This is a genomic window from Streptomyces sp. NPDC034099 (assembly GCF_055575415.1).
Window position 1 is genome coordinate 790,268 of record NZ_JBVISR010000001.1, and the last position, 111,660, is coordinate 901,927.

The following is a 111,660-nucleotide window of genomic DNA, read 5'->3' on the forward strand; positions in this document are numbered from 1 at the left end:
GCGGGACGGGACGGAGGGGTCCGAGACCGCCCGGACCGCACCGGTACGACTATTGCGCTCCTCCGCGCCACGGGCTGATCACCGTCCTAGGCTCGTCTCACTCTGCGTGATCTTGCGTCCCCCACTGCGCAGCCCCGAGCCCAGAGGAGCGCGATGCCCGACAGCCAGCCGCAGCCGCCCCACTCGCCCTCCCCCTCGGGCCCCGCCGACCACGGCTCGCTCCTGCTCTCCGGGGCGCGGCTCACCGACGGCCGGACCGTGGACGTACGGCTCCACGGCGGCCGCATCGAGGCGGTCGGCACGGCCGGCAGCCTGACCCCGCGCCGCGCCCTCGGCAGCCTGCCCCCGGGGCGCGCGCCCGGCCCACGCCCCGGTCCCCACCCCGGCGGCCATCTCGACCTGGGCGGCTACCTGCTGCTCCCGGCCCCGGCCGATCCCCACGTCCACGCCGACACGGCACTCACCGCCGACGTCCCCGGCCCCGTCTCCTACCAGCCCGAGGACGTCCAGCGCCGGGCCACCGAGGCCGCCCTGCTCCAGTTGGGACACGGCGCCACCGCGCTGCGGGCGCACGTACGGGTGGGCGACGTCGCGGGCCTCGGCGCGCTGACCGCCGTACTGCGGACCCGGCGCTCCCTGCGCGGGCTCGCCGAACTGACCGCGGTGGCGATGCCGAGGGTGCTGACCGGGGTGGCCGGCGCCGACGGGCTGGCGATGCTGCGGGACGCGCTCAAGATGGGCGCCGACGTGGTGGGCGGGTGTCCGGACCTGGACCCCGATCCGGCGGGGTACGTGGAGGCGGTCCTGGAGGTCGCCGCCGAGCACGGCTGCCCGGTCGACCTGCACACCGACGCCGCCGACCCGGCGCGGCTGGCCCGGCTGGCGGCCATGGCGGGCGGGCTGCGCCCCGGAGTGGCCATCGGCCCCTGCGACGGCCTGGGCCGGCTGCCCGCCGACGCGGTCTCCCGGGCCGCGGACCAGCTCGCCGCGGCGGGAGTGACCGTGGTCTGCCTGCCGCAGGGCGCCTGCGGGACGGTGGACCACCCCGACGGCACGGCTCCGGTACGGCTGCTGCGGGCGGCCGGGGTACGGGTCGCCGCCGGGAGCGGGGCGCTGCGGGACGTGTCCAACCCGGTCGGGCGCGGCGACCCCCTGGAGGCGGCCTACCTGCTGGCCTCGCGCCACGGACTGCGTCCCGAGGAGGCGTACGACGCGGTGAGCGCGGCGGCACGGTCGGCGCTCGGGCTGCCCGAGGTACGGGTGGAGGCGGGTTTCCCGGCCGAACTCCTCGCCGTACGCGGGGACCGGCTGGCGGGCGCGCTGTCGCTGGCGTACAGCCGGATCGTGGTGCACCGGGGGCGCGTGGTGGCGCGGACCAGCGCGGTACGGGAGTACGGCGACTCGACCGCCGCGCCGGACCTGGGGCTGCCCCGGCAGGGCGGTGGCGGGCGGGGACGCCGTGACGGGCGCGGCGGGCCCGGCGGTCGTGACGGGCGTGGGGACACGGCCTGAGCGGGAGCCGGGCGGGCGGCGAGCGGGCCCGGCGCGCAGTGGTCGAAGTCGTGCGGCGCGGGCGGTCGTCGAGGCGTACGGTCGAAGACATGCGCATTGTCATCGCTGGTGGTCATGGTCAGATCGCGCTGCGGCTGGAGCGGTTGCTCGCCGCGCGCGGGGACGAGGTGGCGGGCATCGTCCGCAAGGCGGAGCAGGCCGACGATCTGCGCGCCGCGGGCGCCGAACCGGTCGTGCTGGACCTGGAGTCGGCCTCGGTCGAGGAGGTCGCGGAGCGGCTGCGGGGCGCGGACGCCGCGGTCTTCGCGGCGGGCGCGGGACCCGGCAGCGGGGCGGCCCGCAAGGACACGGTGGACAAGGCGGCGGCGGTCCTCTTCGCGGACGCGGCGGTCCGGGCGGGCGTACGGCGCTTCCTGGTCGTGTCGTCCATGGGGGCCGACCCCCGGCACCAGGGGGACGAGATCTTCGACGTCTACCTGCGCGCCAAGGGCGAGGCGGACGCGTACGTCAGCTCTTTGGACGCCTTGGACTGGACGATCCTGCGCCCCGGCGCCCTGACGGACGACGCGGGCACGGGCCTGGTGCGTCTGGAGGCGCACACCGGCCGCGGCCCCGTTCCGCGCGACGACGTCGCGGCCGTCCTGGCCGAACTGGTCGACACCCCGGCCACCAACGGCCTGACCCTGGAGCTGATCAGCGGTTCGGCGCCGGTGTCGGTGGCGGTGAAGTCGGTGGCCGGGAACTGAGGACGGCGGCGCGACTCGGGGCCGGGGCGCTCACGAAGGAAGGCCGGCAGAGGCTAGAAGAGGGGCAGCTGCCCGGGGAAGTCGGGGACGACGTACCCGTCCAAGGACGGCTGCACCGCACCGAGTTGCGCCGACCGCCGCGAACCGGGACAGGACACGAGTTCACCGCTCTCCCGTGCGCCGGGCGGGTCGTGGCGCGCGTACCGCCCCGCGACGACGGCGATCTCGCGACGGCACTCGGGGCAGATTCTGCGGCGGGAGGACGAGGCCATGACACCAGTCTGCCCCCACCCCGCGAACGGCGAGCCGAGCCCACGCCCCCTCGGGCGGCCCCGCTTATGACGAAGGGCCCCGTGACCTGCTGTTGGGCAGGTCACGGGGCCCTTTCGTTCCCGTGTGGCGGCGCCAGGATTCGAACCTGGGAAGGCTGAGCCGGCAGATTTACAGTCTGCTCCCTTTGGCCGCTCGGGCACACCGCCGGGGTTCGCTGCCCGTCGTACCGCTGGTGGGCGGTGCTCCGTGGCAACGACGTAAACAATACCTGATGTGGCGGGGTGCTTCGCCACCCGATTGATCGCCGCCCCGACCGCGCCGGGTGGCTAGGCTTGTCCGGATGCGGCCGAGGACCCCGCCGGGCCCGGCGGCCGCCGACGTATGCCGGTACGGACCCGGTACGCGGCCCGACACGCACCCAGATACAAGGAGCCACAGGACATGGCCGACTCCAGTTTCGACATCGTCTCGAAGGTCGAGCGGCAGGAGGTCGACAACGCCCTCAACCAGGCCGCCAAGGAGATCTCGCAGCGGTACGACTTCAAGGGCGTGGGCGCCTCGATCTCGTGGTCCGGGGAGAAGATCCTCATGGAGGCCAACTCCGAGGACCGGGTGACCGCAGTCCTCGACGTCTTCCAGTCCAAGCTGATCAAGCGCGGGATCTCGCTCAAGGCTCTGGACGCGGGCGAGCCGCAGCTCTCCGGCAAGGAGTACAAGATCTTCGCGTCGATCGAGGAGGGCATCTCCCAGGAGAACGCGAAGAAGGTGGCCAAGCTCATCCGCGACGAGGGCCCCAAGGGCGTGAAGGCCCAGGTGCAGGGCGAGGAGCTGCGGGTCTCCTCGAAGAGCCGGGACGACCTGCAGACCGTGATCGCTCTGCTGAAGGGCCAGGACTTCGACTTCGCGCTGCAGTTCGTCAACTACCGGTGAGCTGAACCGGACGGGAAAGGGTGGGCACCGCGACGGTGCCCACCCTTTCCCGTCCGGTCCGCGCGTTCAGTCGCGCGAGTTGCCGAACAGGAGCCGGTAGGCGACCAGGAGCACCAGCGAACCGCCGATCGCCGCCGCCCAGGTGGCGCCGTCGTAGAAGTCCTTGCTGATCGGGTGGTCGAGCCAGCGGGCCGATATCCAGCCGCCGATGAAAGCGCCCGCGATGCCGATGAGGGTGGTGCCGATGAGTCCTCCGGGGTCGCGGCCCGGCAGCAGGAACTTGGCGATGGCCCCGGCCAGCAGTCCGAGGATGATCCAGCTGATGACGGTCATGCCATGACCCTGCCCTTTCTCTCTGTGCCCACACGGTGCCAGTGCTGCGGGCCGTTCCTCCGCGCGGTGTTCACGTCCCCTTGGTGAAGGGGACGTTCCGACCGCGTCGGGTGGTTGCGCCGATCAGTAGGGTGCGACCCATGACACCTGCGGGTTCGGGGCTGCGTCGCACTCTTGGTCTGGGCGACGCCGTCGTCGTGGGGCTCGGTTCCATGATCGGTGCCGGGGTCTTCGCCGCTCTGGCGCCCGCGGCGCGCGCCGCGGGCTCGGGGCTGCTCCTCGCCCTCGCCGTGGCAGCCGTCGTCGCCTACTGCAACGCCATGTCGTCGGCCCGGCTGGCCGTCCGGTACCCGGCCTCGGGCGGCACCTACGTCTACGGGCGTGAGCGGCTCGGGGAGTTCTGGGGATATCTCGCGGGCTGGTCGTTCGTCGTCGGGAAGACGGCTTCCTGTGCCGCCATGGCGCTCACCGTGGGCGCGTACGTCTGGCCGGAGCAGGCGCATGCGGTGGCGGTCGCCGCCGTGGTGGCGCTGACCGCGGTGAACTACGGCGGGATCCGGAAGTCCGCCTGGCTGACGCGGGTGATCGTGGCGGTGGTGCTCGCTGTCCTCGCTTCCGTCGTGGTGGCGTGTCTCGGGTCGGGGCGGGCCGACGCCGGACGGCTGGACGTCGGCCTGTCGGGCGGCGTCGGCGGAGTCCTGCAGGCAGCCGGCCTGCTGTTCTTCGCGTTCGCGGGGTACGCGCGGGTCGCGACCCTCGGTGAGGAGGTGCGGGATCCGCGGCGCACGATCCCGCGCGCGATCCCGCTGGCGCTGGGGCTCACCCTGCTGGTGTACGGGTGTGTCGCGGTGGCTGTCCTGTCCGTGCTGGGCCCGGCCGGTCTGGGGCAGGCGACGGCGCCCCTGGCCGACGCGGTACGCGCGGCCGGCGTGCCCGCGCTGGTGCCGGTCGTGCGGGTGGGGGCCGCCGTGGCCGCGCTGGGCTCCCTGCTGGCGCTGATCCTGGGCGTTTCCCGGACGACGCTGGCCATGGCCCGGGACCGTCATCTGCCCCGGGCGCTGGCCGTGGTGCATCCGCGTTTCCAGGTGCCGCACCGGGCGGAGTTGGCCGTGGGCGCGGTGGTCGCGGTCCTGGCGGCGACGGTGGATGTGCGTGGGGCGATCGGCTTCTCCTCCTTCGGTGTGCTGACGTACTACGCCGTGGCCAACGCGTCGGCCTGGACGCTCGGCCCTTCGCGGGTGTCGCGGGTCGTACCGGCGCTGGGGCTGATCGGCTGTGTGCTGCTCGCCTTCTCGCTTCCGGCGCTGTCGGTCGCCGTGGGTGTGGGCGTGCTGGCGGTGGGTGTGGTGGCGTACGGGGTGCGGGGGCAGCAAGTCCCGCGGTAGGCGGCGGGAGGGGCTCGGCCGGTTTCCCTTCAGGAGGCTGGTGTGGCCGACGTACCCGTCGTCACGGGTCCTCTGCCGGTGCGTATGGGGAAGTCGCCCCACGGGGGCGGTTCCGGGCCCTCGTGGGCCTCCTCGTACCAGCCTGTGCCCTCGACCCAGGTGCGCAGCCAGTCGGCGAGGCTCGGGGCGTCGACGTACCAGGCGTGGTCGGCGTCAACGCCGTTGGGCTCGAAGAGGAGGACGGTGGCCTGCGGGGAGCGGCAGTCGACGCACGCGTACATCGCGCACCCCCAGTGGGATATGGGCAGGACACCCTCGGGCCAGGGCCAGTCGGGGTCCTTCGCGCCGCTGTCGCGGTTGGCGAGGTACTGGGCGACGGCGGCGGGCTCGCCCGACGGCGGGCCGTCGAGCAGGGGCAACAGGCCGTACTCCGGGCCGAACCCGCCGTCTCCTATGCGCAGGTACAGCTCGGCGAGCAGTGCGGGGAGAGGGAAGCCCAGGGCGGCCTCGGCGCGGGCCGGCGTCGCCCCGTCCACGGGCTCGGGCAGGGAAGCCCAGCCCCACGGGCGGGTGTTCCGCGCTTTGGCGGCCACCCGTTCCAGCAACTGCTCGTTCTCGGTCATGGGTTCATGATGCGGGCCGCCACTGACATCCGGGCGGGCCTGTGGACAACGAGGAAGCTGTGGACAACGTGGGCCACGACGGCCCACGAAGATCCTTCACCAGCCGGTCCGCTGCGACGTCGCCGCAGCGGTGAACGGCTGGTCCGTGCGCACGATCTCGCGCCCCAGCGGGAGCAGCGAGACGGGGATCAGCTTGAAGTTGGCGAGGCCGAGCGGGATGCCGATGATCGTGACGCACAGCGCGATACCGGTGACGATGTGGCCGAGCGCCAGCCACCAGCCGGCGAGGACGAGCCACAGCACGTTCCCGATGCAGGAGGGTGCTCCGGCGTCGCGGCGCTCGACCGCCGTGTACCCGAAGGGCCACAAGGCGTAGACGCCGATGCGGAAGGCCGCGATACCGAAGGGGATTCCGATGATCGTGACGCAGAGCAGCGCGCCCGCCAGCAGGTAGCCGAGGAACAGCCAGAAGCCGCTGAGCACGAGCCAAATGACGTTGAGGATGGTCTTCACTGCTGACGACCTGCCATCTTTTCGAGCCGGGCGATTCGCTCCGCCATCGGCGGGTGGGTGGAGAACATCTTCGAGAGTCCCTGCCCCGGCCGGAAGGGATTGGCGATCATCATGTGGCCGGCGGTCTCGAGCCGGGGCTCCGGGGGGAGCGGAAGCTGCTTGGTACCGAGTTCCAGTTTGCGCAGGGCGCCGGCCAGGGCGAGCGGGTCGCCGGTCAGCTGGGCGCCGGAGGCGTCGGCCTCGTACTCCCGGGAACGGCTGATCGCCAGTTGGATGACGGTGGCGGCGAGCGGTCCGAGCAGCATGATGAGGAGCATGCCCAGCAGACCGGGTCCGTCATCGTCGTTGGACCGCCCCACGGGGATCAGCCAGGCGAAGTTGACCAGGAACATGATCACCGAGGCGAGGGCACCGGCGACGGAGGAGATGAGGATGTCGCGGTTGTAGACGTGGCTGAGTTCGTGGCCGATGACTCCGCGCAGTTCGCGCTCGTCGAGCAGGCGCATGATGCCCTCGGTGCAGCACACGGCCGCGTTGCGCGGGTTGCGGCCGGTCGCGAAGGCGTTCGGCGCCTCCGTCGGTGAGATGTACAGGCGGGGCATCGGCTGGCGGGCCTGGGTGGAGAGCTCGCGCACCATGCGGTACAGCGCCGGGGCCTCGAACTCGCTGACCGGGCGGGCGCGCATGGCGCGGAGCGCGAGCTTGTCGCTGTTCCAGTACGCGTAGGCGTTGGTGCCCAGGGCGACGAGGACGGCGACGACGAGGCCCGCTCGGCCGAAGAAGCTGCCGATGACGATGATGAGCGCGGACAGTCCCCCGAGGAGTACTGCGGTCCTGAGCCCGTTGTGCCGGCGGTGCACGGTACGCCCTCCAAGTCGTGCAGCAGGGGAACCCTTTGCTTGCTGGTCTCGCTCGCTGTGGTTGCTTCCCGGTCTCCGGTGCCACCGGTGCCGTGGGTGACACGTCCAGTGGACCCTTCCGTACTGGTCAACGCCAGGCGAAGGCCACCAGTTCCCCGGGCCCCCGCGCGGCACGTGTGGTCCGTACGGGTGACGGCCGCGGCGGACTCCACGCGCGCGTGGAGCCGGGTGCCGCCCGCGCGTGTCCGGGCGGGTGCGTTCAGAAGAGCCCGGTGTCGGCGAAGCGCAGGATCAGCTGGGGTGCTCCGGAGAGGGCGACGGCAAGGACCGCGGTCGCGGCGATCGCGGCCGTGAGGGGGCCGGGGGCACGGTGGCCGGCGGGCGCCTCCTCGGGCGCCCGGAACAGCAGAGCCGTCCATTGGAGGTAGTAGAAGAGCGCGATCACGACGTTGACGGCCATGACGACGGCCAGCCAGCCGAGTCCGGCGTCGACGGCCGCGGAGAACACCGTGACCTTGGCGAAGAGGCCGATGACGCCGGGCGGCAGTCCGGCGAGGCAGAGCAGGAAGAACGCCATGGTCAGGGCGGTGAGGGGGTTGGACGCGTACAGGCCGCGGTAGTCCGCGACGCGGTTCAGGACCCTCGTGCGGCCCACCAGCGCGGCCACCGCGAAGGCACCGAGGTTCACCGCGGCGTACATGAGGGCGTAGGCGACGGTGGAGCCGATGGAGCGCTCGGCGTCGTCGGAGTACGCGGCGGCGGCGATCGGTACCAGGAGGTAGCCGGCCTGGCCGACGGACGACCAGGCGAGCAGGCGTACCGCGCTGTACGCGCGCGTGGCCTGCTGCCGGAGGGCGCCGACGTTGCCGACGGTCATGGTGAGCGCGGCCAGCGCCGCGAGGGCGGGGCCCCAGACGTCCGCGTAGGAGGGAAGGGCGACGACCGTGACCAGGATGAGGCCGGAGAAGCCGACCGCCTTGCCGATCACGGACAGGTAGGCCGCGATCGGCAGCGGGGCCCCCACGTAGGTGTCGGGCACCCAGAAGTGGAAGGGGACGGCGGCCGTCTTGAAGGCGAAGCCGACGAGAGTGAGGACGACGCCGGTCTGGGCGAGGGTCGTGAACTGCCCGTCGATGTGCTGGATGCGGTCGGCCACCTGGGTGAGGTAGAGGGTGCCGGTGGTGGCGTACACGAAGCTGATGCCCATGAGGCTGACCGCGGTCGCGGTGACCGAGGACAGGAAGAACTTCAGGGCCGCTTCGGAGGACCTGCGGTCGCCCTGCCGGAGGCCGACGAGGGCGAAGGCGGGCAGGGAGGCGACCTCCAGGGCGACGACGAGGGTCGCGAGGTCGCGGGAGGCGGGCAGGAGGGCGGCGCCGGCCGCGGAGGAGAGCAGCAGGAACCAGAACTCCCCCTCGGGCAGTCCCCGGTCGGCGTCCTTCACCGCGGTGACGGACAGGAGGGCGGTCAGCAGGGCCCCGCCGAGGACCAGGAACTGGATGGCGAGGGTGAAGGTGTCCGCGGTGTAGCTGCAGACGCCGGGCTCGCCGGCCAGGCAGAACGTCGAGCGGTCGTCGTTCACCAGGGGCAGCAGCATGAGGGCGGAGGCGGCGAGTCCGGCGACCGAGATCCAGCCGAGCAGGGACTTGCGGGCGTCCTTGACGAACAGGTCGGTGACGAGGACGACGAGACCCACGACCGCCGTGAGGGTGGGCGGCGCGATGGCGAGCCAGTCGACCGACTGGACGAGGTTCTGGGCCAGTGACTGCGTCAGGGGCTCGGCGAGGAGCTGGGCCGGGGAGCTCATCGGGTGCCTCCTGAGAGGAGCTGCTGCACGGCCGGGTCGGTCAGCCCGAGGAGGGTCCTGGGCCACAGTCCGGCGACGACGGTGAGGGCGACGAGCGGCGTCCAGGCGGCGAACTCGTAGGTGCGCACGTCGGCGAGCTTCGGCTGCGGGGTGTCCTGCGGCACGGCGCCCATGCAGACGCGGCGGACCACGATCAGCATGTACGCGGCGGTCAGCAGGGTCCCGAAGGCGGCGACGGCCATGAAGGTGAGGAAGGCGGGGCGGCTGAGGTCGTCGTGCGGGTCGAAGGCGCCGAACAGGGCGAGCATCTCGCCCCAGAACCCGGCCAGGCCCGGCAGACCGAGCGAGGCGACCGCCGCGAAGGCGAGCAGTCCGCCGAGGCGCGGTGCCTTGCCGTACAGGGCGTGACCGGACTCTTCGGCGAGGGCGTCGAGGTCGGTGGTCCCGGTGCGGTCCTTGAGCGCGCCGACCACGAAGAAGAGCAGGCCGGTGATGAGTCCGTGGGCGATGTTGGCGAACAGCGCGCCGTTGACGCCGGTCGGGGTCATGGTGGCGACGCCGAGCAGGACGAAGCCCATGTGGCCGACGGAGGAGTAGGCGATGAGGCGCTTGAGGTCGCCCTTGGCGCCTCTTCTGGCGAGGGCCAGGCAGGCCAGGGAGCCGTAGATGATGCCGACGACGGCGAAGGCGGCGAGGTAGGGCGCGAAGGTGCGGAAGCCCTCCGGCGCGACCGGGAGCAGAATCCGGACGAAACCGTACGTACCCATCTTCAGCAGGACACCGGCCAGCAGGACCGAGCCGACGGTCGGCGCGGCGGTGTGGGCGTCGGGCAGCCAGCTGTGCAGCGGCCACATCGGGGTCTTGACCGCGAGCCCGACCCCGATCGCCAGAACGGCGATGACCTGTACGGATGTGGTCAGCGACCGGCCGTTGTCAGTGGCGAGTGCCACCATGTCGAATGTGCCCGCCGTGATTCCGATCAGGAGCAGGCCGAGCAGCATGACGACGGAGCCGAGGAGCGTGAAGAGGATGAATTTCCAGGCGGCCCCGGCCCGTCCCTCGCCGCCCCAGCGGGCGATGAGGAAGTACATCGGGATGAGGACCGTCTCGAAGGCGAGGAAGAACAGGATCAGGTCGAGGACGGCGAAGGTCGCGAGGGTGCCGGACTCCAGGACGAGCAGCAGCGCGACGAATGCCTTCGGGCTCGGGCCCGAAGGCATCTTCGAGTACGAGTAGAGCGCGCAGAGGAAGGTCAGCAGCGCGGTCAGGACCAGCAGGGGGAGGGAGATGCCGTCGATGCCGAGGTGGATGCGTACGTCGAGTGCGGGGATCCAGCTGATGTCCGTGCTGGCCTGCATCTTCGACGGATGGTCGTGGTCGAAGCCGAGCACGAGGACGACCGCCGCGAGCAGGACGGCGCCGGTGACGGTGACGCCGTGCCGGAGTACGGCCTGCTCGGGTGACTTCCCCTTCAGTCCGGGCGGGGCCGGCAGAAGAGCGGCGGCGGCGCCGAGGAGCGGGCCGACGACGATGAACGCGAGAAGGACCTGCATCACGGACTCGTTGATATCGATCACGCCTGCTCACGCTCCCGTGGCGACGAGGACGGCGGCGACCGCGAGGACGACGGTGCCGGCGAGCAGCGCGCTCACATAGGTCTGCACATTGCCGGTCTGGGCACGCCGCACGGCGGCCCCGAGCAAGCGGGGCAGCACGCCCGCCGCACGTACGTAGGTGTCGACGACCTCGCGGTCCAGGAACCGGACGAGGCCTGCGCCCGCTTGGACCGGGCGGACGAAGAGGGTCGTGTACACCGCGTCCAGGTGGAAGCCGGCGGCCGCGTGCCGGTGCACCGGACCCAGCAGGAGTCGTCCCGGATCTGACGGGTCGGGCGCGGAGGCGAGGTCTCCGTAGGCGGGCCGGTGGGCGGCGATGGCCTCGGCCTCCACCAGGGCGGCGTCGCCCTCGGGGTGGGCGGCGACGGCGCCCAGCGGGGTGCGGGCCGCGACCGCCGAGGTGTGCCGCCAGGCGGCGTAGGTGACGATGCCGCCCACCAGCGCCACCCCCGTGCCCAGCACGGAAGTGGTGAGGGTCGGGGTGAGGTCGAGGCCGTCGAACCAGTCGGGCAGCAGTCGGAACGCGAGCCCGCCCAGGGCGAGGGAGGGGATGGCGAGCACCCAGAGCACGGCGTTCATGACCAACGGCTGCCTGCCGTGGTCGGGGGCCTCGGCGCCTCGGCCGCGGAAGGCCAGCAGCCACAGGCGGGTCGCGTAGGCGGCGGTGAGCAGGGCCGTGATCAGCCCGGCGACGAGCACGGTCCAGCCCGCGGCGCCGGGCGCGTGCTCGGTGTGGCCGGTGACGACGTGCTCCGCGGCACCGAGGACGGACTCCTTGGAGAAGAAGCCGCTGAAGGGCGGGATCGCGGCGAGCGCGAGCAGGGCCACAGTCATCGTCCAGTAGGCGTCCGGGACGCGTTCGCGCAGGCCCCGCATGCGGGACATGGCGGCCAGCGAGTTGGTGCCGGCGGCGTGGATGATCACGCCGGCGGCGAGGAACAGGAGCGCCTTGAAGGCGCCGTGCGTGAGGAGGTGGAAGACGGCGGCGCCCCGGTCGCCGGTGGCGAGGGCGCCGGTCATGTAGCCGAGCTGTCCGATCGTCGAGTAGGCCAGGACGCGTTTGATGTCGTCCTGGGCGAGGGCGGCGAGCGCGGAGCCGACCATCGTGACGGCGGCCATGACGGCGAGGACGGCCATCGCGGCCCGTGAGGCCTCGAACAGCGGAAGGAGCCGGGCGACGAAGTACACACCGGCGGCGACCATCGTCGCGGCGTGGATCAGCGCGGAGACGGGCGTCGGGCCCGCCATCGCGTCGGGGAGCCAGGTGTGCAGGGGGAACTGCGCCGACTTGCCCGCCACGCCGGCCAGGAGCAGCAGGGCGATCAGCGTCGGGTGGTCGAGCGAGCCACGCGCGACCGCGCCGAGGATCTCGGTGATGCGGAAGGAGCCGGCCTCGGTCGCCAGCGCGAGCAGACCGATCAGGAAGGGGACGTCGCCGAGCTTGGTCACCAGGAAGGCCTTGAGGGAGGCGGCGCGCGCCTCCGGGGTCTCCCAGTAGTGGCCGACCAGGAAGTACGAGCAGATGCCCATGACCTCCCAGCCGACCAGCAGCACCATCAGGTCGCCGGAGTACACGACGAGGAACATCGCGGAGGTGAACAGGGAGACGAGAGCGGCGTACGAGGCGTAGCGCGGGTCGTCGCGGAGATAGCCCGTCGAGTAGATCTGCACGCAGGTGGCGACGGTGCCGACCAGGAGGGCGACGAGGGCGGCGAAGCCGTCGATGTGCAGGGCGAGTTCGACGGGGACCGAACCGGTGGGTGTCAGCTCCGTGACGGCGTCGACGGCCCGGCCACCGTCCTGACGGGCCGCTACGAGTACGGCGAGGACGAGGGCCGCCAGCGTCGGCAGGACGGCGAGGGGGCGGACGAACCCGGGCGCCGACCGGCCCAGCAGGAGACCGGCGGCCGCCCCGAGGAAGGGAAGGAGGGGGACGAGTACGGCGAGGGTGGTCGTGGTCACGCGGTGGCCTCAGCCTTCTCGGCGGCCGTCCCGGTCGCGGGGGTGTCGGCGCCGGGACCCTCGGGCTCATGACCCTCGGCGGTGTCGCGGAGCCTGTCGATGTCCGAGGTGCCGCGGTTGCGGTGGACGGCGAGGACGATCGCCAGGCCGATGCCGATCTCGGCGGCCGCGATGGCGATGGTGAACAGGGTCAGGGCCTGGCCGGAGTGCAGGGTCTCCTCGGCGGCCCTGCTGAGCCAGACGTCGAAGGCGACCAGGTTGAGGTTGACGGCGTTCAGCATCAGCTCGACCGACATCAGGACCAGGATCGCGTTGCGGCGCGCGAGGACGCCGTAGAGGCCGGTGCAGAACAGGAGGGCGGAGAGGACGGCGGGATAGGCGAGGTGCATCAGCGGACACCGCCCGTCTGGGAGGTGCCGGACTGGGAAGTGCCGGCCTGCGGGTTTCCTGGCTGGGACGCCTCGTCCGCGCGGGCCGCCTTGGCCTTGCGGGACAGGACGATGGCGCCGACCAGGGCGGCGAGGAGGAGGACCGAGAGGGCCTCGAAGGGGAGGACCCAGTTCTGGAACAGGCTGGCTCCGGTGACGGCGGTGGAGCCTGCGGCCGGGCCGTCCAGGTCGATCCAGGTGGTGCGGAAGGCGTCGACGACGACCCACACCAGGGCCGCCGCGGAGGCCACGGCCACGGTGAGCGCGGCCCAGCGGTTGCCGGAGTCGGCGTCGGGGGACCGGCCGATGGGCGCCCTGGTGAGCATCAGCCCGAACAGGATGAGGACGACGACGGCACCGACGTAGATGAGGACCTGGACCCAGGCGATGAACTCGGCGGTGAGCAGCAGGTATTCGACGGCGAGGCCACCCAGGGCCACCACGAGCCACAGGGCGGCGTGGACGAGCCGGCGGGTGGTGACGGTGATGACGGCGGCTCCGAGGGTGACCAGGCCGACGAGGAGGAAGGCGATCTCCACGCCGGTCGGGGACAGGAAGCCGTGGGATCCGGCGGCGGTGGTCGTGGGGTGCGCGGACGCGGTGAGGTGGCCGACGGTCGCTGCGAGGGTCATGACCGGCCCTCCTGTCCGGGCTGGTCCGCCTGTCCGGGCTGGTCCGTCTGTCCGGGCTGGTCCGTCTGTGCGGGCTGGTCCGTCTGTGCGGGCTGGTCCGTCCGCGGCTGCGCGGCCAGCTTGTCGGCGGCCTTGCGGGCGGCGGCGAGTTCCTTGGGCTCCTCCGCGCCGGGGTCGAGGGCGGGCGGTGCCGGCACCGTCCACATCCACTCGCGGAGCTTGTCCCGCTCGTGGGTGAGCTCGCGGATGTCGGTCTCGGCGTACTCGAACTCCGGGGACCAGAACAGGGCGTCGAAGGGACAGACCTCGATGCAGATACCGCAGTACATGCACAGGGAGAAGTCGATGGCGAAACGGTCGAGGACGTTGCGGCTGCGGTCACGCCCGCCAGGGGTGGCCGCCGGGACCGTCTCCTTGTGGGAGTCGATGTAGATGCACCAGTCGGGGCACTCGCGGGCGCACAGCATGCAGACCGTGCAGTTCTCCTCGAACAGGCCGATCACACCGCGGGTACGGGGCGGCAGTTCGGGCTGGGCGTCCGGGTACTGCTCGGTGACGGTCTTCCTCGTCATCGTGCGCAGGGTGACGGCCAGGCCCTTGGCCAGGCCGCTGCCGGGGACGGGGGCCATTACGCGATCACCACCTTGACGATGCCGGTGAGGGCGATCTGGGCGAGGGAGAGGGGGACGAGGAGCGTCCAGGACAGTTTCTGGAGCTGGTCCTCGCGCAGCCGCGGGTAGGTGACGCGCAGCCAGATCACGACGAAGGCGAGGACGGCCGCCTTGAGCAGGGTCCACACCCAGCCGAGGCCGTCGGCGCCCCAGGGGCCGTGCCAGCCGCCCAGGAAGAGGACGGTGGTCAGACCGCACAGGACGACGATCCCGGCGTACTCGGCGAGGAGGAACAGGGCGAAGCGCAGGCCGGTGTACTCGGTGTAGGCACCGAAGATGATCTCCGAGTCGGCGACCGGCATGTCGAACGGGGGCCGCTGCAGTTCGGCCAGCCCGGCGACGAAGAAGACGATCGCGCCGACGATCTGCCAGGGCAGCCACCACCACTCGAAGGCGTCGAGGATGCCGACGAGGGAGACGGTGCCGGCCGCCATGGCCACGGAGGCCGCGGTCAGCAGCATCGGGAGTTCGTACGCGAGGAGCTGGGCGGCGGTACGCAGGCCGCCGAGGAGGGAGAACTTGTTCGCGGAGGACCAGCCGGCCATGAGCGAGCCGAGGACGCCCACGCCCATGACGGCGAGGACGAAGAAGACGCCCGCGTCGACGACCTGACCGACCGCGCCCTCTCCGGGCCCGACCGGGATGGCCAGGAGGACCAGGAGGTACGGCAGCAGGGCCACGGCCGGGGCGAGCTGGAAGATACGGCGGTCCGCGTCGGCGGGGACCACGTCCTCCTTCTGCGCGAACTTCACGCCGTCCGCGACGAGCTGGGCCCAGCCGTGGAAGCCACCCGCGTACATCGGGCCCAGGCGGCCTTGCATGTGGGCCATCACCTTGTGCTCGGTCTGGCCGACGATCAGGGGGAACGCGAGGAAGACGACGAAGACGACCAGCAGGCGCAGGGTGACGTCGAGCGCGTCGTTCACTGCGGGCCTCCTGGGGAGTTCGGCGGATCGGGCGGCGGGGTGTCGTCGGTGTCACCAGGGGCGTCGGGCTCCTGAGGAGCTTCCGACTCACCGGGGGCTTCCGACTCGCGGGGAGCTTCCGTCTCACGCGAGGCTTCCGGCTCGCGGGGTGCCTCTGACCCGTCGTCGGGGGCGGTCGGTGACTCTTCGGCAGCCCCCGGCTCCCCGGCGGCGGCAGGCTCGTCGAACGCCGGGCGGGCGTGGTGCCACGGCGCGTCCGGGCTGCGCGGTGTCGTGGGCGTCGGCTTCGGGGCCGGTTCCTCGGTGGGCGAGGAGGGGGCGGGGGCGCCGCCGTCCCGGGTGCCGCCGCCGGAACCCGCGTCGTCCGGCTGCCTGGCGTCGGAGGCGTCCCGCCGGCTCGCCGAACCCTGCGACGCGCTCCGGGCACGCCGAGGGCCGGCGGTACCGGCGGCGCCCTGCTGTCCGGCCGCCGTGTCCGCGGCGGGCCCGTCCGTCGCACCGACCACTCGCTGGGAGGCCGAACCCTGCGACGCGCTCCGGGCACGCCGGGGGCCGGCGGTACCGGCGGCGCCCTGCTGTCCGGCCGCCGTGTCCGCGGCGGGCCCGTCCGTCGCACCGGCCGCTCGCTGGGAGGCCGAGCCCTGCGACGCGCTCCGGGCACGCCGCGGTGCCGGTGCGGCCGTCGGTTCGCCGGCCGGGGAGGACTGGCCGGCCGAGCCCTCGGCCGCCGTGTGGGAGCGGCGGGGCGCGGCCGGGGTCTCGGTGCCGGGAGCCGCCTGGCCGACGGAGCCCTCGGCGGCCGTACGCGTGCGGCGGGCGGGGCGTTCGCCCGCCCCGCGGACCGGGCGCTCCCCGGCCGCACGCCCCGCGCCCCGTGCCGGGCGGGCCGGAGCGGGAGGCAGCTGGCCCTTCAGCGGGCCCCACTCGTTGGGATCGGGGACGCCCGGCGGCAGCATCTGCCGGCGACGGGGACCGCCGTGATCGGACTCGCCGGGCTCCTTGGCCCCGGGCCAGGCCTTGGCAACGCGGGCGGCGAGGACGAAGTCCTTGCGCAGCGGGTGGCCCTCGAAGCCCTCCGGCAGGAGCAGGTGGTCCAGCGCGGGGTGGTCCTCGAAGACGACACCGAACATCTCGTGGGTCTCGCGCTCGTGCCAGGCCGCACCCGCGTACACCGCGACGGCGGTGGGCAGCACCGGGGCGTCGTGCGGGACGGTCGTACGCACAAGCAGCCTGCGGACCGGTCCCAGCGCGACGACGTGGGCCGCGACGCGGAACCCGGTGCCCGGCTCGTCGACCGCGCTCAGCCAGTCGAAGTAGGTGCAGCCGAGCCGGTCGCGTGCCGTCTCCAGGGCGGTGATCCAGGACGTCGGCGGCACGTCGACGGTCAGGAGGTCGTACGACTCCCCCGCCGTGGCGTCCGGACCGAAGAGTTCCTCGGCGCCCACGGGCAGCCAGCCGACCGCGGTCATCGGCCCTCCTCGGCGTCGGGGGCCGGTGCCGGAGCCGAGGCCGGCGGTCGTACCAGGCCGCTGCGCAGCGCGGCGGTCGACGGCCGGGGCGAGGTTCCGTACCGCTCCCCCAGCGACTCCCGCGCGATCTTCTCCTGGAGCTTGAGGATCCCCTGGAGCAGCGCCTCGGGGCGCGGCGGGCAGCCGGGGACGTAGACGTCGACGGGGATGATCTGGTCGACGCCCTTCGTCACGGAGTAGGAGTCCCAGTACGGGCCGCCGCAGTTGGAGCAGGCGCCGAAGGAGATGACGTACTTCGGCTCGGGCATCTGCTCGTACAGGCGTTTGACGGCCGGTGCCATCTTGTCGGTCACCGTGCCCGAGACGACCATCAGGTCGGCCTGGCGGGGGCCGGGCGCGAACGGGATCACGCCGAGCCGGATGAAGTCGTGGCGGGCCATCGACGCGGCGATGAACTCGATCGCGCAGCAGGCGAGGCCGAAGTTGAAGACCCAGAGCGAGTAGCGGCGGCCCCAGTTCAGGACGACCTTCATCGGCTCCGGAGCGAGGCGTGCGAGCGCGCCCAGCCTCTTGGGCTCGGGGAGCGGCACGGGTTCGGCGGGGTTCACGTCCACGACAGGACGCCCTTCTTGTATGCGTACAACAGACCCACGGCGAGGAAGCCGAGGAAGATGAACATCTCCACGAGGGTCGTGGCCCCGTAACCAGGGTCGGCGAAGACCGTCGCCCAGGGGAAGAGGAAGATCGAGTCGACCGCGAAGATGACGTAGAGGAACGCGTAGACGTAGTAGCGGACCTGGGTGTGCGCCCAGCCCTCCCCCACGGGGTCGACGCCGCACTCGTACGTGAGCAGCTTCTCGGGCGTCGGGACCACCGGTCGCAGCAGCCGTCCGGCGCCGAAGGCCACGGCGACGAAGAGCACTCCCACGACGGCGAGCAGGCCGACGACCGAGTACGACTGGAAGTAGTCCGCGGCGAGCCCGACGGTCGCGTCGGCCGTGGTCACGGCGCCGGCGGTCGCCTCGCCGAGGGTCGGTTCCGGCACGTGCGCCCCTCGCTCCCTGTCGTGGACGGCGTGAACGCCGCTGTTCGACGATCTGTACGCACGGGAGTCTAGGGCCTGATAAAGACGCGGTAAGCAGCCCGTCGCACCTTGGGACGCGGGGGTGGGGTTTTCCTCAGTGCGCCCCGGCGGTCCACCTCATGGCGCGGCGCCGCACCGCACGGCACGCTGACGTGTATGACCGAACGCCTCTCGACCTCCAGCCTCGCCGGGACCACCGGCGCAGCGGCCGGCGACCGCCTGCCACCGGCCCGTTTCGCCTACGACCGGCACACCTGGAAGGAGATCGCCCATCTGCTGGCGAATCTTCCGGCGGCGCTGCTCGGCTTCGTCTACGTCGTGACGACGCTGTCTGTCGGTATCGGGTTGACGGTCACGGTGATCGGGCTCCCGCTGCTGGCGGCCGGCCTGCTGGGCGCGCGGCAGTTGGGCAAGCTGGAGCGGGCCCGGGCGCGGAGGCTGCTCGGCGTGCGGGTGGACGAGCCGAGCCCGCTGCCGCTGCGGGGCAGGCGCGGTTTCTTCGCCCAGTTGTGGATGTCCCTGAAGGACCCGGTGGGCTGGCGCACGGTCCTGTACGACGTCATCCGGCTCCCCTGGGGCGTGGCCACCTTCGTCGTCACGTTGACGTCGTTGATCGTGCTGTGGCCGGTGCTGCCGTTCATCGCGCGGGGCCTGGCCAACGTCGACCGGGCCATGGTGCGCGGGCTGCTGTCCCCGTCCGACGAGCTGGAGCGGCGGATCGCCGAGCTGGAGTCGGACCGGGGGATCGTGGTCGACACGGCCGCGGCCGACCTGCGGCGCATCGAGCGCGACCTGCACGACGGGGCACAGGCCCGCCTGGTCAACCTCGCGATGGGTCTGGGCCTGGCGAAGGAGAAGCTCCTGGAGGACCCCGACGCGGCGGCGGCCATGGTCGACGAGGCGCACGGCGAGGTGAAGCTGGCCCTGCAGGAGCTGCGGGACCTGGCCCGCGGTATCCATCCGGCCGTCCTGACCGACCGCGGTCTGGACGCGGCGCTCTCCTCGGTCGCCTCCCGCTGCACCGTGCCGGTCAGGGTCTCCGTCGACCTGGCGGAGCGCCCCGCGGCGGCCATCGAGGGCATCGCCTACTTCACGGTCTCGGAGCTGCTCCAGAACGTCAGCAAGCACAGTGGCGCCGGCTCGGCCTCCGTGGAGGTGTGGCGGTCGTCCGACCGACTGCTCATGCAGGTGGAGGACGACGGCCACGGAGGCGCGCGCCTCGACGGCGGTACGGGGATGAAAGGCCTCGCCGACCGGCTGTCCGCCGTCGACGGTCTCTTCCTCGTCGACTCCCCGGAGGGCGGCCCGACGACGATCACGGCCGAGCTGCCGTGGCGCGACCGCACGGAGGCCGACGCGGCGGGCTCCGTCGCCAGGAGGTAGGGAAAACCCCCCTCCCCGGACGCCGACGGGCTCCATTGGCCGTGGCGGTGCGGCCGAGGAGGGTGGAGGTAGGACGGCACAGCCGCAGACCACGAGGAGAAGGACGGCACCGATGGCCACGGAATACGGACAGGGTTACGGGCTCGGGAACGGGTCCGGCTTCCCCGGGGACACCGGTACGCGGCACCACCGGCTGCCGGCCGGACTGCGGGCACCGTTCGAGGCGCGCAGCTGGCGGGAGTTCGGCTACGTGCTGGTGGGTCTGCCGGTCGGCATCCTGCTCTTCACGTACGCCGTGACGATGGTGTCGCTGGGGGCGGGCCTGCTGGTGACGTTCCTGGGGGTGCCGGTGCTGGCGGCCGCACTCGCCGGGTGCAGGGGCTTCGGGGCGATGGAGCGGGCCCGGGCCCGCGCCCTGCTGGGGCTGCGGGTGTCCGACCCGGAGCCGCTGCGGCTGAGGAAGCAGGGCGCGATGGGCTGGATGGGGGCCGTGCTCAAGAGCGGCACCTCCTGGCGGAGCCTGCTGTACGCGGTGCTGCAGTTCCCGTGGGCCGTGTTCTCGTTCGTCGTCGCCCTGAACGTGTGGGCGCTCGGGTGGGCGATGCTGACGTACCCGCTGTGGTTCTGGGTGTTCCCGGCGTACGCCGGCCAGGACGGGCTCCAGCTGTACGGCGACGAGACGCACCGGATCTACCTGGACAACCCCTTCGAGATCACCGTGACCGCGCTGGTCGGTCTGCTGTTCACCCTGGCGACGCCATGGCTGGTGCGGGCGCTGACCACGGTGGACCGGGTCATGGTGCACGGGCTGCTCGGACCCTCGCGGCTGGCGACGCGGGTCGTGGAGCTGGAGTCGGACCGGGGGGTCGTGGTCGACACGGCCGCGGCCGACCTGCGGCGCATCGAGCGCGACCTGCACGACGGGGCACAGGCCCGACTGGTCGGCCTCGCCATGGACCTGGGCCTGGCCAAGGAGAAGCTGAAGGAGGACCCGCGGGCCGCGGCCGTCATGGTGGACGAGGCCCACGGCGAGGTGAAGACGGCGCTCCAGGAGCTGCGGGACCTGGCCCGGGGCATCCACCCGGCGGTGCTGACCGACCGCGGTCTGGACGCGGCGCTCTCCTCGGTCGCCTCGCGCTGCACCGTGCCGGTGCGGGTGGAGGTCGACCTGGCGGAGCGGCCGGCGTCGGCGATCGAGGGCATCGCCTACTTCACCGTCTCGGAGCTGCTCCAGAACATCAGCAAGCACGCGCGGGCCACGTGGGCCGCCGTGGAGGTGTGGCGGGTGGAGAACCGGCTGATGCTCCAGGTCGTGGACAACGGCGTGGGCGGCGCGCAGGCGTCGGCCGGGTCCGGGCTGGCTGGTCTGGCGGAACGGCTCGACGCGGTGGACGGCATCCTCGTGGTGGACTCGCCGGCCGGAGGCCCGACGCGGATCACGGCCGAGCTGCCGTGGCGGAACGAGCCGGTCACCGGCTGATCCGCACGGGGGCGGCGCCGCCCCCGGTCCTGTGCCGCTCAGCCCTCGAACGGCACGGGACCGCGCGGTACGGGCCGAGGGGCTCGGGCCGAGGGACATCGCGGCGGCCCGGCAACGGCCCGGTGGCGTGATCGAGAACCGGCCATCGGATGGCCGAACGCGGCCTGACACCCACGACTTCCCGTTCTCTTCCCGTTGCCCGAGGGCGTCCGGCCCCGGAAGCTGGAATGCTGGACCCGTCGCACGGACGGTTCGTGGACGCGGCGTGGGCCGCGCGGACCGCGCAGGTGCACGGGCTGTGGGGGGCCGAAGATCGTGGAGGACAGGGTGCGGGTGGTCATCGCCGAGGATTCAGTGCTGCTCCGAGAGGGGCTGACCCGGTTGCTGACCGACCGCGGGCACGAGGTCGTGGCCGGTGTCGGCGACGGTGAGGCACTGATCAAGACCATCACCGAGCTGGACGCCCAGGGCGAGCTGCCGGACGTCGTGGTGGCGGACGTGAGGATGCCGCCGACGCACACCGACGAGGGGGTGCGGGCCTCGGTGCGGCTGCGCAAGGCGCATCCCGGTCTCGGCGTGCTGGTGCTGTCCCAGTACGTGGAGGAGCGCTACGCGACGGAGCTGCTGGCCGGTTCCAGCCGGGGCGTCGGCTATCTGCTCAAGGACCGGGTGGCCGAGGTCCGGGAGTTCGTGGACGCCGTGGTGCGCGTGGCACAGGGCGGTACGGCGCTGGACCCGGAGGTGGTCGCGCAGTTGCTCGGCCGCAGCCGCAAGCAGGACGTGCTGGCGGGGCTCACCCCGCGAGAGCGGGAGGTGCTGGGGCTCATGGCCGAGGGCCGGACGAACTCGGCGATCGCCCGACAGCTCGTCGTGAGCGACGGGGCCGTCGAGAAGCACGTCAGCAACATCTTCATGAAGCTGGGTCTGTCCCCGAGCGACGGTGATCACCGCAGGGTGCTCGCCGTGCTCACCTATCTCAACTCCTGACATCACCGGCCCACGCCTCGGAAGCACCGGCGGGCTCGGCGGCGCGGACGCTCATCCGGACGTATGAGAAACCGGAGGGTGGGCGGGGTGCGTCCTCCACGGTGCCGGGGGGCGGGAAAGCCGTGGGATTCCAGGGCTGTGGGCCATCTCGAAGTCGTGTCCATCATGCGAATGTCCACCGGAAGTCATGGCGTGCGGACGTAGGGTTGATCCTGGGACGGTCGGTGGGAGACCAGTCCCCGGACAGCCGTCCCTAGGGAGGTCCAGTAAGTGACCAGCCAGGTCAGCAGCCCAGCGGAGCAGGCCGACGGTACCGACGAGTCCGTCGTGGGAGCGCAGCGCAAACCGGTCGGGGCGAAGGACGTCCGCCGGCTGGACCGAGTGATCATCAGGTTCGCGGGGGACTCGGGCGACGGGATGCAGCTCACCGGCGACCGTTTCACCTCGGAGACGGCGTCGTTCGGCAACGACTTGTCGACGCTGCCGAACTTCCCGGCCGAGATCCGGGCCCCCGCCGGCACCCTGCCGGGCGTCTCTTCCTTCCAGTTGCACTTCGCCGACCACGACATCCTCACGCCGGGTGACGCACCCAACGTGCTGGTGGCGATGAACCCGGCCGCGCTGAAGGCGAACGTGGGTGATCTGCCGCGCGGCGCCGAGATCATCGTGAACACGGACGAGTTCACCCGGCGGGCGATGCAGAAGGTCGGCTACGACACCTCTCCGCTGGAGGACGGCTCCCTCGACGGGTTCCACCTGCATCCGGTGCCGTTGACGACGCTGACCGTCGAGGCGCTCAAGGAGTTCGACCTCAGCCGCAAGGAGGCCGAGCGCAGCAAGAACATGTTCGCGCTCGGGCTGCTGTCGTGGATGTACCACCGGCCCACCGAGGGCACGGAGAGGTTCCTGAAGTCGAAGTTCGCGAAGAAGCCGGACATCGCCGCCGCCAACATCGCGGCCTACCGCGCGGGCTGGAACTTCGGTGAGACCACGGAGGACTTCGCGGTCTCCTACGAGGTGGCGCCGGCGGCGACGGCGTTCCCGCCCGGCACCTACCGCAACATCTCCGGGAACCTGGCCCTGGCCTACGGCCTGATCGCCGCCTCCCGGCAGGCGGATCTGCCGCTGTTCCTGGGCTCGTACCCGATCACCCCGGCGTCCGACATCCTGCACGAGCTGTCCCGGCACAAGAACTTCGGCGTGCGCACCTTCCAGGCGGAGGACGAGATTGCCGGGATCGGTGCGGCGCTGGGGGCGGCCTTCGGCGGGTCGCTGGCGGTGACGACGACGAGCGGTCCGGGGGTGGCGCTCAAGAGCGAGACGATCGGGCTCGCGGTGAGTCTGGAGCTGCCGCTGCTGGTGGTGGACATCCAGCGCGGCGGCCCGTCGACGGGTCTGCCGACCAAGACGGAGCAGGCCGACCTGTTGCAGGCGATGTACGGGCGCAACGGCGAGGCGCCGGTCCCGGTCGTCGCCCCGCGCACCCCGGCCGACTGCTTCGACGCCGCCCTGGAGGCCGCTCGGATCGCGCTGACGTACCGGACGCCGGTCTTCCTCCTGTCCGACGGCTACCTGGCCAACGGCTCCGAACCGTGGCGGATCCCCGAGCAGGACGAGCTGCCCGACCTGGCGGTGCGGTTCGCGCAGGGCCCGAACCACACGCTGGACGACGGCACCGAGGTGTTCTGGCCCTACAAGCGTGATCCGCAGACCCTGGCCCGTCCGTGGGCGGTGCCGGGCACGCCGGGTCTGGAGCACCGGATCGGCGGCATCGAGAAGCAGGACGGCACCGGCAACATCTCCTACGACCCGGCCAACCACGACTTCATGGTCCGCACTCGGCAGGCCAAGGTCGACGGCATCGAGGTCCCCGACCTGGAGGTCGACGACCCGGACGGCGCGCGGACCCTGGTGCTGGGCTGGGGCTCGACGTACGGGCCGATCACGGCGGCGGTGCGGCGGATCCGCAAGGAGGGCGGCCGAATCGCCCAGGCCCACCTGCGCCACCTCAACCCCTTCCCGGCCAACCTCGGCGCGGTGCTGAAGGGGTACGACAAGGTGGTGGTCCCGGAGATGAACCTCGGGCAGCTCGCCACCCTGGTCCGGGCGAAGTACCTGGTCGACGCCCAGTCGTACAACCAGGTCAACGGCATGCCGTTCAAGGCGGAACAGCTCGCCACCGTCCTGAAGGAGACCATCGATGGCTGACACCAACGCACTGCTCCAGCTCGTTCCCAGGGCCGAGGGCAAGCAGTCCATGAAGGACTTCAAGTCCGATCAGGAAGTGCGCTGGTGCCCCGGCTGCGGCGACTACGCCATCCTCGCCGCTGTGCAGGGCTTCATGCCCCAGCTCGGCCTGGCGAAGGAGAACATCGTCTTCGTCTCCGGCATCGGCTGCTCCTCCCGCTTCCCGTACTACATGAACACCTACGGGATGCACTCCATCCACGGCCGCGCCCCCGCCATCGCCACCGGCCTCGCCGCCTCCCGCCGGGACCTGTCCGTGTGGGTCGTCACCGGTGACGGCGACGCGCTGTCGATCGGCGGCAACCACCTCGTCCACGCCCTGCGCCGCAACGTCAACCTCAAGATCCTGCTGTTCAACAACCGGATCTACGGCCTGACCAAGGGCCAGTACTCCCCGACCTCCGAGGTCGGCAAGATCACCAAGTCGACGCCGATGGGGTCGCTGGACGCGCCCTTCAACCCGGTCTCCCTCGCCCTCGGCGCGGAGGCGTCCTTCGTCGCCCGGACCGTCGACTCGGACCGCAAGCACCTCACCGAGGTCCTGCGGCAGGCCGCCGAGCACCCCGGCACGGCCCTGATCGAGATCTACCAGAACTGCAACATCTTCAACGACGGCGCCTTCGACGCCCTCAAGGACAGGGAGCAGGCCGAAGAGGCGGTGATCCGCCTGGAGCACGGGCAGCCGATCCGCTTCGGCGCCGACAGCGCCAAGGGCGTCGTACGCAACCCGCGCACCGGCGATCTGGAGGTCGTCACCGTCACCGCGGGCAACGAGGCGGACATCCTGGTCCACGACGCCCACGCCGCGTCCCCGACCACGGCCTTCGCGCTCTCCCGCCTCGCCGACCCGGACACCCTGCACCACACCCCGATCGGCGTCCTGCGCTCCGTCGAGCGGCCGGTCTACGACACGCTCATGTCCGACCAGCTCGACACCGCCGTCGAGCAGAACGGCAAGGGTGACCTCGCCGCGCTGCTCGCCGGCAACGACACCTGGACGGTCGTCGGCTGACGGGCCGCCGTTCACAGCACACAAGGGCCCGGGCGGGAGGCGTCCGGGCCCTTTGCCTTACCTGGAGGTAAGTCCATTACTTCAAAGTAGGCACTTTCCATCAGTTAGCGCAGCGCCTAGGGTTAGTGGCACCACACCCCCCAAGGAGCACTGAAGCCATGAGCATCGTCGTCACCGGAGCCACCGGACACCTCGGCCGCCACGTCGTGCGGCAACTGCTGGAGAAGGTGCCGGCCGACCAGGTCACCGCCGTCGTCCGGGACCGCGAGAGGGCCGCCGACCTCGCCGCCCGCGGCGTACGGCTCGCGGTCGCCGACTACAACTCCCCCGAGACCTTCGACGACCTGTTCGCGGCCGGCGACCGGGTGCTGCTGATCTCCGGGAACGAGTTCGACAAGGGCCGCGTGCGGCAGCACACGATCGTCATCGACGCGGCGAAGAAGGCCGGCGTCGCCCTGCTCGCCTACACCAGCGCCCCCAGCAGCCTCAAGGCCGCGCTCGCCGACGACCACCGCGCCACCGAGGAGGTGCTGGTCGGTTCGGGCGTGCCGTACGTGCTGCTGCGCAACGGCTGGTACCACGAGAACTACACCGAGCAGCTCGCCCCGGTCCTGGAGCACGGCGCCGTCGTGCAGGCGGCCGGCGAGGGCCGGGTCTCCTCCGCCTCCCGCGCCGACTACGCGGCCGCCGCCGTCGCCGTACTGACCGGCGAGGGCCACGAGAACACGGCGTACGAGCTGGGCGGCGACGAGGCCTGGAGCTTCGCCGAGTACGCCGCCGAGCTGAGCCGGCAGACGGGCAAGGAGATCGTCTACAACCCCGTCTCCATCGAGGACTACACCGGCATCCTGACCGGCGCCGGGGTGCCCGGGCCGCTCGCGGACGTCTTCGCGGGCGTGGACGCCGCCATCGCCAAGGGCGAGCTGGTCGTCTCCACCGGCGACCTGTCCCGACTGGCCGGCCGCCCGACGACGCCGCTCGCGGAGGCCGTCGCCGCCGCGCTCAAGGGCTGACCTCCGCCCTCACCGGCCCCCCTCCCGCCTGTCATGACCGTATTCCGATACGGGCATGACAGGCGGCCGGGTGCGGCGTTACCTTCGTCCTGGCATGCCTCCCCGTCCCCGGCATGCCGTGTGCGAGAAGGAGGTGCCCGTGGCCGGGTCGTCCAGGAGTGATCAGCGAATAGGCCTGCTGAACGGCTTCGCGGCGTACGGGATGTGGGGTCTCGTCCCGCTGTTCTGGCCGCTGCTCAAGCCCGCCGGGGCCGGGGAGATCCTCGCCCACCGGATGGTGTGGTCCCTCGCCTTCGTCGCCGTCGCCCTGCTCTTCGTACGGCGCTGGGCCTGGGCCGGCGAGCTGCTGCGGCAGCCGCGCAAGCTCGCCCTGGTCACGGTCGCCGCGGCGGTCATCACCGTCAACTGGGGCGTCTACATCTGGGCCGTGAACAGCGGCCACGTCGTCGAGGCCTCGCTCGGGTACTTCATCAACCCGCTGGTCACCATCGCGATGGGCGTGCTGCTGCTCAAGGAGCGGCTGCGGCCCGCGCAGTGGGCGGCGGTCGGCACCGGCTTCGCGGCCGTGCTCGTCCTCACCATCGGCTACGGCCAGCCGCCGTGGATCTCGCTCTGCCTCGCCTTCTCCTTCGCCACCTACGGACTGGTGAAGAAGAAGGTCAACCTCGGTGGCGTCGAGTCGCTGGCCGCGGAGACGGCGATCCAGTTCCTGCCGGCGCTCGGATATCTGCTGTGGCTGGGCGCCCGGGGCGAGTCGACCTTCACCACCGAGGGGCTCGGGCACTCGGCCCTGCTCGCCGCGACCGGCATCGTCACCGCGATCCCCCTGGTCTGCTTCGGCGCGGCGGCGATCCGCGTACCGCTGTCCACGCTGGGGCTGCTGCAGTACCTGGCGCCGGTCTTCCAGTTCGCGCTCGGCGTCCTGTACTTCCACGAGGCCATGCCGCCCGAGCGCTGGGCGGGCTTCGGGCTGGTCTGGCTGGCCCTGACGCTGCTCACCTGGGACGCGCTGCGCACGGCCCGGCGGACCGCGCGTGCGCTGCGGGAGCAGTTGGACCGGACGGGCACGGGCGTAACGCCGGTCAAGGCGGACGCCGTCGCGCGCGAGTCGGGGGTGGTGGCCGCCGGGACCCCGGTGACCGATTCCACCGACGCGCCCCAGCAGCAGCACGGCACCAGGGCGGGGCAGCCGTAGCGGCACCTCGTGAGGACCGGGTCAGTGCTCGTTCGGCGCCCGCCGGGCGCGGTGGGCACGGACCTTCTCCCGGTTGCCGCAGTGTTCCATCGCGCACCAGCGGCGGCGGCCGGGACGTGAGGTGTCGACGAACAGCAAGTAGCAGGTGTGGGCACCGCACTCGCGGATGCGGTCCGCGTACGGACCGGTGAACAGCTCGATCGCGTCGCGCGCCACGGTCGACAGCAGCCGGGACCCGTCGGCGCCCGGGGCCCAGCCGCGCGTGCCGTCCGGTTCGAGCCGGGTGACGAGCGGGGGCGCGGCCGCGGCGGCGTTGACGACGTCCAGGTGGGCGGGGCGGAGCGGTCGCCCGTGGGCGCGGTCCGCGGCGAGGAGGAAGAGGGCGTCGCGCAGGGCCCTGGCCCGTTCCACGTCCGTCCGGTCCACCGACAGGTCCAGCCCGTCCGGCAGCCGGCTCTGGCCGGCCCAGGTCATCAGGTCGGCGGGCTCGTGCAGCACCTCCCAGCGGGCGAAGGCGCCCGGCCCTCCCGTCGGCAGCAGTTCGAGGCAGAGCGCACCCGGGTCGAAGCGGTACGACGTGCCCTGGGACGACACCAGCGTCAGTCCGGGGGGACGGCCCGGGGCCGACTTCGGCGATTCCGGCGATTCCGCTGCCCGCTCGGTCATGCAACCAGTATAAGTGGTTACATGGCATCGACCTCAAGACCGGCTCCTCTGCACGTCAAGATCGTCATCGACGCGGGCGCCCCGCACGCCCAGGCGGACTTCTGGGCCGCGGCCCTGCACTACGAGGTGGAGGACAACAGCGCGCTCATCGAGAAACTGCTGGGCTTCGGGGCGGTACCGGCGGAGTTGACGGTCGAGTCCCACGGCCGCCGCGCCTGGCGGGACCTGGCCGCCGTGCGCCATCCCGACGACCCCTTCCAGGAGGAGAGCGGCACCGGGCTGGGGCGGCGGCTGCTGTTCCAGCGCGTGCCGGAGGCCAAGACGGTCAAGAACCGGGTCCACCTCGACGTGCACGCGCCGGACGGCCGGCGCGAGGAGGAGGTCGCCCGGCTCCAGGCGCTGGGGGCGAGCGTGCAGCGGCAGGTGAAGGAGCCGGGCGGGGAGTGGGTGGTGATGACGGACCCCGAGGGGAACGAGTTCTGCGTCCACTAGGACCGGCCGGGCACGACAGGGGCCGACCGGGCCGCTTCCGGTATGTGTGACACCGTGGCCGAATAGCGGTCTTGACGGGCGGTCAGTCCCGCCCGCACCATCCAGGCACCCCATTCACTGCGGAGTCCCCACCCCAGGGACCCCCTAGGAATCCGGAGCCCCCCACATGAAGCTCCTCCTTTCCGGGCGTGCGCTGACGGCCGGAGCCGTCGCCGTCGCCACACTGGTGACCGGCGGTTCCGCCGCGGGCGCGGCGACCGCGCCCGCGCACCCCACCGCCTCTGCCACCGCCGCTGCCGCACCCGACATACCGATAGCCAACGTCAAGGCCCATCTCTCGCAACTGCAGTCGATCGCCACGGCGAACGGCGGCAACCGCGCCCACGGCCGCGCCGGCTACCAGGCCTCGCTCAACTACGTGAAGGCCAAGCTGGACGCGGCCGGATTCACCACCCGCGTCCAGCAGTTCACCGCCTCGGGCCGCACCGGGTACAACCTGATAGCGGACTGGCCGGGCGGCGACGCGAGTCAGGTTGTCATGGCCGGGTCACATCTGGACAGCGTCACCTCCGGGCCCGGCATCAACGACAACGGCTCCGGCTCCTCGGCCGTCCTGGAGACCGCGCTCGCCGTCGCCCGGTCCGGGTACCAGCCCGCCAAGCACCTGCGCTTCGCCTGGTGGGGCGCGGAGGAGCTGGGACTCGTCGGCTCCCGCTACTACGTCAACAGCCTCGGCTCCGCCGAGCGCGCGAAGATCAGCGGCTATCTGAACTTCGACATGATCGGCTCGCCCAACCCCGGCTACTTCGTCTACGACGACGATCCCACGATCGAGAAGACCTTCAAGGACTACTTCGCCGGTCTGGGCATTTCCACGGAGATCGAGACCGAGGGCGACGGACGCTCCGACCACGCGCCCTTCAAGAACGCGGGCGTCCCCGTGGGCGGTCTCTTCAGCGGCGCGGACTACCGCAAGACGTCCGCGCAGGCGGCCAAGTGGGGCGGCACCGCGGGCCAGCCGTTCGACCGCTGCTACCACTCGTCCTGCGACACGACCGCCAACATCAACGACACCGCCCTGAACCGCAACAGCGACGCCATCGCGTACGCGGTCTGGGAACTGTCGCAGTAGGACGGACGGGCCCCCGGCGCCGGTGCCGTCAGGGCGGGAGGGCCCCCACTGCGCCCTCCCGGCCGGCGTCAGCCCGCCTGGGCGCCGACGCGTCGGGTGAGGCGGCCCATGCGGGCGCGGGCGGAGCGCAGTTCCTCGGCGTCCTCGGCGGCCGGGCCGTCCTCGGCGGCGAGCTCGTCCCACAGGCCGACCAGGTCGTCCCCCAGCTCCAGGCCCCGTGCGGGGTCGCGTACGGCACGCCAGGCGGTCGCCGCGCTCTGGACGTTGCCGTACGCGGCCTCGGCGTCGCCCGAGCGCCGGTGTATCCGGGCGAGGTCGAGGGAGAGCTGGAAGGCCCGGTCCGGATCGCCCGACAAGTAGGCGATGTACGCCGTGAGTTCACGGAGCCGGAGGACCTCGGCGTGCTCCGGTCCCAGCGTCCGCGAGGCCTCCGTCACCGTCTCCTCCGCCAGCCGCGCCGCGACCTCCGTACGCCCCTCCTTGACGGCCTCGTTGATGCGCAGCGTCGGCTCCGCGAGCAGGGCGGGGGCGGTGACGTCGCCGGGCGCGGTGAGCGGGGCGTCCCCGAGCACGGCCTCGGCCACGGCGTCGAAGCCGCGGGCCGGCGTGGGCTTGGGGTCGGGATCGGAGTACGCGCCGGGGCGGGGGCCGAGGTCGGGGACGGAGGCGGTTTCCGGCTCGGCGGCGGGGGCGTGGGTCGGCTCGGGGGCCCGTACCGGTGCCGGGATCGGCTCCGGTATCGGAACCGGAACCGGTAGGGGTGCGGGTGCGGGAGTCGGCTCCGGCGCGGTGGCGAAGGGGCCGGGTGTCGGCCGCGGCCCCGTGTCCTGCAAGGTGCCGGCCGTGGAAGCGGCGTCCATGCGGGGCGGCGGCCCGAACTCACCCGCCGGCGGCGCCACCGTGCCGGGTGGCGTGCTCCCGGCCGGTTCCGGCAGGGCGCGCAGCGTGAACGTCGGCGCACTGTCCCGGACCGGCGCCACCGCGCGCAGGACGTGCGTGAGCCGGTCCTGCGGTACGGGTGCTTCCGCGGGCGCCTCCACGGACGCCTCCGGAGGCGCCTGCACCGATGCCTCCTCGGGTGCCGTCGGCACCGGTTCCGCCGCGAGGTGGCTGGAGCCGTCCGGATCGACCCGGAGGGGAACGGAGTAGCCGAGGCGACGGTCGTGGATCGTGGCGAGGACGGGGTGACCGGCGGCGAGGGCGAGGCGGTGGAGGCGGTTCAGGACGGCGTTCTGGATCTCCTCGCCCGGGGCGGCGACGACCGGTGAACCGTCGACCGTGGCCCCGCGTGCGCCGAAGTCGCCCTCCGGCACGCGGACGTCGATCGGCGTCGTCGCGGGATCGGGCGAGCCCTCGGCGCGCTCGTGCTCCCGCTGTTCGTCGCGGCCGAGTCGAGACATCGTTCCCCCACTCATCGGCGGCTTCCGTCGGCGGTTCCCGTTCCCTGCCGTCCAGAGCCTGTCATGCCTGTCTTACACCTACCGTCGAGTCTCTCCGCTCGCTCCCGGTTCTCGCGTCACCGGGGTGTCACAGGCTCGTTCCAGGAGGTCACGCCGCCCGGAGGCGTCGTTCGCGCGGTTCGCGTACGAGGAGGCGGAGGCCGGGGCTACGCGGTGATGTCCTTGGTCGTGAACCGGGCCCAGGCCGCCGAGCCGAAGACCGCCGCGTAGAGGGCCTGGAGGCCGAGGTTCTTCACCAGGTCGTCCCAGTAGACCGGTTCGCGCATCACGTCGGCGAAGGAGAGCCAGTAGTGCGAGAAGAAGTACGGCTGGAGGGCGTCGAGCTGCGGGATCTGGTCGAGGATCTGGACGGTGATCAGCAGTCCGACCGTGGTGGCCATCGCCGCGATGCCGCTGCTCGTCAGGGTGGAGACGAACAGGCCCAGAGCCGCGATGCCGACCAGTGAGGCGGCCACGACGAGGGCGATCAGCAGCGCCCGGCCCAGGCCCTCGGCGTAGGTGATCCGGGTGCCGGAGATGGTGATCAGGTCGCCGACGGGAAACAGCAGCGCGCCGACCGCGAGCGCCGAGACCGCGACCACCAGGGTGGCGGCGAGGCAGAAGGCGATCACCGTCGCGTACTTGGTGAGCAGCAGCCGGGACCGGCCGGCCGGGGCGACCAGGAGGTAGCGGAGCGTGCCCGCGCTCGACTCGCCCGCGATCGCGTCGCCCGCTACGACGCCGATGGCCATCGGCAGGAAGAACGGGAGGGTGGCGGCGAGCGCGGTGAAGACCAGGAACAGCCCGTTGTTGCTGACCTGCGAGATGAAAGCCGGTCCCGCGCCGCCACCGCCACCGCCGCCGGGCGAGGACCCGTCGCTCGTCTCGATCTTCACGGCGATGCCCACCAGGACCGGTACGGCGGCGAGCACGGCCAGCAGGGCGAGGGTGCGCCAGCGCCGGAAGGTGGTCAGCAGCTCGCTGCGGAGCAGCCCGAGGGACCACAGCGGACCCGGCTTCCGCGCGGCAGCCGGGTCCGGCGCCGCCCGCGACGCCGTGACCTGGGGCTCCCCCATCGGCTCGTCCCGCACATCAGCCCGCGACATCGAAGCCCTCCCCGGTCAGCGCCACGAACGCGTCCTCCAGCGAGGCCCGTTCCAGCACGAAGCCCCGGACCCGGACCCGGGCCGCGACCAGGGCCGCGTTCACCTCGGCGAGGTCGCGCTCCGGCGGCTCGGCCGTCACCCGGTCCCCGTCGACGACCACGTCCGCGGCCCCCTGCTCCTTCAGCACCCGGGCGGCCTCGCCCGCGTCCGGCGTGGTCACCACCAGCCGGCCGCGCGCCCCGGCCGCCAGGTCGGCGACCGCGCCCTGGGTGATCAGCCGCCCCTGCGCCATCACGGCGGCGTGGGTGCACACCTGCTCGATCTCGTCCAGCAGGTGGGAGGAGAGGAAGACGGTGGTGCCGTCGGAGGCCAGTTCGCGCACGAGGGTGCGGATCTCACGCATGCCCTGGGGGTCGAGTCCGTTGGTCGGCTCGTCCAGGACGAGCAGGCGGCGCGGCTGGAGCAGCGCCGCGGCGAGACCCAGCCGCTGCTTCATGCCGAGCGAGTACGCCTTCGCCTTCTTGCCGCCGGCGGCCGCGAGGCCCACCCGGTCCAGCGCCGCCGCGACGCGCTCGCGCCGGGTGCGGGGGTCGGCGGTCGGGTCGGCGGCGTCGTAGCGCAGCAGGTTGTCGCGCCCGGAGAGGAAGCCGTACAGGGCCGGGCCCTCGATGAGGGCGCCGACCCGGGGCAGTACGGCGCGGGACGCGCGCGGCATGGGCCGGCCGAGGACCCGGGCGCTGCCCGAGGTGGGTTCGATCAGCCCCATCAGCATGCGGATGGTGGTGGTCTTGCCGGAGCCGTTGGGCCCGAGGAAGCCGAAGACGCTGCCCGCCGGGACGGTCAGGTCCAGACCGTCGACGGCGAGCTGTCCGCCGCGGTAGCGCTTGGTGAGCGCGCGGGTGGCGATGACGGCGTCATCCGCGCTCTCCTGGTCCGGGCGCTCCGGTTCCGCGGCGGACGGTTCGGCCATCGGCTCCCTCTTTCGTCCTCTTCGCCGTACGGGTGGGGATGCTGCGCAGGTCCTACTGGGCGGCGTCGGCCGCCTTCACCAGCGCGTCCTTGGTGACCGCACCGGCGTAGACCTTGCCGTCGTCCGTGATCAGGGCGTTGACCAGGCGGGTCTTGAAGACCGTACCCGAGCCGAAGTCGCCCTTGACCTGGTCGCCGAAGGAGCCGAGGAAGCCGCCGAGGTCGCCGCCCGCGGACGGCGTGGGCAGGCCGCCCCCGGCACCGGTGTCGAAGGTGGCGATCGAGTTCCAGCCCTCGCCGACGACCTTGAGGCCGTCCATCCCCTTGGCGAGGTCGCCCTCGGCCTCGCGCCCGTGCTCGGGGGCCTCGGCCCGCTTGCCGGCCTCGTCGCCCTCGGTGACCTTCGCGCCCTCGGGCGGCGTGAAGTCGAACGTCGACGCGTCCGGCTTCGCGAAGCTGACCTTGGTGAAGCCCACGTCCACGACGGCGGCGCCTCCGCTCGCCGGGGTCAGGGTGAACTTCAGCGGGGTGCCGGTCTCGGCGTCCACGGCCACGGTGATCGCGCCGACCGTGGAACCGTCCTGCTTGGGCTCGACGACCAGGCGGTAGGCGTCCCGGCCCGCCACCTGCGCGGTGCCGCCGACGGTCACGGACGTGGTGTCGTCGATCGACTTGAGCGCCTTGTCGGCGAAGTCCTTCGGGGTGGCCGGCACGTCCTTGCCCGGCGCGTCCTTGCCCGGCCGCTCGGCGCTGTCGGCGGCGGTGGAGTGGTAGACCTCGTTGGACCCGCTGTCGTAGCCCCAGACGTCCTTGCCGTTGTGGATCAGGCTGTACTCGGCGGCGTTCTCCAGCAGGGAGAGCTTCTGCCGGTCGGGGCCGTCGGCCGCGACGCGCAGCGTGTGGCTGCCGGACACCAGCTCGGTGAGCTTGGCCGACGGGTCGGCCGCGGAGCCCTCGCCGTCCCCACCGGAGCCCGGACTGCCGGACATTCCGGACATCAGGCCGCTCTCCAGCCCGCCAAGGTCCGGCAGACCCAGGTCGGTGTTGATGCGCACGGTGCCGGACAGCTGCTGGACGTCCGACTTGGCGATCTTCTCTATGAGCTGCTCCGCCGTGACCTTCGGCAGGTCGGGGTCGCCGGAGTCGGCGAGCGCGGGGACGAGCCCGATCGTCGCGGCCGCCACTCCCATCACCGCGACCGGGACGACGTACCGTGCGGCCTTGCGCCGTCCGGCCCGCAGCTCCTCGCCCTCCCCGGCGGTCGTGTTGTCGTCGGAATCGATCGGTGCCATGTGTGCCCTACCTCCGTCGTCGGCGGCGGCTGTCTCGCGACCTCGCACTCGTTCACCCGTGAGCCGCCATTCTCACCCGAATCGGTGAGGATTGGTGTTTTCCGTGGTGTCCATCTGACCAAATCACCGGAGCACAAGCGTCAGACCGCGGGCTCAACTCCGCCTACTCCTGCGGGATGACACGGAGGGGTGACGGCTCCCCCGGCCCGTAGGGGCGGCTGTACGCCACCCGGCAGCGAGCGGTCCCGCGCGTGACGCACGTCACGGCCAGGACGCGGCGGGTGACGCACGACAGGAGACACACGCCAGGCGGCAGGAGACACGCGCCAGGCGGCAGGCGAGGGACGGCGCGCAACGGACCGCGGAGTGGTCAGCCGGCCCGGTGGACCACCGCGTCGCACAGCTCGATCAGCGCGGCCTTCGCGTCGCACTCCCGCAGCGGGGCCAGCGCGGCCCGGGCGTCCTTGGCGTACCGGACGGTGTCCTTGCGGGCCTGCTCCAGCGCGGGGTGGGCGCGCAGCAGGCGCAGCGCCTCGGCGTGCCGCGCGTCGTCGCTCAGGTCGGAGTCGAGCAGCTCGCACAGCGCGATGTCCTCGGCGAGCCCCAGCCGGGCCGCCCGCTCGCGCAGCCGCAGCACGGGCAGGGTGGGGATGCCCTCGCGCAGGTCGGTGCCGGGCGTCTTGCCGGACTCGTCGGAGTCGGAGGCGATGTCCAGGACGTCGTCCGCGAGCTGGAAGGCGACGCCGAGCCGCTCGCCGTACTGGGTCAGCACGTCCACCACCGTCTCGTCGGCACCGGACATCATCGCGCCGAACCGGCAGGAGACGGCCACCAGCGAGCCCGTCTTGCCGCCCAGTACGTCCAGGTAGTGGTCGACCGGGTCGCGGCCGTCCTGCGGACCGGCCGTCTCCAGGATCTGACCGGTGACCAGTCGCTCGAACGCGAGGGCCTGGACGCGGACCGCCTCGGGGCCGAGGTCGGCGAGGATCTGCGAGGCGCGGGCGAACAGGAAGTCGCCGGTGAGGACCGCGACCGAGTTGCCCCAGCGGGTGTTCGCGCTGGGCACCCCGCGCCGCACGGCGGCCTCGTCCATCACGTCGTCGTGGTACAGCGTGGCGAGGTGGGTCAGCTCCACCACCACGGCCGAGGGCACGATCCCGGGGGCATAGGGGTCGCCGAACTGGGCCGAGAGCATCACCAGCAGCGGACGGAACCGTTTCCCGCCGGCCCGCACCAGGTGCTGGGCGGCCTCCGTGATGAACGGCACCTCGCTTTTGGTTGCCTCAAGCAACCCTTCCTCGACAGCAACCAATCCGGCCTGGACATCGGCTTCCAGAGCCTGGTCCCGCACGCTCAGCCCGAACGGCCCGACGACGGTCACGAGGGGTCTCCTGTCTGCTGGTGTCTACTGGCGATTACCTGGTTTGTCGATAGGTCGCTGCCACCACTCAAGTCAGCGTATCCGGTCACGTTTCGATCACCGCTAGCGCCCACCGTTACAGGCCGGTCGGTATCGGATCATGAACGGTATGTTTTTGATCAGGTGATATGAGCAGATTTTGATTGATGTCGCCAGAGGAGATGAGCCGGACCCGGCGGGCGAACGGGCCGGAAGCCGCCACCGAAGATCCCACCACTCCTCCCAACGGCCCGCACTTCGAGAACGTCACCCAATCGACACACGCGCCCGCACCGGTCCACACCCGCCCACCCACGCCGGTCCACCCACACCCGTCCGCACCGGTCCGCGCACGCCCGTCCGACGGGCGCGGCAGACACCTCCCCGGCCACCCACCCCCTCCCGCTTCCCTCCTCCCGCCGCTCGACACCCGAAGCCCTCCCCACCGGCGGCCGGTTGGCGCACGGTTGAGTTGAATGCCCGTTTTGCCGCGCTTGTTGAGGCCAGTGAGTTGGCTCACTCCGGACCGGCCGCAGGCAACCCCGCCCGAACCTGTGCCCTCCCTTTGCCCCGCAAGCCAGTTGGGACTTGGCAACAGCAAAGGATCAAGACCCTCAAACACCTCAGACCAAGGTCAACAGGCACTTGGGGTGATTCCTGCACTTGTTCCGGACATGTGCTCTCGCATACGTTCCCGGCCTGTCGGGCGGACGCCGAATCCTGCCACCGCCCGTCGCACAGTCATCCACCCAACAAACTCGCCGGCAGGAGCGGGGGACCCAGGTAAGTCGCCGCACCGGTCACCACCGGAGCGGCTCGGGGTGAAGCCGTACCCGTCGAGGGCGCGGCCGGGCACCTCCCCGCCCGAACCCGACAGCTCACCTCGTAGGCGTAAGGAGAGGGACACATGTCTGCCAACGGTCAGAACCGTCACGCCCGCACCGGCCGCCTCGCCCGCAAGCTCGCGGTGGCCGGCACCGGTGCCGCGGTGCTCGCGCTGCCGCTCATCGGCGCCGCCACCGCATCCGCGGCCACCCCGGCCGCCGCCACGACCGCCACCACGGCGGCCACGACGTACCCGGACAACCTCGACGGCTGGATCCGCGAGTCACTCGACATCATGGCCCAGCACGGCATCCCCGGGACCTACGAGGGCATTCACCGCAACATCATGCGGGAGTCCTCCGGCAACCCGCTCGCCATCAACAACTGGGACATCAACGCCGTCAACGGCACCCCGTCCAAGGGGCTGCTCCAGGTGATCGACCCGACCTTCCAGGCGTACCACGTGCCCGGCACCTCCTGGGACCCGTACGACCCGGTCGCCAACATCACCGCCGCCTGCAACTACGCGGCCGACCGCTACGGCTCGATGGACAACGTCTTCAGCGCGTACTGAGCCGTACGCCGCCTGAGCCTCGCCTAAGAGGTACCGAAGATCCGCTCGAGGACGACGGCCACGCCGTCGTCCTCGTTCGTCGTGGTGACCTCGTCCGCCACCGCCTTGAGTTCGGGATGGGCACCGGCCATGGCGACGCCGTGGGCCGCCCAGTGGAACATCGGGATGTCGTTGGGCATGTCCCCGAAGGCGATCGTCCGCCGCCGGTCGAGGCCCAGGTGCTCGGCGGCCAGCGCCAGGCCGGTCGCCTTGGTGATGCCGCAGGGCTGCAGCTCCACGGTGCCGGGCCCGGACATGGTGACCGTCGCGAGGGAACCGACCACCGCGCGCGCCGTCGTCGCCAGTTCGTCGTCGGTCAGCTCGGGGTGGCGCAGCAGCACCTTGCTGATCGGCGTGGACCACAGCTGCTCGCGCCGCTCGACGCGCACCGCGGGCAGCGTCGGGTGGGGCATCAGGTAGCCCGGTTCGATGAGCGTCAGCCCGTCGACGCCGTCCTGGTCGACGGCGGCGTGCACCTGACCCACCTCGGCCTCGATCTTGCCGAGCGCGGTCTCGGCCAGCTCCCGGTCCAGGGTGACCGACCACAGCATCCGGTGCGCCCCGGCGTCGTACACCTGCGCGCCCTGCCCGCACACCGCGAGTCCCGCGCGGCCGAGCCGGTCGAGCAGGGGGCGCACCCGGGGGGCCGGCCGCCCCGTCACGACCAGGTGCCGCGCACCCGCCCCGGCGACCCGCGCCAGCGCGGCCAGCGACCGGTCGGAGACGGTGTCGTCGCCGCGGAGCAGCGTGCCGTCCAGGTCGGTGGCGACGAGTGAATATGCGGTGCGGTCCATGATCAGAGAATACGGACACCGCACTCCTCCGACTCACTCGTGACCGCTTCCGAACGAGGGCGTAGCGAGTGCGTTCGAAGCGGAACGAGGATGCACGGGGACGCCCGATCGTGTCCGAAATCTGACAGATCATCGGCTAAGGCCGGTTGAGGGGTCTGTGCACCGGTTGGCAACAGCATGGCCCGCTGCCCCGTGGGGTACGCCGTCCCTCCCGGCACCCGTCGGGGGTCACCCTGTTCACACCACCACGTCAAGATCCCGTCCCGGGCGCCGCCGCCTTCGGTCGCACTGCCCAAGACCGGTGGGTCAGCCGTAACGTGTGGCCCGACCACGCAGACACGGCGCGCACGGCGCACATGGCGAGCACGAAAGCGAGGCAGCACCTGATGCCCCCCTTCGATGTCCCCGAGGGCGACCCCTTCGGTCCGCACAACCTTCCGTACGGCGTGTTCTCGATCCCCGGCTCGCGCGACCGGACGGTGGGCGTCCGGCTCGGCGACCACGTCCTCGACGCGGGCGCGGCGGCCCACGCTCTCGGCTCGCCGTACGCGTCCCTGCTCGCGCGGCCCACCCTCAACCCGCTGCTGGCGGCCGGGCGGACGGCGTGGTCGGACGTGCGGCGCGCGCTGACGGCGTGGGTGACGGTCCCCTCCCACCGCGAGGTTCTGGAGCCGCTCTTCCATCCGCTGTCGTCGGTGACCCTGCACCTGCCCTTCGAGGTCGCCGACTACGTCGACTTCTACGCCTCCGAGAACCACGCCCGCAACGTCGGCCGGATCTTCCGCCCCGACGCCGCCGACTCCCTCACCCCGAACTGGAAGCACCTGCCGATCGGCTACCACGGCCGCTCCGGCACGGTCGTCGTGTCCGGCACGGACGTCGTACGCCCGTCGGGGCAGCGCAAGGCACCGGCCGACGCCGCTCCCGTCTTCGGCCCGTCCGTCCGCCTCGACATCGAGGCCGAGGTCGGCTTCGTCGTGGGTGTGCCGTCCGAACCGGGCAGCCCGGTGGCGCTCGGCGACTTCCGCGAGCACGTCTTCGGGCTCTGCCTGCTCAACGACTGGTCCGCGCGGGACGTCCAGGCCTGGGAGTACGTGCCCCTCGGCCCGTTCCTCGGCAAGTCCTTCGCCACGTCGGTGTCGGCGTGGATCACCCCGCTGGACGCGCTGGAGGAGGCACGGGTGGCGCCGCCCGAGCGCACGCACGAGCTGCTGCCCTACCTGGACGACACCCACGACGACCAGGACGGCCCCGGCGGCTACGACCTGCGGATCTCCGTCGCCCTCAACGGCCACGTCGTCTCCGAGCCGCCGTTCTCCACCATGTACTGGACGGCCGCCCAGCAGTTGGCCCACATGACGGTCAACGGCGCCTCGCTGCGCACCGGCGACCTCTACGGCTCGGGCACGGTGAGCGGGCCGACCGAGCGGGAGCGGGGGTCGCTGCTCGAACTGACCTGGAACGGCCGCGACCCGCTGGAACTGCCCGACGGCAAGCGGACGTTCCTGGAGGACGGGGACGTGGTGACCCTCTCGGCCTGGGCCCCGGGTCCTGACGGGGTCCGGGTGGGGCTGGGAGAGGTGACCGGGCGGGTGGTCGGCCGGGACGTCTGACCGGGCCCGGGACGGCCCCCGGCGGCGCGTGCGGCGGTCCGTGCGGCGGTCCGTGCGGCGGTCCGTGCGGCGGTTCGTGCGGCCGGGAGGCTCCCTCCGACCGGTCGGTGGGGGCACGCATTCCGGAACCGGTGCCCGCCGACACCTGACTCGCACCGCCCGGCCCCGTCATACTGGCGTCGGGCGGTGTCCGCGCACGGCCCGGTCCAGCACAGCCCCTGTACAGCCAGAGCCGCCCATCCTTCGACCAGGATCCGGAGCCAGTGGCATGACCGTCTGCCTGCTCCTGCTGTTCGTCGTCGCCGTGACCGCCGCGGTGCCGGTGCCGCGCGCGCTGACCCGTTCCGCGTGGCCCGAGCGGGACCCCGTGGTCGGCCTGTGGGTGTGGCAGTGCCTGGTCGCCACCGTGCTGCTGTGCTGTCTGACGGCACTGGTTCTCGGTGCCGCGGCGGTCTTCGGGACCGTCCGCGCCCAGCTCTTCGCACCGGCGCCGCCCGCGGTGACCGCGGCGTACAACCTCTCCGCCGGCCCGGTCTGGGCGGCCCTCCTCACCCTGCTGCTGGCGGCCGGCGCCGCCTGGACGACCGCGATGCTCGCGCGTGAACTCGTCGAGGCCCGCCGCCGGCGCGCCCGGTCCCGCGCCCATCTGCGCGAGCGCGCCCCCGACCTGCCCGCCGGGCTCCCCGCCGCCCGCGGACCGCTGCTGGTCCTGGAGGACGAGTACCCGGACGCCTGGTGGATGCCCGGCAGCCCGCCGCAGCTGATCGTCACCACCGGCGCCCTGCACCGCCTCACCGACCACCAGCTGGACGCCGTCCTCACCCACGAGCGCGGTCACGCCCGGGCCCGCCACGACTGGCTGCTGCACCTGTCGACCGCCCTGGCCACCGGCTTCCCGAGTGTTCCGCTCTTCGCCCACTTCTGCGACCAGACCCACCGCCTGGTCGAGCTCTCGGCCGACGACACCGCCTCCCGGCGCTGCGGCCACCTGACCACCGCGCTGGCCCTGATCGAGCTGAACCAGCACCGCGGGGTCCTGTCCTGCGCCTCCAGCCACCGGCTCCTCGGCGAACGGGTCGACCGCCTCCTGGAGCCCCGGCCCCGTCTGCCCCGCCGCCACCGCGCCCTGACCACGGCGACAGCGGCCCTGGTCCCGCTCCTCCCCCTCCTGATCACCTTCGCCCCGGGTCTGACGGCCTTGGCGTAACCCCGCAGCCGCGGACACCCACCCCCGCACCCGGCGCCCCGGTGAGAGCCACGGTGGCAGAACTCCCCCGCCCTGGACGGAAACCCCAGCTCACCCCCACAACCGGCGGAGCCCCAGGTGGCGCAACATTCCAGCAACACCACTAATCCCACTGGATAGGTATGGTTCCAGCCATGCCGCCCACCGCACGCATCCGAGACCACGCCGGCCAGGGCGCGACCACCGTCGCCGCCCACCGCACGCGGCGTCGGCTGCGCGCCGACCGGGCCCGTCAACTGGCCGACCTGCTCCGCCGCCAGCTCCTCGACGACGCCTTCCCCGACGGCACTCTCCCTCACGAGGACACCCTCGCCGCCGACTACGACACCACCCGCAACACCGTCCGCCTGGCGCTCGACCTGCTGCGCGCCGAAGGGCTCGTGGCCCGCCGGCCCGGGATCGGCACCGTGGTCGTGGCCCGCAAGTACGCCCACGGGCTCGACCGGCTGATGGGCCTCGCGGAGACCCTGCACGAACACGGCCGCGTCACCAACGAGGTCCGCACGACCGTCCCCGTCCCGGCTCCCGCCCCGGTCGCCGAACGCCTCCGCGTCCCGCCCGGCGCCGACGTCCTCTACATCGAACGCCTGCGCCGCCTCAACGGCGTCCCCCTCTCCCTGGACCTCACCTACCTCCCCCTCGACATCGGGACCACGCTGCTCGGCGCGGACCTGGAGAACACCGACGTGTTCCGTCTCCTGGAATCCGTCACCGGCCGGCCGCTCGGCCACGCCGAGATCACCCTGGAGGCCGTCACCGCCGACGCGCACTCCGCCGCCGTACTGGAGGCACCGCGCGGCACGGCGGTCCTCATGCTGGAACGGCTCACCCACCTCGCCGACGGACGCCCCGTCGACCTGGAGTTCGTCCGCTTCCGCGGCGACCGCATCGCGATGAGCGGCCTGCTGCACCGGTCCCTGTGACCCGCTGAACCCCCTTCCGCGCACCCTCCCTGGAGACAGCCATGCCCTTGGCGCCCCAGCGGGCCGACGTGCCCGTGACCATCGACGAGTCGAAGTGCATCGAAGGCTGCACGCTCTGCGTCGACATGTGCCCGCTGGACTCCCTCGCCATCGACGAGCGCAACGGCAAGGCGTACATGCACGTCGACGAGTGCTGGTACTGCGGCCCGTGCGCCGCCCGCTGCCCCACCGGGGCGGTCACGGTCAACATGCCCTACCTGCTCCGGTGAGAGGCCGACTCCCCATGAAGGCGAAACGCACCCCGCTCCCCGTCACCGCCGCTGCCGCCGGGGCCCTGCTCCTCTCCCTCACCGCCTGCGGCGGCGACGCGTCCGCCGACGGGGACGGCTCCACGGTCACCGTGACCGTCGGCTACCAGTCCAGGACGATCAACACGGTCACCGCCGGCACCCTCCTGCGCTCCCTCGGCTACTTCGAGAAGCAGCTCAACTCCCTCGGCGACGGCATCACCTACAAGGTCGACTGGCAGGACTACGCGACCGGCGCGCCCATCACCGCCCAGATGACCGCCGGGAAGATCGACATCGGCTCGATGGGCGACTTCCCGCTGCTCATCAACGCGGCCCGCGGCAAGCAGCTCGGCAAGCCGACCCGTCTGGTCTCGGTCACCGGCTACAACCTCCGCGGTGGCCTCAACACCATCGTCGTCGCACCCGGTTCTCCACTCACCTCCCTTGAGGACCTCAAGGGCAAGAGGGTCTCGACGAGCGTCGGCTCTGCCGCCGACGGCACCCTCGTGCGCGCCCTGCAACGTGCCGGTCTCAACCCCGCCGAGGACATCGAGAAGCTCAACCAGCAGCCCGCCGTGGGTGCCTCGGCCCTGGACGCGGGAAGCGCGGACGCCCTGTCGCAGTTCGTCGCCTGGCCCGGGCTGCTCGCCCACCAGGGCAAGGCGAAGGCCCTGTACGACGGAGCGCAGCTGAACCTGCCCACCTTCCACGGCGTCACCGCCGTCGAGGACTTCGCGAAGCGGCGCCCCGCCGTGCTGGAGGCGTTCCTGAAGGCCCAGACGCAGGCGACCGACTACCTGGACGCGCATCCGGTGGCCGCCGCGGAGAAGGTCGCCAAAGCCACCGGCCTGCCCGCCGAGACCGTCTACCTCTACAACGGCGCCCAGGGCATCGCCACCTTCGACCCGGCGGTCAAGCCGCAGCTCGTCGAAGCCCTCAAGGAGGACGTCTCGATCCTCAAGGACGCGAAACTCACCGGCGACGTGGACGTGGACGCCTTCGTCGACGACCAGTACGTGAAGAAGGCGCTCGGCCCGACCGAGTACGCCGAGCGACTCGCCGCCACGCCCCCGGAACCGGCCGGCGAGGTCTGGCCCGAGGGCGCCGAGAAGACCCTGTCCTTCACCTCCCCCGCCGCGCTCCTGCGGCACGTGGCCGGGCATCGCGACGAGGTCCGCGCCGCCTACGTCCCCGACAGCACCACCGGCACCCTGTGGTTCGCCGACCAGGCGGTGTGGGTGGCCGACGGCGGCGACCTGCTGCCCTTCGTCGCGCCCGAGACCGCGCGGGCGTACGTCGCCGGGCACGGCGGAGCGCGCGTCGTCCCGTACGCCGAGGCACTGGAGCGGGCGTCGTGAACCGCTACGCCCGCTACGCGCTGCGGATCGCCTCGCTCGCCGTCGCCCTGGGCCTGTGGCAGCTGCTGACCGCCCAGGACATCGACCTGTGGCTGCGCTTCTCGCAGTTCCCCACCGTCACCGACGTGGCCCACACCTTCGCCGACCGGCTGGCGGGGCCCGACTACTGGACCGACCTCACCGACAGCCTGACCCGCATCCTCACCGGCTTCCTGCTCGCCGCCGTCCTGGGCGTGGCCACGGGCGTGCTGGTGGCCCGCTCGCGGCTCGCCGAGGACCTGCTCGGCCCGGTCCTCGAGGTGATCCGTCCCATTCCCGCCATCGCCCTCGTCCCCGTGGCGATCCTGCTCTTCCCCTCCAACGAACAGGGCATCGTCTTCATCACCTGCGCCGCCGCCTTCTTCCCCGTCCTGGTCTCCACCCGGCACGCGGTACGCGCGCTGACCCCCGTGTGGGAGGAGGCGGTCCGCACCATGGGCGGCGGCCGGTGGCGGGTCCTCGGCTCGGTGGTCCTGCCGGGCGCGCTGCCCGGTGTCTTCGGTGGTCTGTCGGTCGGGATCGGCGTCTCGTGGATCTGCGTGATCTCCGCCGAGATGATCTCCGGTCAGTACGGCGTGGGATACCGCACCTGGCAGGACTACACGGTCGTCGACTACCCGGGAGTCTTCGTCGGCATGGTCACCATCGGCGTGCTCGGCTGGCTGACTTCCACGGCCGTGGAACTGCTGGGCCGCCGCCTCACCCGCTGGCTGCCGCGCACGGCGTACGTCCCCACCGCCCGTCCGAAACCCGCACGGGCCGGTGCGACGCCGCCGCCCGCCCGCGCCGCCGTACGCAAGGACACCCGCGCCCATCCCGAGGAGGCACGCGATGAGCACCTCGTCCGAGACTGAGACCGGGACCGAGGCCGAGGCCGGGAACGGGACCGAGGCCGGGAGGGGTACCGAGGTCCAGGCCGGGGCCGGGGCCGATGCTGGGGCCCGACCGCCGGCCGGCGCCGGGGCGTCCGGCCGCGGCACGCGGCTCACGCTGCGCGACGCCACCCTCGGACGCCCGGACGCCGCCGCGGTGAGCGGTGTGGACGTCGACGTCTCCCCCGGTGAGATCGTCACCGTGGTCGGGCCCTCGGGCTGCGGCAAGTCGACGCTGCTGCGCACACTGGCCGGCCTGCTGCCGCCGCTGGCCGGAACGGCGGAACAGGACGGGCGTCCCGTCGTAGGCCCGGGCGCGGACCGGGCGCTGGTCTTCCAGGAGGACGCCCTCCTGCCCTGGCTCACCCTGCGCGGCAACGTCGAACTCCCCCTCGCCATCCAGGGCCTGCCCCGCACCGAACGCCGGGAACAGGCGACGGCCTGGCTGGAGCGGGTCGGCCTCGCCGCACAGGCCAGGCAGCTGCCGCACCGCGTCTCCGGGGGACAGCGCCAGCGCGCCCAGCTGGCCCGGGCGCTGGCCGGACGTCCCCGCGCCGTCCTGATGGACGAACCCTTCGGCGCCCTCGACGCCCAGACCCGCGCCGGCATGCAGGACCTGCTGGTGGAGGTGCTGCACGGCACGGGAGCCACGGTCGTCTTCGTCACCCACGACGTGGACGAGGCCCTGTTCCTGGGCGACCGCGTCGCCCTGCTCGGCGCCGGCCGCCTGACCGCCGTACGCGACGTGCCCCGCCCCCGGGACCGCGCCGCGCACGACGACCCGGCCCGCGTGGCGCTGCGGCGCGACGTCCTGACATCCCTCGGCACCTGAAAGGCCACCTGGTGGAGATCCCCGCGCTCACCGACGCCGAAGAACTCTCCTGCGACGTCCTCGTCATCGGCGGCGGCACCGCCGGCACCATGGCCGCGCTGACCGCCGCCGAGCACGGTGCGGACGTGCTGCTGCTGGAGAAGGCCCACGTCCGCCACTCCGGCGCCCTCGCCATGGGCATGGACGGCGTCAACAACGCCGTCGTCCCCGGCCGCGCCGAACCCGACGACTACGTCGCCGAGATCACCCGCGCCAACGACGGCATCGTCGACCAGTCCACCGTCCGCCAGACCGCCACCCGCGGTTTCGCCATGGTCCAGCGGCTGGAGTCGTACGGGGTGAAGTTCGAGAAGGACGAGCACGGTGACTACGCGGTCCGCCAGGTGCACCGGTCCGGCTCCTACGTGCTGCCGATGCCGGAGGGCAAGGACGTCAAGAAGGTCCTGTACCGGCAGCTGCGGCGGCGCGAGATGCGCGAACGGATCCGCATCGAGAACCGTGTGATGCCGGTGCGGATCCTGACCGCGGAGGGGCGGGCGGTGGGCGCGGCGGGCTTCAACACCCGCACGGGGCGGTTCGTGACCGTCCGCGCCGGTGCCGTGATCCTCGCGACCGGCGCCGCGGGCCGGCTCGGTCTGCCCGCATCCGGCTACCTCTACGGCACCTACGAGAACCCCACCAACGCCGGTGACGGCTACGCCATGGCCTACCACGCGGGCGCCGAACTGACCGGCATCGAGTGCTTCCAGATCAACCCGCTGATCAAGGACTACAACGGCCCGGCGTGCGCCTACGTCGCCAACCCCTTCGGCGGTTACCAGGTCAACCGGCACGGCGAGCGCTTCGTCGACTCCGACTACTGGTCGGGGCAGATGATGGCCGAGTTCGCGGCGGAGGTCGCCAGCGACCGCGGCCCGGTGTACCTGAAGCTCAGCCACCTCCCGGAGGAGTCGGTCTCCGCCCTGGAATCCATCCTGCACTCCACCGAACGCCCGACACGCGGCACCTTCCACGCGGGCCGCGGGCACGACTACCGCACCCACGACGTCGAGATGCACATCTCGGAGATCGGTCTGTGCGGCGGCCACTCCGCCTCCGGCGTCCGGGTCGACGACCACGCCCGCACCACCGTCCCCCGCCTCTACGCGGCCGGTGACCTGGCCTGCGTACCGCACAACTACATGATCGGCGCGTTCGTCTTCGGCGACCTGGCGGGCGCGGACGCCGCCCGGTACACGCCCTACGCGGGTGAACTGCCGCCCGAGCAGCTGCGCGAGGCGCACGAGCTGGTCTACCGCCCGCTGCGCAACCCCGACGGCCCGCCGCAGCCGCAGGTCGAGTACAAACTGCGGCGCTTCGTCAACGACTATGTGGCGCCACCGAAGTCCGGCGCCCGGCTGTCGCTCGCCCTGGAGTCCTTCGAGCGGATGCGCACGGACATCGCGGCGATGGGCGCCCGCACCCCGCACGAACTGATGCGCTGCGCGGAGGTCACCTTCATCCGCGACTGCGCGGAGATGGCCGCCCGGGCCTCCCTGGCCCGCACGGAGTCCCGCTGGGGCCTGTACCACGAGCGCGTCGACATCCCCGAGCGGGACGACGCGTCCTGGTTCCACCACCTCGATCTGCACAAGTCCCCCTCCGGTGCGATGGAGTTCACGGCTCGTCCCGTGGCTCCCTATCTGGTTCCGATCGACGAGTTCACGCCGGTCGGCGGCCCCTCCCGGCACCTCGGCGAGGTGCACCCGGAGCAGGTGGCGACGGCCGGGGCCCGCGATGCCGCACCCCTCGCCACCGGGGTCCGTCCCACGGCCACCGCGGTCACCGCGACCGCCGAGCCGGGCGCCGCCGGTTCCCCCAGGCTGCTGGAGCTGCTCACCCTGGCCGAGAGCGAGCCCGAACTCTCCGCCCTCCGCCCGTATCTGTCCGATCCCGAACCGGGCGTCCGGCGCACGGCGGTCACCGTGCTCACCGAGACCGTCCCGGCCGGTACCGGTCCGGCGCTCGCCGCCGCCCTGTCCGATCCCGACGGCGAGGTGCGCTCCGCCGCGGCCGCCTCGCTGCGTGAACTGGCCGAGACGCTGACGCCCGAACCCGCCCTGGGCGAACCCCTCGCCGAGGCACTGGCCCAGCACGACCCCGTAGTCCGCGCCACCGCCCTCGACCTGCTGCGCATCCTGCGGCTGGGCAGCGCCGGCATCTTCGCCACGGCCCTTTGCGACACCGACGTCCCGGTGCGCATCGAGGCGGTGCGCGGGCTGGTCTCGCTGGACGCCGCGGAGTCGCTCTCCCCGGCCGCCGACGATCCGTCCCGTGAGGTGCGGGTCGCGGTCGCCAAGGCGCTGGGGACGCTGCGGGCGGCGCCCCGCACCGGCGGCGCCCTCGACCGGCTCACCGAGGACCCCGACGTGCTGGTCCGCGGCGCCGCTCTCGCGGCCCTGGCGGACACGGGCTGCCCCGCCCCGCTGGCGGCCCGTGCGGTCACCGCGCTGTCCGACCCCGCCTGGCAGGTGCGGGCGGGCGCGGCCACCGCGCTGTCCGCCGCCGGTTCCGACCGCGCGGTCCCCGTCCTCGCCAAGGCCCTCGCGGACCGGAACGCCGACGTCCGCAAGGCGGCCGTCCTCGCCCTGACCCGGCACACGGCCACCACCGAGGACGCCCGGAGGGCGCTCGCGACCGTCACCGGCGACACGGACGCCGACGTCAGGGCGTACGCGTCCCGGGCGTTGTGACGCCACGGACGGACACAGAAGCTTCCCCCGGCGAGTCCCTATATCCAGTCGTCGGGCTCGGGCTCCGGCTCGTGCTCGGGCCAGTCGTCCGCGCCGGAGTGCGAAGCGGAACCGGTGCCCGGGCCGGCCGACGGGGCCGGGGCGGACGCCTGGGGCGGGGCGGACGCCGGGGTGCTGCCCGGTCCCTCCAGTCCTGCGAGCACCCCGATCACGCCCTCCCCGTACGTCGTCAGCTTCTTCTCACCGACGCCGCTGATGCCCCCGAGCTGCGCCACCGAGGTGGGCCAGACGGTGGCGATCTCCCGGAGGGTGGCGTCGTGGAAGATGACGTAGGCCGGGACGCCCTGCTCGCGGGCCTGTTCCGCACGCCAGGCGCGCAGCGCCTCGAAGGCGGGGACCAGCTCCGCGGGCAGCTCGGCCGCGGCGGCCTTCGCCTTGCGCTCGCCGCGTCCACCGCCGGTCGACTTGGCCGCGGCGGGCTTCTTGGGCTCCTTGCGCAGCGGCACCTCCCGCTCCCGCCGCAGGACCTCGCCGCTGGTCTCGGTCAGCACCAGCGTGCCGTACTCCCCCTCGACCGCGAGCAGGCCCTGGGCCAGCAGCTGCCGGGCGACGCCCCGCCATTCCCCCTCGGTCAGCTCCTCGCCGATGCCGAACACGGAGAGCTGGTCGTGGTCGAACTGGATCACCTTGGCGGTGCGCTTGCCCAGCAGGATGTCGATGATCTGCCCGGCGCCGAACTTCTGCCCGCGCTCCCGCTTCAGCCGGACCACCGTCGACAGCACCTTCTGCGCCGCCACCGTGCCGTCCCAGGTCTCGGGCGGGGTCAGGCAGGTGTCGCAGTTGCCGCAGCCGGCCCGGTCCGGGTCCTGGCCGAAGTAGGCGAGGAGCTGGCCGCGGCGGCACCGGGCGGTCTCGCACAGGGCGAGCATGGCGTCCAGGTGGGACTGGGCCCGGCGGCGGAACGCCTCGTCGCCCTCACCGGACTGGATCAGCTTGCGCTGCTGTATGACGTCGTTGAGGCCGTACGCCATCCAGGCCGTGGAGGGCAGACCGTCCCGCCCCGCGCGGCCGGTCTCCTGGTAGTAGCCCTCGACCGACTTGGGCAGGTCCAGGTGGGCGACGAACCGCACGTCCGGCTTGTCGATGCCCATACCGAAGGCGATGGTCGCCACGACCACCAGGCCCTCCTCGCGCAGGAACCTCGACTGGTGCGCCGCGCGGGTGCCCGCGTCCAGGCCCGCGTGGTAGGGCACCGCCTCGATGCCGTTGCGCGAGAGGAACTCGGCGGTCTTCTCGACGGAGTTGCGCGAGAGGCAGTACACGATGCCCGCGTCCCCGGGGTGCTCCTCGCGCAGGAAGCCCAGGAGCTGCTTCTTGGGGTCGGACTTCGGCACGATCCGGTACTGGATGTTGGGACGGTCGAAGCTGGCCACGAAGTGCCGCGCCGTCGGCATGTGCAGCCGGTCCGTGATCTCGCGGTGGGTGGCGTCGGTGGCCGTCGCCGTGAGCGCGAGCCGGGGCACGTCCGGCCAGCGCTCACCGAGCAGCGACAGGGCGAGGTAGTCGGGCCGGAAGTCGTGGCCCCACTGGGAGACGCAGTGTGCCTCGTCGATGGCGAAGAGAGAGATCTTGCCGCGGGAGAGCAGGTCGAGGGTGCTGTCCAGGCGCAGCCGCTCGGGCGCCAGGTACAGCAGGTCCAGCTCGCCGGCGAGGAACTCGGCCTCCACCACGCGCCGCTCGTCGAAGTCCTGCGTGGAGTTCATGAACCCGGCCCGCACGCCGAGCGCCCGCAGCGCGTCGACCTGGTCCTGCATGAGCGCGATCAGCGGCGAGACCACTATGCCGGTGCCGGGCCTGACCAGGGACGGGATCTGGTAGCACAGCGACTTTCCGCCACCGGTCGGCATGAGCACGACGGCGTCGCCACCGGCGATCACGTGCTCGACGATCGCCTCCTGCTCGCCGCGGAAGGCGTCGTACCCGAAGACCCGGTGCAGGGTGGCCAGCGCCTCGCTGTCCCCGTCCCTCACCTGCGCCGTCCCTGTCATCTCGCCGATCACGCCCGTCCCGCCCATCGTCTCGTCCCCCGTACGTACTGCCTCGCCCGTCCGGTCTGTCTGGTCCGTCCTGCCCCGACCACTGCCTCCACGATAGGGGTCCGCGCCGACAGCCCCGGAGTTATCCACAGGCTGCCCGACGCGGCCCTCGTCAAGGACACGACGATCGTTCACACGTTCGCGGGAGACCCGCCCGTTTCCGGCGGATAGTCTGATTGCACCCGCGAGACTCCGTCCCATGGGAGCACTGATGAGCGTCGAACCGAAGGCGTCCGCGCCCGACTGGCCGACCCCGCCGGAGGGCGGCTGGACCGCGGACGACCTGGACCGGCTTCCGAACCTGCCTCCGCACACGGAGCTGATCGACGGGAGCCTCGTCTTCGTGAGTCCGCAGACCATCTTCCACTCACGTGCTGTGAGCTTCTTCGAGCGGCAGCTCGACTCTCTCGCCCCGGCGGAGTTCGACGTCATCCGCGAGTTCACCATCGACATCGACCGGCAGAACCGACCCGAGCCGGACGTGATCGTCGTGCGGGAAGACGTAGTCCAGGATCCTGGGCAGACGCGCTTCCCCGCCGAGGCCGTCACCCTGGCCGTCGAGGTCGTCTCCCCCGAATCGGTCTCCCGCGACCGCGAGACCAAGCCCCTGAAGTACGCCCGGGCCGGTATCGCCCACTACTGGCGGGTGGAGAACGAGAAGGGGCTCGCCGTCGTCCACGCCTTCGAGCTGGAGCCCACCACCGGCGCCTACACCAGCGTCGGCATCTTCCGCGAACGCATGAAGGTGAGCGCGCCCTTCCCTATGGACCTGGATCTGACGGCCGTCAAAGCGCGCCGCGGCGGCGAGTAGCCCCGACATGAACGGCTGTGGTCCGGCACCTCTGGGAAGAGGGCCGGACCACAGCCGCAACGCCGCAACGCCGCGACGCCGCAAGCGCAGCGTCAGCGCACGAACACCCCCGCCTGACCCGCCAGGTCCAGGAAGTACTGCGGCGCCACGCCGAGCACCACGGTGACGGCCACGCCGACACCGATCGCCGTCATCGTCAGCGGAGACGGCACCGCGACCGTCGGGCCCTCCGGGCGCGGCTCGCTGAAGAACATGAGCACGATCACCCGGATGTAGAAGAACGCCGCGATCGCCGACGAGATCACACCGATCACGACCAGCGGGGCCGCGCCACCCTCCGCCGCCGCCTTGAACACGGCGAACTTCCCCGAGAACCCGGAGGTCAGCGGGATGCCGGCGAAGGCCAGCAGGAACACCGCGAAGACGGCCGCCACCAGCGGCGACCTGCGGCCTAGCCCGGCCCACTTCGACAGGTGCGTCGCCTCGCCGCCCGCGTCGCGCACCAGCGTGACGACCGCGAAGGCGCCGATCGTGACGAAGGAGTACGCGGCCAGGTAGAAGAGGACGGACGAGATGCCCTCCGGCGTGGTCGCGATGACACCGGCGAGGATGAACCCCGCGTGCGCGATCGACGAGTACGCCAGCAGCCGCTTGATGTCGGTCTGCGTGATCGCGACGATCGCACCGGCCAGCATCGTGATGATCGCCACGCCCCACATCACCGGCCGCCAGTCCCAGCGCAGGCCGGGCAGGACGACGTAGAGGATGCGGAGCAGGGCGCCGAAGGCGGCCACCTTTGTCGCCGCCGCCATGAAGCCGGTCACGGGCGTCGGCGCTCCCTGGTACACGTCCGGCGTCCACATGTGGAACGGCACGGCGCCCACCTTGAACAGCAGGCCCATGACGATCAGCGCGGAGCCGACGAGGAGCAGCGCGTCGTTGCCCATGGTGTCGGCGAGCGCCGGGGTGACGTTCTGGACGGTGCCGTCGACGACCTGGGCGATCGTGCCGTACGACATGGAGCCCGCGTAGCCGTAGAGCAGGGCGATGCCGAACAGGGTGAACGCGGAGGCGAAGGCGCCGAGCAGGAAGTACTTGACCGCCGCCTCCTGCGACATGAGCCGCTTGCGGCGGGCCAGCGCGCACAGCAGGTACAGCGGGAGGGAGAAGACTTCCAGGGCCACGAAGAGCGTCAGCAGGTCGTTGGCCGCCGGGAAGACCAGCATGCCGACGACGGCGAAGAGCAGAAGCGGGAAGACCTCCGTGGTGGTGAAGCCCGCCTTGACCGCCTTCTGCTCGCTCTCGCTGCCCGGTACGGCCGCCGCCTGCGCGGCGAAGGAGTCGACGCGGTTGCCGTGCACCTTCGGGTCCAGGCGCCGCTCGGCGAAGGTGAACAGGCCGACCAGGCTGGTCAGCAGGATGGTGCCCTGGAGGAACAGGGCCGGTCCGTCGACGGCGACGGCGCCCATCGCCGTGATGCCGGCCTTGGTCGTGCCGTAGCCGCGCGCGGCGAGTGCGACGACCGCGGCGAACGCCGCGATCAGGGCGACGGCGGACACGAACATCTGGGCGTAGTAACGGGACCTGCGCGGCACGAAGGCCTCGACCAGGATGCCGATGATCGCCGCGCCGATGACGATGAGGACGGGCGACAACTGCCCGTACTCGATCTTCGGCGCGTCGATCTTGGCGATCGGGTCGGCCGCCGTCGCCGCCGTTGTCCACAGGCTGTGGACGGCTGTTGCGCTCACTTGGCCGCCTCCACCTCAGGCTGGGGGTCCGTCTTGTGTACGTCGGACATGGTCTGTTCCACCGCCGGGTTGACGATGTCCGTCACGGGCTTCGGGAAGACGCCCAGGAAGATCAGCAGCGCCACCAGCGGTGCCACCACCACCAGCTCGCGCACCCGCAGGTCGGGCATCCCGTTCACCTCGGCCTTCACCGGGCCCGTCATCGTCCGCTGGTAGAGGACGAGGGTGTAGAGCGCGGCGAGGACGATGCCGAGGGTGGCGATGATGCCGATCACCGGATAGCGGGTGAACGTGCCGACCAGGACCAGGAACTCACTGACGAAGGGCGCCAGTCCCGGCAGCGACAGGGTCGCCAGGCCGCCGATCAGGAAGGTGCCGGCCAGGATCGGGGCGACCTTCTGCACACCGCCGAAGTCGGCGATGAGGCGCGAGCCGCGCCGCGAGATCAGGAATCCGGCGATCAGCATCAGCACCGCGGTCGAGATGCCGTGGTTGACCATGTACAGCGTGGCGCCGGACTGGCCCTGGCTGGTCATCGCGAAGATGCCCATGATGATGAAGCCGAAGTGCGAGATCGACGCGTAGGCGATCAGCCGCTTGATGTCGCGCTGGCCGACCGCGAGCAGCGCGCCGTAGATGATGCTGATGACCGCCAGGACCAGGATGACCGGCGTCGCCCACTTGCTGGCCTCCGGGAAGAGCTGGAGGCAGAAGCGGAGCATCGCGAAGGTGCCGACCTTGTCGACGACCGCCGTGATGAGCACGGCGACCGGCGCGGTCGCCTCCCCCATGGCGTTGGGCAGCCAGGTGTGCAGCGGGAACAGCGGCGCCTTCACCGCGAAGGCGAAGAAGAAGCCGAGGAACAGCCAGCGCTCGGTGTCGGTCGCCATGTCCAGCGAGCCGTTGGCCCGCGCCTCGGCGATCTCCGTGAGCGAGAAGTTCCCGGCGACCACGTAGAGGCCGATCACCGCGGCCAGCATGATCAGTCCGCCGGCCAGGTTGTAGAGCAGGAACTTCACGGCCGCGTACGACCGCTGGGTCGCCGCGGTCTTCTCGCCGTGCTCGTGGGCCCGGTCGCCGAAGCCGCCGATCAGGAAGTACAGCGGGATCAGCATGGCTTCGAAGAAGATGTAGAAGAGGAAGACGTCGGTGGCCTCGAAGGAGATGATGACCATCGCCTCGACGGCCAGGATCAGGGCGAAGAAGCCCTGCGTCGGCCGCCACCGGCTGCTGCCGGTCTCCAGCGGGTCGGCGTCGTGCCAGCCCGCAAGGATGATGAACGGGATCAGCAGGGCGGTCAGTGCGATCAGCGCCACCGCGATGCCGTCCACGCCCAGTTCGTAGCGGACGCCGAAGTCCGCGATCCAGGAGTGGGACTCGGTGAGCTGGTAGCGGTCGCCGCCGGGGTCGAAGCGGACCAGGACCGTGATCGCCAGCGCGAGCGTGGCCAGCGAGACCAGCAGCGCCAGCCACTTGGCCGCGGTGCGTCGCGCGGCCGGCACGGCTGCCGTGGCGATCGCCCCGACGGCCGGGAGGGCCGCCGTGACTGTCAGCAGGGGAAAGGACATCGGTATCAGACCGCCCTCATCAGCAGGGTCGCGGCGACGAGGAGCGCCGCACCGCCGAACATCGAGACCGCGTACGAGCGCGCGAAGCCGTTCTGCAGCTTGCGCATCCGCCCGGACAGGCCGCCGACCGAGGCCGCCGTGCCGTTGACGACTCCGTCGACCAGGGTGTGGTCGACGTAGACCAGGGAGCGCGTGAGGTGCTCGCCGCCGCGGACCAGGACGACGTGGTTGAAGTCGTCCTGGAGCAGGTCGCGACGGGCGGCCCGGGTGAGCAGCGAACCGCGCGGGGCGACGGCCGGGACCGGACGGCGCCCGTACTGCGCCCAGGCGAGGGCGACGCCGATGACCATGCAGGCCACCGTCGCCCCGGTGACCGTACCGGCGCTGATCGGCGCGTCGCCGTGGCTGTGCCCGGTGATGGGCTCCAGCCAGTGCAGGAAGCGGTCGCCGATGCTGAAGAAGGCACCGCCCGCGACCGATCCGACGGCCAGCACGATCATCGGAATCGTCATGAGCCCCGGCGACTCGTGCGGGTGCGGCGGCTCGTACTCGCCGCGCGTCTCGGCGGCGGGCTCCACGTCGGACTTGGCCGGCGACGGCGTCGGGGCGTTGCGCCAGCGCTCCTCGCCGAAGAACGTCATGAGCATCACGCGCGTCATGTAGTACGCGGTGATGGCCGCGCCCAGCAGGGCGCAGGCGCCGAGGATCCAGCCCTCGGTGCCGCCCTTGGCGAACGCCGCCTCGATGATCTTGTCCTTGGAGAAGAAGCCGGACAGGCCCGGGAAGCCGATGATGGCGAGGTAGCCGAGGCCGAAGGTGACGAAGGTGACCGGCATGTACTTGCGCAGTCCGCCGTAGCGGCGCATGTCGACCTCGTCGTTCATGCCGTGCATGACGGACCCGGCGCCGAGGAACAGCCCGGCCTTGAAGAAGCCGTGCGTCACCAGGTGCATGATCGCGAAGACGTAGCCGATGGGGCCGAGGCCCGCGGCGAGCACCATGTAGCCGATCTGCGACATGGTCGAACCGGCGAGGGCCTTCTTGATGTCGTCCTTGGCGCAACCGACGATCGCACCGAACAGCAGCGTGACCGCGCCGACGATGGTGACCACCAGTTGCGCGTCCGGCGCGCCGTTGAAGATGGCGCCGGAGCGGACGATGAGGTAGACGCCCGCGGTCACCATGGTCGCGGCGTGGATGAGGGCCGAGACCGGTGTCGGGCCCTCCATCGCGTCACCGAGCCAGGACTGCAGCGGGACCTGCGCGGACTTGCCGCAGGCGGCGAGCAGCAGCATCAGGGCGATCGCGGTGAGCTTGCCCTCGTCCGCCCCGGCCGCGAGCCCGGCCTCCCCGTGGCCGCCGAGCACCGGCCCGAAGGCGAAGGTGCCGAACCACAGGAACATCAGCATGATGCCGATGGACAGGCCCATGTCGCCGACGCGGTTGACCAGGAATGCCTTCTTCGCGGCGGTGGCGGCGCTGGGCTTGTGCTGCCAGAAGCCGATGAGCAGGTAGGAGGCGAGGCCGACGCCCTCCCAGCCGACGTACAGCAGCAGGTAGTTGTCGGCGAGGACGAGGATCAGCATCGCCGCGAGGAACAGGTTCAGGTAGCCGAAGAAGCGGCGGCGGCGCTCGTCGTGCTCCATGTACGCGACCGAGTACAGGTGGATGAGCGAGCCGACGCCGGTGATCAGCAGGACGAACGTCATCGACAGCTGGTCGAGCCGGAAGGCGACGTCGGCCTGGAAGCCCTCCACCGGGATCCAGCTGAACAGGTGCTGCGTCAGGGTGCGGTCCTCGGCGCCGCTGCCGAGCAGGTCGGCGAAGAGGACGACGCCGATCACGAAGGACACGGCGGCCAGCAGCGTGCCGATCCAATGGCCGACGCGGTCCAGCCGGCGTCCGCCGCACAGCAGGACGACCGCTCCTAGCAGGGGCGCCGCCACCAGCAGCGCAATCAGGTTCTCCACGTTTCAGCAGCCCCTCACAGCTTCATCAGGCTGGCGTCGTCGACCGAGGCCGAGTGGCGGGAACGGAACAGGGACACGATGATCGCGAGCCCGACCACGACCTCCGCGGCGGCGACGACCATCGTGAAGAAGGCGATGATCTGGCCGTCGAGATTGCCGTGCAGGCGGGAGAAGGCGACGAACGCGAGGTTGCAGGCGTTGAGCATCAGCTCGATGCACATGAAGACCACGATCGCGTTGCGCCGGATCAGCACGCCGGTGGCGCCGATCGTGAACAACAGGGCCGCGAGGTAGAGGTAGTTGACGGGACTCACTTCGACGCCTCCTCGGACCGCTGGGAGTCGGAACGCCCGGTCTCGCCCCGCCCGGAGCCCGCCGGGCCGACGGCCTTGCGCTCCAGGCGCTCCTCGGCCCGCTGCTCCAGCGCCTTCAGGTCGCCCAGAGCCTCCATCGACACGTCGCGGATCTGGCCCCGCTCGCGCAGCGTCTTGCTGACGGTCAGCTCGGAGGGGGTGCCGTCGGGCAGCAGGCCCGCGATGTCGACCGCGTTGTGCCGGGCGTACACGCCGGGGGCCGGCAGCGGTGGCAGGTACTTGCCGTCGCGGACGCGCTGCTCGGACAGCTCGCGCTGGGTCCTGGCGCGCTCGGTGCGCTCGCGGTGGGTGAGCACCATGGCGCCGACGGCCGCCGTGATGAGCAGCGCGCCGGTGATCTCGAAGGCGAAGACGTACTTGGTGAAGATGAGGGACGCGATGCCCTCCACGTTGCCGTTCGCGTTGGCCTGGGCGAGGCCGGTGAACTCGGTGACGGAGGCATTGCCGATGCCGGCGATCAGCAGGATGCCGAAGCCGAGCCCGGACAGCAGGGCCAGCCAGCGCTGGCCCTTGATGGTCTCCTTCAGCGAGTCCGCCGCGGTGACGCCGACGAGCATCACCACGAACAGGAACAGCATCATGATGGCGCCGGTGTAGACGACGATCTGCACGATGCCGAGGAAGTAGGCGCCGTTGGCGAGGTAGAACACCGCCAGGACGATCATGGTCCCGGCGAGGCACAGCGCGCTGTGCACGGCCTTCTTCATGAAGACGGTGCACAGGGCGCCGATCACCGCGACGGTGCCGAGGATCCAGAACTGGACGGCCTCTCCGGTGGAAGTGGAGTAGGCGGCGAGCTGCGCGCTCATCGGCGGATCACCTCCTCCGACGCCGGTTCCGTCCCGCCGAAGGTGGAGTCGCCCTCCTGGACGACCTCCCCCTTGGAGTGGGCGACCTGCTGGACCGTGCCGGGCGCGGCCTCGGTCACCAGGCCCTGGTAGTAGTCCTGCTCGTCGGTGCCGGGGTAGATGGCGTGCGGCGAGTCGACCATGCCCTCCTCCAGACCGGCGAGCAGCTGCTCCTTGGTGAAGATGAGGTTGGCGCGGCTGGAGTCGGCCAGCTCGAACTCGTTGGTCATCGTCAGCGCGCGCGTGGGGCATGCCTCGATGCACAGGCCGCACAGGATGCAGCGGGCGTAGTTGATCTGGTAGACGCGGCCGTACCGCTCCCCCGGCGAGTAACGCTCCTCGTCGGTGTTGTCCGCGCCCTCCACGTAGATGGCGTCGGCGGGACAGGCCCAGGCGCACAACTCGCAGCCGACGCACTTCTCCAGGCCGTCCGGATGGCGGTTGAGCTGGTGCCGTCCGTGGAAGCGCGGAGCGGTGGTCTTCTGCTGCTCCGGGTACTGCTCGGTCAGCCGCTTCTTGAACATGGCCTTGAAGGTCACGCCGAAGCCGGCCACCGGGTTCAGGAAACCGGGGTCGGTCCCCCTGTGCTCCACGTGTTCCGTGTCTTCCCTGTGTTCCTTGGGTTCCTTGTGTTCCTCAGCCATCGGACGCCTCCTTTCCATCCGTAGATCCGCCCACAGGTCCGTCACTGTGAGTATCGGGCCCGCCACTGACAATCAGCTCCCGCTCCCGGCGGGGACGGCGCCTGGGCACCGGCGGCACCTGCTGTCCGGGCATCGGCGGGACGGGGAATCCGCCGGCCATCGGGTCGAAGGCGGCCTCCTCCTCGACGGGCTGTCCGGCGTCCTTGCCGCCCTTGTCGCGGTACATGTCCACGAGGAAGGACAACAGCAGCAGGACCAGGACGCCGCCGCCGATGTAGAGGGCGATGTCGGTGAAGCCGTAGTTCTCGTTCCTGAGGGCCCGCACGGTCGCGACCAGCATCAGCCAGACCAGGGAGACCGGGATGAGGACCTTCCAGCCGAGCTTCATCAACTGGTCGTAGCGGACCCGGGGCAGGGTGCCGCGCAGCCAGATGAAGAAGAACAGCAGCAGTTGGACCTTGACCACGAACCAGAGCAGCGGCCACCAGCCGTGGTTGGCGCCCTCCCAGAAGGTGCTGATCGGCCAGGGGGCCCGCCAGCCGCCGAGGAACAGCGTGGTGGCGACCGCCGAGACCGTCACCATGTTCACGTACTCGGCGAGCATGAACATCGCGAACTTGATCGACGAGTACTCGGTGTTGAAGCCGCCCACCAGGTCGCCCTCGGACTCGGGCATGTCGAACGGAGCGCGGTTGGTCTCGCCGACCATCGTGACGATGTAGAGGATGAAGGAGACCGGCAGCAGCACGATGTACCAGCGGTCGTCCTGCTGGGCGACGATCTCCGAGGTCGACATCGAACCGGAGTAGAGGAACACCGAGGCGAACGCGGCGCCCATCGCGATCTCGTAGGAGATCATCTGGGCGCAGGAGCGCAGTCCGCCGAGCAGCGGGTACGTCGACCCGGAGCTCCAGCCGGCGAGCACGATGCCGTAGATGCCGACCGAGGCGACCGCCAGGATGAACAGCATCGCGATCGGCAGGTCGGTGAGCTGCATGGCGGTGCGGTGGCCGAAGATCGAGACCTCGTTGCCGGCCGGTCCGAAGGGGATCACCGAGATCGCCATGAAGGCCGGGATGGCCGCGACGACCGGCGCGAGGATGTAGACCGCCTTGTCGGCGCGCTTGACGACGACGTCTTCCTTGAGCATCAGCTTGATGCCGTCGGCGAGCGACTGGAGCATGCCCCAGGGGCCGTGCCGGTTCGGGCCGATGCGCAGCTGCATCCAGGCGACGACCTTGCGCTCCCACACGATGGAGAACAGCACGGTCACCATCAGGAAGGCGAAGCAGAACACGGCCTTGACGACGACCAGCCACCAGGGGTCGGTGCCGAACATCGAGAGGTCTTCAGCGGCGAGGTACGGGCTCATGCCTCCACCTCCTTGGGGGCGTCGCCCGCGGGCGTCGCCGGACCGATGCGGACGAGGGTTCCGGGCAGTACCCCGGCGTCGGAGGCGACGCCGGTGCCGGCCGAGTTCAGCGGGAGCCAGACCACCCGGTCGGGCATCTCGGTGACCTGGAGCGGGAAGGCGACGGCTCCGGCCGGTCCGGTGACGGCGAGGAGGTCGCCGTCCTTGACGCCCGCCTCGGCGGCCGTGGCGGCCGACACGCGCGCGCGTGCGGCGTGCCGGGTGCCGGCGAGCGCCTCGTCGCCCTGCTGGAGCAGTCCCTGGTCGAGCAGCAGCCGGTGTCCGGCCAGCACTGCCTCTCCGGCGGCCGGCCGCGGCAGCGCGCTCGCGGTCTGCAGTGGCTCGCCGCCCCGCGGTCCGTCCCAGGCACCGAGCCGGTCGATCTCCGCGCGCGTGGTGCGCAGATCGGGCAGGCCCAGGTGTACGTCCATGGCGTCGGCCAGCATCTGCAGGACGCGGGCGTCGGCGGGAGCGAGCCGGCGTGTCATCTGGTCGGGCTTGAGCGCGGCCTCGAAGAAGCGCACCCTGCCCTCCCAGTTGAGGAAGGTGCCGGGCTTCTCGGCGACCGCGGCGACGGGCAGGACCACGTCGGCGCGTTCGGTGACCTCGCTGGGCCGCAGCTCCAGCGACACCACGAACCCGGCCTCGTCGAGTGCCGCACGCGCACGAGCCGGGTCGGGCAGGTCGGCGACCTCCACGCCCGCCACGAGCAGCGCCTGCAGTTCGCCCCGGGCCGCGGCCTCGACGATCTCGCCGGTGTCGCGGCCGTAGCGGTGCGGGAGGTCGGCCAGGCCCCACAGGGTGGCGACCTCCTCACGCGCGCGCGGGTCGGTCGCCGGACGGCCGCCGGGCAGCAGCGACGGCAGCGCGCCCGCCTCGATCGCGCCGCGCTCTCCGGCCCGGCGCGGGATCCACACCAGCCGGGCGCCGGTCGCCGTCGAGGTCCGTACGGCGGAGGTGAGGCCTCCGGCCACGGACGCCAGCCGTTCACCGACGACGATCACGGAGCCCTCGGCACGCAGGGCCTCGGCGGCCTGGGCGCCGCCCTCCTCCAGGCCGACGCCGCTCGCGAGGGCGTCCAGCCACTCGGTCTCGGTGCCGGGAGCGGCGGGGAGCAGGGTGCCGCCCGCCTTCTCCAGGCCCCGCGTGGCGTGCGTGGCCAGCGAGAAGACCTTCTGCCCGTGCCCCCGCCAAGCCTTGCGCAGCCTCAGGAAGACGCCGGGCGCCTCCTCCTCGGCCTCGAAGCCGACCAGCAGGACGGCGGGCGCGTTCTCCAGCGACGTGTAGGTGACGCCCGCGCCGTCGAGGTCACGGCCGCGCCCGGCGACGTGGGCGGCCAGGAAGTCGGCCTCCTCGGCGCTGTGCACGCGCGCGCGGAAGTCGATGTCGTTGGTGTCGAGCGCCACGCGCGCGAACTTGCTGTACGCGTAGGCGTCCTCGACGGTGAGCCGCCCGCCGGTCAGGACGCCGGTGCGGCCCCTGGAGGCGAGCAGTCCCTGCGCGGCGATCTGCAGCGCCTCCGGCCAGGAGGCCGGCTCCAGCTCGCCCTCCGCGTTGCGCACCAGGGGCGTGGTGAGCCGGTCCCGCTGCTGCGCGTACCGGAACCCGAAGCGTCCCTTGTCGCAGATCCACTCCTCGTTGACCTCGGGCTCGTTGGCCGCGAGGCGCCGCATGACCTTGCCGCGCCGGTGGTCGGTGCGGGTGGCGCAGCCGCCGGAGCAGTGCTCGCACACGGAGGGCGAGGAGATCAGGTCGAAGGGCCGCGAGCGGAACCGGTACGCCGCCGAGGTGAGCGCGCCGACCGGGCAGATCTGGATGGTGTTGCCGGAGAAGTACGACTCGAAGGGGTCGCCCTCGCCGGTGCCGACCTGCTGGAGCGCGCCCCGCTCGATCAGCTCGATCATCGGGTCGCCCGCGACCTGGTTGGAGAACCGGGTGCAGCGGGCGCACAGCACGCAGCGCTCGCGGTCGAGCAGGACCTGCGTGGAGATCGGCACGGGCTTCTCGTAGGTCCGCTTCTTGCCCTCGAAGCGGGAGTCGGCCTGGCCGTGCGACATCGCCTGGTTCTGCAGGGGGCACTCGCCGCCCTTGTCGCAGACCGGGCAGTCCAGCGGGTGGTTGATGAGCAGCAGCTCCATCACACCGTGCTGGGCCTTCTCGGCGACGGGCGAGGTGAGCTGCGTCTTCACCACCATGCCGTCGGTGCAGGTGATGGTGCAGGACGCCATGGGCTTGCGCTGGCCCTCGACCTCGACGATGCACTGGCGGCAGGCGCCGGCCGGGTCGAGGAGGGGGTGGTCGCAGAACCGGGGGATCTCGATGCCGAGCTGCTCGGCGGCCCGGATGACCAGGGTGCCCTTGGGCACGCTGATCTCGGCGCCGTCGATCGTCAGCGATACGAGGTCCTCCGGCGGGACCGCCGCCTCTCCCCCTCCCGAGGGAGCATTGGTGGTCACAGTCATGCCTTCACCTCCGTGCGGTCGGCCCAGGCCGTCGACTTGGCCGGGTCGAAGGGGCAGCCGCGGCCCGTGATGTGCTCCTCGTACTCCTCGCGGAAGTACTTGAGCGAGGAGAAGATCGGCGAGGCGGCACCGTCGCCGAGGGCGCAGAAGGACTTGCCGTTGATGTTGTCGGCGATGTCGTTCAGCTTGTCGAGGTCGGACATCTGTCCCTTGCCGGCCTCGATGTCGCGCAGCAGCTGGACGAGCCAGTACGTGCCTTCGCGGCAGGGTGTGCACTTGCCGCAGGACTCGTGGGCGTAGAACTCGGTCCAGCGGGTGACGGCGCGCACGACGCAGGTCGTCTCGTCGAAGCACTGGAGCGCCTTGGTGCCGAGCATGGAACCGGCGGCGCCCACTCCTTCGTAGTCGAGGGGGACGTCGAGGTGCTCGTCGGTGAACATCGGCGTCGAGGAGCCGCCGGGCGTCCAGAACTTGAGGCGGTGGCCGGGGCGCATGCCGCCGCTCATGTCGAGGAGCTGGCGCAGCGTGATGCCGAGCGGGGCCTCGTACTGGCCGGGGCCCGCGACGTGGCCGCTGAGCGAGTACAGCGTGAAGCCCGGGGACTTCTCGCTGCCCATCGACCTGAACCAGTCCTTGCCCTTGTTCAGGATCGCGGGAACTGAAGCGATCGATTCGACGTTATTCACCACAGTCGGGCACGCGTAGAGGCCCGCGACGGCAGGGAAGGGGGGGCGGAGCCGCGGTTGGCCCCGGCGGCCTTCGAGCGAGTCGAGCAGTGCGGTCTCCTCACCGCAGATGTACGCGCCCGCGCCCGCGTGCACGGTGAGAGTGAGGTCGAGTCCGCTGCCCAGGATGTTCTCGCCGAGGAAGCCGGCCGCGTAGGCCTCGCGCACGGCCTCGTGCAACCGCCGCAGTACTGGGACGACTTCACCACGCAGGTAGATGAAGGCATGCGAAGACCTGATGGCGTAACACGCGATGACGATGCCCTCGATGAGGCTGTGCGGGTTCGCGAAGAGGAGCGGGATGTCCTTGCAGGTCCCCGGCTCCGACTCGTCGGCGTTGACAACTAGATAGTGAGGCTTGCCGTCCCCCTGAGGAATGAACTGCCACTTCATCCCCGTCGGGAACCCGGCACCGCCGCGTCCACGCAGACCGGACTCCTTGACGTACGCGATCAGGTCGTCCGGCGCCATCGCCAGCGCCTTGCGGAGTCCCTCGTACCCCTCGTGCCTCCGGTAGACGTCGAGAGTCCACGACTCGTCCTCGTCCCAGAAGGCCGACAGCACGGGTGCGAGCAGCTTCTCCGGGCTGCTGCCCCTGATCTCGGCTGCCACGGTCATCACTCCCCCTCCTCGGCGGTAGGCCCTGCCGGGTTGGAAGGGTCGGATGCCGATGTGTCCTGCGGCGCGTCGTGCGAGCTCAGGTGTTCCGTCGGGGACGGGTCGTGCACGTCCCGGTCCTGCGGCGCGTCGTGCGGCCCGCCGTCCCGCGGGTGCACCACACGCGCGGCGGACGTCTCGCCCTTGGCGAGCTTGAGCCCGGCCAGGGATGCGGGACCCGCGCTGCCGCCGGCCGCGACGGCGCCGTCCCGCTCGTCGGGGAAGCCCGCCAGGATCCGGGCGGTCTCCTTGAAGGTGCACAGCGGCGCACCGCGCGTGGGCGTCACCGGCCGTCCCGCGCGCAGGTCGTCGACGAGGGACTTGACGCTCTCCGGGGTCTGGTTGTCGAAGAACTCCCAGTTGACCATCACGACCGGTGCGAAGTCGCAGGCCGCGTTGCACTCGATGTGCTCCAGGGTGACCTTGCCGTCCTCGGTGGTCTCGCCGTTGCCGACGCCGAGGTGCTCCTGGAGGGACTCGAAGATCGCGTCGCCGCCCATCACCGCGCACAGCGTGTTGGTGCACACGCCGACCTGGTAGTCGCCGCTCGGCCCGCGCCGGTACATGGTGTAGAAGGTCGCGACCGCGGTGACCTCGGCGGTGGTGAGGTCCAGCATGTCCGCGCAGAACTGCATCCCGGTGCGCGTGACGTGTCCCTCCTCCGACTGCACCAGGTGCAGCAGCGGCAGGAGGGCGGACCGGGAGTCCGGGTAGCGGGCGATGACCTCGCGCGCGTCGGACTCCAGCCGGGCCCGGACGTCGTCCGGGTAGGCGGGCGCGGGCAGTTCCGGCATGCCCAGGCTGACGCCCCGCTCCGAAGAAGAGGTGGTCACCGGTCGACGCCTCCCATCACGGGGTCGATGGACGCCACGGCGACGATGACGTCGGCGACCTGGCCGCCCTCGCACATCGCCGCCATGGCCTGCAGGTTGGTGAAGGACGGGTCGCGGAAGTGGACCCGGAAGGGGCGGGTGCCGCCGTCGGAGACGACATGCACGCCCAGCTCGCCCTTGGGGGACTCGACCGCCGTGTACGCCTGTCCCGGCGGCACTCGGAAGCCCTCGGTGACCAGCTTGAAGTGGTGGATCAGGGCCTCCATGGAGGTGCCCATGATCTTCTTGATGTGGTCGAGGGAGTTGCCGAGGCCGTCCGGCCCCAGGGCGAGCTGGGCGGGCCAGGCGATCTTCTTGTCGGCGACCATGACCGGGCCGGGCTGGAGCCGGTCCAGGCACTGCTCGACGATCCTGAGCGACTGGCGCATCTCCTCCAGCCGGATCAGGAAGCGGCCGTAGGAGTCGCAGGTGTCGGCGGTCGGGACGTCGAAGTCGTACGTCTCGTAGCCGCAGTACGGCTGGGTCTTGCGCAGGTCGTGCGGGAGGCCGGTGGACCTGAGGACGGGGCCGGTGGCGCCGAGGGCCATGCAGCCGGCCAGGTCGAGGTAGCCGACGTCCTGCATGCGGGCCTTGAAGATGGGGTTCCCGGTGGCGAGCTTGTCGTACTCCGGGAGGTTCTTGTTCATCTTCTTCACGAACTCGCGGATCTGGTCCACCGCGCCCGGCGGCAGGTCCTGGGCGAGTCCGCCCGGGCGGATGTACGCATGGTTCATCCTCAGGCCGGTGATCAGCTCGTAGATGTCGAGAATCAGTTCACGATCACGGAAGCCGTAGATCATGATCGTGGTGGCGCCCAGTTCCATGCCGCCGGTGGCGATGGCCACCAGGTGGGAGGAGAGCCGGTTCAGCTCCATCAGCATGACCCGGATGATCGTGGCCCGGTCCGGGATCTGGTCCTCGATGCCGAGGAGCTTCTCGACGCCCAGGCAGTACGCCGCCTCGTTGAAGAACGGCGTCAGGTAGTCCATGCGCGTCACGAACGTGGTGCCCTGCGTCCAGGTCCGGTACTCGAGGTTCTTCTCGATGCCGGTGTGCAGGTAGCCGATGCCGCAGCGGGCCTCGGTGACCGTCTCACCGTCGATCTCCAGGATGAGGCGGAGCACACCGTGCGTGGACGGGTGCTGGGGGCCCATGTTGACGACGATGCGCTCGTCGTCGGCGCGGGCCGCGGACTGGACGACCTCGTCCCAGTCACCGCCGGTGACCGTGTAGACGGTGCCTTCGGTCGTCTCCCTGGGGGAGGCGTGGGAAGTGCTCACGAGTACGACCTCCGCTGGTCCGGAGCCGGGATCTGGGCGCCCTTGTACTCGACGGGGATGCCGCCGAGGGGGTAGTCCTTGCGCTGCGGAAAGCCCTGCCAGTCGTCCGGCATCATGATCCGCGTCAGGGCCGGGTGACCGTCGAAGACGATGCCGAAGAAGTCGTACGTCTCGCGCTCGTGCCAGTCGTTCGTCGGGTAGACGGAGAACAGCGACGGGATGTGCGGGTCGCTGTCGGGCGCGCTGACTTCGAGGCGGATCAGCCGGTTGTGGGTGATCGAGCGCAGGTGGTAGACGGCGTGCAGCTCGCGGCCCTTGTCGTGCGGGTAGTGGACGCCGCTGACGCCGGTGCACAGCTCGAAGCGCAGGGCGGGGTCGTCGCGCAGGGTGCGGGCGACGCGGACCAGGTGCTCGCGCTCGATGTGGAAGGTCATCTCGCCCCGGTCGACGACCGTCTTCTCGATGGCGTTGTCGGGCAGGAGACCCTGTTCCTCCAGCGCGCCCTCGAGTTCGTCGGCGACCTCGTCGAACCAGCCGCCGTAGGGGCGGCTCGCCGGTCCCGGGAGCCGGACGGAGCGGACCAGGCCGCCGTAGCCGGAGGTGTCGCCGCCGTTGTTGGCGCCGAACATGCCGCGCTGGACGCGGATCTCCTCGCCGCCCTGGCCCCGCTGGCCGGGGAGGTTCTCCGCGGACAGGTCCTTCTCGGGGTTCACACCGTTCGCGTCACCCGCGGTGTTGTTCGCGTCGCTCACCGCAGCAGCCCCTTCATCTCGATCGTGGGCAGGGCCTTGAGCGCCGCTTCCTCCGCCTCGCGGGCCGCCTCCTCGGCGTTCACACCGAGCTTGGAGCTCTGGATCTTCTGGTGGAGCTTGAGGATGGCGTCCATCAGCATCTCGGGCCGCGGCGGGCAGCCGGGGAGGTAGATGTCGACCGGGACGACGTGGTCGACGCCCTGGACGATGGCGTAGTTGTTGAACATGCCGCCCGAGGAGGCGCAGACCCCCATGGAGATGACCCACTTCGGGTTCGGCATCTGGTCGTAGACCTGTCGCAGCACCGGCGCCATCTTCTGGCTGACCCGGCCCGCGACGATCATCAGGTCCGCCTGCCGCGGCGAGCCGCGGAAGACCTCCATGCCGAAGCGCGCCAGGTCGTAGCGGCCGGCGCCGGTGGTCATCATCTCGATGGCACAGCAGGCGAGGCCGAACGTGGCCGGGAAGACGGACGACTTGCGCACCCAGCCCGCGGCCTGCTCGACGGTGGTCAGCAGGAAGCCGCTCGGCAGTTTTTCTTCGAGTCCCATGTCAAAGGCCCCTCAGTCCCATTCCAGGCCGCCGCGCCGCCATACGTACGCGTACGCGACGAAGACGGTGAGCACGAAGAGCAGCATCTCCACGAGCCCGAAAATCCCCAGGGCGTCGAAGGTGACGGCCCAGGGGTAGAGGAAGACGATCTCGATATCGAAGATGATGAAGAGCATCGCCGTCAGGTAGTACTTGATGGGGAAGCGCCCGCCGCCGGCCGGCGTGGGGGTCGGCTCGATGCCGCACTCGTAGGCCTCGAGCTTCGCCCGGTTGTACCGCTTCGGACCGATCAGCGTGGCCATCACCACGGAGAAGATCGCAAAGCCTGCCCCGAGGGCTCCCAGTACGAGGATGGGCGCATACGCGTTCACCGCTCCTCGCTCCTCTCAGTCGGCACTGACTGCTGGCGGTTGCACTGGACTCACAGCCGCCCCAACAGCCCCACGAGCCACGCCCGTCCCGGCGAAGATCGCGAACATGTGAAGCAGGTCACAAGCCCAACTGCCTCGCATCCTATGCCCGACGCTCTGTGATCTGCGACACGGGGTATTGCACAAGCTTTGTGATCTCCACCACCTGACGAACGATCATGAAGTCGGATGAGCGGTGATCTTCACACAAGAAGCGTTCACCTGATCACCAGAGGTGACAATTTCGCTCGTCGTCGCTGGCCAGAGGGTCCGAGCAAGGTGCGTCTCCATATCAAGAGACTTCCCTTGCATGCAAATTGGCGCTGGACGCACCCCCTTGATAGAGGAGGCGTTCACACATGAGGGGGAGGGTCGGGGGTCGATGTGGACACGTGCACGCATTCACGAGCGCGGGCGAGTGCCGTCGGACGACCGCCGCACCGGCCACCACGCCGGCCGCCGCACCAGCAGCCACAGCCGACCGGGCCGCCTCGCACGCGGCGGACGCGTGCGCCGGGGTAACCGTTCCGTGACCTGTGCCACATTCATGAGAGGCGTCTGAGAACCGGGCTTGGCCAAGCGTCCCAACAAGTGGTAAGCGCGGGGCAATTCGGGCGTAACGATCAAAGACCGTGATCACAGGCCGGTTACGGCCCGTCCGCAATGTCCGTTACGGCGTCAATAAAGAGCGACACGCCCGGGATTCTGCGGCCTGATTGAACAACTGTGGCGCAGCACACGTTTCTTGAAGGTATGGAGGAGCTACTGATACCGCTTGTCCCTATGTCCCACACCGCTCACATACGCAGCCACCGGAAGCCCCGCCGCAGCGCGTCGACGATCGCGATGCGGGCCGGAGTTGCCGGTGGCGTCCTCAGCACCCTGGCAGTGGCCGGTGCGTCGGGGTCGGCCAACGCGGCCGAACCGGTGACGCAGACCCTCGAACTGCCCACCCTGACGGCCGACCTGGCCGCTCAGGTCGCCCAGTCCGCAGACGTCACGCAGCAGGCGGCCGCGAGCTACCAGCTGCAGGCCGAGCGTGACGCGGCGGCCGCCAAGGCCGCCAAGGAGGCCAAGGCCGACCTCGCCGAGGCCAAGAAGAAGGCCGCGGAAGCCAAGAAGAAGGCCGAGGAGGCCGCACGCAAGGAGGCCGCCGAGCGCGCCTCGCGCGCCGCCGAGCGCACCACCCTGAGCGCGTCCTCGGACACGGGCTCCTCCACCGGCACCGGCAGCAGCGCCGGCACCAGCACGTCCACGGCGACCGGTTCGGCCGCCGCCGTCGTCTCCTTCGTGCAGGCCCAGGTCGGCAAGGCGTACGTCTCCGGCGCCACCGGCCCGTCCGCCTACGACTGCTCCGGTCTCGTGCAGGCCGCCTTCAAGCAGGTCGGCATCAGCCTGCCCCGCGTCTCCCAGGCGCAGTCGACGGCCGGCACCCAGGTCGGCCTGGACAACCTCCAGCCGGGCGACATCCTCTACTGGGGCGGCGCGGGCAGCGCGTACCACGTGGGCGTCTACGTCGGCGGCGGCATGTTCGTCGGCGCGCAGAACTCCTCCACCGGTGTCGTCGAGAAGCCGCTGTCGTACGACCCGCCGAGCGGCGCGGTGCGCGTCCTGTAACCCGCACCCACCCGTACATACGCGACAGGGCCGCAGCCGCTCGGGGGCTGCGGCCCTTCGCGGGCTCCTGGCATGCTCGGGCGCGGGCCGGTGCTCCACCGGCCCGTCCACGAGCCGAAGGAGAGAACGTCATGCCGAGTGTGTTCGTCCAGGGGCGGCCCACCGCCTCCTATCCCCCGTTCGCGCTCGAGACCCGGCGCGGATCGGTGCGACGTGTCACCGAGGTCGGCGAGGAGGTGCTGCACCGGCCGTGCCGTGACGTCACGGAGTTCGGGCCCGACCTCGCCGCGCTCATCGACGACATGTTCCGCACGATGTATGTCGCGGAGGGGGCCGGACTGGCGGCCAATCAGGTCGGGGTCGGCCTGCGCCTGTTCGTCTACGACTGCCCGGACGACGACGGTGTCCGACATGTCGGGCACATCGTGAATCCGGTCATCGAGGCCCTCGACCCGGCCGCACGGCGGCTGCTCGACGAGGGCGAGGGGTGCCTGTCGGTGCCGGGCGCCGTCATGGCCGTACCGCGGCCCGACCGGGCGGTCGTGCGCGGCCTGGACAAGGACGGCGCGCCGCTCCTCGTCGAGGGCACGGGCTACTTCGCGCGCTGCCTGGCCCACGAGACCGACCACGTGAACGGGCAGGTCTACCTGGACCGGCTCTCCGGCCGGGAACGGAAGGCGGCACTGCGGCAGTCGGCGGACCGGCGCGAGGAGGTCTTCGCGCGCCGGGCCGCCAACGCCGCGGCCTTCGCCGCCTGATCAGGCACCTCCGATCAGGCACCTCCGATCAGGCCCCTCCCATCAGGCGCCTCCCATCGGGCGCCTCCGATCAGGGACCGTTGACCAGGCACCTCTGATCAGGCCTTCGGCGCGACCTTGCTCAGTCCGTTGATGATGCGGTCCATCGCGTCGCCGCCCGTCGGGTCCGTCAGGTTGGCGAGCATCTTCAGGGTGAACTTCATCAGGATCGGGTGGGTGAGGCCGCGCTGGGTCGCGATCTGCATGACCTTCGGGTTGCCGATGAGCTTCACGAAGGCGCGGCCCAGGTTGTAGTAGCCGCCGTAGGTGTCCTTCAGGACGCGCGGGTAGCGCTGCAGGGCGATCTCGCGCTGGGCCGGCGTGGCCCGCGCGTGGGCCTGGACGACGACGTCGGCGGCGATCTGGCCGGACTCCATGGCGTAGGCGATGCCCTCGCCGTTGAAGGGGTTCACCAGGCCGCCGGCGTCGCCGACGAGGAGCAGGCCCTTGGTGTAGTGGGGCTGGCGGTTGAAGGCCATGGGCAGGGCGGCGCCGCGGATCGGGCCGGTCATGTTGTCCGGGGTGTAGCCCCAGTCCTCGGGCATGGACGCGCACCAGGCCTTGAGGATCTCGCGCCAGTCCAGCTCCTTGAAGGCCGCGGAGGTGTTCAGGACGCCCAGGCCGACGTTGGAGGTGCCGTCGCCCATGCCGAAGACCCAGCCGTAGCCCGGCAGCAGGCGGTCCTGCGCACCGCGCCGGTCCCACAGTTCCAGCCAGGACTCCAGGTAGTCGTCGTCGTGGCGGGGCGAGGTGAAGTACGTGCGGACCGCGACACCCATGGGACGGTCCTCGCGGCGGTGCAGGCCCATCGCCAGGGACAGCCGTGTGGAGTTGCCGTCGGCGGCCACGACCAGCGGCGCGTGGAAGGTGACCTCGCGCTTGTCCTCGCCCAGCTTGGCGTGCACGCCGGTGATGCGGCCGGTGCGGTCGTCGACGATCGGGGCGCCGACGTTGCAGCGCTCGTACAGGCGCGCGCCGGCCTTCTGGGCCTGCCGGGCGAGCTGCTCGTCGAAGTCGTCGCGCTTGCGGACGAGTCCGTAGTCGGGGAAGGAGGCCAGGTCCGGCCAGTCCAGCTGGAGGCGGGAGCCGCCGCCGATGATGCGCAGGCCCTTGTTGCGCAGCCAGCCGGCTTCCTCCGAGATGTCGATGCCCATGGCGACCAGCTGCTTGACCGCGCGCGGGGTGAGGCCGTCGCCGCAGACCTTCTCCCTGGGGAACGCGGTCTTCTCGAGCAGCAGGACGTCGAGTCCCGACTTGGCCAGGTGGTAAGCGGTCGTGGAGCCGGCCGGCCCCGCGCCCACGACGATCACGTCGGCGGTGTTCTCGGAGAGCGGCTCAGTCTCGACGGTCACGGCGGGATCTCCCCAAGTTCGGAATCTGCGTGCCGACCGGCACTGGTCATGGGCAGTCTATTCAGCGACACCGATCACCCGGCTGAAGGGCTGCCCCGTGAAGCGACCTCTCCCCGTTGTACGGTTGCGCGTCCCCACCGACGAGGACGCCGTCGCCTGGCACCGGATCTTCGACGACCCGGACGTCATGGAGTTCCACGGCGGGAGGCCCGCGGAGCTGTCCGTCTACGAGGAGCTGACTGCCCGCCAGCGCCGGCACGACGCCGAACACGGCTTCTGCCTGTGGACCATGGTGGACGAGTCGGGCCGGGTCATCGGGTTCACGGGCGCCCAGCCGTGGCCGGGCGACTGGGGTCCCAAGGGCGAGATCGAGATCGGCTGGCGGCTCGGGCGGGCGCACTGGGGCAAGGGGTACGTCACGGCGGCCGCCCGGCAGGCGCTGGAGCGGGTGCGCGGCGCGGGTGTGACGGAGGTGGTCGCGATGGTCAACGCGCGCAACGCCCGGTCCATCGCGGTCACGGAGCGGCTGGGCATGCGGCTCGCCGAGGTCTTCGCGATCCCGTCCTCCGAGCAGCGGGGGCACTGCTACCGCCTTCCCCTGTCCCAGCCCTCCCTCTGACTCCCACCAGGACGTGACGCACGGTAATCGACTGTCACAGTAAGCCACTTGACGCTTCCGGGCGGTGCGCGGCGGGACTACTCTGCCGGGTACCGCTGGGGGGTGACGTCCGTGCGCCTGGTACCCAAGGATCCCGAGAAACGTGGCGTCCGCGTGCCGCGCCTGGTCGGTCTGATGGCCGTGGACGCGCACGGGGCCGCCCGCGCGCAGGGCCTGTTCCTGACCGCGCCGGACCGGCCCGATCTCCGGACCGCCGTCGTCGACCACGTCGTACGCCAGTACCCGCCGCCCGGCGCACAGGTGCCGCGGGAGTCGCCGGTGTACGTGTGGTTCGACTTCGGGGAGGGCGAGGGCGGCGGGGGCATCCGCGAGCCGCGCGTGCCGCGTCCGCCGCTGGGCGGGCTCCGCCGGGAGCTGGCGGAGCCGGGGGAACCGCCGTCCTGCTGCGCCGCGCTCAGCTCGCCTTGAACCCGCGGTGCAGTGTCACCACGCCGCCCGTCAGGTTGCGCCACGCCACCTTGGACCAGCCGGCCCTGCCCAGCCGCTCGGCGAGCGCCGGCTGGTCGGGCCAGGCCCGGATGGACTCGGCGAGGTAGACGTACGCGTCGGGGTTGGAGGACACCGCGCGGGCGACCGGCGGCAGGGCGCGCATCAGGTACTCGGTGTACACGGTGCGGAACGGCGCCCAGGTCGGGTGCGAGAACTCGCAGATGACGACCCGGCCGCCGGGTCGCGTCACCCGGTACATCTCGCGCAGCGCGGCGTCCGTGTCCTGCACGTTGCGCAGCCCGAAGGAGATGGTGACGGCGTCGAAGACGTCGTCCTTGAACGGCAGCCGCGTCGCGTCGCCCGCGGTGAAGGGCAGCCAGGAGTGCCGTTCCTTGCCGACCTTGAGCATGCCCTGGGAGAAGTCGCAGGGGACGACGTAGGCGCCGGTGCGGGCGAAGGGCAGGGAGGAGGTCGCCGTGCCGGCCGCGAGGTCCAGGACCTTCTGCGCCGGGCGGGCGTCGACGGCGCCGGCGACCGCCTTGCGCCACGCCCGGTCCTGGCCGAGCGAGAGCACGGCGTTCGTCAGGTCGTACCGTTCCGCGACGTGGTCGAACATCGAGGCGACTTCGTGCGGCTGCTTGTTCAGGGAAGCGCGGGTCACGGGCCCATTGTTGCAGCACCTCCCCCTGTCGCCGCCGACGGGCTCACGGCAGCAGGCGCGGCCTCCGCCGCGCGGCGACGTCCTCCACCCACCCGAACAGCAGCACGAACACCGCGATCAGGACCCAGCCCACCGCCAGCAGGAACCACTGGCTGTCCAGCGGCAGATACGCCTCGAAGGCGGGCACGTCCCAGAACCGGTCGATCAGCGGCACGGCCAGGACCAGGGCCAGCTCGTGCCAGAGGTAGACCGTCACCGCGCGGGCGTTGAACACGCTCACCAGCCGGTCCAGCCACCGCAGCCGGGCCAGTCCCGAGAAGTCGGTGCCGAGCCGTGCCTTGGAGTACATCAGCAGCGTCACGAACCCGGCCGACCAGAGGGCCTGCGCGAACGGGATGTCGTCGAGGTCGTAGGTGCCGTACTCGGCCCGGTGCGCGAAGGCGTACCAGGCGCCGCAGGCGAGGGCGGCGAGCGACAGGGCGACGACGGCGACCGGCCTCAGGCGGGCCAGCACGCCGTCGCGGTGGGCGAAGCCGAGGACCCAGCAGAACGCGTAGGTCGCCAGGTCGAGCAGTCCGGTGCCGAAGCGGTTCTCCGGCGGCCGCCAGAGGAACTGGAACGCCACGATCGGCGCGAGCGACAGCAGCAGTAGCGGCACGGGCGCGAGCCGGAAGACCCGCAGCAGCAGCGGGGAGAGCAGGACGAACCACAGGTACGTCCTGAGGTACCAGAGGATCTCCCAGGCCTGCTCGCCCCACGCGCTGCCCGGCGGGTCGCCGAACGGCACGACCCAGTAGACGATCTGCCACCCCGGCATCCAGCCGCGTGCCAGCATCGCGCCCACCACGAACAGGCCCCAGCACCAGAACGGCGGCAGCAGGCGGCGCAGCCGGCTCCGGAGCACCGCCGGGGCGGGCCGCTGGAGCGAGCGGGCCATCAGCGTGCCGGCCAGGCCGAACATGACCCCCATGGAAGGGAAGACCAGCCCGGCCCAGGGCCAGCCGAAGGCGTGGTACGCGACGACCCGGACCAGGGCGAGGGCGCGCAGGGTGTCGAAGTAGCGGTCCCGGCCCCGGTCCCCTGCCGGGGCATCCCCCGCCGCACGAGCGGCGCGCACGGCGCCCTTGCTGTGGGCCCCCATCAGCCTGTCCCCGCGGGCGTCCCGACCTCGCCGGTCCGTTTCAGCTTCTGCCAGCGCAGCCGCCCGCCGGCCAGCGCGGTGACGCAGGAGTGGATGAGGACGAGGTACATCATCTGCCGGTACGCCAGCTGCTGGAGCGGCATCATCAGCAGGTACCGGTACTTCTCCCCATCGAGCCGGAAGGCGTACGCCGCGCACACCAGCTGCACGCCCAGCACCGCGAGCCACGCGAGGAGCGCCGCGCGGAAGTCGACGAAGACCATCGAGTAGACGGTGAACAGGTCGATGAGCGGCGCGAAGACCGGCGTGACCACCTGGAAGAGCACCACCAGCGGCATCCCGACCCGCCCGAAGCGGCCCGAGGGCCCCTTGTCCGTCAGGGAGCGGCGGTGCTTCCACAGCGCCTGCATCGTGCCGTACGACCAGCGGTAGCGCTGCGACCAGAGCTGGCCGAGCGACCCCGGCGCCTCCGTCCAGGCGCGGGCGTGCTCCTCGTAGACCACCCGCCAGTCCGCGCGGTGCAGGGCGATGGTGATGTCGGTGTCCTCGGCGAGGGTGTCGTCGCTCATGCCGCCGACCTGGAGGACCGCCTCGCGCCGGAACGCGCCGATCGCGCCCGGGATGGTCGGCATGCAGCGCAGCAGGTCGTACATGCGCCGGTCGAGGTTGAAGCCCATCACGTACTCGATGTGCTGCCAGGCGCCGATGAGGGTGCGCCGGTTGCCGACCTTGGCGTTGCCCGCGACCGCGCCGACGGCGGGGTCGGCGAAGGGCTGCACCAGGTGCTGTACGGTGTCGGGCTCGAAGACGGTGTCGCCGTCCATCATCACGACGATGTCGTACCGGGCGTGCCGGACGCCGTTGTTGAGGGCGGCGGGCTTGCCCGCGTTGGCCTGCCGGACGACCCGGACGCCCGGCAGCCCGAGGGACTCGGCGATCTCCGCCGTGCCGTCCGTCGACCCGTCGTCCACGACGACGACCTCGACGGGGTGCGTACTGCGCGCCAGGGATCTCAGCGTCGCCTCGATGCACTCCTTCTCGTTGTACGCCGGGACGATCACGCTCACCGGCCGGGTGACGGGCGGGCCCCAGCTGAAGCGGCGTCTGTTGCGTTGCCGGTGGTGGCGGCGGGCGAGGACCAGCATCATGGCGAACCGGCCCATCACGGCCACGCCCACGATCACCAGCCCGGCCGACAGCGCCGGGACCGTCCACTCGGCGACCGCGACGGCCGCGATCAGCGCCTTGCCCTCGTAGAGGGTGGCGCCGGTGGCCTTGTGGTGGGCGGCCTGGAGGCCGCCTCCGGGCTGCCGCGGCTGCTGTTGCTGCTGTTCGGCCATGGCACCGCTGACGGTGGTGAAGGTGTAGCCCTTCGCCTTCATCTTCTCGATGTACTTCGGCAGCGCCTCGATCGTCTGCGACCGCTCGCCCCCGGCGTCGTGGAAGAGGACGGACGCGCCCTCGCCGTCCTCCGGCGTCGCCCACTTGACGATCTTCGAGACGCCGGGCCGCTTCCAGTCGTCGCTGTCGGTGTCGATGAAGACGCTGGTGTAGCCGTCCGCGCCGAGACTCTCGTAGACGGGCCAGCTGTAGTCGTCGATGGCGTCCGTCTCGGAGGAGTACGGCGCCCGGAAGAGTGTGGTGGTGATGCCGGCCGCGCCCGCCAGGGCGAGCTGGGTCTGCTCCATCTCGCGGGTGACGCGGGCCTGGCTCTGGTAGGAGAGGTCGACGTGGGTGAAGGTGTGGACGCCCACCTCGTTGCCCTGCTCGACCATGTCCCGCACGATGCCCGGGTGGCGCGAGACCATCGAGCCGACCAGGAAGAACGTGCCGGGCACGTCGTACTTCTCCAGGATCTCCAGCACCTGCGGCGTCCAGGTGGGGTCGGGGCCGTCGTCGAAGGTCAGCACAATCGTCTTGTCCGGGACGGAGACGGTGGTGGCCCGTCCGCCGGGGAAGGACAGGATCGGCCCGCCGTCCAGTACGTCGTCGGGGACGTCGCTCGCCGAGGCGCCGGTGCGGACGCGCTGGTCGCCGCCGACCTCCGCGCGCAGATAGCCGTCGAGGAGCATCACGCAGGTCAGCGCGAGCAGGAGCAGCAGGGCGAGGAGGACGCGGGGGCGTTGCAGTGCGGCGGCCCGGCCGGCGGTCCGTTCCATGCGGGAGGGTGCGCGGCGGCGGCCCCGGGCGGGCGGGGTGGGGGGTGTGCTGGGCGTGGTCATGAGGGTGGGGGCGTCCGGTCAGTCGGTGCGGGCGGCGGTGGGAGCGGCGGGAGCGGTGCTGGGGACCGCGCCGGGCGGGGCGGTGGGCGGTGCGGTGCTCGGCGGGGCACCCGTGGGGGCGACCCCGCCCTGCGGACGCGTGCCGCCGCCGGGACCGGGGCCGCCCTCGGGTCCGCCACCGCCACCGCCGACGCCGAAGGGCAGCAGCGAGGACGGGTTGACCGAGATGCCGACGCCCATGAAGGCCAGGCCCAGGACGGCCGTGTAGCCGACGCACACGGCCCCCATCAGCAGTCCCAGCCGGCGCAGCAGCCGCGCCCGGCGTCCGGTGCTGTCGACGAACACGGGGCCCTCGGCGGATCCGTTGCCGCGTTTGCGGCGGCGACCGCGCATGGCGGCGCGGGAGGCGGTGGCAGGCTCGGAGTGCATTCCCCGGACGTTAGGGAGCCTTGCCTGTCGCCAACTGGCAGCTTCTTGAGAGATCCCGGTGAAAACCGCCCCGTCCTGTCCGTTTCCTGAGAGATGGGACCCGACGGCGCCCTTTCCTCAGCGAAGACCCAGGAACACGTGCCACCTTCACTGGTCCGACGACAACGGACGAGAAACGGGAGCGTGTGCTCATGAGGGTTCACCGGAACGCGGCAGCCGGGTGCGCCCTGTTGCTCGCCCTGGCCACCGCGGGCTGCGCCGGACGGGACGGCACCACCGACGCGGCCCCCGCCGCGCCGTCCGCGCCGTCCGCGTCCTCCACGCCGGCCACCGCCTACGCCCCCTACGTCAGCGCCACCACCGCCTCCGCCACCGACACGGCGGGCTCCCCCGCGGCGTACAACCTGGCGTTCGTCATCTCGTCCGGCGACGACTGCGTCCCCCGCTGGAACGGCGTCCAGGACGTCGACGACGCCTCCGTCGCCTCCCGCGTCGAGCAGCTGAAGGACTCCGGTGCCACCGTACGCGTCTCCTTCGGCGGCGCGTCCGGCACGGAGCTGGCGTCGGCCTGCGACAGCGCCTCGGCCCTGGCGGCGGCGTACGGCGCGGCCCTGGACGCGGCCGGTTCCACACAGGCGGACTTCGACATCGAGGGCGACGAGCTGACCGACGCCGGCTCCGTCGCCCTGCGCTCGGAGGCGATCGCCCTGCTCCAGGAGCAACGCGGCGGCCTGGAGGTCTCCTTCACCCTCCCGGTGATGCCCTCCGGCCTGGACACCGACGGCCTGGCGCTGCTGGCGTCGGCCAACGACCACGGCGTACAGGTGTCCGCGGTCAACCTCATGACCATGAACTACGGCGAGTCGTACACCGACGACATGGGCGACTACGCCCTGGCCTCGGCGAAGGCCGCGCACACCCAGCTGCGGAAGGTCTTCGGCACGTCCGACGCGGAGGCCTGGCGGGGCATGGCGCTCACCTCGATGCTCGGCGCCAACGACGTCGCCGGTGAGACGTTCACGCTCGCGGACGCGGCCGAGGTGCGCGCCTTCGCCGAGGAGAAGGGCATCGCCTGGGTGTCGATGTGGGCGGCCTTCCGCGACCGGCAGTGCGGCGCGGACGCGTCGGCCACCGACGCGCTCACCACGTGCAGCGGCGTGGAGCAGGAGACCGGCGCGTTCGGGGCGGCGTTCGGCGCGTAGGCCCGTCGGACGAGCCCCGGGGGCCGCGCGCTCAGCGCCCCCGGTACACCAGACGGCCGCCCACGACGGTGGCCACGCACGTGGACGCGCCCTCCCGCACGAGCGCGGCCCGGTCGGGTACGTCGAACACCGCGAACCGGGCGGGCTTCCCGGGGGCGAGTGCGGGAAGCAGCACCAGCGGCACCGGCGAGAAGGACGCGGGCCCGGGCAGGGCGGCCGGACGCGCCGCCACGGCGAGCCCCGCTCCGCGCACCGCGTCCAGGGCCGCGCGGCCCCGCAGCTCTCCGGCGACGGCGACCGTGCCGTGCGCCAGCATGCGTTGCACCCCTCGGCGCGCGCTGGCGCCGCGCGCGGACGCGTTCGCGCCGAGGAGTGCGAGCGCGCGCTCCCCGAAGAGCGGCTCGGTGCCCAGCCGGTCCGCTTCACGCGGGTCGGGGTGGTACGCCTGCTCCAGCAGTTCCGGGCCGTACGGGTTGAGCAGTCCGGGTGTCAGGATGCCGGGCCACCGGCGCACCCGCGCCCGCGGGTGGTCGGCGGCCAGTGCCTCATACGGGCCGACGGCGGCGAGAAGCGCGCCGTCGACCACGACGGCCGTCTCGGGCGAGGCTTCGCAGGCGTGGATCGTCAGCACGGCGGTGTCAGTCGGCGGCGTCAGTTGGAGGCGAGCAGCTTCAGCTCGGGGTGGGCCGTGCCCCCCGCGATCGCCGTGGAGGAGATGTGGGAGACGACGCGCTCGTCGACGGGGTCGTTCGCCGGGTCGTCGTGCACGACGAGGTGCTCGTACGTCGTGGCCCGCTGCGCCGGGACGCGCCCCGCCTTGCGGATCAGGTCGATGATCTCCATCCGGTTGGACCGGTGCCTGGCGCCCGCGGAGGAGACGACGTTCTCCTCCAGCATGATCGAGCCGAGGTCGTCCGCGCCGTAGTGCAGGGAGAGCTGGCCGACCTCCTTGCCGGTGGTCAGCCAGGAGCCCTGGATGTGGGCGACGTTGTCGAGGAAGACACGGGCGATGGCGATCATCCGCAGGTACTCGAAGAGCGTGGCCTGGGTGCGGCCCTTCAGGTGGTTGTTCTCGGGCTGGTAGGTGTACGGGATGAAGGCGCGGAAGCCGCCGGTGCGGTCCTGCACGTCCCGGATCATGCGCAGGTGCTCGATGCGCTCGGCGTTGGTCTCGCCGGTGCCCATCAGCATGGTGGACGTGGACTCGACGCCCAGCCCGTGCGCGATCTCCATGATCTCCAGCCAGCGCTCGCCGGACTCCTTCAGCGGCGCGATGGCCTTGCGCGGCCGCTCGGGCAGCAGCTCCGCACCGGCACCGGCGAAGGAGTCGAGCCCGGCCGCGTGGATCCGGGTGATGGCCTCCTCGACCGACACCTTCGAGATCCGCGCCATGTGCTCGACCTCGCTCGCCCCCAGGCTGTGGATGACGAGCTGCGGGAACTCCTTCTTGATGGCGGCGAAGTGCTTCTCGTAGTACTCGACGCCGTAGTCCGGGTGGTGGCCGCCCTGGAACATGATCTGCGTGCCGCCCAGCTCGACCGTCTCCGCGCAGCGGCGCAGGATGTCGTCGAGGTCGCGGGTCCAGCCCTTCTTGGTGTCCTTGGGGGCCGCGTAGAAGGCGCAGAACTTGCACGCCGTGACGCACACGTTCGTGTAGTTGATGTTGCGCTCGATGATGTACGTGGCGATGTGCTCCGTACCGGCGTACCGGCGCCTGCGTACGGCGTCGGCGGCGGCGCCCAGCGCGTGCAGCGGAGCGTCGCGGTAGAGGACGAGCGCCTCTTCCGGAGTGATCCGCCCACCGGCGGCGGCGCGGTCGAGGATGGGCTGAAGGTCGGCCTTCTCGGTCACCGGCGTCCCTTTCGCAAGGTTCGTAAGGGTTGATCAGTAGGTGTGCGCGAAGCGCTCAGTGCATGGGTGGTGGTGGGCGACGGGTGGGCGGACCCGCCCAGCGTACGCCAGGCCCTTCGCCCGCTCGTGGTCAGGCCGCGTACGCCCCGGCCAGCACGCCGAGGAGGGCGCCCGCGATGAGGAAGGGACCGAAGGGGATGGCCGTCTTGCGGTTCGCGCGCCGGGCGGCGAGGAGGGCGCCGCCGTACAACGCCCCGAGCAGGAAGCCGGCGAAGGTGCCCAGCATCAGCGTGGGCCAGCCGTACCAGCCGAGGACGGCCCCGGCCGTGAGGGCGAGCTTGACGTCGCCGAAGCCCATGCCGGCCGGGTTGATGAGGAACAGCACGAGGTAACCGGCGCCGAGGGCGAGGGCGCCCAGCAGGGCGGTGGTCCACTCCCCCGCGTGCTCGGGCACCAGCGCGGTGAGGCCGAGCAGGACGAGCGCGGCGCCGGCGAGCGGCAGGGTGAGCGGGTCGGGCAGCCGCCGTACCTTCAGGTCGACGACGGCCAGCAGCACGCCGACCGGGGCGAGCAGCAGCCAGACGGCGACCTCGGGCCGGGTGCCGGTGGCGGCGGCGAGGGCGGCGCAGACGAGGGCGGTGACGACGGCGAGGGACGCGGCGCGGGCGCCGTGGGACGCCTGATCGACCGGGCACTGCCCGCACCGGGCCCGGCCGAGCCAGCCCCGGACGGGGTGCCCGTCCGGGCACCGCTCGCGCCACGCCTCCCCGGCCGGTGCGGAGAACCGGTAGGCCGCGCGGGGCAGCAGCGCGCCCGTCGCCGCGCCCCACAGCACGGCGACGAGGACGACCAGGAGGTCGGAGTCGGTGCTCATCCGGCGGCGGAGACGCCCTCGCGCCAGGTCGGCAGCAACTCGTCGAGCAGCGCCTCGGTGCGGGGCGGCAGTCCGCGTGCGCCGCTGCGGTCGACGAGGTCGGCGGCGAGGGCGCGCAGCCGGTCGGGGTCGCCGGTGGTGTGCGTGGCACGCAGCAGCTCGTGCCACAGGCGCTCGTCGGCGGGGGCCGTGCGCAGCGCCGCGTTCAGCGCCTCGATGGCCTTCTCCGCGCGGTTCTTCTCCAGGTGGAACTCGGAGAGCGCCAGCCCGGTGTCGGCGACGAGCAGGGGGAGCTGGGCGTCGACGATCTCGTGGGTGAGCCACCGGTAGCGGCCCTCGGGCCGGTCGGCGAGCAGCGGCCCGCGCACCAGCACCAGCGCGTCGGTGAGCAGCCGCCCGCGCACCTGGCGGCTGCCGACGCCCCGGCCCTGCGTGGCCTCGTAGTAGAGGGAGCGCAGGACGTCGAGGTCGGAGACGACGGACTTGGCGAGGGTGAGCCGTCCGGTGGCGTCGGTGGCGAGCCGCGGGGTGCCGTCGGGGTCGGTGCCCAGCCAGGCCCGCAGCCGCTCCAGCAGCGCGTCGCGTACGTCCGCGGTCACGCCGCGCGGCCACAGCGCGGAGGACAGCACGCGCGGGTGGACACCCTCGCGGTGCAGCAGGAGCAGCGCCAGCGCCTCGTGCAGCAGGGCGCTGCGCTCGCCGTCGGGCGCGTCCAGGCCGATGATCTCGTACGACCCGACGAGGCGGGCGTACACGGCGGGCCGGCCCTGCTCGCTGATGTCGACCAGGAACGGCGGGGCGTTGGCCGGCCGGCCGGGCCCGCCCTCGGGGTCGGAGCCGGGGTCGGCGTCGGTGAACAGCTCGACGACGGCACGCCGCTGCGCGGCCGGCAGCATCTGGGCCTCCAGTTCGAGCCCGAGCAGCGGTGCGAGCAGCCGGCCCTCGCCGGTGATCTCCATCTCCCAGGCGGCGCCGGGCAGGTCGGTGCCCTGGGTGCCGACGAGGTAGCCGATGCCGAGCCGACCGGCGTCGGCGGCGAGTTCGGCCAGCCGCAGCGCGTCGTCGTCGGAGGGCTGGGCGGCGAGCAGGACGAGGTGCGGGGCCCAGCGGGTGTGCTGGGCGGGACCGGTGCGGCCGGTGAGCACGGAGTCGTGTCCGGCGGCGCCGAGCGCGCCGCGCCGCTGCCGGGTCTCGGCCGACATGGTCTCGAAGAGGTCCTCGAACCCGTCGAGATGCCGGATCCGGTTGGGCGCGAGGGGCGTGAGGTCGTCCCCGAACCCGACCAGGGTGATGGTCATGCGGTCCGACCAGCCGTTGGTGGCCAGTTCGGCGGCGACCGACGCGAACACGGCGGCCCGGTCGGCCTCTGCGCCCCCGAGCGAGACGATGCCGGGCACGGCCTCCAGGTTGAGCAGCAGCCGGGAGTCGTCCATGGTGCCGAGGCTGACGAGACCGGGGTAGGGCGCGGCCGTCTCGGCGTCCTCGTACCGCTCGGCGTCGGCGCGGGCCAGCATCCAGAAGGTCTGGTCCTGCCCCTGCTGCCAGGGCGTGGGCGGCTTCCCGGCGGGCTGGGCGAGCTGGAGGTGCAGGTCGCCGTTGCCGCTCATCCAGGCCGCGTAGACGACGGGCAGCGGGCGGGACTCGTCGGCGAGTGAGGCGGCCAGCCCGCGCAGCGACCGGTCGAGCAGGCGTACGCCCTCGGGGTCGGCGCCGACGAGCAGCGCGTCCTGCACGTCCTGGGCGTCACCCGTCGGCGTGGGCGGCTCCATGCCGCGCCGCCCGCCGACCGCGCCGAGCGCCGACTGCCACATCGCCTGCCGGCGGCGCCGCCCGAGGGCGCCGAGGAGACCGGCGGCGAGCAGCGGAGCGGCGAGGAGGGCCTCGGGCAGCCCGAAGGAGTGGCCGTCCTGTCCGGCGGCGGGAGTGGCGTGTTCCTGCCCGGTGCTGGGAACCGGGGTGGCGGGCGTGACCGGGTTCGCGGGCGTGGGCGCGGGCCGCTGCTCGGGCAGGGAGACCTGGGCGTCGCCGCCCTGCGCTCCCCCTCCGCCCTGGGCGTGGTCGCCGGTCCGGGCGTAGTCGCTGATTTGCTGCTGCACCTGCTCGGAGACGTTCGGCGCCTCGTCGGGCATCTCGACCAGCTCGCCGCCGCGGGCGTCGCCGGGCATCTCCATGATCCAGCCGGGCCGGATGAGGCTGGCCTCGGACAGCCGGGACCCGTCCGGCTGCACCCGGTCCTTGTTGAGCTCGAAGATCTCCTTGTACCGCCGCCCGTCGCCGAGGTGCCGTTCGGCCACCTCCCAGAGGGAGTCGTGGTGACGCCCCTCGGGGGGCTGGATCCGGTAGTACTTCGTGTCGCCGTGCGCGGCGGCGGAACCGCCGTCGGCCCGCGCGGCGGCCTGTCCCGCCTGTCCCGCCTGCTCGGCGAGGGCGCCCGCGGTGGCAGCGGCCTGCTCCTGCTGCTGGGCGAAGAGTCCCGGCGTCTGCTGGGCGGCGGCGACGGAGGGCTTCTGGTTCCCCTCCAGGCTCTGCCCCAACTGCGACAGCCCCGGCGTGAGGCTCGCCGCGGTGGCACCGACGAGGAGCAGGGCGGCGACGAGCTGCCTGGCCAGCAGCTGGCTGGGCCCGGACCCGGGCACCCGGCCCGGCACCCCGACGCCGGACAGCGCGGCCTTGACCTCGACGAGCACACAGGCGGTGAACTGCGCCCAGGCGAACCAGACGATGACGGTGAGGATGTGCAGGAAGGTCTGCACGGTGATCTCACGCTGCAGCCAGTCGAGGCTCGGCGCACCGTCGGGCAACGGCCACCCGATCTGGGTGGCCAGCGCGAGGGGCACCCCGACGACCAGCACGAGCAGCACCAGGAAGGCAAGGAACGCCTTGACGAAGTCCCCGAACGACCGCCGCCGCACCCGCACGGGCTGGGGCGTGCGGTTCCTCGGAGCAGAGGGTGCCGGGGGAGCCGTCGAGCTTGAGGAGCTTGATGTGCGGCGTCGCGGCATGGGCGGAGTCCTGGGTCGTGGTCGTGGGCGGCGAAGGCCGCGGGGGCGTCCGGTATGAGGGGTGTGCTGAGCCTACCGAGATCTTATGGACTCCCACCGACAGCGGCGAAGGGGCCAGCGAGGCCCACCTCACAACTTCCGCCCGCTCCATGTGGTTTGTCCGCTTCTGCGAGCACCCCCTTCACACTCCGCACACAACCCCCGAAAACCGCCCAGAGGCCGTGCACGCTCCCCTGATAGCTTCGTTCCCTGTCGCACACGTCGTATCCCGGGGGGAACACCAGTGGCCCGCAGCGCCCTCACCATGACCGCCGCCACCTTCGCCGCGACGGCGGCCCTGCTCCTGACCGCCTGCGGCGGAGACGAGTCCTCGCCGGACGACATCAAGGGGGCGGAGACGGGGGCGAGCAGCTCTTCCCCGTCGTCTTCGGCATCGGGCGCGGCCGACGTGAAGCGTCCGGACGTGAGCCTGCCCGAGGATCTGAAGCTGGTCTTCGACTTCGAGAGGCCGTCGGACGCGGAGCAGGCGGCTGCGCTGGAGGACGCCGCCAACTACATCCGAGCCCTGGACCATGGCATCGCGCAGCAGGATCCGAACGATCCGGCGTATCAGTTCTACTCGACCGGCGGCGCCGAGAAGTACGCCAAGTCCCAGATCGAGGCGTGGGTGAAGGACGGCTGGACGGTCACCGGAAACGACCGGTACTTCAACGCCGACATCGATCCCGTGGGTGAGGGCAAGTCGGTGCTCGTCAGCTTCTGCCGCAACCAGGCGAAGTTCTACAGCAAGAAGGTAGAGACCGGGAAGGTCAACTACACCGACGAGAACCTGGACAGCTACCAGAAGTTCAGCCTGCTGATGAGTCCGTCCGAGGCGTCGGCGGCGGTGTGGCAGGCGCGGCAGATCGAGGTACAGGGGCGAGTGAAGGAGTGCAAGGGATGACCGTGCGCCGTCACACCCTTTACTGGTCCTCCGCAGCTCTCTCGATTGCCATGATCGGTGGCCTGGCCCCGGCGGCCCACGCCAACGGAACCCCCGGCAACACCACGACCCCTCCAGCCGACGAGAGCCCTCAGGGTGACGCGAACGGCCGCACCCTGCTGTCGTCGGTCTCCCAGTCCAGGATTCAGCTCACCTACCCCGACGGCCGGACCGGCAGCGGCTCCATGGAGGATCTGACCTCCGTCGACCCCAACTGGGAGCCGCCCGTCTGCTGGTACGAGCCGGTGTTCACTCCGGAGCAGCTGAAGTCGGCGGTCGCGGATCTGAAGAAGAACGGCGGCCTGGGCGCCGTGAACGCCCATGAGTTCTGGACCTCGGGCATCTTCGTGGATCACTACGAGGAGGGTGAGGAACAGGACAACTTCGACATCAACGCGTCGAAGAACACCATGGCCAAGGGCTACAAGGACTACAACGTTGGCAAGGACGGGATGTTCTGGCGCAGCGTGGTCCGCAAGGGACACGAGCAGGACACCGAGGCCTGGGACTGCGGCCGCGTCATGTTCTGGCAGGACGCCGGCACGATCCCGGACGACGAACACGCCCCCACCCCCGAGACGCTCGCCGCCTACGCGTACGACCAGATCGACGTACCGAAGACCGAGGTCGAGCTGAAGCCGCAGACCAAGTCCACCGTGAACCTCCCCACCTGGGTCTGGCTGGACAAGGGCACATTCAAGGAGGTCAAGGTCCGGGCCGAGCTGCCCAACACGGGGCTGTGGGCGGAGACGACCGCGAAGCCCGTCGCCCTCCACCTGGAGCCCGGCACGGCCGACGCCGAGACCTTCCCCGCCTCCGGCGACTGCGAGATCAACGCCGACGGCTCCATCGGTACGCCGTACGCGAAGGGCAAGGCCGACCAGACCCCGCCCTGCGGCATCCGCTACCTCCGGGCATCGAACGGCGAGCCGTACCAACTGAGCGCCTCGATCACCTGGGAGATCTCCTGGGAGGGCACCGGCGGCGCCCAGGGCGACCTGCCGGACGGCACCTTCGAGACGACTCAGGACATGGAAGTCCAGGAGATCCAGTCCATCAACCGCTGAACAGATCCTCGGCCCGCTTCGCGGTCACGGGATTATCCAAGAGGTAGCGGATCTGCCTGGGCATCAGTCACCTCCTTCGGCGAAGAGGTCTTCCGCGCGCGTGACGTGGACAGCCCGCTGTGACCAGACCTTGAGCTGCTCCAGATCGGTGCAGGCAAGCACCCGCTCCCGCACCGCGCCAGTCACCGGAATGCCGCGCCACTCCAGAATCTGCAAGGTGATCTCGGAACGGTCCTCGGCCCGCCCCTCCACACGGCCTTCCTCACGGACCTTCTCGGCCACCGGGTTGTTGAAGAAGTAGCGGATCTCCGACATCAGGTCCCTCCAGAGGTCCTTGGCCAGGGGATCACCCAGGCACGATTCGATGAGCTGCCCGAACACCGCCGCGCTCTCGCCGTCAACGGTCCGCAGAGCGAGGGCCAGTGGCTCCAGTATGGCGGCGGCCTTCGCACCCCGCCCGTGTGTCATGGCCGACAGAACGGCAAGCGGCACGTCCCTCTCGGCCTCCCGCTCACTCGCGATCACCGGCACGTTGTCCGGGCCGATCACCAGCGGTCGCACCGTCAGCGAATCCCAGCCGGGCAGCCCTCGCCGGATGGGTTGCGCCGCCCAGCGTGCGGTCGCGCTGTTCTGCGTGATCACGACGAGCACCGGCTCACAGTGGTACTTCTCGTACAAGTACGCGAGGTAATACGGCCAGCTGCCGCGCTTCTTCTCGTCCTTCTTCCCCTGGGACTCGACGACGAGCAGGTACGCCCCGTCGTCCGTCTCCACCCGCATCAGCGTGTCCACCCGCCGCTCGACGGGCTCGATTTCCGTGACATCGGCGTTCAGGACCGCGAAGTCACGCGGCTCCGGGAACGGAACGTGCAGCACCCTCTGAAACGCCCGTGTCAGCAGCGCCGGGTCCTTCTGGAAGACCCAGTGCAGTGCCTCGTGCGACGAGCTGACCATCAGCTCTCCCTCCTGTACGACGTGATCAACGAGCTACGCGGAGGCAAGGTCACACCACACGTACTTGCCCCGGTTCCCGCCGCGGGCCAGCGGCTGCCACCCCCACAGGTCCGCACACGCCCGCACGAGCGCGAGACCCCGCCCCGCCTCCGCGTCCGTGAGCGCGTCCAGCTTCCCGGGCGGCTCCGGCGGCCCCGGGTCGGCGTCCCACGCTCCGACCCGCAGCACACCCGCCGCCCATCGCACTCGCAGAGCGGCGGGACCCTTGGTGTGCCGTACGGCGTTGGAGACCAGCTCGGTCGCGAGCAGTTCGGCGGTGTCCACGAGGCGGATGAGGCCGTGCATGGTGAGGATCAGGCGCAGGGTGCGGCGACAGACGGTGACGGCGCGGAGGTCGTTCGGGATGTAGAGGGTGTACTCCCAGGGGGCCGCCGGGTCGACGGGCTCGATTTCGGGCATGGGGAACTCCGTTCGGTGAGAGGGGGAGGCAGGTGGCATCGCCGCAACCGTCATGGTCAGTACGGCGCGGTGCACTTCCGGCACATCAACAGCAATCCGTGTGCGTCGCATAACCGACCGTAGAGCAAAAATTTTTGCCCACGCAAGCCGTTGCTCTAATCTGACCCCGTAAGCGGTACAGCGACAGGCGAGTTGAGGCCCGGAGGAAGCACGTGGCGCCAAGGAGTCGGCCAACGGCGCGGCAGGTACGTCTGGGTACGGAACTGCGCAGGTTGCGCGAGGCCGCCGGGCTGAAAGCGCGCGAGGTGGCGGGGCTGATCAGCTCGACTTCGGCCCAGATGAGTCAGGTTGAGGCAGGCTTCGCCGGAGCGAGCGAGGAGCGTGTGCGACGGCTGGCCGCTCACTACGCCTGCGCCGACGAAACCCTGGTCGACGCCTTGGTGGCGATGGCGACCGATCGCACTCAGGGCTGGTGGGAGGAGTTCCGCGGAACCCTGCCTCCGGTGTTCCTGGACGTCGCCGAGTTGGAACACCACGCGACGTTCCTGCACGAGGTCGTGATCACTCATGTCCCGGGACTGCTGCAGACGCCCGACTACGCACGCGCGGTTTTCGGTTACATGGTGCCGGAGTTGCCGGACAGCGAGCTGAGACCACGCGTGGAGCATCGCATGAGACGCCGTGCGGTGATCGAGCGCGACGCTCCGGCGGCCTACGAGACCGTGGTCCACGAAGCCGCGCTCCGCATCCGTGTGGGCGACCGCGGAGTGTCGCGAGCGCAGTTGCGCAGGCTCCTGGACGAGTCGGAGAGGGAACACGTCACGGTACGGGTCATCCCGTTCGACACCGATCACTTCGCCGGGGCCAGCGCCGCCATGATGCATGTGGGCGGGCCCCTCCCTCAGCTGGACACCGTGCTTCGCGACTCCCCCAACGGCACGGCGTTCCTGGACGCCCAGTCGCAACTGGAGCGCTTTCGAACGCTGTTTCGTAAGGTGGAGCAGGCGTCACTCGATCCCAACCGGACGCGTGATTTCATCCACCCCCTGGCGAAGGAATTGTGAGGTACGGGACCGTGACCGTACGCCCCCGCTGGCGGAAGTCCTCCTACTCCGAGGGAGGCGACGGCAACACCTGCGTGGAGATCGCGGACCTGCACGCCCGCATAGCCATACGCGACTCGAAGGCACCCTCCCAGGGCACACTCACCATCCCGGTCGGCTCTTTCGACGCCCTCATACGGAGCCTCAAGAGGACCACTGCCTGACCGGGCGCACGCTCGGGTGCGATAAGTTCGTACGCGCGTTCCATGCGAGGGCATCGCACGCGCACGGGGGAGAACACGGTGTCGCACAGGCCTGCGGACTGGCACGTACTCGACCTGGACAAGGATCCGACGCCCGGCGATCCGGACCGCGTTCGCAAACTCGCCGGCACCCTGCACGACTTCGCCGACGACGTGTCCGACGTCCTCCGCGACCTCAAGGGCATCGCCAAAGAAGAGGAGATCCTCTCCTGGGCGGGCAAGACGGCGGAGGTGTTCGCCGAGGAGTTCGAGGACGCCCCGAAGAAGCTCCGTAAGCTGAAGAAGTCGTACAACCTGGCGGGCGACGCGCTGGCCACCTTCTGGCCCGATCTCCAGGACGCCCAGGAGAAAGGCCGACAAGGCGCTGCGCGACGGACGCAAGGCCCGTGAGGAACTCAGCACCGCGCAGACGGCGCTGACCGGTGCCGAGGACTGGGTGCGCAGGGCGACCGAGAAGAGCGACTCGTACGACCCGGCCAAGAACGGCGGCGAGGACGTCCCCAAGCCCGACGAGGCCGATGTGCGCCGCGCCACGCGTGACGCCCAGCACGCGAAGGCCCGCCAGGCGGCGGCGGAGCGGAATGTCGAAAGTGCTCAGAGCGCCCTGGACGCGGCCAAGAGACTCGCCGGTCAGGCGAAGGGGCTGCGTGAGGAGGCCGCTCGCCGGACGGTGACCAAGCTCCGGGAAGTCTCCGACGCCGGTATCCCGAACCGGCACTGGTGGGAGGAGATCGGCGACTGGGTCTCCGACCACTGGGACGAGATCGTCACCATATGCAAGTGGGTCGTGACGATCGTCGGCATCATCGTGATGATCGTGGGCGGCCCGCTGGGCTGGTTGGTTTTCGCGGCGGCACTTGTCGTGATGGCGGACACGATAAGAAAGGTCATCAAGGGTGAGGCGGGCTGGGGCGATCTCCTATGGGCCGCCTTGGACTGCATACCCGCCACCAAGGGCTTCACCAGCCTCGCCAAGCTCGGCAAGCTGTGGAAGGCGGGCGGGCTGAAGGCGCTCGGCGCCGGGTTCATGGGCGGCATCGGCGGCGGCCTCAAGAACGTGGCGCAGGCACTTCGCGGAATTCGTGGGGCCACAGGGATCAGACAGGTCGAACGTCTGCTGCAAACAGGGGGATCGCTACGTCGCGTACGTGGCGACGTGGACTTCGTCACCGACTGGGCAGAGGAAGCGTATGACGTCATCCGTTCGACCGACGACATCGACAACGTCGCCAGAACTGCCACAGAACATGGATTCTCCCGGTTCGAGATCGAACAGATCAAGAACCACCTCTTCCACGAGGAGCATCTCCTCGACAGTTACGGCGATGCCTACATGGCACGCTTCGATGCGAATCCGCGCATCGCCGAAGCGTGGCAGAGGCTCGACAATGGAAATCCACACCCGGCAGACATCGACCTGCTACGGCACGAACTGCACGAGTCCAACTACATGAAAGACACCGGAAATCCAAGCTACAGCACGGCCCACAGCGCCACGATCGATGCTGGCTACACTTGGGACCAAGCTGCCGCAGCCCGTGATGGCCACGGGCGGCCGGTCAGCGTGGAGGAATAGCGATGGCCCACTCTTTCCAACTGAAGCTGACGTCCGACGGAACGTCCCCTCATCTCTACCGTGCACTTGTCGACGGCACACTGGAGGCTTTCATCATCCTGAACGAAGAGTCGGCGACTGTGTCTCTTGCAGACCATGAAGGACATCCGGCAGGCGGGTTGCGGATGTCTTTTCCAGGTGGACAACTCGAAGTGACAGAAAAGAACTCAACCGATTCCCCTCCACTCGATTTGGAAGATTTCAAGTTGTTGGCAGCCCACCTCGGAACCCAGTGGAGGAAGCAAGGCAAGGCGCCCACCGAGATTCGCAAGTTCTTCGCCTGATCCATTTCCGTTCCCAGTAAATGAGCAGCCATGACTTCAGTGGACGTTTCACCGGCCGCATTCTCCCTCTCGGTCCCGGAGTCGTGGTGGGAGTTCGAAATCCGGCCCGAAGGCCGGGAGGCGACGATTCGAGCCTTGGTCGATGAACGTCTCGACGAGACGCCCGAGTTGGCCCCCTACCGCGCCGACCTGACCGCCATGCTGCGGAAAATGGCCAAGGACGCCCACGACTCCGGTGCCCTCTACCTGGGCTGTATGGCCGAGAACTTCGACGGTGTGCCTCTCGCCGCGACCGTCACCGTCTCCGTTCTCGGCGCCAAAAACAAGGAGGGGGTCGCCCTGTCCACCGATCCCCGGGCCATCGCCGACAGCCTGCGGACGATCACCGCGCGACGGGAAGGGGACGCCTGGCGCAAGGTGACGACCGTCGACATTCCCGAAGTGGGCCCGGCCGCGCGGACGTACGGCGTGGAGGACGTGCCCGTCGCGCAGGGCGACAGTCGTACGCTTCGTATGGTGCTGACGCAGACGTACATCCCCGTCCCGGGAACCACCGACCAGGTCGTCCTCGTCTCCGGAGCCAGCCCGGTGCTGGATCTCGCCGAGGCGTTCCACGACATCTTCGACGCTGTGACCGGCACGTTCCGTTTCGTCTGACCCGCAGAGAGGACTTCGGGCCATGGGCAAGAGCGACCTCGCGATCCCGTTGACCGAGTTGGAGGACTACGGTCGCCAGCTGCGATCGCTCAAGACGAGGCTGAACCACACCAAGAAGCTCTTCGAGTCCTACAAGGACGACATCGGCGACGGCAGCGTCAACGACGCGCTCGACGACTTCGAGTCCAACTGGGAGGACGGCCGCGAGGACATCACCCAGCAGCTCGACGCACTCGCCAGCATGTCGGACGCCGTGGTCCGCGAGTTCAAGAAGCTCGACGACGACCTCACCAAGAAGGTCAACGACGCCGTGAAGACGGAGGACAAGCGGGGCGGGAAGGGCGGCAAGGGCGGCGACAAGTAAGCAGATGGTCAGGGTCCCCGTGCCTCACCTCGTCGGTGAGCCGCAGTTGGAAGCCGACTTCTCTCCCGGCACGCTCCCCAACGAGCTGGCCGGGCCCTTGGCCAGGTTTTTGGAAGAAGCCGAACCCTTACTGATCTCACCGGGCACGCTGCCGGATCCGTTCTCCGACTCGGCGGACATGCGCGTACGCGTGGGGATCATGACCGACGGACGCTGGGTCTGGACCCTCGCCTGGTCGGACCACGTCCGGCAGCACCGCGTGGCGCCGCCACCGGCGTTCGTCCGGCACGCCGCCTCGCTCCATTTCTCGGCCCCGGAGGTCAGCGTTGAACGAGCACTGGACATCGCGCGGGCCGAAGGGCTCCCGGTGCCCGACTGAGGGCGCCCCGACGGCACGTACGGTCAGAACCGTCGGGTTCTTCGACGAGCTCTCGCCCGGCTGGGGGCTCCTCACCGACGGCACGATCAAGGACGCCGTCAGGTCGTCGGCGGACACCGACGAGCACCGACTCGTCGCCTACCTCCGGCGAGGCTCCGGGATCTGGTCGGAGATGGGCGCGCAGGCCGACGTGCTGGATCCCGAAGGGCCGACCCTGGTGAGCGCCGGCTCGCTCCTCACGGACGGTGCCTGGCTCTGGCGGGACGATCTCGCGTACTACGTGGACAAGTATCACCTGGTCCTGCCTGGAGACTTCGTCGCGCGTGCCAGAGGGCTGGACTACCGACCCCCGGAGGTCCCGGAGAGCAGGCTCGTCGAGATTCTGACGCTGGATCTCGGGATCCCCATGGGGTGAGCGACGCCGCCACGCCCGCTCATCCCACCTCGTTCTCCGCCACCGCTCGTGCCGGCAGGCGGCGCCCGCCGGACTTCCGTGTCACAGGTGCAGCGTCCCCGCGATGGTGTCCACGATGCTCTCCAGTGGCTCGTCCAGGACCGGTTCCGTCCAGGAGACCAGGAGGGTGATGGCCGCGTCCGTCGTCGCGGGGCGGACGGCGTAGAAGAGGGTGTGGACGACCGGGCGGGGACCGAGGAGCCGTTTCCTCTCCTCGATGAGGTTCTGGCGGATGCGGACCGCGTCGCCCAGGGGAAGGCCTACCTCGCGGACGTCGGGTTCGCCGAAGTCCCTCGCCGTCATGTGCTCGGTGAGGAGCGGGAGGGTGATCTCCGGGAACGTGGCGTCCGGGTGGATGGCGTCGAGTTCGAGGACGGCCGCCACCGTCTGGTGACCGCTGAGGTACCAGCCGAAGGCGCCCAGGGGTTCGCGGGTACGGCTGTCGGCCGCGGCGCGTTTGAGGTCGCGGGCCAGGAGACGGGCGTTGCCCTTCTCGCCATCGCGTGCGTACCGTTCGACCAGCTCCCCGGCCTGGTGCCTGGCCCAGTAGTCGAGGTCGATCGTCCCGGCGACGGGGAACGGGACCCAGTCCTCCGAGCACTCCAGCCCAAGGTTCGACAGGTCGTCGGCGGTCATGTCCGGGGTCACTCCGTCCAGGTCAGCGAGCCGGCGATCGCGTCGAAGAGGCCGGCCATCGCGTCGGCGATCGGCTCCAGGGGCGTGGAGAAGGTGAGCAGCAGGTACGCCGTCGTGCCGGGGACGGGGAAGTGGTACTCCACCGAGACGGAGGCATGGGCTGCATGGGGGGCGTCCGGGCCGTTCTCGCCCGGCTGCCGGGTGAGTCTGCGGACCCGTACGGCCGTGCCCGCGGTCAGTTCCTCGACGGCGATCTCGGGCACCGGCGTGCCTGCGTTCCCGCTCCCGTCCGCCGTCGCCTCCGCGTCCTCGGCGAGGGTGCGGGCCAGGTCCTCCGGCGGGAGCGGTTCCGCGTGGCGCAGGGGCGCCAGGGTGACGAGGAGCGAGGCGGGGACGGTGAAGGGGCCGACCGCCTGGAGGCTCAGGAACAACTCGATCCCACCGCCGCGGTACGCCTTGGCGGCCCGGCGCCGCAGGTCGTCGCGCAGCTCCTCCTTGAGGTGCGGGGCGTTGTCGATGCCGCGGAACTGGCGCTCCACCAGTGCGTCGACGGAGCGGTCCCGCTGGTCGGGGTCGAGCAGGATCCGGAACCAGCCCTCGGGCAGCAGCAGACGGTAGTCGGTAGGGGGCGTGGGGCTTTCGGTGCGCGTCATGGGGCAACTTTCCTCGGTGTCGTCCGTTCCGGGACCGGCCGGTCGAGGCGGAGGCGGCTGCGCAGTTGGTGAACCCCGGAAGGGGCGCCCTGGAGGGCGAGGCCGACCGCTCCCAGGAGTACGGCGGTGAGTGCGGCGTCCGGGTGCTCGTCGGTGATCCGCAGGCCCTGGATGACGGAGAAGAGGGAGCCGATGGCCATGACCGCGGTGGAGGACACCCCGGCGATGGTCCCGGGGAAGCGCGACCTGCGGCGGGCCTCCGTGCCTGATCCGGGGAGCATGCGCAGGCCCAGCACCGGCCCCTTCGGCCAGATCACCTTCCCGGTCAGACGGCGTTCGGACACCGCCAGCCCCGCGGCCCTCCGCAGCCGGGCCCAGCCGTCGGCGCCCGTCTCACCCCCGAACCAGAGGTCCCAGGGCAGGACGGCCCGCACCTGCTCCGCCGGTCCCCGGAGTTCCACGCCGAGTTCGGAGCCCGCGCGGTCGCGGACCCGGACCAGTGACGTCACCGCGTGCGCGCCGGTCAGCGGGAACCAGTACTCCTGCCCGCCCAGATCCCGCAGGACCAGGTCGCGGTCCTGCACCCGCAGCTCGGTGTCCCGGCAGAACCGCACCGTGGCGCCGAGGCCCGGCGCGGGAGAGGGGCCGACACGCTCGCGCACGGCGGGGGCGTACCGGCGCAGGCGTACCCGGGTCCAGGCGCGCAGCGACAGCCTCGCCACCGGTGCGACGGCCGCGGTGGCCGCCAGAAGGAGGATGAGCCAGGGCACCGTGGTCCCGGAGAACAGTACGGCCGTGAACGCCGCGAACCACGCGGCCCCGGCGACGGCTCGGACACCCCAGTACCAGTACGGGAAGACGTTGCCCGGCCCCAGCACGGCTCCTCCGCCGCCCGAGGCCACCATCGGGTCCTCTCTGTCCCGCACCACGTGCAGGGGGATTCCCGCCACCTTGAGAAGGTGGGACACCCCCGTGCGGCTGAGGAGTTGTTCGCCCCGGACGGAGCGTTTGGGAAGGACGGGCGACTCCGGCAGCCAGTCCTCGAGGTCGAAACGGCCGATGAGCGCCCCGTCGCGGTCCTGGAGCTGGAGTTCGCCCCAGGACCCGGGCAGGGTCGGGCCCACGCGTTCCCGGTCCTCGCCGGGGGCGTCTACGAACACGGCCCGCGTGATGCCGTTGCCGCCCACCGGGTGGCGGGCGGTGCGGCGGCGGGTATGCAGGATCAGGGCGCCGTCTTCGCAGGAGAGCCGTGCGGAGTGGCAGCGTTCGAGGCCGGGGCCGCGCGAGGCGGCCGGCCTGAGGGCGGGCTCGGAGGGCGGGGTCATCCCGTCGTCCGGTCGTAAAGGGACGTGACCGCCCCGTAGGCCCCCTCGGCACCGGCGGCCACACCGGTGGCCGTGGCCCCCGCCCAGGCATTGGTCTGGCCGGAGAAGTTGCCCAGCGCATTGCTGACCGCGGGCATCTGTGCGGCGGCCGGAGCGATGCCGTCGAGGTCTGCGGCGGCCCTCGCCAGGTCCGGGTCGAGGGTGCCCGCCGAACGGGGCGGCGCCATCCCGCCGAGGCCCTCTCGCCAGCCCTGCTTGGAGAACGCGTTGCTGATCGACTTCACCCCGCCGACAGTGTCCCGGTACATGGAGACGGGGCTGAAGCCCTCCTTGATGTTGCTCCAGGTGGGCAGTTTCCCCTTGGGCATGTTGGCCATGGCCTTCGCCGCGTCCTTGCCCCGGACCGCGCCCTGGGCGCCCCGGTTGGCGAGGTTCCATGCCTTGTTGGTCTTCATGCCGGACGCGACCGCGCTCTTGTACAGATTGCTGCGGGCCAGTGCCTTGCTGCCCGCGGCCACCCCCTTGGCTCCTGCCATCGCCGCCCGGCCGAGGCCGAAGGTGGCCACGCCGACGGCGTCCAGGATCACCGACTTCCAGCTCCCCTCGCCGCCCAGGGCCAGCACCAGGTCGGTGGCGAGGGCGACGACGCTGGCCAGCAGGGCGACCGCGTTGGCGACGGCCGCGATGGCCTGCCCGATGACGGGGATCCAGCCCAGGGCGAGTGCCGCGACACCCGCCCACAGGGCGATACGCCCCGCCCACTTGGAGATCTGGGTGAGCCAGCCCGCGTTCTCGTGGACCCAGTTCTTGAACTTGTCCTTCCAGCCGTCCTTGAGACCGTCGTTCTCGATGACGTCGTGGATGGCGTCGGCGGCCCGGCGCGCGGCGGCGTCCCTGACTTCCTTGGCGGTGTGGAGCGCTTCCCTGGCCGAGGCCAGCGCCGACGACGCGTTCTCCTTCTGTTCCTCGTACTTCTTGGTGTCCGGGTCGTCCTTGGGGATGTCGTCGGGCTGCCCGTCCAACGACTTCAGGGCGGCGCCGAGGTCCTCGTCGGCGGCTTCCGCGTCGCGCAGCGCCTTGTCGGCCATCTGCTGGGCCCGGTGCAGCTCCGAGGCGAACTCGGTGCTGCACACGCCGTCCACGACCTGGGTTCCGAGCGCGTCGGCCGCCTCGTCGTACCGCTTGAACGCCTTGCGGAGCTTGTCACCGGCGCCCTCGGCGGCCGACCTGAACTCGGTGGCGGCCTTGCCCTTCCAGTTCTCGACGGAGGCCAGCTCCTTGATCTCGCGGGCCTCCTTCTCGATGGCCTCCGCCGTCCTGCGCAACTGCCGGCCGAGTTTCGCCACCTCTTCCGGGTCGCCGGGCAGCGGGTCGGAGCTCTCGTCGAGCACCGCCCAGCGGTGGTTCGCGGGACGCGTCACTTGCCGCCGCCCTTCTTCCCGGACTTGCCCTTCTCGTCCGCGCGTCTGAGCGCTTCGGCGAGTTCGTGGTCGATCTTGTCGTACGAGTCGGCCGCGCCTTTGGTGATCCCGTGCAGCTTCTCCAACTCGTCCGTCAGCTGTCTGCGGTGGATCTTCCAGTTGCTGCCGAACTTGTCGAAGGCGTCGAGGATCTTCTGCGACCCGATCTCGCCGATCCCGTATCCCTCGGCCGGATTGGCCCGCTCGGCGAAGGTGCCGCGGATCCGCTTCAGCGCGCGGGCACTCTCCCGGATCCGGTCTATGTCCGCTTCCTGGTCTCCCATGGTCGCGTTCTCCTCCTGACCCTTCTTACTGCCTTGCTCTGCTGCCTTGCTCGCGCTCGCCCAGCCCGGGTGTGGGGCTCAGCCCACCTCGTTCTCCGCCACCGCCTGGCCGTGGACCACCACGTCGCCGCCGTAGAACATGCCGGTGAAGACCGGGGAGTAGGTGAGCTGGACCTCGACCTGTACCTGGGCCGCGTCGGCCGTGACGCAGTGGGTCGCGGCGATGTCCGCGCCGGTCATGTCCATCTCGGCGGCGAAGGCCTTCACGCGGGCGTTGCAGTTCTCGTAGTTGATGGGGGCGGGGCCGCCCACGTCGTCGTAGAGGGCCTCGCGGTCGATGTCCTGGGCGGCGTAGCGGGCGGCCTGTTCGGCGATGTCCGCGGCGCGTTCGCGCTTGGAGATGGACATGCCGCCGTCGATGACGAAGGCCGAGAGGGAGAGGAAGACCAGCGCGAAGATGATGACCGCGCCGGCGCCCGAGCCTCGGTCGTCCAGCCGGGTGCGCCGGTCCGCGAGCCACGCGCGTACCAGAGATCTCACGCCGTCCTCCGGTACGGGTCCAGCGGGGAACTGAAGGTCGCCGACAGGGTGGTGGGGATGTCCAGGCCGATCGAGGCCAGGCCGCGTACCTCGCAGCTCACCTCGACCGTGAAGAGGGTGTCCGGTTCGAAGCCCGCGCTCTTCTGGACGACCGAGACCGGGCCGGAGCAGACGTCCGAGAGGTTCGCCTCGGCGGCCTTCTTCGCCTCGGCGATCGCCGTACCGTGGTCCTTCTGGATCGAGCCCGCGCGGGCCGCGTCCCTGGCGGCGCCGTCGAGTGCGCCGCGGCCGTCGACCAGCTGGCCGAAGGCCACCAGGACGAGGATGAAGAGGATCATCACGGGGGCCAGGATGACCACCTCGATGGTGGACAGGCCCCGGTCGCCCCCGTTCCCCTGCGGTCGGCCGGCCCTGAGGCGGGAGGGGTCCATCTAGTTGCCCCCCTCCTGCACGAAGCGCTCGACCGGGCCCATCGACTGTGCGTGCACCGTCAGGTCCAGGCCCGGGAAGACCGTGGGGATGCGGGCCGTGATCTCCACTCCGACCGTGTTCTGCTCGGGCTGCACGGTCTTCACGTCGGGTGACAGGACCAGTTGCGGGCCGAGTTGGCGGATGTAGCTGTCGACCACGTCCTGGGCCTCGCCCCGCCACGCGCCGGGCTGGGCGTCGGCCGTCGCGCGGGCCTTGCGCGCGCCCGCCTGGGCCGCGGCCTGCGCCACGTGGTCGGCGAAGAAGTACAGACCGAACTGCACCGTCGCGAAGATCATGAAGAACAGGACCGGAGTGAGCAGCACGAACTCGATCGCGGTCATGCCGGAGTCGTCGCCGCGGATGGTGGCGGCCTCCCGCGCGGCGTCCACCCTGCGGCGCACCCGTCTGTGCACGCTCCCGAGTGCGCCCCTGAGCACGCCGCGCACAGCGCCCGGCGTCCTCGTCCCCGTCTGTCCCGTCACGTCGTCCCCGTCAGCGCCAATAGCCGTAGAGCCGTACAGCCGCGTACGGCCGTCAGCAGGTCTTGCCCGCGTCCGCGCCCTTGATGCAGTCGCCGACCTTGTTGGCGCCGTCGCTGAGCGCGGCGTTGATGATGGCGGCCACCACGCCGACGATCGCGACGACGACCGCGGAGATGATGACCCACTCGACCGCGGAGGCGCCGCGGTCCAGTTCGCCGGAGCGGGCGCGGTCCACGCGGGCCCGCAGGAAGGTGATCAGGAAGTCGACGGGCACGATGCCCGTGGTGCCGGTGCGGAAGTTCCGTCCGTTCATGGTGGGTTCTGTCCTCTCGTATCAGTTCTGGGAGCGAAGCGGCTCGGAGCTGCTGGATCGGGTCCGGGGCGGGGGCGGGGGCGGGGAAAGCTGCGTCACACCTGGAACACCCTCATCGCCGCCGGATAGATCAGGAACACCAGGAACCCGGCGCACAGCAGGAGCTGGGCCACGAGCATCGACTGGGACTTCTCACCCGCGCTGCCCTCGATCTCGGAGAGTTCGCGGTGCCGCATGGTCTCGGCGCGGGAGGCGAGGGACTCGCGGACCTTGGCGCCGTCGTCCGCCACCAGGGCGAGGGACGCGGAGAGGTCCTTGAGTTCCTCGACGCCCAGGTCCTCGCCGAGCTGGCCCAGCGCCTGCCACTGGCTGATGCCCGTGATGCGCGCGTCGGCCAGCGCGTTGCGGATGCGGTGGGTGGCCCAGCCGTCCGACACCTCGGCCGCCGCCATCAGCGCCTCCGGCAGACCGCGGCCGCCGGCCAGGCTCATGGAGACCAGGTCCAGGTAGGCGCCGATGACGCGCCGCAGGTCCCGGCGCTTCTCGGCGGCGTCCCTGCGGACCTCCAGGTCGGGGAGGAAGAAGAAGAGCGCGGCGCAGAGCAGGGCCATCCAGACCGGGATGATCGGGCTGTCGCCGAAGCCCAGCTGCCACACGATGGCGAACAGGAACGGGCCGAAGAACAGCCCGCCCGCGGCCAGCAGCGCCTTCGTGGCCAGGAACTTCTCCCAGCTGCGGTCGAGGACCGCCAGGTCCGCGCGCAGCGAGCGCTGCTCCCAGCCCTGCTGGAGGTACAGCTCGGCGACCCGGGCGCCGACCTGGGCCCGCAGCGAACCGAGGCGGCTGGTGTCCTTCGCCGCGCGTGACGACTCGTACGCCGCTCCGCGCGCCCGCATGGCGTCGATCCGGGCGACCTGCTGGATCGGGCTGCGTCGGCTCGGCATCAGGGCGCGGACCAGGGCGTAGATGCCCAGGCCGATGACGGCGCCGACCAGGACCGGCATGGTCAGATTCATCGTCGTACCCCCTCGTCCCCAGACGCCGGCGACGGCTGCGCCGGTTGCGGCAGGCGCTGCACGGGCTGCCCCGGCTGACCGGGGTGGCCCGGCTGGCCCGGCGTGCGGGGACGTACGAACTGGACGTCGGAGCCGTCGCGGACCAGGAAGCGTTCCGGCGTCTCGATGGTCGACAGCTTGCGCAGCCACCAGAAGCCCAGCGCGAACAGCCCGCACACGCAGGCCAGGACGAGCTGGCCGACGGGTGAGCCGTACGGCTCGACGAAGTCCCGGTTGAAGATGGACAGGCCGAGGACGAAGAGGACCGACACCGCCACCACGATCTGCACGGACCGGCGGGTCGAGGCGCGCTGCGCCATCACGCGCTGGCGCATGTCGACCTCCTCGCGCGCCGACTTGGCGAGCGCGCCGAGGACCTGCCGCAGACCCGGGCCGCGCAGCCGTGCGTTGAGGATCAGCGCCGCGACGATGATGTCGGCGGACGCGTCGTCGATCTCGTCGGCGAGGTGCTGGAGCGCGTCGGGCAGCGGGGTGCGCGAGCGCAGCCGGTCGACCAGGGCGTCCAGGTGGGGCCGCAGGACCGGGGCGGCGGCGCGTGCCGAGGCGGGGATGGCCTGCTCCAGGCCGACCGCGCCCGCGATGGTGTCGCGCAGCGACTCCGTCCAGGAGGCGAGGGCCTCGACCCGCTTCATGGCCGCGCGTTCCTCGGAGGCACCGCCGAAGAGGCGGTCCCAGAAGAAGACGAGGACACCGGCCGCGATGCCGAGCACCGCCCAGCGGGTCAGGAGCAGGACGGCGAGGCCGACGAGGGCCGCGGCGGAGCCGCGCCGGCCCGCCCAGCGGATCAGCTCGTTGACGCGCTCGCTGGCCTGCCGCTTCTCGTGCTCGGGCCTGGCGGGCAGTCCGCGCACCGCGACCAGGAAGAGGGCGAGGCCGCCGCCGACGGCGACACCGCAGCCGAGCGCGTACAGGACGGTGGTCGAGAACAGTCCGCCCATGGAGCCGAGCGAGCCCGGCGCCGCGAGTGTGGTCATCCGCATCCTCCCCGTCACCCCCACGTTCCGTTGGGCCGGTAGCCGTAGGCGATGAGATCCTCCAGGCAGGCGATGGGGGCGTGCGGTACGACCTGGCCGTCGGGCGCTTCGGCGAACACCTCGCTGGACAGCACGCGGCCGTCGACGCCGTTGACCTCGCGGACCGAGGTGACCGTGCGCTGGAGGCGGCCGCCGCTCTGGAAGTCGTTGCGCCGCTGGACGAAGACGACGAAGTTGACGGCGCCCGCCACCAGCATCTGGCTGGCCTCGATCGGCAGCCGCTCGGTCGCCTGGAGGGCGTACGTGGAGATGCGGTTGAAGACCTCGTGCGAGCTGTTGGCGTGGATCGTGGAGAGCGAGCCGTCGTTGCCCTGCGACATCGCGTTGAGCATGGTGACGATCTCGTCGCCGAGCACCTCACCGACGATGACGCGGGAGGGGTTCATACGCAGCGAACGGCGGACCAGTTCCGCCATGCCGATGGCGCCCTGCCCCTCGGAGTTGGGCAGCCGCTCCTCGAACGCCACGACGTTGGGGTGGAGTTCGGGGAAGGTGTCGAGGCCCAGCTCCAGCGCGCGCTCCACCGTGATCAGCCGCTCGTGCGGCGGGATCTCGTTGGCGAGGGCGCGCAGCAGCGTCGTCTTTCCGGCGTTGGTGGCGCCGGCGATCATGATGTTCTTGCGGGCCCGGACCGCGCAGGCCAGGAAGTGGCCCAGCTCGGGGGTAAGGGTGCCGTTGCCGACCAGGTCGGAGATGAAGACCTTGCCCAGGCGGGCGCGGCGGATGGAGAGCGCCGGGCGCCGGGCGACGTCCATGACCGCCGACAGTCGCGAACCGTCGGGCAGCCTGAGGTCCAGCTGCGGGTTGGCGGAGTCGAAGGGGCGGGAGGAGAGGCCCGAGTAGGCGCCGAGGATCTGGATCAGCTCGATGAGCTCCTCGTCGGTCTCGGCGACCGGCTCGCCGCGCACCTCGCGCCCGTCGGAGTAGCCGACGAAGACGTGGTCGCAGCCGTTGATGTCGATGTTCTCGACCTCGGGGTCGTCGAGCAGCGGCTGCAACCGCCCGACGCCGAAGAGCGCGGCGTGCACGGCCGCCGCGTACGCCTCCTCCGTCTCCGCGTCCAGCGGCGTACGCCCGGCGTTGATCTCGGCGCGGGCGTACTCCTCGAGTATCTGCGCGATGACGGCGCGCGCGTAGTGCCGTTCGTCCTCGGTGGACATCGGCGTGACGCCGGCGACCTGGTCCTGACGGCGCTGCTCGGCGATGCGGTCGCCGGCGTCCTGCCGGAACCGCTTGACCAACGAGTGGTCGACAGCGGTCATCGGCCGGCCCCCGCGTGGCCGGACATGCCGGCCGGACCGGCATGGCCCGCGGCACCGGGACCGGCGTGACCGGCCGGACCCGTGGGCATCGACCAGGCGGCGCCGAACTGCTGGTACAGGTCCGAGGTGACCTTGCGGGCCGAGCGGATGAGCAGCGACTTCTCCAGCCGGCCGCGCCTGCGACCGGCCAACTGGTCGGCCCCGGCGGGGTCGTCGGCGATCGTGCCGACCACGCGGGCACCGGTCTGGGCGTGCACCAGCATGTCGTTGACCTGGCTGGAGAGCTTGCCGGCGCTGTTGGTGTCGGCGACGAGGACGACGCCGATCAGCGGCATGCCGAGGCTCGCGGCGCCGCGCGCTCCGCCGTGCAGCTTGTTGGACAGGGCGGCGGCGCGGTCCCGTACCCGGGCGATGGCCTCCGGCTCGGTGCGGGAGATCAGCAGCACCAGGGCGGCGTGCGGGAAGAGTTCCGTGGCCGGGGAGTCCCCGCTGACCCGGCCGCAGTCGGCGATGACGTCGGCGGGCGCGTTCGGGGAGTCGGCGAGGGAGGCGAAGGCCCGGCCGAGGGTGGGCCACAGCCCGGCGAGTCCGGCGGCCTGCTCGGAGATGCCGAGGCCGACGAGGACTTCGAGGCCGCCGCTGAGCGGCTGTACGTGGTCCCAGAGCTGGTCGGGCACGAGGCCGCGGCGCGCGGTGGCGGCGATCGACAGCATGCCGGTGTTCGGGTTCAGCGGACCGCCGTGCGCGGCCGCCGACCGGTACACCAGGTCGCCGCCCGCCGGGTCGGTCTCGGCGAGCAGGACACGGCGCGGCCAGACCGCCGCGAGGGCGACGGCCGCGGTGGTGACACCGGGGGAACCCTTGTCGGCGGCGAGGGCGATGAGGGCCATGGCTTCTTCGTCGCCTTCTAGTTGCCGGGGATCAGGACGACGGCGACCTCGCCGGCGGACGCGGCCTGTGTCAGCGCCGGGACGTCGTCGAGGTCGACGGTCAGCGTGACGGGCAGGTTGGTGCTGGCGAGGCTGTCGCCGGAGGACGCGTTGGCGTCCTCGACCACTGCCCGCTCGACCAGCAGCGAGCTGTCGGCGCCACCGGCGGAACCGGACGCCCCGTCCTGACCGCTGCCGCCGGAGGTCTTGTTGCCGACGCGGTAGACGGCGACGTTGTCGCCCGAGTCCAGGCCCTTCGGGTACTGGCCCTCCTTGAGGGAGACGCCGACCGTGGCCTTGCCCTCCTCCATGCCGGACTTGTCGGCGAACATCTCCCCGACGACGACCGTGCCCTTGTAGAGGGTGGACTTGGCCTGGAGCTTCTTCAGGCTTTCGCGCTGGGACCAGGCGACGAAGTTGGCACCGGAGTCGTCGTTCACCATGACGGACTTGGTGTTGTCGTCGGTGATGGACTCACCGGCCTTGATGTCGGCCGTCAACTGGATGGCCTCCACCCGGTCCCCGGCCCGCAGCACCAGCATCGTCGCGCCCAGCGCGCCCACCAGGATCAGCAGCACCGCCAGTGCGGCCAGCGCCGGTTTGCGCTCGCGAGGGGGGCTGGGAAGCCGGTCACCGACCGACGGCTGAGCCGGAGCCGCGGAACGTCCCGCGCCCGCCCCCGTACGCTCCTGGATCTTCACGCAACCGCTCCCCGTACAACCAAGAAAATTGTCTGCCACGTACCCACTCGGACGCCGATCGCCCAAGTGCGCAGAATCATCTGCAATTTCGGACACTTCACCCGTGTCCGCCCGACCGCTGGCGTCCCGGGGCATCCCCTGACGCACCCGCCCGACCTGGGCGAATAACCAGCAGTAAGGCGAGTGTCAAGCCATCGCACCGTATCAGCCGCACATAAGCCCCTCAAGGCATGCCCACCCGCGGCCCACCCGCCCCGTCCACCGTTACTCATCTGCAACTTCGCGCCATTGCAACCCCGTTGAGCACGGCCCGCCGAGCGACCCCTCCCACTGTGCTCGCGCTAATTCAGCACGGCCAGTCCCGGACACCGTCCGCGTGCCTTTCGTCACGGAGCGCCCATGGGTCCTGCACGAATCACTCACGAGGAGTCCGACGGCCCGTGCCATGATCTTCGCTCGGATCAGTGACGGGGCGCGTACGGAGAGAGAACGGGGGAACAGATGAGTCTGCTTCCGGTGAGCGGGGCGGCGTTGCGGTCCGACGCCCGGGTACGGGATGCCGCGCGGGACATCAGCGCCCGGTACGGCGTCGACTACACCGACGACGCGGCCGTGACGGAACTGCTGGCGGAGCGCCGCAAGGCCCTGGAGGCGGAACAACGCCGGCCGGCGGCCTGGCTGGGTCTGCTGGAGGAGGAGTTGCGCGAGGAGGCGCTGAAGTACGTCAAGGCGCTGGAGGCGGCGCAGGCAGCGGGCGCACGCGTACCGGAACTCTCTCCGCAGCTGCGCGAACTGGTCGACGGCGGCTGACCCCTCTCCCCACCACCTGTCACCCACCCTCGAAACAACGGAGTACCCGTGAACCGCCCCACATCAGCAGCCCTCGCCGCCCTGTCCCTGCTGTCCCTCACCGCACTCACCGCATGCGGCGGCGGCTCGGACGCGGACCCGGCGACCGACAAAGCGAAGGCGAGCACGTCGTCGTCCTCGTCGAAGGCCCCGTCCCCCGCCGAGCACCTGGCCGCGACGATCGTCACGGAGGCCGACACCGACGGTTTCAAGGTGGACGAGCCGGACGACGAGTACGCCTTCGCCAAGTCGACGGACGAGGTGACGGTCGACAAGCCCGTCTGCGCACCCCTCGCGTACGCCATGAACCAACTGCCCCTCGGCACCCCCGAGGCCGACCTGACCCGGCTGGCCTCGGGACCGACGGACGCGCCGACGAAGCTGACGAAGGGCGTCACCTTCACGTACGTCACGCTGGCGTCCTACGCCCCGGGGAAGGCGCGGTCCTCCTTCGCCGACGCGCGGAGGGCCGTGGACGCGTGCGGGGACGGCTTCACCGCGAAGGCGAACGGCAACGAGAGCCCGTACGACTCCGTCACGGCGGAGAAGGTCACCCCGGCCGGTGACGAGTCGCTCGGCTTCACGTCCACGATGACCTTCCGCGGCGTCCGGCACGTCCTGCACGGCGAGGTCGTCCGCAGCGGCGACGTACTCGCCGTCTACTTCTCGGCCGACGGCATGGCCGTCGCCAACGGCAGGCCGAGCGACGCGAGGCTTTCACCGACGGTGATGAAGGCGCAGAACGGGAAGCTGGTGGCCGGGACGAGTTCGTGAGGGACATCCGATCGCGGGCGGCGGCGGGCGTCACCGCGGGCCTGATCGCCCTTGCCCTGACGGTGCTGTTGGCGGTGTCCCGGCCGGAGCTGGTCGAGTGGGTCAGGGCGAAGGCCGAGGAACGGGACCGGACCGGCGAGGCCTTCCTCTTCGCCTGGGCCCTGATCGCGCTGCCCCTGGCCGGGCTGCTGCAGACACCGGTGGCGCGAAGGCGCGGGGCGCGGATCAGCGCGGGCTGGGCCCTGCTGGCCGGTTACTGGCTCCTCGTCCTGCTCCTGGCCCCGGTGGCCTGGCAGGCGGAGGGGCTGTTCCCCTCGACCGACGGTCCCGGCAAGAGCGGCGGCGTTTTCGGAGCGGCGATCGTGCTGGTGATCGGCACGCCGGTGTACGCGGTGGTCTCGGGGGCGGTCTTCCGTACGGTGCGGCCTGGGGAGACCCTGGGCGAGCAGGTGCGGGCTCATGCGGCGGGCGTCGTCGTCCTCACGAGCGTCCTGGCCGGTGCCGTCGCGGGCCTGGCCTGCGGACTCGGCTTCCACTTCCCGGCCGCGGGCGCGCCCGCCCTCGTTCTGCCGGGCGGCGTCCTGTGGGGACTGCACGCGGGTGCGGCCCTGGGCTGCTCCGTCGCGGCCCGCCTGCAACCGGCACCCGCCCCACGCCGTACGACGACCTCGACGGCGCTCGCCTTCGCCCGCACGGGTGCGGCCCTCCTCGTCTGCTGCCTGTGCGTGTCCCAGTTGGGCTGGGTGCTGCCGGGGTGGGCGGTCGCGGTGGTCGGGGTTCCGGCGCCGTTCCTGCTGTTCGTGTGCGCGGTGCGGTGGGAGTGGCTGGGGCGGTGGGTGAGTTTCCGGACCGTGGAGATTCCGAAGCGGGCATTCGTGTGAGCGCGGGCCGGCCGGGCGTGCCGCCGCCTAGGGACGCCGGACGGCACGGCTCTTCCCCTTCCCCTTCTTGCGCAGCTTCCGCAGGCGTTCACGCTCCCGCGCGCGGCGCTCTTCGAGGACGGCTCGGCGCCGGCGGTAGGTGAGCCATCCCACGACGGCCACGCAACCGACGTACACGAGCAGCGCGGGACCGGTGCCGGGGACGTACGAGCAGTCCGGCTCGTAGGACCGGCAGTTCTTGCCCTGCAGCCCGCTGATCAGAAAGAAGACCGGTGCGACAGCGGCGAAGCAGCACACACCGCGGACCACTCCCCGCAGCATCCCGGACGCCGTCCCGGAGTCGCCCGCGCCACGACTCGCGAACCTCTCCGACAGAGCGCCACTCCAGCCGAGCAGAGTGACCAGCCCCAGAACGCCCCCGACGCTCCAGGCACCTCCGGGAAGCCCGTACAGCGCAGGCGCACCCTCACGGGCGGCCCAGCGCGCACCGCCGAAGCCGTAGAACACGACGACGCCCGCGACGACGACGAACAGTGCGATCGCGGCCCCGTCTCGCACACGGAACCGATGACCGCGAGCCTGCTCCTGGCCGCTCCCCCGCTCACGCATCTCCATACGCCCGATCCCACTTGCTCTGCCGCACGCCACCCCACGTGCCCATCACGACGGCCGCCCCGAAGAGCGTCGCGAGGAGCACTCCGTTGGAGCTGGTGCGCCCGTCATCGGGACTCGCGACGCCTTCGGGGTCGTACCGCACACGCAGCTCGTCGCCTTTCGTCGTCGAGTCCAGGCAGCCGTCGCTCTGCGAGAGCGAGGGCGAGATGTCCCGTCCGTCGACGGTGCGCAGTTCGCAGTGATTAGTACTGCTGTAGTCCGCACTGACGACCACCGCGTCGGCCGACACACCCCGGTCCGCGAGGGCGGCCGTGTCCCCGGCGGCCGTACCGAAAATCCCCAGGGCCACTCCGGCGATCAGCGGCACGATCAACTGCCACGCCACCTTGCGCTTCTTGCGCGGCACGCGGCGCAGCAAGAGCACCGGGACCAGGAGCGACGCCAGGGGAAGGATCAAAACGGCGAACAGGCCGCCCACTCCACGTATTACGGACGGAAACGGCACGACGGGCCCCAGCCAGGCCAACCCCAGCGAACCTCCGGCGCACAGCAGGCTGAACGCCAGCCACCGCACCACATCGGATCCGGCCGCCCTGTTCCGGGATATGACATCCGGCACGTGACTCCTCGCCCCTCACTAGCCCCTGGCGTGTCCAGAGCACCGTAGCGATTCCCGAAGCAGTTCACTCTGGCGAAACCGGGAAGCACGCAGATACCGTCAGTAGCCTTGACCGCACTTCTGTCTCACGGGGAGTCCACTGTGAAGCGCCGCTCTTTGCCCGTTGCTGCCGCGCTCGCCGCCTCAGCCGCTCTGCTGCTGACGGCCTGCGGGGGCGGGGACGACAAGTCCAGCGACAACGACAAGATCGCGGGGGCCGACCAGGGAACGGAGACTCCGAAGGAGTCGGCGAAGCCCTCGACGGCACCGGCGGAGGACAAGCCGGACGGCGTGGACCTGTCCCTCCCGAAGGACATGAACCTCGTCTTCGACTGGGACAAGCCGAAGAATGAGAACGAAGCGGCCGCGATGGAGGATGCGGCGAACTATCTCCGCGCCATCTACCGGGGCGTCGACAAGCGCACGACCAAGGACGCCGCCTTGGCCGCCTACGCCACCGGCGACGGCGTCCACTATGCCGAGACGCAGATCAACGAGTGGATCAAGGGCGGCTGGACCGGCACCGGAACTCGCCGTCACTACGACGCCACCACACGGTCCGCGCCGAACGGCAACTCCGTTGAGGTCGCATTCTGTGCGGACACCGGGAAGTTCTACGGAAAGGAGGTCAAAACAGGGAAGGTGCTGAAGTCCGAGCCCAGCCTCAAGGACTTCGACTACTACAAGATCGTCATGACCAAGTACCCCACCGGTGAGAACCTGTGGCAGGCGTCCAAGGTGTTCGTCGAGACGGAGGCCAAGAAGTGCCAGTGAGCAGACCACGGCGGAGCTTCTTCGGCAGCAGCGCCGCTGTTCTGGCCGCAACGACCGGCATGATCTTCCTCGCTGCCCCGAACGCCGCCGCGGAACCAGTGGACACCGGTAAGGGCGGCAGCACGGAGCAGGAAGGCGGCGGCGACAAAACCGGCATCTACGCAGCCGCACGCATCACGTACTCCGGATCAGTCGCCCCGAACGGCGGCACTGGAAACGTGACGTCCGCCGACGTCAACTGGACACCCCCACCCTGCTGGTACGCCCCCTACCTCGGCGCCAAGGACTTCAAGAAGAAGATGTCCGCGGAGATAGAGGAGGCCGCGAGCGCACCGGGGATGACGGGGACCCCCGCCGCGGCGATCGGGGAGACGAAGCGTCATTACGAGGACGAGTACGGCTGGACGGACACCCCCGGTTACAAGGACTACAACGTCGCCAAGGACGGCGAGGGGATGTTCTGGGCCGGCGTCGAGAATCCCGACGAGCCCGACTACCTGAAGCGCAACTCCTGCACGGACCTCCCCTTCTGGGTCGACAACGGCGAGGCCCCGCCGCCCCAGTACGAAGAGGCCATCACCCCGGAGATACTCGCCGCCCTCGCGTACCAGCACATGGAGCTGCCCGGCACCGAGGTCACCCTCGCCCCCGCCGGGACCACGAAGGTGAACCTGCCGACCTGGGCCTGGCTCGACAAGGCCGACTTCCACGAGGTCCAGGCCACGGCGGCCATCAACGTCCCCGGCTTCGCCCTCACGGCCACGACCACCGCGAAGCCGGTCTCGCTCAAGCTGGAGCCGGGCACCCCGGACGCCGAGACGTATCCGGCGTCCGGCGAGTGCACGATCAACGACGACGGTTCCATCGGCGAGCCCTACTCCAAGGGCAAGGCCGACCGGACGCCGCCCTGCGGCATCAAGTACCTCCGCTCGTCGGGAGACGGCACCTTCGACCTCCAGGCCACCATCACCTGGGAGATCGCCTGGACCGGCACCGGCGGCGCGGGCGGCGACCTGCCCGACGGCACCTTCGAGAACGCCCAGGCGGTCACGGTCCAGGAGATCCAGGCGGTCAACCGCTGATGAAGGAAACAGACCTCTCCAAAAGACCGATGGTGCCCGAAGGCACTCTATGGAGCACCGACCTCGGTGCCCCGCTCCATATTGATACGGACGCCGACCCGGTCCTCTGGGGATATCTTCACCTCCAGATCGACAATAAGGCCTTCAGGGAATGGCTGGACCTACACCTGACCGGCCTGGCCGCCATCCACGGGACCGAACTGACCCGCAAAATCCGTCGGTTCCACAGGAGCTACTACCAGCAGACGATCGTCATGCTCCGGGACAAGCTCAAGGTCGATGAGGCGTTCATCTATCACCCCGTTCCACTCACTTACATGCCCCTGGTGATGCACGCCACCCGCATCCACTGCGAGGCCCGTGACATGGCCTCCTGCGAAGGATTCACCGCGTTCACGGTGCAGTACCCGGACATGTCCGAGGGGCAGCAACGAACCGGCAGCATTCCGTTCGCGTCCCCGTATCTCGGCGAGGACGGCATTCGGGTCACCCACTCGTACTCGGCGGACAGCACCATCCTGATGACCTCGGTGACGTACCACTGGCACACTCCGCCCGGCGTCCCCGACGTCTGCCTCCGCGGGCACCACGACGATCCGGAAGTGATCACCGCTGTGATGGAGGCACTGGACGACTTCGCACGGTCGCTCCGGCTCCCCGGGGCGGCACATTGACCGGCGCCCTTCCGGGCCGAATCGGCGAGCGTGTCCAGCTCGCCCAGAAGTTCCAGCGCCAGCGCCGCGGCCGAGGCCGACGGCACTGCTCCTGACGCAATCTTCATCCGCACCCGTCCCGCACGTTCAACGAACCCAGGAGTGGCTCACATGGGAATCTGGAAGACCGAACCGGGCGAGACACTCCTCGCCCGGGTCCCCGTCACCTTCGCCACAGGTGCTGCCATGCGGGTCAGAGGCAGGCGATGGTTTCGCGACGAAGAGCGCAACGACATACAGGGGGAGCTGGACGGTTGGCCCGCAGGGCCAGTGCACAACGCACGGTCGACTGGCGTTGGGGCGGTGTTGGCAGCACTGAGGATCTCGGGGCTGGCCATAGGAGCGCTCATAGTGGCCGCCCTCCCCTCCGGGAGCGGAGTCAGACGCTCATCGGCGCCTCGCGCCGCCGCGGACCGTGCTGACGAACTTGAGGACTTCCCTGTCTTGTGGGCCGCACCCGGCACCATCGCTCGCACGCTGCCCTGGCAACTGGACCCGGCCCGCTCGGACCAGAAACGCTACCGCACCCATTTGATCGTCACGGATCGCCGCGTGGTCATCGTGGGACTTCCGTTCAACGAGCGCAGGTGTCACGAGCTTCCCGTCGAAGATGAACTTCTGTGGGAGCTCACGCGTTCCGAGATTCAAAGAGTCTACCGGCAGGATTTCAAGGGTGGTGATGACTTCAAAGTCGTTTTCGCGGACGGTTCCTGGTGCCGTCTCTCCTCCCATTGGCGTGCGTACCCCATGCGCTATCTCGCGGACCGGCCCGACATCGTGCCGTGGGACTCTCTGACACCTGCACTCCGTGAGGCCGCTGAGGCCTTCGCAGCCGGCCACTCTCATGACGCCATGCCTCCCCTGGTCACGAGGAACGATTGCGGCTGCTACCGCATCGACGTTCTCACTCCCGGCACCGCCGTTTCCTTCTATGGCATTCACTCCCAGGAAACGATCGTCGACGCCGAGGGACGAGAAGTGAATTGGGACGACTATCACTTGGAGGACCTGTCCGCCGAAGACCTGCGGCTGTGGAAGAGTCTGTTCAGACCGACGCCGCCGTCGGCCAAAGCATCACCGAGCTAGTTCGCACCATTCGGCGAGCACATCGCGAAACGCTCCTGGCTGGGGCCAACGTCGCGTCGCTCGATGCCCTCTGGGCGCTGCGTGCGCGAGGCGACTCGGCAGTGCGGTTGATATCTCAGCGGGGCGCGGACAGATCGAACGGGATCCGTGTCAATTGACCCACCGCAGGGAGCCCGCGATCGCGTCGCACAACTGCTCCATCGGTCCGGACATCCCCGTCAGGGGCGCCGAGAAACTGAGCGTCAGATAGCCAATGCCGTTGGGCATACCGACGTGAAGGTCGAGGGTCGTACTGCCGGCCACGCGCACGGCGGGCCCTGCGGCGAGTTCGAGCACCGACACCACCCTTCGGTCCCGGCCCTCTGCCTGGCGCAGTTCCAGCCACGCCGCATACCGCTCCGGATCGGCCGGCGTCCCGCGCAGCGGCATCGACGACACGAGGAGGGAAACGGGCATGCCCCCGTTCTTCGAAGTCGTCAGGAGGAAGAACTCCATGGCGCCTCGCGCCCGGCCGACTTCTGCGGTGTTGCGCAAGGTGGTCCACACGCTCCGGGTGAGCTCTGCGGACACCTGCCTGCCCCGAGCCTGCCGATCCACGAAGGTCTTGAGCTGGGTGCGCCACCGGTCTCGCGTGAGGTCGATCCGGAACCACTCCCGGGGAACAAGGAGTTTGTAGTCCGTCGGGATGCTGTCCGTGGAGGCGACGTCCTTGCGCGGCGTCCCCTTCACCCCGGCATCACCAAGGGTGCCCCATGGTCGTCGAAGAGACGGACGCTCTTGGTGACACCGGCGAACATGGCGGAGAAGACGTCCCACCCCTCCACCGTCGGTGTGCCCATCTCCAGCACCAGGACGGTTCCGTTGACCAGTGGGATATGAACCTGTATGAACGAGGTCCAGATCGGCTCGGGGCGACCCGATTGCGTCAGGCTGCCGTCGACGTCGGCGGATCGGTTGCCTACGCAGAGCACGGCCGGGCCAGACGGCAAGGCCACTTCCTCGATCTGTCCCAGTTCCAAGTGCCGCAGCGTGGACGCTATGAAACCGGCGGGATTGCTGCCGGCCCTGTCATCCAGATCCATGATGCTGACGTTCACGGTGGCCGTACAGCGGACTCCGTCGACCTCCGTCGTGACGAATCCCGCGTACTGCACCCCCGCCTCGATGAAGTCGTCGTAGTTCGCGGCGCACATTGCGGCCCATTGGCGGTGCACTTCCTCGCTTGCGCCGGGAAGTACCCGTTTCGCCAACTCAACAATTTTTTCGGCGAGTTCGTCCAGATCGTCTGCCTCGAACGGCAATTCCAGGAAGCCTTCGGGCATGATCCAGCGCACTTCCACCCCGTCGGCTCCCGCTAGGCTGCGCCGGGTTCCTGCAACGGCG

General features: G+C 71.1%; 112 protein-coding genes, 1 tRNA gene and 1 riboswitch (1 of these 114 running past the window's edge). Of the genes, 46 read left to right on the plus strand and 67 right to left on the minus strand.

The features are described 5' to 3' along the window. Window positions 1–153: 153 nt before the first annotated feature. Together ACZ56V_RS03710 and ACZ56V_RS03715 are read left to right on the plus strand one after the other, a co-directional pair. On the plus strand, window positions 154–1,512 hold the full coding sequence (locus ACZ56V_RS03710) for an amidohydrolase family protein (protein ID WP_468938894.1): 1,359 nt from the start codon (window positions 154–156) through the stop codon (window positions 1,510–1,512). 89 nt (window positions 1,513–1,601) lie between these two features. After that, window positions 1,602–2,258: an SDR family oxidoreductase gene (locus ACZ56V_RS03715; RefSeq protein ID WP_087807770.1), complete on the plus strand. Its 657-nt coding sequence runs from the start codon at window positions 1,602–1,604 to the stop codon at window positions 2,256–2,258. A gap of 53 nt (window positions 2,259–2,311) precedes the next feature. Here ACZ56V_RS03715 and ACZ56V_RS03720 read toward each other — a convergent pair whose 3' ends face one another. Beyond that, window positions 2,312–2,530, minus strand: coding sequence for a hypothetical protein (locus tag ACZ56V_RS03720; protein ID WP_467382413.1), 219 nt, complete (start codon window positions 2,528–2,530; stop codon window positions 2,312–2,314). Window positions 2,531–2,655: 125 nt separating this feature from the next. Further along, window positions 2,656–2,737, minus strand: a tRNA-Tyr gene (locus ACZ56V_RS03725). A 235-nt stretch (window positions 2,738–2,972) separates the two neighbouring features. Here ACZ56V_RS03725 and ACZ56V_RS03730 point away from each other — a divergent pair. Next, window positions 2,973–3,461, plus strand: coding sequence for a YajQ family cyclic di-GMP-binding protein (locus ACZ56V_RS03730; RefSeq protein ID WP_059299986.1), 489 nt, complete (start codon window positions 2,973–2,975; stop codon window positions 3,459–3,461). Window positions 3,462–3,527: 66 nt separating this feature from the next. Here ACZ56V_RS03730 and ACZ56V_RS03735 read toward each other — a convergent pair whose 3' ends face one another. Next, window positions 3,528–3,794, minus strand: coding sequence for a GlsB/YeaQ/YmgE family stress response membrane protein (locus ACZ56V_RS03735; RefSeq protein ID WP_030145422.1), 267 nt, complete (start codon window positions 3,792–3,794; stop codon window positions 3,528–3,530). Window positions 3,795–3,934: 140 nt separating this feature from the next. Between ACZ56V_RS03735 and ACZ56V_RS03740 the strand changes: the two genes are divergently transcribed. Further along, complete coding sequence (locus tag ACZ56V_RS03740; protein WP_398912251.1) at window positions 3,935–5,179, plus strand: APC family permease; 1,245 nt, start codon at window positions 3,935–3,937, stop codon at window positions 5,177–5,179. A 29-nt stretch (window positions 5,180–5,208) separates the two neighbouring features. Here ACZ56V_RS03740 and ACZ56V_RS03745 read toward each other — a convergent pair whose 3' ends face one another. The 13 genes from ACZ56V_RS03745 to ACZ56V_RS03805 all read right to left on the minus strand — a co-directional run bounded on the left by ACZ56V_RS03745 (window position 5,209) and on the right by ACZ56V_RS03805 (window position 17,731). Continuing rightward, window positions 5,209–5,802, minus strand: a complete 594-nt coding sequence (locus ACZ56V_RS03745) for an SMI1/KNR4 family protein (protein WP_398912250.1) — start codon at window positions 5,800–5,802, stop codon at window positions 5,209–5,211. Window positions 5,803–5,898: 96 nt separating this feature from the next. Next, complete coding sequence (locus tag ACZ56V_RS03750) at window positions 5,899–6,315, minus strand: YccF domain-containing protein (protein WP_104634599.1); 417 nt, start codon at window positions 6,313–6,315, stop codon at window positions 5,899–5,901. Beyond that, window positions 6,312–7,175 (minus strand): zinc metalloprotease HtpX, encoded by an 864-nt coding sequence (gene htpX, locus ACZ56V_RS03755; RefSeq protein ID WP_356366366.1) that lies wholly within the window; start codon window positions 7,173–7,175, stop codon window positions 6,312–6,314. The genes ACZ56V_RS03750 and htpX overlap by 4 nt, the downstream gene beginning before the upstream one ends. 259 nt (window positions 7,176–7,434) lie before the next feature. After that, on the minus strand, window positions 7,435–8,982 hold the full coding sequence (locus ACZ56V_RS03760) for an NADH-quinone oxidoreductase subunit N (RefSeq protein WP_468938902.1): 1,548 nt from the start codon (window positions 8,980–8,982) through the stop codon (window positions 7,435–7,437). Then, window positions 8,979–10,559 (minus strand): NADH-quinone oxidoreductase subunit M, encoded by a 1,581-nt coding sequence (locus ACZ56V_RS03765; protein WP_398912247.1) that lies wholly within the window; start codon window positions 10,557–10,559, stop codon window positions 8,979–8,981. The genes ACZ56V_RS03760 and ACZ56V_RS03765 overlap by 4 nt, the downstream gene beginning before the upstream one ends. A gap of 6 nt (window positions 10,560–10,565) precedes the next feature. After that, on the minus strand, window positions 10,566–12,560 hold the full coding sequence (locus ACZ56V_RS03770; protein ID WP_398912246.1) for an NADH-quinone oxidoreductase subunit L: 1,995 nt from the start codon (window positions 12,558–12,560) through the stop codon (window positions 10,566–10,568). Further along, window positions 12,557–12,949 carry an NADH-quinone oxidoreductase subunit NuoK gene (gene nuoK, locus ACZ56V_RS03775; RefSeq protein WP_398912245.1) on the minus strand — a complete coding sequence of 131 codons (393 nt, stop codon included), beginning with the start codon at window positions 12,947–12,949 and terminating at the stop codon, window positions 12,557–12,559. The genes ACZ56V_RS03770 and nuoK (ACZ56V_RS03775) overlap by 4 nt, the downstream gene beginning before the upstream one ends. After that, entirely contained in the window at window positions 12,949–13,620 is a 672-nt protein-coding gene (locus tag ACZ56V_RS03780) for an NADH-quinone oxidoreductase subunit J (protein ID WP_398912244.1), read from the minus strand. Before ACZ56V_RS03780 ends, nuoK (ACZ56V_RS03775) begins: the two co-directional genes overlap by 1 nt. Further along, window positions 13,617–14,249, minus strand: a complete 633-nt coding sequence (locus ACZ56V_RS03785; RefSeq protein WP_468938908.1) for a NuoI/complex I 23 kDa subunit family protein — start codon at window positions 14,247–14,249, stop codon at window positions 13,617–13,619. The genes ACZ56V_RS03780 and ACZ56V_RS03785 overlap by 4 nt, the downstream gene beginning before the upstream one ends. Then, the gene (locus tag ACZ56V_RS03790) at window positions 14,249–15,217 is read right to left on the minus strand and encodes a complex I subunit 1/NuoH family protein (protein ID WP_003974345.1); all 969 of its coding nucleotides are present in this window, start codon (window positions 15,215–15,217) and stop codon (window positions 14,249–14,251) included. The genes ACZ56V_RS03785 and ACZ56V_RS03790 overlap by 1 nt, the downstream gene beginning before the upstream one ends. Continuing rightward, the gene (locus ACZ56V_RS03795; RefSeq protein WP_468938911.1) at window positions 15,214–16,686 is read right to left on the minus strand and encodes an NADH-quinone oxidoreductase subunit C; all 1,473 of its coding nucleotides are present in this window, start codon (window positions 16,684–16,686) and stop codon (window positions 15,214–15,216) included. Before ACZ56V_RS03795 ends, ACZ56V_RS03790 begins: the two co-directional genes overlap by 4 nt. Continuing rightward, window positions 16,683–17,300, minus strand: coding sequence for an NADH-quinone oxidoreductase subunit B (locus ACZ56V_RS03800; RefSeq protein WP_468938914.1), 618 nt, complete (start codon window positions 17,298–17,300; stop codon window positions 16,683–16,685). The genes ACZ56V_RS03795 and ACZ56V_RS03800 overlap by 4 nt, the downstream gene beginning before the upstream one ends. Continuing rightward, a complete protein-coding gene (locus ACZ56V_RS03805; protein ID WP_356366347.1) occupies window positions 17,291–17,731 on the minus strand; it encodes an NADH-quinone oxidoreductase subunit A in 441 nt (146 codons plus the stop codon). Before ACZ56V_RS03805 ends, ACZ56V_RS03800 begins: the two co-directional genes overlap by 10 nt. 195 nt (window positions 17,732–17,926) lie before the next feature. On the opposite strand from ACZ56V_RS03805, the gene ACZ56V_RS03810 reads away from it, so the two are divergent. The 7 genes from ACZ56V_RS03810 to rarD all read left to right on the plus strand — a co-directional run bounded on the left by ACZ56V_RS03810 (window position 17,927) and on the right by rarD (window position 27,087). After that, window positions 17,927–19,153: a sensor histidine kinase gene (locus ACZ56V_RS03810; RefSeq protein WP_467382430.1), complete on the plus strand. Its 1,227-nt coding sequence runs from the start codon at window positions 17,927–17,929 to the stop codon at window positions 19,151–19,153. 112 nt (window positions 19,154–19,265) lie between these two features. Continuing rightward, window positions 19,266–20,633 carry a sensor histidine kinase gene (locus ACZ56V_RS03815; RefSeq protein ID WP_468938918.1) on the plus strand — a complete coding sequence of 456 codons (1,368 nt, stop codon included), beginning with the start codon at window positions 19,266–19,268 and terminating at the stop codon, window positions 20,631–20,633. Between the two features lie 327 nt (window positions 20,634–20,960). Continuing rightward, a complete protein-coding gene (locus ACZ56V_RS03820; RefSeq protein WP_007443820.1) occupies window positions 20,961–21,620 on the plus strand; it encodes a response regulator transcription factor in 660 nt (219 codons plus the stop codon). A 270-nt stretch (window positions 21,621–21,890) separates the two neighbouring features. Continuing rightward, window positions 21,891–23,828 (plus strand): 2-oxoacid:acceptor oxidoreductase subunit alpha, encoded by a 1,938-nt coding sequence (locus ACZ56V_RS03825; protein WP_468938921.1) that lies wholly within the window; start codon window positions 21,891–21,893, stop codon window positions 23,826–23,828. Continuing rightward, window positions 23,821–24,879, plus strand: coding sequence for a 2-oxoacid:ferredoxin oxidoreductase subunit beta (locus tag ACZ56V_RS03830; protein ID WP_398912236.1), 1,059 nt, complete (start codon window positions 23,821–23,823; stop codon window positions 24,877–24,879). Before ACZ56V_RS03825 ends, ACZ56V_RS03830 begins: the two co-directional genes overlap by 8 nt. Before the next feature lie 158 nt (window positions 24,880–25,037). Continuing rightward, entirely contained in the window at window positions 25,038–25,892 is an 855-nt protein-coding gene (locus ACZ56V_RS03835) for an SDR family oxidoreductase (RefSeq protein WP_468938924.1), read from the plus strand. Between the two features lie 139 nt (window positions 25,893–26,031). Then, window positions 26,032–27,087 (plus strand): EamA family transporter RarD, encoded by a 1,056-nt coding sequence (gene rarD / locus ACZ56V_RS03840; RefSeq protein ID WP_398912234.1) that lies wholly within the window; start codon window positions 26,032–26,034, stop codon window positions 27,085–27,087. Between the two features lie 21 nt (window positions 27,088–27,108). Here the strand turns inward: rarD and ACZ56V_RS03845 are convergent, their stop codons facing one another. Next, complete coding sequence (locus tag ACZ56V_RS03845) at window positions 27,109–27,753, minus strand: CGNR zinc finger domain-containing protein (protein WP_468938927.1); 645 nt, start codon at window positions 27,751–27,753, stop codon at window positions 27,109–27,111. 21 nt (window positions 27,754–27,774) lie between these two features. Here ACZ56V_RS03845 and ACZ56V_RS03850 point away from each other — a divergent pair, with 21 nt between their 5' ends. Both ACZ56V_RS03850 and ACZ56V_RS03855 read left to right on the plus strand, forming a co-directional pair. Beyond that, window positions 27,775–28,245, plus strand: coding sequence for a VOC family protein (locus ACZ56V_RS03850; protein WP_468938929.1), 471 nt, complete (start codon window positions 27,775–27,777; stop codon window positions 28,243–28,245). Window positions 28,246–28,411: 166 nt separating this feature from the next. Beyond that, entirely contained in the window at window positions 28,412–29,377 is a 966-nt protein-coding gene (locus ACZ56V_RS03855) for a M28 family metallopeptidase (protein ID WP_398912231.1), read from the plus strand. A gap of 68 nt (window positions 29,378–29,445) precedes the next feature. On the opposite strand, the gene ACZ56V_RS03860 is transcribed toward ACZ56V_RS03855, so the two are convergent. From ACZ56V_RS03860 to ACZ56V_RS03880, 5 genes are all read right to left on the minus strand, one after another. Further along, window positions 29,446–30,777, minus strand: a complete 1,332-nt coding sequence (locus ACZ56V_RS03860; protein ID WP_468938931.1) for a tetratricopeptide repeat protein — start codon at window positions 30,775–30,777, stop codon at window positions 29,446–29,448. A 206-nt stretch (window positions 30,778–30,983) separates the two neighbouring features. Then, entirely contained in the window at window positions 30,984–31,892 is a 909-nt protein-coding gene (locus ACZ56V_RS03865) for an ABC transporter permease (protein WP_468939363.1), read from the minus strand. A 16-nt stretch (window positions 31,893–31,908) separates the two neighbouring features. Continuing rightward, window positions 31,909–32,892, minus strand: a complete 984-nt coding sequence (locus ACZ56V_RS03870; protein WP_104632465.1) for an ABC transporter ATP-binding protein — start codon at window positions 32,890–32,892, stop codon at window positions 31,909–31,911. Between the two features lie 52 nt (window positions 32,893–32,944). Continuing rightward, window positions 32,945–34,183: a LolA family protein gene (locus ACZ56V_RS03875; protein ID WP_467382441.1), complete on the minus strand. Its 1,239-nt coding sequence runs from the start codon at window positions 34,181–34,183 to the stop codon at window positions 32,945–32,947. Between the two features lie 370 nt (window positions 34,184–34,553). Next, window positions 34,554–35,564, minus strand: a complete 1,011-nt coding sequence (locus ACZ56V_RS03880; protein WP_356366325.1) for a polyprenyl synthetase family protein — start codon at window positions 35,562–35,564, stop codon at window positions 34,554–34,556. 767 nt (window positions 35,565–36,331) lie between these two features. Continuing rightward, window positions 36,332–36,488: riboswitch (cyclic di-AMP (ydaO/yuaA leader) on the plus strand. A 1-nt stretch (window position 36,489) separates the two neighbouring features. On the opposite strand from ACZ56V_RS03880, the gene ACZ56V_RS03885 reads away from it, so the two are divergent. Next, window positions 36,490–36,981 carry a transglycosylase SLT domain-containing protein gene (locus ACZ56V_RS03885; protein WP_356366323.1) on the plus strand — a complete coding sequence of 164 codons (492 nt, stop codon included), beginning with the start codon at window positions 36,490–36,492 and terminating at the stop codon, window positions 36,979–36,981. A 23-nt stretch (window positions 36,982–37,004) separates the two neighbouring features. Here the strand turns inward: ACZ56V_RS03885 and ACZ56V_RS03890 are convergent, their stop codons facing one another. Continuing rightward, window positions 37,005–37,814: an HAD family hydrolase gene (locus tag ACZ56V_RS03890; RefSeq protein WP_356366321.1), complete on the minus strand. Its 810-nt coding sequence runs from the start codon at window positions 37,812–37,814 to the stop codon at window positions 37,005–37,007. 386 nt (window positions 37,815–38,200) lie between these two features. Here ACZ56V_RS03890 and fahA point away from each other — a divergent pair, with 386 nt between their 5' ends. The 8 genes from fahA (at window position 38,201) to ACZ56V_RS03930 (ending at window position 47,719) form a co-directional block, all read left to right on the plus strand. Next, window positions 38,201–39,427 carry a fumarylacetoacetase gene (gene fahA, locus ACZ56V_RS03895; protein ID WP_467382445.1) on the plus strand — a complete coding sequence of 409 codons (1,227 nt, stop codon included), beginning with the start codon at window positions 38,201–38,203 and terminating at the stop codon, window positions 39,425–39,427. Between the two features lie 268 nt (window positions 39,428–39,695). Further along, complete coding sequence (locus ACZ56V_RS03900) at window positions 39,696–40,634, plus strand: M56 family metallopeptidase (RefSeq protein ID WP_398912227.1); 939 nt, start codon at window positions 39,696–39,698, stop codon at window positions 40,632–40,634. A 173-nt stretch (window positions 40,635–40,807) separates the two neighbouring features. Further along, on the plus strand, window positions 40,808–41,596 hold the full coding sequence (locus tag ACZ56V_RS03905; protein ID WP_356366315.1) for a GntR family transcriptional regulator: 789 nt from the start codon (window positions 40,808–40,810) through the stop codon (window positions 41,594–41,596). A gap of 41 nt (window positions 41,597–41,637) precedes the next feature. Continuing rightward, window positions 41,638–41,865, plus strand: a complete 228-nt coding sequence (locus ACZ56V_RS03910) for a 4Fe-4S dicluster domain-containing protein (RefSeq protein ID WP_030145386.1) — start codon at window positions 41,638–41,640, stop codon at window positions 41,863–41,865. Between the two features lie 14 nt (window positions 41,866–41,879). Beyond that, window positions 41,880–43,244: an ABC transporter substrate-binding protein gene (locus ACZ56V_RS03915; RefSeq protein WP_468938939.1), complete on the plus strand. Its 1,365-nt coding sequence runs from the start codon at window positions 41,880–41,882 to the stop codon at window positions 43,242–43,244. Continuing rightward, the gene (locus ACZ56V_RS03920) at window positions 43,241–44,137 is read left to right on the plus strand and encodes an ABC transporter permease (protein ID WP_468938942.1); all 897 of its coding nucleotides are present in this window, start codon (window positions 43,241–43,243) and stop codon (window positions 44,135–44,137) included. Before ACZ56V_RS03915 ends, ACZ56V_RS03920 begins: the two co-directional genes overlap by 4 nt. Next, window positions 44,115–44,987, plus strand: coding sequence for an ABC transporter ATP-binding protein (locus ACZ56V_RS03925; RefSeq protein ID WP_468938945.1), 873 nt, complete (start codon window positions 44,115–44,117; stop codon window positions 44,985–44,987). The genes ACZ56V_RS03920 and ACZ56V_RS03925 overlap by 23 nt, the downstream gene beginning before the upstream one ends. A gap of 11 nt (window positions 44,988–44,998) precedes the next feature. Beyond that, entirely contained in the window at window positions 44,999–47,719 is a 2,721-nt protein-coding gene (locus tag ACZ56V_RS03930; RefSeq protein WP_468938947.1) for a fumarate reductase/succinate dehydrogenase flavoprotein subunit, read from the plus strand. A 38-nt stretch (window positions 47,720–47,757) separates the two neighbouring features. Here ACZ56V_RS03930 and recQ read toward each other — a convergent pair whose 3' ends face one another. Continuing rightward, complete coding sequence (gene recQ, locus ACZ56V_RS03935) at window positions 47,758–49,794, minus strand: DNA helicase RecQ (protein ID WP_467382454.1); 2,037 nt, start codon at window positions 49,792–49,794, stop codon at window positions 47,758–47,760. A 232-nt stretch (window positions 49,795–50,026) separates the two neighbouring features. Here recQ and ACZ56V_RS03940 point away from each other — a divergent pair, with 232 nt between their 5' ends. Next, window positions 50,027–50,626, plus strand: a complete 600-nt coding sequence (locus ACZ56V_RS03940) for a Uma2 family endonuclease (protein ID WP_467382455.1) — start codon at window positions 50,027–50,029, stop codon at window positions 50,624–50,626. Window positions 50,627–50,718: 92 nt separating this feature from the next. On the opposite strand, the gene nuoN is transcribed toward ACZ56V_RS03940, so the two are convergent. Genes nuoN through ACZ56V_RS04010 form a run of 14 tightly spaced genes read right to left on the minus strand, consistent with a single transcriptional unit; the run spans window position 50,719 to window position 66,863 of the window. Further along, window positions 50,719–52,377, minus strand: a complete 1,659-nt coding sequence (nuoN, locus tag ACZ56V_RS03945) for an NADH-quinone oxidoreductase subunit NuoN (RefSeq protein ID WP_468938951.1) — start codon at window positions 52,375–52,377, stop codon at window positions 50,719–50,721. Next, the gene (locus ACZ56V_RS03950; RefSeq protein WP_398912218.1) at window positions 52,374–53,945 is read right to left on the minus strand and encodes an NADH-quinone oxidoreductase subunit M; all 1,572 of its coding nucleotides are present in this window, start codon (window positions 53,943–53,945) and stop codon (window positions 52,374–52,376) included. The genes nuoN and ACZ56V_RS03950 overlap by 4 nt, the downstream gene beginning before the upstream one ends. Window positions 53,946–53,950: 5 nt before the next feature. Continuing rightward, complete coding sequence (gene nuoL / locus ACZ56V_RS03955; RefSeq protein WP_356366302.1) at window positions 53,951–55,915, minus strand: NADH-quinone oxidoreductase subunit L; 1,965 nt, start codon at window positions 55,913–55,915, stop codon at window positions 53,951–53,953. Between the two features lie 14 nt (window positions 55,916–55,929). Next, window positions 55,930–56,229 carry an NADH-quinone oxidoreductase subunit NuoK gene (gene nuoK / locus ACZ56V_RS03960; RefSeq protein ID WP_104632448.1) on the minus strand — a complete coding sequence of 100 codons (300 nt, stop codon included), beginning with the start codon at window positions 56,227–56,229 and terminating at the stop codon, window positions 55,930–55,932. Continuing rightward, a complete protein-coding gene (locus ACZ56V_RS03965) occupies window positions 56,226–57,098 on the minus strand; it encodes an NADH-quinone oxidoreductase subunit J (protein ID WP_356366300.1) in 873 nt (290 codons plus the stop codon). Before ACZ56V_RS03965 ends, nuoK (ACZ56V_RS03960) begins: the two co-directional genes overlap by 4 nt. Then, the gene (gene nuoI, locus ACZ56V_RS03970) at window positions 57,095–57,781 is read right to left on the minus strand and encodes an NADH-quinone oxidoreductase subunit NuoI (protein ID WP_398912216.1); all 687 of its coding nucleotides are present in this window, start codon (window positions 57,779–57,781) and stop codon (window positions 57,095–57,097) included. Before nuoI ends, ACZ56V_RS03965 begins: the two co-directional genes overlap by 4 nt. After that, window positions 57,774–59,153 carry an NADH-quinone oxidoreductase subunit NuoH gene (nuoH, locus tag ACZ56V_RS03975; protein ID WP_468938956.1) on the minus strand — a complete coding sequence of 460 codons (1,380 nt, stop codon included), beginning with the start codon at window positions 59,151–59,153 and terminating at the stop codon, window positions 57,774–57,776. The genes nuoI and nuoH overlap by 8 nt, the downstream gene beginning before the upstream one ends. Next, window positions 59,150–61,654 carry an NADH-quinone oxidoreductase subunit G gene (locus ACZ56V_RS03980; protein ID WP_468938958.1) on the minus strand — a complete coding sequence of 835 codons (2,505 nt, stop codon included), beginning with the start codon at window positions 61,652–61,654 and terminating at the stop codon, window positions 59,150–59,152. Before ACZ56V_RS03980 ends, nuoH begins: the two co-directional genes overlap by 4 nt. After that, entirely contained in the window at window positions 61,651–63,000 is a 1,350-nt protein-coding gene (gene nuoF, locus ACZ56V_RS03985) for an NADH-quinone oxidoreductase subunit NuoF (protein WP_171987339.1), read from the minus strand. Before nuoF ends, ACZ56V_RS03980 begins: the two co-directional genes overlap by 4 nt. After that, window positions 62,997–63,869 carry an NADH-quinone oxidoreductase subunit NuoE gene (nuoE, locus tag ACZ56V_RS03990; RefSeq protein WP_398912214.1) on the minus strand — a complete coding sequence of 291 codons (873 nt, stop codon included), beginning with the start codon at window positions 63,867–63,869 and terminating at the stop codon, window positions 62,997–62,999. Before nuoE ends, nuoF begins: the two co-directional genes overlap by 4 nt. Then, on the minus strand, window positions 63,866–65,188 hold the full coding sequence (locus ACZ56V_RS03995; protein ID WP_356368278.1) for an NADH-quinone oxidoreductase subunit D: 1,323 nt from the start codon (window positions 65,186–65,188) through the stop codon (window positions 63,866–63,868). The genes nuoE and ACZ56V_RS03995 overlap by 4 nt, the downstream gene beginning before the upstream one ends. After that, window positions 65,185–65,940, minus strand: coding sequence for an NADH-quinone oxidoreductase subunit C (locus tag ACZ56V_RS04000; protein ID WP_398912213.1), 756 nt, complete (start codon window positions 65,938–65,940; stop codon window positions 65,185–65,187). The genes ACZ56V_RS03995 and ACZ56V_RS04000 overlap by 4 nt, the downstream gene beginning before the upstream one ends. After that, on the minus strand, window positions 65,937–66,491 hold the full coding sequence (locus ACZ56V_RS04005; RefSeq protein ID WP_006133126.1) for a NuoB/complex I 20 kDa subunit family protein: 555 nt from the start codon (window positions 66,489–66,491) through the stop codon (window positions 65,937–65,939). The genes ACZ56V_RS04000 and ACZ56V_RS04005 overlap by 4 nt, the downstream gene beginning before the upstream one ends. A gap of 12 nt (window positions 66,492–66,503) precedes the next feature. After that, window positions 66,504–66,863: an NADH-quinone oxidoreductase subunit A gene (locus ACZ56V_RS04010; RefSeq protein ID WP_003974383.1), complete on the minus strand. Its 360-nt coding sequence runs from the start codon at window positions 66,861–66,863 to the stop codon at window positions 66,504–66,506. A gap of 822 nt (window positions 66,864–67,685) precedes the next feature. On the opposite strand from ACZ56V_RS04010, the gene ACZ56V_RS04015 reads away from it, so the two are divergent. Next, window positions 67,686–68,519: a C40 family peptidase gene (locus ACZ56V_RS04015; protein WP_356368273.1), complete on the plus strand. Its 834-nt coding sequence runs from the start codon at window positions 67,686–67,688 to the stop codon at window positions 68,517–68,519. Window positions 68,520–68,650: 131 nt separating this feature from the next. Continuing rightward, window positions 68,651–69,277, plus strand: a complete 627-nt coding sequence (gene def, locus ACZ56V_RS04020) for a peptide deformylase (RefSeq protein WP_468938966.1) — start codon at window positions 68,651–68,653, stop codon at window positions 69,275–69,277. A 98-nt stretch (window positions 69,278–69,375) separates the two neighbouring features. On the opposite strand, the gene ACZ56V_RS04025 is transcribed toward def, so the two are convergent. Next, complete coding sequence (locus ACZ56V_RS04025; protein ID WP_189737561.1) at window positions 69,376–70,668, minus strand: geranylgeranyl reductase family protein; 1,293 nt, start codon at window positions 70,666–70,668, stop codon at window positions 69,376–69,378. A gap of 97 nt (window positions 70,669–70,765) precedes the next feature. Between ACZ56V_RS04025 and ACZ56V_RS04030 the strand changes: the two genes are divergently transcribed. Then, window positions 70,766–71,287: a GNAT family N-acetyltransferase gene (locus ACZ56V_RS04030; protein WP_398912211.1), complete on the plus strand. Its 522-nt coding sequence runs from the start codon at window positions 70,766–70,768 to the stop codon at window positions 71,285–71,287. Between the two features lie 111 nt (window positions 71,288–71,398). Beyond that, window positions 71,399–71,755 (plus strand): PASTA domain-containing protein, encoded by a 357-nt coding sequence (locus ACZ56V_RS04035; RefSeq protein WP_468938969.1) that lies wholly within the window; start codon window positions 71,399–71,401, stop codon window positions 71,753–71,755. Here the strand turns inward: ACZ56V_RS04035 and ACZ56V_RS04040 are convergent. The 4 genes from ACZ56V_RS04040 to ACZ56V_RS04055 are packed head-to-tail and all read right to left on the minus strand — an operon-like array spanning window position 71,742 to window position 76,229. Continuing rightward, window positions 71,742–72,437: a demethylmenaquinone methyltransferase gene (locus ACZ56V_RS04040; protein WP_398912210.1), complete on the minus strand. Its 696-nt coding sequence runs from the start codon at window positions 72,435–72,437 to the stop codon at window positions 71,742–71,744. The genes ACZ56V_RS04035 and ACZ56V_RS04040 overlap by 14 nt on opposite strands. Before the next feature lie 43 nt (window positions 72,438–72,480). Next, window positions 72,481–73,578 (minus strand): acyltransferase family protein, encoded by a 1,098-nt coding sequence (locus tag ACZ56V_RS04045; RefSeq protein WP_468938970.1) that lies wholly within the window; start codon window positions 73,576–73,578, stop codon window positions 72,481–72,483. Then, complete coding sequence (locus ACZ56V_RS04050; protein ID WP_468938971.1) at window positions 73,578–75,800, minus strand: bifunctional polysaccharide deacetylase/glycosyltransferase family 2 protein; 2,223 nt, start codon at window positions 75,798–75,800, stop codon at window positions 73,578–73,580. The genes ACZ56V_RS04045 and ACZ56V_RS04050 overlap by 1 nt, the downstream gene beginning before the upstream one ends. 18 nt (window positions 75,801–75,818) lie before the next feature. Continuing rightward, the gene (locus tag ACZ56V_RS04055; protein ID WP_398912207.1) at window positions 75,819–76,229 is read right to left on the minus strand and encodes a hypothetical protein; all 411 of its coding nucleotides are present in this window, start codon (window positions 76,227–76,229) and stop codon (window positions 75,819–75,821) included. A gap of 191 nt (window positions 76,230–76,420) precedes the next feature. Here ACZ56V_RS04055 and ACZ56V_RS04060 point away from each other — a divergent pair, with 191 nt between their 5' ends. Further along, complete coding sequence (locus tag ACZ56V_RS04060) at window positions 76,421–77,431, plus strand: chitinase (protein ID WP_398912206.1); 1,011 nt, start codon at window positions 76,421–76,423, stop codon at window positions 77,429–77,431. A gap of 31 nt (window positions 77,432–77,462) precedes the next feature. Here ACZ56V_RS04060 and ACZ56V_RS04065 read toward each other — a convergent pair whose 3' ends face one another. The 4 genes from ACZ56V_RS04065 to ACZ56V_RS04080 all read right to left on the minus strand — a co-directional run bounded on the left by ACZ56V_RS04065 (window position 77,463) and on the right by ACZ56V_RS04080 (window position 83,158). Then, entirely contained in the window at window positions 77,463–78,062 is a 600-nt protein-coding gene (locus tag ACZ56V_RS04065) for a hypothetical protein (RefSeq protein WP_398912205.1), read from the minus strand. Between the two features lie 20 nt (window positions 78,063–78,082). Next, window positions 78,083–79,282, minus strand: a complete 1,200-nt coding sequence (gene mqnC / locus ACZ56V_RS04070; RefSeq protein ID WP_467382474.1) for a cyclic dehypoxanthinyl futalosine synthase — start codon at window positions 79,280–79,282, stop codon at window positions 78,083–78,085. Between the two features lie 130 nt (window positions 79,283–79,412). After that, window positions 79,413–80,156, minus strand: coding sequence for a prepilin peptidase (locus ACZ56V_RS04075; RefSeq protein ID WP_398912203.1), 744 nt, complete (start codon window positions 80,154–80,156; stop codon window positions 79,413–79,415). Then, the gene (locus ACZ56V_RS04080; RefSeq protein WP_468938976.1) at window positions 80,153–83,158 is read right to left on the minus strand and encodes a BTAD domain-containing putative transcriptional regulator; all 3,006 of its coding nucleotides are present in this window, start codon (window positions 83,156–83,158) and stop codon (window positions 80,153–80,155) included. Before ACZ56V_RS04080 ends, ACZ56V_RS04075 begins: the two co-directional genes overlap by 4 nt. Window positions 83,159–83,441: 283 nt before the next feature. Here ACZ56V_RS04080 and ACZ56V_RS04085 point away from each other — a divergent pair, with 283 nt between their 5' ends. Next, window positions 83,442–84,101: a hypothetical protein gene (locus ACZ56V_RS04085; RefSeq protein WP_398912201.1), complete on the plus strand. Its 660-nt coding sequence runs from the start codon at window positions 83,442–83,444 to the stop codon at window positions 84,099–84,101. Continuing rightward, entirely contained in the window at window positions 84,098–85,207 is a 1,110-nt protein-coding gene (locus tag ACZ56V_RS04090) for a hypothetical protein (RefSeq protein WP_398912200.1), read from the plus strand. Before ACZ56V_RS04085 ends, ACZ56V_RS04090 begins: the two co-directional genes overlap by 4 nt. 63 nt (window positions 85,208–85,270) lie before the next feature. Here ACZ56V_RS04090 and ACZ56V_RS04095 read toward each other — a convergent pair whose 3' ends face one another. Continuing rightward, window positions 85,271–86,161 (minus strand): hypothetical protein, encoded by an 891-nt coding sequence (locus ACZ56V_RS04095; protein ID WP_398912199.1) that lies wholly within the window; start codon window positions 86,159–86,161, stop codon window positions 85,271–85,273. 33 nt (window positions 86,162–86,194) lie between these two features. Then, window positions 86,195–86,620, minus strand: a complete 426-nt coding sequence (locus tag ACZ56V_RS04100) for an ATP-binding protein (protein ID WP_468938980.1) — start codon at window positions 86,618–86,620, stop codon at window positions 86,195–86,197. Between the two features lie 212 nt (window positions 86,621–86,832). Between ACZ56V_RS04100 and whiJ the strand changes: the two genes are divergently transcribed. The 9 genes from whiJ (at window position 86,833) to ACZ56V_RS04145 (ending at window position 91,640) form a co-directional block, all read left to right on the plus strand. Next, entirely contained in the window at window positions 86,833–87,684 is an 852-nt protein-coding gene (whiJ, locus tag ACZ56V_RS04105) for a transcriptional regulator WhiJ (RefSeq protein ID WP_468938982.1), read from the plus strand. Between the two features lie 11 nt (window positions 87,685–87,695). Further along, entirely contained in the window at window positions 87,696–87,887 is a 192-nt protein-coding gene (locus ACZ56V_RS04110) for a DUF397 domain-containing protein (protein ID WP_467382482.1), read from the plus strand. A gap of 78 nt (window positions 87,888–87,965) precedes the next feature. Beyond that, window positions 87,966–88,316, plus strand: a complete 351-nt coding sequence (locus ACZ56V_RS04115) for a WXG100 family type VII secretion target (protein WP_468938986.1) — start codon at window positions 87,966–87,968, stop codon at window positions 88,314–88,316. Between the two features lie 46 nt (window positions 88,317–88,362). Further along, on the plus strand, window positions 88,363–89,502 hold the full coding sequence (locus ACZ56V_RS04120; RefSeq protein ID WP_468938988.1) for a hypothetical protein: 1,140 nt from the start codon (window positions 88,363–88,365) through the stop codon (window positions 89,500–89,502). Between the two features lie 2 nt (window positions 89,503–89,504). Then, a complete protein-coding gene (locus tag ACZ56V_RS04125) occupies window positions 89,505–89,825 on the plus strand; it encodes a hypothetical protein (RefSeq protein ID WP_398912197.1) in 321 nt (106 codons plus the stop codon). 30 nt (window positions 89,826–89,855) lie between these two features. After that, window positions 89,856–90,482, plus strand: a complete 627-nt coding sequence (locus ACZ56V_RS04130) for a hypothetical protein (RefSeq protein ID WP_467382489.1) — start codon at window positions 89,856–89,858, stop codon at window positions 90,480–90,482. Window positions 90,483–90,504: 22 nt separating this feature from the next. Then, a complete protein-coding gene (locus ACZ56V_RS04135; RefSeq protein ID WP_398912195.1) occupies window positions 90,505–90,846 on the plus strand; it encodes a hypothetical protein in 342 nt (113 codons plus the stop codon). Window positions 90,847–90,892: 46 nt separating this feature from the next. Then, complete coding sequence (locus ACZ56V_RS04140; RefSeq protein WP_468938992.1) at window positions 90,893–91,225, plus strand: hypothetical protein; 333 nt, start codon at window positions 90,893–90,895, stop codon at window positions 91,223–91,225. Further along, complete coding sequence (locus tag ACZ56V_RS04145) at window positions 91,173–91,640, plus strand: hypothetical protein (protein ID WP_468938994.1); 468 nt, start codon at window positions 91,173–91,175, stop codon at window positions 91,638–91,640. The genes ACZ56V_RS04140 and ACZ56V_RS04145 overlap by 53 nt, the downstream gene beginning before the upstream one ends. 81 nt (window positions 91,641–91,721) lie before the next feature. Here ACZ56V_RS04145 and ACZ56V_RS04150 read toward each other — a convergent pair whose 3' ends face one another. The 14 genes from ACZ56V_RS04150 to ACZ56V_RS04215 form a co-directional block, all read right to left on the minus strand. Further along, the gene (locus tag ACZ56V_RS04150) at window positions 91,722–92,315 is read right to left on the minus strand and encodes a hypothetical protein (protein ID WP_467382494.1); all 594 of its coding nucleotides are present in this window, start codon (window positions 92,313–92,315) and stop codon (window positions 91,722–91,724) included. Between the two features lie 8 nt (window positions 92,316–92,323). Then, window positions 92,324–92,968 (minus strand): hypothetical protein, encoded by a 645-nt coding sequence (locus ACZ56V_RS04155; RefSeq protein WP_467382496.1) that lies wholly within the window; start codon window positions 92,966–92,968, stop codon window positions 92,324–92,326. Next, window positions 92,965–94,293, minus strand: coding sequence for a hypothetical protein (locus ACZ56V_RS04160; RefSeq protein WP_468938999.1), 1,329 nt, complete (start codon window positions 94,291–94,293; stop codon window positions 92,965–92,967). Before ACZ56V_RS04160 ends, ACZ56V_RS04155 begins: the two co-directional genes overlap by 4 nt. Further along, window positions 94,290–95,714 (minus strand): putative T7SS-secreted protein, encoded by a 1,425-nt coding sequence (locus ACZ56V_RS04165; protein WP_468939001.1) that lies wholly within the window; start codon window positions 95,712–95,714, stop codon window positions 94,290–94,292. The genes ACZ56V_RS04160 and ACZ56V_RS04165 overlap by 4 nt, the downstream gene beginning before the upstream one ends. Continuing rightward, the gene (locus tag ACZ56V_RS04170; protein ID WP_398912188.1) at window positions 95,711–96,037 is read right to left on the minus strand and encodes a hypothetical protein; all 327 of its coding nucleotides are present in this window, start codon (window positions 96,035–96,037) and stop codon (window positions 95,711–95,713) included. Before ACZ56V_RS04170 ends, ACZ56V_RS04165 begins: the two co-directional genes overlap by 4 nt. Before the next feature lie 78 nt (window positions 96,038–96,115). Beyond that, a complete protein-coding gene (locus tag ACZ56V_RS04175; RefSeq protein WP_104632420.1) occupies window positions 96,116–96,577 on the minus strand; it encodes a TadE/TadG family type IV pilus assembly protein in 462 nt (153 codons plus the stop codon). Then, entirely contained in the window at window positions 96,574–97,008 is a 435-nt protein-coding gene (locus ACZ56V_RS04180) for a TadE/TadG family type IV pilus assembly protein (protein WP_398912185.1), read from the minus strand. Before ACZ56V_RS04180 ends, ACZ56V_RS04175 begins: the two co-directional genes overlap by 4 nt. After that, complete coding sequence (locus tag ACZ56V_RS04185) at window positions 97,009–97,389, minus strand: TadE family protein (protein ID WP_241965470.1); 381 nt, start codon at window positions 97,387–97,389, stop codon at window positions 97,009–97,011. A 193-nt stretch (window positions 97,390–97,582) separates the two neighbouring features. After that, window positions 97,583–97,843: a hypothetical protein gene (locus ACZ56V_RS04190; RefSeq protein WP_031035077.1), complete on the minus strand. Its 261-nt coding sequence runs from the start codon at window positions 97,841–97,843 to the stop codon at window positions 97,583–97,585. A 95-nt stretch (window positions 97,844–97,938) separates the two neighbouring features. Then, the gene (locus ACZ56V_RS04195; RefSeq protein ID WP_398912184.1) at window positions 97,939–98,859 is read right to left on the minus strand and encodes a type II secretion system F family protein; all 921 of its coding nucleotides are present in this window, start codon (window positions 98,857–98,859) and stop codon (window positions 97,939–97,941) included. Continuing rightward, window positions 98,856–99,857 (minus strand): type II secretion system F family protein, encoded by a 1,002-nt coding sequence (locus ACZ56V_RS04200; protein WP_398912440.1) that lies wholly within the window; start codon window positions 99,855–99,857, stop codon window positions 98,856–98,858. The genes ACZ56V_RS04195 and ACZ56V_RS04200 overlap by 4 nt, the downstream gene beginning before the upstream one ends. Before the next feature lie 50 nt (window positions 99,858–99,907). Next, window positions 99,908–101,215: a CpaF family protein gene (locus ACZ56V_RS04205; protein WP_398912183.1), complete on the minus strand. Its 1,308-nt coding sequence runs from the start codon at window positions 101,213–101,215 to the stop codon at window positions 99,908–99,910. Then, complete coding sequence (locus ACZ56V_RS04210; RefSeq protein ID WP_398912181.1) at window positions 101,212–102,105, minus strand: hypothetical protein; 894 nt, start codon at window positions 102,103–102,105, stop codon at window positions 101,212–101,214. The genes ACZ56V_RS04205 and ACZ56V_RS04210 overlap by 4 nt, the downstream gene beginning before the upstream one ends. Window positions 102,106–102,122: 17 nt before the next feature. Further along, window positions 102,123–102,845 carry a hypothetical protein gene (locus ACZ56V_RS04215; RefSeq protein ID WP_467382502.1) on the minus strand — a complete coding sequence of 241 codons (723 nt, stop codon included), beginning with the start codon at window positions 102,843–102,845 and terminating at the stop codon, window positions 102,123–102,125. 501 nt (window positions 102,846–103,346) lie between these two features. Between ACZ56V_RS04215 and ACZ56V_RS04220 the strand changes: the two genes are divergently transcribed. From ACZ56V_RS04220 to ACZ56V_RS04230, 3 genes are read left to right on the plus strand one after another with little or no spacing between them, the layout of a single operon-like run. Next, window positions 103,347–103,655 (plus strand): hypothetical protein, encoded by a 309-nt coding sequence (locus ACZ56V_RS04220; RefSeq protein ID WP_468939008.1) that lies wholly within the window; start codon window positions 103,347–103,349, stop codon window positions 103,653–103,655. Window positions 103,656–103,703: 48 nt separating this feature from the next. Beyond that, window positions 103,704–104,468, plus strand: coding sequence for a hypothetical protein (locus ACZ56V_RS04225; RefSeq protein WP_468939009.1), 765 nt, complete (start codon window positions 103,704–103,706; stop codon window positions 104,466–104,468). Beyond that, entirely contained in the window at window positions 104,465–105,349 is an 885-nt protein-coding gene (locus tag ACZ56V_RS04230; RefSeq protein ID WP_468939012.1) for a hypothetical protein, read from the plus strand. Before ACZ56V_RS04225 ends, ACZ56V_RS04230 begins: the two co-directional genes overlap by 4 nt. A 27-nt stretch (window positions 105,350–105,376) precedes the next feature. Here ACZ56V_RS04230 and ACZ56V_RS04235 read toward each other — a convergent pair whose 3' ends face one another. Both ACZ56V_RS04235 and ACZ56V_RS04240 read right to left on the minus strand, forming a co-directional pair. Next, entirely contained in the window at window positions 105,377–105,907 is a 531-nt protein-coding gene (locus ACZ56V_RS04235) for a hypothetical protein (RefSeq protein ID WP_467382509.1), read from the minus strand. Between the two features lie 43 nt (window positions 105,908–105,950). Further along, window positions 105,951–106,583, minus strand: a complete 633-nt coding sequence (locus tag ACZ56V_RS04240; protein WP_468939015.1) for a hypothetical protein — start codon at window positions 106,581–106,583, stop codon at window positions 105,951–105,953. A gap of 141 nt (window positions 106,584–106,724) precedes the next feature. Here ACZ56V_RS04240 and ACZ56V_RS04245 point away from each other — a divergent pair, with 141 nt between their 5' ends. From ACZ56V_RS04245 to ACZ56V_RS04260, 4 genes are all read left to right on the plus strand, one after another. Beyond that, window positions 106,725–107,396 (plus strand): hypothetical protein, encoded by a 672-nt coding sequence (locus tag ACZ56V_RS04245; RefSeq protein ID WP_398912173.1) that lies wholly within the window; start codon window positions 106,725–106,727, stop codon window positions 107,394–107,396. A 59-nt stretch (window positions 107,397–107,455) separates the two neighbouring features. Then, window positions 107,456–108,478 (plus strand): hypothetical protein, encoded by a 1,023-nt coding sequence (locus ACZ56V_RS04250; RefSeq protein WP_468939367.1) that lies wholly within the window; start codon window positions 107,456–107,458, stop codon window positions 108,476–108,478. After that, entirely contained in the window at window positions 108,478–109,152 is a 675-nt protein-coding gene (locus ACZ56V_RS04255; protein WP_468939018.1) for a hypothetical protein, read from the plus strand. The genes ACZ56V_RS04250 and ACZ56V_RS04255 overlap by 1 nt, the downstream gene beginning before the upstream one ends. A 483-nt stretch (window positions 109,153–109,635) precedes the next feature. Then, window positions 109,636–110,277 (plus strand): hypothetical protein, encoded by a 642-nt coding sequence (locus ACZ56V_RS04260; protein ID WP_468939021.1) that lies wholly within the window; start codon window positions 109,636–109,638, stop codon window positions 110,275–110,277. A gap of 150 nt (window positions 110,278–110,427) precedes the next feature. Here ACZ56V_RS04260 and ACZ56V_RS04265 read toward each other — a convergent pair whose 3' ends face one another. Beyond that, window positions 110,428–111,006 (minus strand): hypothetical protein, encoded by a 579-nt coding sequence (locus tag ACZ56V_RS04265; RefSeq protein ID WP_468939023.1) that lies wholly within the window; start codon window positions 111,004–111,006, stop codon window positions 110,428–110,430. Beyond that, window positions 111,003–111,660, minus strand: the 3' portion of a protein-coding gene (locus tag ACZ56V_RS04270) for a hypothetical protein (protein WP_468939026.1). The gene runs 11 nt beyond the window's last position; the window shows 658 of its 669 coding nt (coding positions 12–669); its start codon lies off the right edge, out of view — the gene reads right to left on this strand; the stop codon is at window positions 111,003–111,005. Before ACZ56V_RS04270 ends, ACZ56V_RS04265 begins: the two co-directional genes overlap by 4 nt.

Excerpts from the sequence above, each read along its gene's own strand:
- ACZ56V_RS03710 (WP_468938894.1), top strand. The coding sequence starts at position 154 with ATGCCCGACAGCCAGCCGCAGCCGCCCCACTCGCCCTCCCCCTCGGGC.
- ACZ56V_RS03715 (WP_087807770.1), top strand. The coding sequence starts at position 1,602 with ATGCGCATTGTCATCGCTGGTGGTCATGGTCAGATCGCGCTGCGGCTG.
- ACZ56V_RS03720 (WP_467382413.1), bottom strand. The coding sequence starts at position 2,530 with ATGGCCTCGTCCTCCCGCCGCAGAATCTGCCCCGAGTGCCGTCGCGAG.
- ACZ56V_RS03730 (WP_059299986.1), top strand. The coding sequence starts at position 2,973 with ATGGCCGACTCCAGTTTCGACATCGTCTCGAAGGTCGAGCGGCAGGAG.
- ACZ56V_RS03735 (WP_030145422.1), bottom strand. The coding sequence starts at position 3,794 with ATGACCGTCATCAGCTGGATCATCCTCGGACTGCTGGCCGGGGCCATC.
- ACZ56V_RS03740 (WP_398912251.1), top strand. The coding sequence starts at position 3,935 with ATGACACCTGCGGGTTCGGGGCTGCGTCGCACTCTTGGTCTGGGCGAC.
- ACZ56V_RS03745 (WP_398912250.1), bottom strand. The coding sequence starts at position 5,802 with ATGACCGAGAACGAGCAGTTGCTGGAACGGGTGGCCGCCAAAGCGCGG.
- ACZ56V_RS03760 (WP_468938902.1), bottom strand. The coding sequence starts at position 8,982 with ATGAGCTCCCCGGCCCAGCTCCTCGCCGAGCCCCTGACGCAGTCACTG.
- nuoK (WP_398912245.1), bottom strand. The coding sequence starts at position 12,949 with ATGCACCTCGCCTATCCCGCCGTCCTCTCCGCCCTCCTGTTCTGCACC.
- ACZ56V_RS03780 (WP_398912244.1), bottom strand. The coding sequence starts at position 13,620 with ATGACCCTCGCAGCGACCGTCGGCCACCTCACCGCGTCCGCGCACCCC.
- ACZ56V_RS03785 (WP_468938908.1), bottom strand. The coding sequence starts at position 14,249 with ATGGCCCCCGTCCCCGGCAGCGGCCTGGCCAAGGGCCTGGCCGTCACC.
- ACZ56V_RS03795 (WP_468938911.1), bottom strand. The coding sequence starts at position 16,686 with ATGACCGCGGTCGGCTGGCTGCCCGTGGGCGCCGAGGAACTCTTCGGT.
- ACZ56V_RS03810 (WP_467382430.1), top strand. The coding sequence starts at position 17,927 with ATGACCGAACGCCTCTCGACCTCCAGCCTCGCCGGGACCACCGGCGCA.
- ACZ56V_RS03815 (WP_468938918.1), top strand. The coding sequence starts at position 19,266 with ATGGCCACGGAATACGGACAGGGTTACGGGCTCGGGAACGGGTCCGGC.
- ACZ56V_RS03830 (WP_398912236.1), top strand. The coding sequence starts at position 23,821 with ATGGCTGACACCAACGCACTGCTCCAGCTCGTTCCCAGGGCCGAGGGC.
- ACZ56V_RS03835 (WP_468938924.1), top strand. The coding sequence starts at position 25,038 with ATGAGCATCGTCGTCACCGGAGCCACCGGACACCTCGGCCGCCACGTC.
- ACZ56V_RS03845 (WP_468938927.1), bottom strand. The coding sequence starts at position 27,753 with ATGACCGAGCGGGCAGCGGAATCGCCGGAATCGCCGAAGTCGGCCCCG.
- ACZ56V_RS03850 (WP_468938929.1), top strand. The coding sequence starts at position 27,775 with ATGGCATCGACCTCAAGACCGGCTCCTCTGCACGTCAAGATCGTCATC.
- ACZ56V_RS03855 (WP_398912231.1), top strand. The coding sequence starts at position 28,412 with ATGAAGCTCCTCCTTTCCGGGCGTGCGCTGACGGCCGGAGCCGTCGCC.
- ACZ56V_RS03860 (WP_468938931.1), bottom strand. The coding sequence starts at position 30,777 with ATGTCTCGACTCGGCCGCGACGAACAGCGGGAGCACGAGCGCGCCGAG.
- ACZ56V_RS03865 (WP_468939363.1), bottom strand. The coding sequence starts at position 31,892 with ATGGGGGAGCCCCAGGTCACGGCGTCGCGGGCGGCGCCGGACCCGGCT.
- ACZ56V_RS03870 (WP_104632465.1), bottom strand. The coding sequence starts at position 32,892 with ATGGCCGAACCGTCCGCCGCGGAACCGGAGCGCCCGGACCAGGAGAGC.
- ACZ56V_RS03875 (WP_467382441.1), bottom strand. The coding sequence starts at position 34,183 with ATGGCACCGATCGATTCCGACGACAACACGACCGCCGGGGAGGGCGAG.
- ACZ56V_RS03885 (WP_356366323.1), top strand. The coding sequence starts at position 36,490 with ATGTCTGCCAACGGTCAGAACCGTCACGCCCGCACCGGCCGCCTCGCC.
- ACZ56V_RS03890 (WP_356366321.1), bottom strand. The coding sequence starts at position 37,814 with ATGGACCGCACCGCATATTCACTCGTCGCCACCGACCTGGACGGCACG.
- fahA (WP_467382445.1), top strand. The coding sequence starts at position 38,201 with ATGCCCCCCTTCGATGTCCCCGAGGGCGACCCCTTCGGTCCGCACAAC.
- ACZ56V_RS03900 (WP_398912227.1), top strand. The coding sequence starts at position 39,696 with ATGACCGTCTGCCTGCTCCTGCTGTTCGTCGTCGCCGTGACCGCCGCG.
- ACZ56V_RS03905 (WP_356366315.1), top strand. The coding sequence starts at position 40,808 with ATGCCGCCCACCGCACGCATCCGAGACCACGCCGGCCAGGGCGCGACC.
- ACZ56V_RS03910 (WP_030145386.1), top strand. The coding sequence starts at position 41,638 with ATGCCCTTGGCGCCCCAGCGGGCCGACGTGCCCGTGACCATCGACGAG.
- ACZ56V_RS03915 (WP_468938939.1), top strand. The coding sequence starts at position 41,880 with ATGAAGGCGAAACGCACCCCGCTCCCCGTCACCGCCGCTGCCGCCGGG.
- ACZ56V_RS03925 (WP_468938945.1), top strand. The coding sequence starts at position 44,115 with ATGAGCACCTCGTCCGAGACTGAGACCGGGACCGAGGCCGAGGCCGGG.
- recQ (WP_467382454.1), bottom strand. The coding sequence starts at position 49,794 with ATGGGCGGGACGGGCGTGATCGGCGAGATGACAGGGACGGCGCAGGTG.
- ACZ56V_RS03940 (WP_467382455.1), top strand. The coding sequence starts at position 50,027 with ATGAGCGTCGAACCGAAGGCGTCCGCGCCCGACTGGCCGACCCCGCCG.
- ACZ56V_RS03950 (WP_398912218.1), bottom strand. The coding sequence starts at position 53,945 with ATGTCCTTTCCCCTGCTGACAGTCACGGCGGCCCTCCCGGCCGTCGGG.
- ACZ56V_RS03965 (WP_356366300.1), bottom strand. The coding sequence starts at position 57,098 with ATGAGCGCGCAGCTCGCCGCCTACTCCACTTCCACCGGAGAGGCCGTC.
- nuoI (WP_398912216.1), bottom strand. The coding sequence starts at position 57,781 with ATGGCTGAGGAACACAAGGAACCCAAGGAACACAGGGAAGACACGGAA.
- nuoH (WP_468938956.1), bottom strand. The coding sequence starts at position 59,153 with ATGAGCCCGTACCTCGCCGCTGAAGACCTCTCGATGTTCGGCACCGAC.
- ACZ56V_RS03980 (WP_468938958.1), bottom strand. The coding sequence starts at position 61,654 with ATGACTGTGACCACCAATGCTCCCTCGGGAGGGGGAGAGGCGGCGGTC.
- ACZ56V_RS04005 (WP_006133126.1), bottom strand. The coding sequence starts at position 66,491 with ATGGGACTCGAAGAAAAACTGCCGAGCGGCTTCCTGCTGACCACCGTC.
- ACZ56V_RS04015 (WP_356368273.1), top strand. The coding sequence starts at position 67,686 with ATGTCCCACACCGCTCACATACGCAGCCACCGGAAGCCCCGCCGCAGC.
- def (WP_468938966.1), top strand. The coding sequence starts at position 68,651 with ATGCCGAGTGTGTTCGTCCAGGGGCGGCCCACCGCCTCCTATCCCCCG.
- ACZ56V_RS04045 (WP_468938970.1), bottom strand. The coding sequence starts at position 73,578 with ATGGGGGCCCACAGCAAGGGCGCCGTGCGCGCCGCTCGTGCGGCGGGG.
- ACZ56V_RS04050 (WP_468938971.1), bottom strand. The coding sequence starts at position 75,800 with ATGACCACGCCCAGCACACCCCCCACCCCGCCCGCCCGGGGCCGCCGC.
- ACZ56V_RS04055 (WP_398912207.1), bottom strand. The coding sequence starts at position 76,229 with ATGCACTCCGAGCCTGCCACCGCCTCCCGCGCCGCCATGCGCGGTCGC.
- ACZ56V_RS04060 (WP_398912206.1), top strand. The coding sequence starts at position 76,421 with ATGAGGGTTCACCGGAACGCGGCAGCCGGGTGCGCCCTGTTGCTCGCC.
- ACZ56V_RS04075 (WP_398912203.1), bottom strand. The coding sequence starts at position 80,156 with ATGAGCACCGACTCCGACCTCCTGGTCGTCCTCGTCGCCGTGCTGTGG.
- ACZ56V_RS04080 (WP_468938976.1), bottom strand. The coding sequence starts at position 83,158 with ATGCCGCGACGCCGCACATCAAGCTCCTCAAGCTCGACGGCTCCCCCG.
- ACZ56V_RS04090 (WP_398912200.1), top strand. The coding sequence starts at position 84,098 with ATGACCGTGCGCCGTCACACCCTTTACTGGTCCTCCGCAGCTCTCTCG.
- ACZ56V_RS04095 (WP_398912199.1), bottom strand. The coding sequence starts at position 86,161 with ATGGTCAGCTCGTCGCACGAGGCACTGCACTGGGTCTTCCAGAAGGAC.
- ACZ56V_RS04100 (WP_468938980.1), bottom strand. The coding sequence starts at position 86,620 with ATGCCCGAAATCGAGCCCGTCGACCCGGCGGCCCCCTGGGAGTACACC.
- ACZ56V_RS04125 (WP_398912197.1), top strand. The coding sequence starts at position 89,505 with ATGGCCCACTCTTTCCAACTGAAGCTGACGTCCGACGGAACGTCCCCT.
- ACZ56V_RS04130 (WP_467382489.1), top strand. The coding sequence starts at position 89,856 with ATGACTTCAGTGGACGTTTCACCGGCCGCATTCTCCCTCTCGGTCCCG.
- ACZ56V_RS04135 (WP_398912195.1), top strand. The coding sequence starts at position 90,505 with ATGGGCAAGAGCGACCTCGCGATCCCGTTGACCGAGTTGGAGGACTAC.
- ACZ56V_RS04150 (WP_467382494.1), bottom strand. The coding sequence starts at position 92,315 with ATGACCGCCGACGACCTGTCGAACCTTGGGCTGGAGTGCTCGGAGGAC.
- ACZ56V_RS04155 (WP_467382496.1), bottom strand. The coding sequence starts at position 92,968 with ATGACGCGCACCGAAAGCCCCACGCCCCCTACCGACTACCGTCTGCTG.
- ACZ56V_RS04160 (WP_468938999.1), bottom strand. The coding sequence starts at position 94,293 with ATGACCCCGCCCTCCGAGCCCGCCCTCAGGCCGGCCGCCTCGCGCGGC.
- ACZ56V_RS04170 (WP_398912188.1), bottom strand. The coding sequence starts at position 96,037 with ATGGGAGACCAGGAAGCGGACATAGACCGGATCCGGGAGAGTGCCCGC.
- ACZ56V_RS04180 (WP_398912185.1), bottom strand. The coding sequence starts at position 97,008 with ATGGACCCCTCCCGCCTCAGGGCCGGCCGACCGCAGGGGAACGGGGGC.
- ACZ56V_RS04185 (WP_241965470.1), bottom strand. The coding sequence starts at position 97,389 with ATGACCGCGATCGAGTTCGTGCTGCTCACTCCGGTCCTGTTCTTCATG.
- ACZ56V_RS04190 (WP_031035077.1), bottom strand. The coding sequence starts at position 97,843 with ATGAACGGACGGAACTTCCGCACCGGCACCACGGGCATCGTGCCCGTC.
- ACZ56V_RS04195 (WP_398912184.1), bottom strand. The coding sequence starts at position 98,859 with ATGAATCTGACCATGCCGGTCCTGGTCGGCGCCGTCATCGGCCTGGGC.
- ACZ56V_RS04200 (WP_398912440.1), bottom strand. The coding sequence starts at position 99,857 with ATGGGCGGACTGTTCTCGACCACCGTCCTGTACGCGCTCGGCTGCGGT.
- ACZ56V_RS04205 (WP_398912183.1), bottom strand. The coding sequence starts at position 101,215 with ATGACCGCTGTCGACCACTCGTTGGTCAAGCGGTTCCGGCAGGACGCC.
- ACZ56V_RS04210 (WP_398912181.1), bottom strand. The coding sequence starts at position 102,105 with ATGGCCCTCATCGCCCTCGCCGCCGACAAGGGTTCCCCCGGTGTCACC.
- ACZ56V_RS04220 (WP_468939008.1), top strand. The coding sequence starts at position 103,347 with ATGAGTCTGCTTCCGGTGAGCGGGGCGGCGTTGCGGTCCGACGCCCGG.
- ACZ56V_RS04250 (WP_468939367.1), top strand. The coding sequence starts at position 107,456 with ATGATCTTCCTCGCTGCCCCGAACGCCGCCGCGGAACCAGTGGACACC.
- ACZ56V_RS04255 (WP_468939018.1), top strand. The coding sequence starts at position 108,478 with ATGAAGGAAACAGACCTCTCCAAAAGACCGATGGTGCCCGAAGGCACT.